The organism is Halomonas sp. ANAO-440 (assembly GCF_019915905.1).
Classification (GTDB): Bacteria; Pseudomonadota; Gammaproteobacteria; order Pseudomonadales; family Halomonadaceae; genus Halomonas; species Halomonas chromatireducens.
On record NZ_JAHXBV010000011.1, the window covers coordinates 57,407 to 153,077 of the forward strand.

A 95,671-nucleotide genomic window follows, 5' to 3' on the forward strand; every position below is an offset into this window, starting at 1 on the left:
CCATGCGGTAGTGCATAACCAGAAGGATGGCAGCGTCCATGTGCCGCTGCAGCACATGGGCGACGGCCAGCCGCGCTTCACCATCCATGATTCCTTCCTCTCCGAGGAGGCCGTGCTGGCGTTCGAGTACGGGTATGCGACAACAGCGCCTAATCACCTGGTGATCTGGGAAGCGCAGTTCGGTGACTTCTTCAACGGCGCCCAGGTGGTGGTCGATCAGTTCATCTCCTCCGGCGAGACCAAGTGGGGACGCCTGTGTGGCTTGACCATGCTGCTGCCCCACGGCTATGAGGGGCAGGGGCCGGAACACTCATCCGCGCGGCTCGAGCGCTTCCTGCAGATGTGTGCCGAGCACAACATGCAGGTCTGTGTGCCCACCACGCCGGCACAGATATTCCATCTGCTGCGTCGCCAGGTGATCCGCAAGCTGAGAAAGCCCCTGGTGGTGATGACCCCCAAGAGCCTGCTGAGGCACAAGGAAGCCGTTTCCAGCCTGGACGACCTGGCCAACGGCCACTTCCATATGGTGCTGCCGGATCAGGGCAGTCTCGATGCCGGTCAGGTCAAGCGCGTCATCATGTGTGCCGGTAAGGTCTACTACGACCTGGCGGCCTGGCGTGAAGAGAACGAGCGCAACGATACGGCAATCCTGCGTATCGAGCAGCTCTACCCCTTCCCCAAGGAGGAACTCTTCGAGGCGCTCAAGGATTACGTCAACCTCGAGTCGGTGGTGTGGTGTCAGGAAGAGCCGCTCAACCAGGGGGCCTGGTACTCGAGCCAGCACCATATGCGGGCAGTCGCTGACATGCTCAACAACGGCCTGGGCGGAGAACTGAAGTTTGCCGGTCGCCCGGCTTCGGCGGCACCCGCCGCGGGCTACATGTCCGTGCATACAGAACAGCAGCGCCAGTTGGTGGAAGACGCCTTCAACGTCTAAGTAACACCACCGGGACGAGAGAGAACATACAAGGGAAACGACATGGCTACCGAGATCAAAGCGCCCACCTTTCCGGAATCCGTTGCCGAAGGCAGCGTGGCTGCCTGGCACAAGAAGCCCGGAGACAGCGTTGAGCGCGATGAACTGATCGTCGAGATTGAAACGGACAAAGTGGTCCTTGAAGTCCTTGCCCCCGAGGCGGGCACGTTAAGTGAGGTCATGGCCGAAGAGGGCGATACCGTCCAGTCCGAGCAGGTGCTCGGCAGGATCGGTGAAGGCAAGGCATCGGGTGGCGAAAAAGGCGGAAACAAGAGCGAGAAAAAAGCCGACGCCAAGGCCGACAAGGATGATGCCGCCAAGAGCGATGCGAAGGCGGAAAAGCCGGCCGGTGGTGGCAAGCAGCACCAGGTAAAGGCACCCACCTTCCCCGAGTCGATTCAGGAAGGCACCGTGGCCACCTGGCACAAGCAGGTTGGCGAGGCGGTCAAGCGCGATGACGTTCTGGCCGATATCGAGACCGACAAGGTGGTGCTCGAGGTAGTGGCACCTGCGGACGGCACGCTTGCTGAAATCAAGGCTGAAGAGGGCAGTCAGGTCGAGTCCGAGGCCGTGCTGGCAATCTTCACTGAAGGGGCGGCTGGTCCCGCAACAGCAGCTGACAAGACGCCGGCAGCTTCCGCCGATGACGGTGCCGGCGACGAAAAGGTGGGAGACAAGATTCTCGCGCCTGCGGCTCGCAAGATGGTTGCCGAGCACGACCTTGACGTCAGCAAGATCGACGGCACTGGCAAGGGTGGGCGTATTCTCAAGGAGGACGTGCAGCGCGCTGTCAATGAGGGCAGTGCCAAAAAGGCCGCGAAGCCGGCTGCCGCACCCAAGCAGGCCACTGCCGCGCCAGCCGTCGAAGGCGAGCGTCCCGAGAAGCGGGTGCCGATGAGCCGCCTGCGCAAGACCATTGCCAAGCGTCTGGTCGAGGCACAGCAGACCGCCGCCATGCTGACCACCTACAACGAGGTGGACATGGGGGCGGTAATGAGCCTGCGGGCCCAGTACAAGGACACCTTCATCAAGACCCACGATGTCAAGCTTGGCTTCATGGGCTTCTTCGTCAAGGCGGCTTCCGAGGCGCTCAAGCGCTTTCCGGACGTCAATGCCTCCATTGATGGTAATGACATCGTCTACCACGGCTATCAGGACATCGGCGTCGCGGTCTCCACCGACCGCGGCCTGGTGGTGCCGGTGCTGCGCGACACCGACAGCATGAAGATTGCCGATGTCGAAAAGGGCATCGTCGACTTCGGCAAGCGTGCGCGTGACGGCAAGCTCGGCATCGACGAGATGCAGGGCGGTACCTTCACCATCACCAACGGCGGGATCTTCGGCTCGCTGATGTCGACGCCGATCATCAATCCGCCGCAGACCGCCATCCTGGGTATGCACAAGATTCAGGAACGTCCCATGGCAGTGAATGGCAAGGTGGAAATTCGTCCGATGATGTATCTGGCCGTCTCCTATGATCACCGCATGATCGATGGAAAGGACGCGGTACAGTTCCTGGTTACCATCAAGGAACTGCTCGAAGATCCGGCTCGCCTGCTGCTGGATGTCTGAGCGACGCCCGATTCAACGGACTCAAACGCGAACCGATCAAGGAAAACCACATGGCCGATAAATTTGATGTGATCGTCATTGGTGCGGGCCCCGGGGGCTACGTGGCCGCCATCCGCGCCGCACAGCTGGGGCTGAAGACTGCCTGCGTCGAGAAGTGGATCGGCAAGGAAGGCAAGGTCGTATTCGGCGGTACCTGCCTTAACGTGGGCTGCATTCCCTCCAAGGCGCTGCTTGAGGCTTCCCACAAGTTCGTCGAAGCCAAGCACGACTTCGCCGACATGGGCATTCAGGCCGGTGACGTCAGCATGGACGTCAAGAAGATGATGGCCCGTAAGGATACGATCGTGAAGAACCTCACCGGCGGTATCGCCGGGCTGTTCAAGGCCAACGGCGTGACCGGTATCGAGGGCACCGGCAAGGTTGTCGGTGCGAAGCAGGTTGAGGTCACCGATCAGGATGGCAAGGCCACCACCTACGAGGCCGACAATATCGTCATCGCCGCCGGCTCGGTACCGGTCGAGATACCCCCGACTCCGCTGACCGAGGGCCTGATCGTCGACTCCACCGGCGCACTGGAGTTCCAGGAAGTGCCGAAGCGCCTGGGCGTGATCGGAGCCGGTGTCATCGGCCTGGAACTGGGCAGCGTCTGGAGCCGCCTGGGCAGTGAAGTGACGGTACTCGAGGCCATGGACAGCTTCCTGCCGATGGTGGATAGCGCCATCGCCAAGGAGACCCAGAAGCTGCTCAAGAAGCAGGGCCTGGACATCAAGCTGGGGGCGCGCGTCACCGGCTCCGAGGTCAAGGGCCAGGAGGTCGTCGTCAAGTACACCGACTCCGACGGCGAGCAGGAAATGACCTTCGACAAGCTGATCGTCTGTGTCGGTCGTCGCCCCTATACCCGGGGCGTGGTGGCGGACGGTGTCGGCGTTGGCCTGGACGAGCGTGGCTTCATCCATGTGGACGACCAGTGCCGTACCAGTGTGCCTGGCGTCTATGCCATCGGCGATTGCGTGCGTGGACAGATGCTGGCCCACAAGGCCTCCGAAGAGGGAATCATGGTTGCCGATATCATCGCCGGTCACAAGGCTGAGATGAACTACGACGCCATTCCCTGCGTTATCTATACCTTCCCTGAGGTGGCCTGGGTCGGCATGACTGAGCAGGATGCCAAGGCCAAGGGCATCGAGGTCAAGACCGGTTCCTTCCCGTTTGCCGCGAGCGGCCGTGCCATGGCCAATAACGCGACGGAAGGTCAGGCCAAGATCATTGCCGATGCCGAGACCGATAGGATCCTGGGCATGCATATCGTTGGCCAGCATGCGGGCGAGATGATCGCTCAGGGCGTGATCGCCCTGGAGTTCGGCTCCAGCGCCGAGGATCTGGCGCTGACCTGCTACGCTCACCCGACCATGTCGGAAGCCGTGCATGAAGCCGCGCTGGCGGTGGAAGGGCATGCCATCCATATGGCCAATCGCAAGAAGCGCAAGTAAGCCAGCTCGCGCACAGCTCAATAACAACACGGATTAGGCAACAACTAGCGTCACCCACGCGGGTGGCGCGTCGTACCCGGCCATGTATCGGGTACGAACGGGGGCAACCCGGGATAGATCGCATTCGGCGGTATTCCGCGGTTGCCGTTCGAGTCACATGCAACCAATGGCATGAATCGATGAACCTTCACGAGTATCAAGGCAAGCAGCTGTTTGCCGACTATGGTCTTCCGGTATCCAAGGGCTTTGCAGTCGACACCCCCGAGGAAGCGGCGGAAGCGTGCAAGAAGATCGGCGGCGAGATGTGGGTCGTCAAGGCTCAGGTCCACGCAGGCGGCCGCGGCAAGGCCGGCGGTGTCAAGCTGATCAAGAGCCCGGAGGAGGCCAAGGCCTTCGCCGAGAAGTGGCTGGGCAAGAACCTGGTTACCTTCCAGACCGACGAGAAGGGACAGCCGGTCGCCAAAATTCTGGTTGAGACCTGCACCGATATCGCCGATGAGCTTTATCTGGGGGCGGTTGTCGACCGTACTACCCGCCGAGTGGTCTTCATGGCCTCCACCGAGGGCGGTGTAGAAATCGAGAAAGTGGCAGAAGAAACGCCCGAGAAGATTCTCAAAGTCGAGATTGACCCGCTGGTCGGTGCGCAGCCGTACCAGGCGCGTGAACTGGCCTTTGCCCTGGGCCTCAAGGGCGATCAGGTCAAGCAGTTCACCAAGATCTTCCTGGGCCTCTCGCGCCTGTTCCACGAAAAGGACTTGGCGCTGCTCGAGATCAACCCGCTGGTGATCACCGACGAAGGCAACCTGCACTGCCTGGACGCCAAGCTCGGCCTGGACAGCAACGCGCTGTATCGTCATCCGGACCTGCAGGCCATGCGCGACCCTTCCCAGGAAGACGAGCGTGAAGCCGAAGCCGCTGCCTGGGACCTCAACTACGTGGCCCTGGAAGGCAACATCGGTTGCATGGTCAACGGCGCCGGTCTGGCCATGGGCACCATGGACATCATCAAGCTCAGTGGTGGCCAGCCAGCGAACTTCCTCGACGTGGGCGGCGGTGCCACCAAGGAGCGCGTGGCGGAAGCCTTCAAGCTCATTCTCTCCGACGACTCCGTGAAGGCTGTTCTGGTGAACATCTTCGGCGGTATCGTGCGTTGCGACATGATCGCCGAGGGCATCATCGGTGCCGTAGAGCAGGTCGGTGTCAACGTGCCGGTGGTGGTGCGCCTGGAAGGTAACAACGCCGAGCTGGGTGCCGAGAAGCTGGCTTCCAGCGGTCTGAACATCATCGCTGCTACCAGCCTGACTGACGCGGCACAGCAGGTCGTCAACGCGGCGGAGGGCAAGTAATGAGTATCCTGATCGACAAGAACACCAAGGTCATCTGCCAGGGCTTCACCGGTGGCCAGGGGACCTTCCACTCCGAGCAGGCGCTTGCCTATGGCACCAAGATGGTCGGCGGCGTGACACCGGGCAAGGGCGGCCAGGAGCACCTGGGCCTGCCGGTGTTCAATACCGTCAAGGAGGCGGTCGAGAAGACCGGCGCCGAGGCCAGCGTGATCTATGTGCCGGCCCCGTTCTGCAAGGACTCGATCCTGGAAGCCGCCAATGCCGGCATCAAGCTGATCGTCTGCATCACCGAGGGCATCCCTACGCTCGACATGCTCGATGTCAAGGTGAAGTGCGACGAACTGGGCGTGCGGCTGATCGGCCCCAACTGCCCCGGCGTGATCACCCCGGGCGAGTGCAAGATCGGCATCATGCCGGGTCATATTCACCAGCCCGGTCGCGTCGGCATCGTCTCGCGCTCCGGCACCCTGACCTATGAAGCCGTCAAGCAGACCACCGATCACGGCTTCGGCCAGTCCACCTGTGTGGGCATCGGTGGCGACCCGATTCCGGGCTCCAACTTCATCGACATCCTCGAGCTGTTCGAGAAGGATCCGAAGACGGAAGCCATCGTGATGATCGGCGAGATCGGCGGCACCGCCGAGGAAGAGGCGGCAGCCTATATCAAGGCCAACGTCTCCAAGCCGGTGGTATCCTACATTGCCGGCGTCACCGCGCCTCCGGGCAAGCGCATGGGCCATGCCGGTGCCATCATCTCCGGCGGCAAGGGTACTGCGGATGAGAAGTTCGCCGCCCTGGAAGACGCCGGCGTGCGCACCGTGCGTTCCCTGGCCGAGATCGGCGATGCGCTGAAGGAAGTGACTGGCTGGTAAGCCTCGCTTTCATCAGACGTGTAAAGGGCGCCTTCGGGCGCCTTTTTTCGTTTGAAGGAATCTGGCGTCAGAGCTTGCGTTGAGACAAGTCGTCCAGATGAACTGGTTACCAGTGGAGGGTGAGCGTAGAGTTCATTGGGCGGATAAGCTCCTCGTTCTGTACGGGGTGCGTCTTCACGGAGTGAGTCGCAGATGACGAATCACCATGGTCCGCCCAAGGGCCTCAAGGCCGCAACACCTGGCTGGAAGCTGGACTGCCAGCGGGGATTGATGGCCTTCGCGGGCTGGTGGCTGGCTGCGCTCCTGGTCAGCGGGCTGCTCCCGTCGATGTCGGATAATTTGCCGATTTCTCCGCTGTGGGTGGCCAATTCACTGGCCTATGGAACAGTTCTGGCTATTGGGGTCAAGCCAGTCCCTTATTTTACCATGGCAGCCCTGACCTGGAATCTGGCACGCGGCGATACCCATCTTGAAGTACTCGTAGGTACCGCTGCCTTCGTGTTGTTGATGTTTTTTGTGGTGGTATTTTCCAGTTTGTTAGGACGGTATGTCGAGCGTGATCGGGCTCGGCGCCTGTTGCGCGTGCCCATCATTGCCTTAATGAGCGCTACGCTCTTTACCTTCGTTGGGGTCTGGCAGTTTTCCAATGGCCGACCAGCGCCGGAACTGATTATTGGCCTGTGGCTTTCCGAGGCGACGTCGGTATTGCTCTTCACTCCTTTGGCGAGGCAGTGGCTTCGTCATGGGGTTCAGACCTGGGCGCTGCCCGAAGTGAAGTCACGTCAATTGCCGATGATGTTGGCCTGGTCTGCTTTGGCAATTGCAGTGCTTGTGTTGATCTCGGCTATGGAAAACATGCCATGGGTACTCTCCAGTTGGCTTCCCTACTTGGCGCTGGTGATGCCGATCCTGGCCGTCTATCTGTTGCCGGTAGGGTTGCCTCGCCTGGTGGCACCATTGTTCATGCTGGCCTGGACGTTAGTGAACCTCAACCTGTACACAGATGCAGCAGGCGTATTGGATGAAACTGCCATGCTGCAGGGTCAGATGATCCTGTTCACGGCCGCGCTGGTTGGATTTCTTTCTATCGAGGCCGTTCACTCCTATCACCGGGCCAATCGGCGCCTGCAGCAGGCCAGTCGCCAGGATGGCCTGACAGGACTCAACAATGATCTCGGCATGACGGAGTCATTGGCGGGACGGAAGGTCGATGAACCTCATGCGTTGATCGGCATTCAGGTGCCGGACATAGATGATCTCGCCACGCTCATAGGGCTGGATGAGGTGCATGCCCTCGAGTGTTGCATTGCCGAGACATTGCGGGAAACGGTACCCACAGGATGTGTGGCATCAGCGCGTCTGCAGCCCGGTCTGTTTGCCCTGCTGGTGCCTATGAACGCGGCTCCTGCGACGGTCGCCCATGACCTGCGCGACGCCTTGCACAGTGCGGATCAGGATGGGGGGCTTAGTGTGGCACGGCTCGAGCTGCGAGTAGTCCTTGTGGAGAGTATCGAGAGCCACGATGCCCGACACCTGACTTCAATCTTGTTGATGGCTAGCGCCAGGGCGGCAACTCGGAAGGGAGAGCACTTTTATCACCATCATGGTGAGCCGGAACAACTGATCGAAGCCCATCGGGATGCCCTGTACCTGGTCGGCTATCTCCGCGATGCCTTGGCCGGTGAGACGCGCAGTGGAAGCTTTGAAATCTTCGCACAGCCAATCCTCGATCTCCGGCAGCCAGAAGTGATTCGTGCTGAAATGCTGCTGCGTTGGCGCCATGCCGATGGACGACTGCTTGGAGCGGGGGACTTTCTACCTATCGCCGAGCGTTTTGGTTTGATGCCTCGCCTAGATGCCTGGGTGCTGTCAAAGGTGCTGTCGATACTCAGCACGCACCCGGGTGGTGAAAGGCTTGATGAGGTGGCCATCAATATTTCCGGGGACACCCTGGCCGGCGCCGATCTGGTTAGTTTGCTGAGCGAGTGTCTGGCCCGCTACGGTTGGCCTTCGGATCGCCTCTGCCTTGAAATCACAGAGTCCATGGTGATTCACGATGTTCAGGTGGCGCGCGAGAATGTCAGGCAGCTGCACACGCTGGGAGTCTGCCTGGCCATTGATGATTTCGGTACGGGGCATGCCAGCTTTTCTTATCTTCAGGATTTTCCTGTCCAGAAATTGAAGATAGACGGCCGATTCACCAAGGGTATCGTGCAGCGGGGTATCGATCGGGAAATCGTGCGGTCCACGTGCGCCATCGCCGATTACCTTGGGGCGAGAGTGGTCGCCGAATTTATTGAAACCTCTGATCAGATGGAGGTGTTGTCGCAGCTTGGTGTCCACTGTTTCCAAGGCTATGGCATCTGCCGTCCCATCCCGTTGGAAGTGTATTTGGAAGGGTTACAGCAAGGTCGCAGCATGATAGGAATGGAATTCGCCCAGGCACAGCAGCAGTGCCAGTCCCCGGGCGGTTAAGCCTAGGGTGGTTTTCATGACGTGTGCTGCATTGCACGTAGCAACAACTCGACAGGAGGCCTGCATGGCCAAGGTACCCGCCGCCTACCAGGCGACCCGCGGCTCGATTCTCGATGTCGATCGTGACTTCTATGCCCGCCTGACCGATCCCACTGGCCGCGAGAGGGTCGAAAAGCTTACCGTGCCAATCCGCGATGGCTTGGCCTGGAAAGTGCCGGCGGGGCACGTGATGCGGCTCTCGACCCAGGATGGCCCTCAGGTCGGCGACTTCAACCTATGGAGCCTGCACAATCCCCGGGAGCGTTTCTGGGCATCACGTACCCGACAGCTTCAGCGCGCCCATGTCTCGACATTCGACCGGCTCTGGTCGACGCTGCCCTACCTGCGCCCCATGGCGACCATCATTGATGACACCCTGGCCGGCTACGGCGTCGATGGCAGCGGCGTGGACGAGGAGGGCGGGCGTATCCACGACCTGCTGGGCACCCGCTGTGATCCCTACGTCAACCGGCTGCTGACTGGCGAGGATTTCGACCACCACTGCCACTCCAATCTGGTGCGCGCCGTGACGCCTTTCGGCCTGACCGAATTCGACGTTCACGACGTACTCAACGTCTTCCAATGCACCGGGCTGAACGATGACGACCAGTACTTCATGAAGGCGTGTCCCGCGCAGGAGGGCGACTACCTCGAGCTGTTCGCCGAGATCGACCTGCTCTGTGCGCTCTCCTGCTGCCCCGGTGGCGATCTCTCAGTGGACCTATGGGGCCCCAATGCCCGTGATCCACTGGAGACCTGTCACCCCATCGGCGTGGAAGTGTTCCGCCTGGACGCTTCGCTACTCCAAGGTTGGAGGCCGCCGGAGCCCTCTCCCTATGCCGGAGGCCATGGCATGCGTGGGCCAGGCATTGATTGGGCTGAGAAAAAACGTGATCTGGCGGCCCGGAAAACAGGTCGCTGACAGCGGGAGGGGAGCCTAGAAAGCGTCGCTGAGGCTTCGGTCGCGGCCCGCCTGCTTGGCCTTGAGCAGTGCCTTGTCGGCACGCCTCAGGGTGGTTTGATGTGGCTCGCCGGGCCGGTGCTGGCATAATCCGGCACTGACCGTGACCGAGATCTTCTCGTCGGCGGCACGTATCGTTACCTCAGCAAGATGTGAGCGCAGCCGCTCCACAATGGTGCTGGCTTCGTTGCGGTCGGTATCGGCCAGCAGGAGCAGGAACTCTTCTCCTCCCCAGCGGGCGCACACGTCGTAGTCTCGCAGGGCTTGGCTCAATGCATGAGAGATGGCCATCAGAAGCTGGTCCCCGACATCATGGCCGTGGCAATCATTGATGCGCTTGAAGTGGTCGATATCCAGCAGTGTCAGAGTGAAACGGCGACGCTCCCTGACAAACGCCTCCAGGCGTTCGAGGATCAATCGGCGATTGGGGAGGCCGGTCAGCGGGTCGTGGGTCGAGGCTTGGTGCAAGGCCTGATTGCGCTCCTGTATGAGCGCTTGAAAGCCATCCGAGATGCGCGACAGCTTTTGCTGGCGGCGCAGGGTGCGTTGGTAGCGTTGCTCGGTGACCTGGCGAGCCTCCATGGCCAGCGACTGATAGCGGTCGGAGATGTCGATCAGACGCTGTATCTGCACTTGTTGCTCGCAATGGCGTTGATATAGGCGCTGCAGGGCGTCATGGAGCGGGTGTCCGGCATGTTCGCTTGAGTCGATCAGGGCGGCAACCTGTGCCAAAAACGCTTTGTCCTCCTTGTCTTTCATGGCTCCCCCCTGACAGGTGTGATGGCGAAGGGATAGCTGCAATCTTCGCGAAACTCATCGGCCAGCTCAGCGATACGCTCGTTGCGTGCATCGTAGTGCCAGGTGACCGAGACCTCGCGGCCGGTTTCGAAAGCTTCCTCGAGCAGGTCGAAGATATCCATCATCGCCTTCACCGAGCTGGTATTGAGGTAGACCAGTGCCAGCTCCAGATGAAGGGGGCGCTGCTCATGGGTGAGGAAGTGACGAACCCATAAAATCACCTGGTCGAAGAGTTCGTAGGAATTCTCCGGATAGGAGTCGCCCTGCATCGTCAGGCGCCCGGCTTGCCAATCGCTGCGAATAGCTGGCGTTGACAGGCTGCCGGGAATGTCGAGATCGGAAATCGTGGTTGTCATGGCAAGAGTCAAATCGTGGCTGTCAGGCTGAAGAAGCTGCGTTGGTTCGGCAGCGGCTGTAACGCGGCTTGCAGGGGGCGGCTGGACTTCCGGGCCATGTCGAGCAGGCCGAGGCCGGCACCTCCATGGACTTCGGCATTCCTGGGGCGGCGAAGCTGCTGCTTGTAGGCCTGCTTGAGCGCTTGCTTGTCCAGGAGGGCGAGCGCTTCGACCGTGGCAACCAGGTGCTCACCGTCGGCCCGCTCAACCAGGTTGCCGGCACTTACCTGGTAGTGTCCTTGGCCGCTGTGTGCGACTGCCACCGTAGCTGCGCCCAGTTCCTCGTCATAGCCCTGGCGACGGGCATAGTGACGGATGTTCTGGGTCATCTCAATGTAGACGGAGAAGACGTCCATGGCCGCAGAGGGGGCAGCTTGCTGGGTGTCGAGATAGTTGCGCAGTGCCTTGCCGATCTCTTCGATCAGGCTACGTGATATGGGGCCATTGAAGCACAGCATGATGCGATCATGCTGATAGCTCTCCCTCATGCTCAGTAAATCCATGGCAATTCCTTGGCTTGCAATGCCTCCCCTACCCAGGATCAGGGGGGCGTGATGAAGCGGGCTCAGGGGCTTCCAGTGGCGCGCAGAATATCAGCAAGGTGATATCGTCTCGTTGGCTGTGAGGGCCTCGATAGTCGTCCAGGGCCTGTTCGAAAGCCGCCAACTGGTCATCGAGTGATGCCAAGGCATGGGCTCGCAGGAGTTCCTCGAAGCGGCTGTTACCGAAGCCGAAGCCATGGCGGCCTCCTGCTTGATCGAGCAGCCCATCGCTGCACAGATAATAGCGCCATCCCGAATGCATCGGAATGTACTGGTTGCTGTAGAGGGCCGGGCGACGATGCCCCAGTGCTCGTTTGTGGCCCTTGATGCGCTCGAGCCTGTCGCCGTCGCTGGCGTAGAGATCGAGCTTGGCTCCGGCATAGGTCAAGCGTTGCCGGGTCGGGTCGACCCAGGCCAGGCCGATATCCATGTTGGTGGCGATGGAGGAGGGCAATTGCGCTTCAGGCAGCAGCAGGCGTGTCTGGCGATCGATCTCATTGAGCACGGTAGCCGGGTCGTCGGCCCCTTCCTGGGCAATGGCGTGGTCGATGATGGCGCGTGCCAGCATGGTCATCATGGCGCCGGGCACGCCGTGGCCGGCGCAGTCTACGATACCGATCAGATAGCCCTTAGGCGTGGCGCGGAAGACGTAGAAATCACCGCCCACGGTGTCGCGTGGTTTCCACAGTACGGCGTGACAAGAGGCAAGATGTTCGCTGAGCTGGGTGTCGGGCAGGATGGCGCGCTGAATGATGCTGGCGTACTGGATGGAATCGCCAAGCTTCTTGTGGGCGTCCGCCATGGCCGCATGTGCGGCTTCCAGTTCTTGCGTGCGTTCGCGTACCTGGGATTCGAGGTTGCGCGTGTGATCCGCCACCTGGCGCGCCATGTGGGAAAAGGCCTGGGAGAGCTCGCCGATCTCGTCGCGACGTTCGGTGGGGAGTCGCGAGCGATAGTCGCCGTTGGCGATGGCGCGAGCCGACAGCGTCAATCGGTGGAGCGGCGTCAGGATCAGGCGGTGAGTGGCATAGGCAAAGGCCGCTGTCAGGATGGCCAGTATCAGCAGCAGCGCGCCAACCAGGGGCCAGAACCAGCGTCCTTCGAGGATGCTGGCGGCCTGCATGTCCAATGAGGTGACCAGCAGCCACTGCAGCTCCGGGATGTAGCCTACCGAGAGCAGTCTCGGCTCGCCGCCGATATCGACGTGCAGGGTCCGGATATCGCCGGGTCGGCGTATCGCCCCCTGCATCGCCCGCCTGAGATCGTCGCGCTGGTCGGCGTCGTCGATCAAGGACTGGATATGCTGCTCATTGTCGGTATCGAAGGGGTTGCCACCCGCGCCGAGCGCCACGCGGGCCTGGTCGGGGTGGGCTTGAATCATGCCACGGGGGTCGACAATCATTGGCGTGACCCCGGGGGCGCTGGCCCGGATGAAGTGTGCCAGGAAGTCGTCCAGGTCGAGGGCGCCGCCGGCCAGGCCGAGCAGTTCGCCGTTGTCGCGCACCTTGACGTTGACCCTCAGCATGCTGCGCTGCAGGACATGATCGACGCTGATATCGATATCGTAGGTGGACGTACTGGTCATGGTGGCGAAATACCAGGCGTCCTCGGCCTCATCCCTGGAAAGACGATAGCGGGGAAGCGGCTCGGCGTCGCGTCGGTCGGCGAAGTAGTAGTCGTGAGTGGCGTGATCGATGATGAAGTAGGCGTTGCTGCCGAACTGTTGGCGGAAGCCTTCGGCCTCAGCGAGAAAGCGTGCCCGGCGCTCGGGATCGTCCGGTTGGCGTAGCCACTCGCGGGTGACCACCGAGTTGGCGAAACGTCGTGACAGCGCCAGTTCGCGGGATACGGGGGCAGAGATGCGATGCATCTGCAGCAGTGTGTACTGCTCGGCATAGGCCGTGGCGAAGTGGCGGCGTACCTCATCGACGGCCTTCCAACCGATGAACAGGGCTGGGATCAATGCCAGCAGGCACGCCAGCAGCAAGGTTGCGACCGACTTCCCACGCAGTCCGAGGTGTACTGCCATCGCGTTGGCTTCCCTGATCGGGTGGGCTCAGCCCCCATTGTCATGCTTTTTCATTGCCTTACCTTAAACCCTGAGTACACGCGGTTCCTCATTTCTCCATCTCCGCTTCGACAAGGTACTGGCAAGGGGCTCTGCGGGGCACCGCCATGCCGGGTCTGGCGTTTTCGATGGGTTGATGGCTCGACATCAGGGGAGTCGGCTTTTCCGTGCATGTTGACTATCCATTCAGCTGGAATCCATATACCATCCATGTGGATGGTATATGGAGTGCATATGGATTCCATTTGGATGGTTTCGCTGAGTGCTCCACCCCTTGGTTAATGAGGTAAAACATATGAGCGTGCATGAGCTACGGCGCAAGTCCGGCGACTCCAGCGAGAAGATCACCATTAACCTGGGGGTGGTCGACCTGGGGCAGATCGACCTGCTGGTCCAGGAGGGGTTCTATTCCAATCGCACCGATCTGATCCGCACGGCCATCCGTAACCAGCTGTCGAACCATGCCGAGGTGGTCAGGGAGACCGTGTCTCGCAAGGCCTTCGTGCTGGGGCTCGAGCATTACAGCCGCGCGGATCTGGAAGCGCTGCAGTCGGCGGGAGAAACACTGCAGATTCAGGTCCTGGGCATGGCCAGCATTGCCGACGACGTATCGCCGGAACTGGCCCGTGCCACCATCGAGTCGGTGGTCGTCCTGGGCGCCCTGCATGCCAGCAAGGCGGTCAAGGCGGCCCTGGCGGATCGAATCCACTGAAACACTGAATAGGGACATTGACGATGATCGACGCGCGACGAATGGAAGAAGCGACGCGGCTCACCCGCGCCGGGAAGCTGCATGAGGCCATGGCCATGCTCCAGGGCGCGATGCCCGGTGGGAAGAGCGGCACGGGGGACGAAGAAGTGCGGGATACCTCAGGCTCTGCACGTAACGTCTATGAGGGGAGCTGCCAGGTCATCGACGAGGAGGTGTCGGTGTTGAAGCCAGCGTCTGCGGAGTCGGGTTCGTCCCGGACAGGTGCATCGTCAGCGGGAAAGGCGTCATCCTCGGCGTTTGGCCGCACCCGACAGGCGGCCTCTGGGACAATACCGGGCGGTGAAATCGGGCTGCCTTCTGGCTGGCGCGAGAAGTGGCGCCAGTTGCGTGATTCCATGGCCCAGCCCGAGCAGGGGCGGGGCTCCAGCGAGACAGCACTGCCTGGCGCGTTCACCGCTGGCTGCTTTACCAACCATGCCGGCTCGCGCGATTACAAGCTGTATCTACCCAGCGGCTATCACGGTCAGTCACTACCGCTGGTGGTCATGCTGCATGGCTGCACGCAGAACCCCGATGACTTCGCCGCCGGGACCAACATGAACCGGCTGGCCGAAGAGCAGCTTTTCTGCGTGCTCTATCCGGCCCAGCCGATGACCGCCAACAGTAACAAGTGCTGGAACTGGTTCAAGGTCGAAGACCAGCAGCGCGATGGAGGTGAGCCGTCGATCCTTGCCGGCATGACCCGCCAGGTTATCGACACGTACGGACTCGATGCTAGCCGCACCTATGTCGCTGGACTGTCGGCCGGTGGCGCCATGGCCACGACAATGGCGATGACCTATCCGGATCTCTATGCGGCGGTGGGCATGCACTCGGGGCTTCCTCACGGCGTGGCCCAGAGTCTCCCCGATGCATTGGGGGCAATGCAGGGAGGCACAGGTCCACTGGCTTCGTCGACACGAGTGTCTACGTGGGAGTCGCGGGTGCCTGCCATCGTCTTCCACGGTGATCGCGACACCACGGTGCATCCCAGCAATGCGGATCGCGTTGCCGCTCAGTACGCCGCCTCGCGTGCGGCTGGCGAGTCGACAAACGGCCGTGAGGGCAGTGCAGGGAAGACGGTGGAGCAGGGACAGGTCCCCAATGGCTACGCTTATACGAAGACCAGCCACCAGGATGCGGATGGGCGGTCGTGCCTGGAGCAATGGGTGATCCACGGTGCCGGCCATGCCTGGTCGGGTGGCGATGCTCGCGGTTCCTACACGGACTCCAAGGGGCCCGATGCGGCCAAGGAGATGCTGCGTTTCTTTCTTTCCCATGCCAAGTCCGCGGATCGGTCAGGTCGCCGCACGCCCTGAAGGGCAGCCTCATGTGACATCGTCACCAAGGAAAACGCCTCGACACTGGTCGAGGCGTTTTGGTGTTGCAGCAGGAACTGTTCCTAGGTAGCAGGTCGTGCCACCAGCGAGCGGGTCTCCTCGCGGGCCTCGACCAGTTCCACGCGGGTGACGTCACCGAGCTTGTAGCGCTCTTCGCCTTCCACCTGGATACGGCCTTCCTTGTCGTCGATGACCACCTTGTCGCGGTCGCTGTGGATCATCGGCGCAGGAACGAACGCGGTCGCACCGTTGGCGGTCAGCCGGACGCGCATGCCGCCGCGGTTGATCGCGATGACCTCCGCCTCGAAGGCTTCCTGGGCCTTGGCAGCCGATGTCAGGTAGCGCACATAGAGCCAGTCCTTGACGTCGCGCTCGGCCATGCGATTCAGGCGGCGACGCTCGGTCAGCTGTTCTGTCAGTGCCAGGGTGGCTTCCGCCGGCGCCTGCTCACCCTTGAGCACTCGCTTGATCAGGCGGTGGTTGACCATGTCGCCATACTTGCGAATCGGAGAGGTCCAGGTGGCGTAGGCGGCCAGGCCCAGCCCGAAATGCGGCCCCGGGCGAGCTGACATGCTGGTGAAGCCCTGAAAACGGCGCAGGCGGGCATCCAGCCAGGCGTCGTCGCGGCTCTCCAAGGCACGCTTGAGCTCCTTGTAGCGGGGTAGCTCGGAGAGGGCCTCGAGTTCGACCTCGATCTCCTGGGCGGTGAGGAACTCGTGGGCGGCTTCGGCCTTCTCCGGCTCGAAGGCACGGTGGACATTGAAGATGCCGTGGCCCACCTTCTCCGCGAGCAGGTCGGCACAGCAGGCGTTCGCCGCGATCATCGACTCCTCGATCATGCGGTTGGCGATGCGTCGCTGCTCGGTGCGGACGTTGAGCACGTTGCCGGCCCGATCCAGTTCGAAGACATAGTCCGGACGATCCTTGAATACCAGGGCGTGCTCGGCGCGCCAGGCGCTGCGCGCCTCGGTCATGTCACGCAGCGCCTTGAGCTGCGGGGCGATCTCATCCGCCGGTGCCCAGTCGCCCTGGCCCTCGATCCAGTCGGAGACCCGGTCATAGGCCAGCTTGGCGTGGGAGCGCGCGGTGGCGGCAAAGAAGCGGTAGTCGCCGAGGCTGCCGTCGGCTTCCACTTCCAGGGAGCAGGCCAGCACCGGACGATCCTGGCCTTCCCACAGCGAGCAGAGGTCATCGGCCAGCTGCTCGGGCAGCATGGTGACGTTCTGGCCCGGCAGGTAGACGGTGAAGGCGCGCGTGCGAGCCTCCAGGTCGGCGGCATGCCCCTCCTCAACGTAGGCGGTGGGGTCGGCGATGGCCACCGTCAGTCGCCAGCCGCCATCCTCGCGGGACTCGATGCGCAGGGCATCGTCCATGTCGCGGGTCTTCTCGCCATCGATGGTGAAGAACGGCTCGGCGGTGAGGTCCCGGCGATCCATGCCCTCGTCCACTAGCGGCCATTCGGTGCCGGCGTCGGGGCACTCCTGCTCCAGAGCGTGTCTGGCCAGGGTGACGCGCCACGGCACGGCCGGGTCGTCGGTCTTGGCCACCAGCTCGTCGATCTGGGCGAAGAAGCCGCGATCGTTCTCCTTGAGCGGGTGGCGCACCAGCCGCGACACGACCCAGTCGCCGTCGCCGATGCTCTCTTCGTCGAGGCTGTTCTTGATCCGCGACTTGAGCACGTTCTTGATCGAGGGGTGGTCGGGGACCACCGCAAGGCGACCTTCGCGCTTCTGCACCCGGGCAATGAAACGTGTCAGCCCGGGTTCCAGCAGAGCGTCGGGCTCGACCGAGGTCTTGTCGCCATTTTCGTGGATGGTGGCCTGGACGCGGTCGCCATGCAGCACCTGCTTCATGGCAGGCGGCGGCACGAAATAGGACTGGCCATCATCGGTTTCTAGAAAACCGAAGCCCTTGTCGGTGGCTTTGATCACGCCCTCGGCACGGGGCGTGGTCTTGCGAATCTGTTGCTTGAGCTGAGCGAGCAGCGGATTGTTCTGCAGCATGGTCACGAACGTGTGGCGGGGTAGGAGAGCCACTATACGGACTCCCGTGGCCGGCGCCAAACGCCACTATGTCCAGCGACGAGGAAACAGCAGGTTGTGACCAGAATAAGCCGACGATTGTGGCATTTGCTAGGCTGATAGCCGCCATGAATACTGGACCCCACTATGACCCCCCACCTCATCGTCTCCGACCTCGATGGCACCCTGCTGGATGCCAACCACGATCTCCATCCGCACACCATCGAGACACTGCGGGTCCTGGCGGATAGGGGCCATCACCTGGCCTTCGCCTCGGGGCGTCATTTCCGCGACATGCTGGCCTTCCGTGAGCGACTCGGGGTGCCGATCCACGTTATCAGCACAAATGGCGCCTACCTGCATGGCCCCGATGGCCGGCTGCTCTCCGCCCGGCACCTGGAAGCAGAACTGGCTCTCGAGTTGATCGCCATGGAGCGCCATGACAGCGTACGGCTCAATCTCTATCGGGAGGAGGAGTGGCTGATCGACGCGGCGGAGCCAAGGCTGCTGGCCTATCACGCCCATACCGGCTTCGGCTACCGGATCTTCGAACCCGACGAACTCGACGGGGAAGGGGTGGGCAAGGTCCTCTACATCGGGAAGCCCGAGCGCCTGGCGGGGCTCGAAGCCCTGGTGCGGGAACGCCACGGCGAGCGGTTGCACGTGACCTATTCCACCGTCAATTCGCTGGAGATCATGGCCGGCGGGGTGAACAAGGGCACCGCGCTGCAGGCCCTGCTGGATTCGCTGGGGGTCGAGTCGCGGCACTGCCTGGCCTTCGGCGACAACCTCAACGATACCGAGATGCTGGCCCTGGCCGGCGAGGCACATGTGATGGCCAACGCCCATCCCGAGCTCGCCGGGCGTGTTCCCCACGCGCGCAGCATCGGCCACCACGCCGAGGTGGGCGTTGCCGCGCGGCTGCGGGAGAGGTTCGGAATATAAGGCCTATGGTCGGTTGCTACCTTGGTCGCAGATGGCTTGTCGGGATGGCCGCACTTGACCATTATCGAAGCCCGACAATGACAACAATCACGGGCGTAGCCACGACACCGCCCCTTCCCATCGGACGACGATGACGACGACACCTGCCACCCTGATCGTGGTCGACGACGACCCGGAAATCCGTGAGCTGCTGGCCGACTATCTCGGACGCCACGGCTATCGTGCCCTGGTCGCCGAGGATGCCGAGGCGCTTCATCGGCTGCTGATCCAGGAGACACCCGACCTGCTGATCGTCGACATCATGCTGCCCGGTGACGATGGCTTCACCATCTGCCGTGACGTGCGCCGCGACAGCCAGGTACCCATCATCATGCTCACCGCCAGCGCCGACGAGACCGATCGGATTCTGGGCCTCGAACTCGGCGCGGACGACTATCTCGGCAAGCCGTTCAACCCCCGGGAGCTGCTGGCGCGGATCAAGGCGGTGCTGCGTCGTGCACGGGGCAACCAGCAGCCCCAGGACCCGGCACGCGCGCGGCTGGTCAGCTTCGGTGGTTGGCGGCTGGACCGAATGACCCGCGAACTGATCGATCAGGAGGAGCGGCGTATCCCGCTCTCCGGCGCCGATTTCCAGCTGCTGCAGGTGTTTCTCGAACACCCCGAGCAGATACTTTCCCGGGACGCGCTGTTCGAACTGACCCGTGGCCGGCCAGCGCCGCCGCTGGACCGTTCCATCGACGTGCATGTCTGCCGTTTGCGCCAGCGGCTCGGTGAGGATGCCCAGTACCATCAACTGATCCGTACCGTGAGAGGGGCTGGCTATGTACTTACCGCCCGGGTCGAAGCGCTGACGTGACGGATACTCGCTGGCAGCGGTGGCGTCGGTACCTGGCACGCGGCCTGCCCAGGACGCTGCGCGGTCGCTTCGTGCTGATCATGATCGTCGGTGTGCTCGCCGCCCAGCTCGCCAGCTATGCCGTCTGGACCTCCCAGGTACGCTCCAGCCAGCTGGAGCAGCTCGACGAGCTGTCGCAGAATGTCGCCTACAGCGTGGCCTCGACCATGCGCTTCTTCCGCTCGTTGCCCGTCGAGTATCGCCACATCGTGCTCGACCAATTGCGCAACATGGGGGGCACCCGATTCTTCGTCAGCGTCAACGAGCGTCGCATCCCCGTCGATGACATCGGCTCGGGGGCGGAGAAGGCGCTGGTGGTCGGCAATTTTCGCGCCATCCTCGGGCGCGAATTGAACATCGACGAGGTTCTCGTGGAGTTCTCCCGGGCAGAAACCCTGCGGGTCTACAACAATGAGGTGCTGCTGCACGACCTGCCACCGCGTTGGGGCCAGCACAGTCTGCTGATGGAGCCGTTGTCGCCGCCGATCCTGGTGGTGCAGCTGGAGCTCGAACCCGGTACCTGGCTCTACGTGGCGACCCTGCTGCCGGTGGCGGACCTGTTCAACGAGTATCGCTGGCTCTCCGGCGAGCGTCTGCTGGCGGGGCTGATGGTGCTGCTGACGGTGATCGGGCTCTCGCTGCTGGGCATCCGCAGCGTCACCCGGCCGTTGGCACGCCTGTCCCGGGCGGCCCGCCAGCTGGGCAACGACCTGGATGCGCCGCCGCTGCGTGAGAGCGGCCCCAGGGAGGTGATGGCCACGGCGATGGCCTTCAACCGCATGCAGGAGCGCATCCGGGAGCAGGTCGACGAGCGTGAGCGGCTCTTCTCGGCGATCTCCCACGACCTCAAGACGCCTATCACCCGCATGCGGCTGAGGGCCGAGATGCTCGACGACCCGCTTCAGCGCGAGCGCTTCTGCGCCTCCCTCGATGAGCTCGATCTGCTGGTCAAGGGCGCGCTGGCCTCGGTCAAGGGCTTTGATCTTCACGAAGCGGTCGAAGAGCTCGAGCCGCGAGCGGTGCTGGAAGAACTCGCCGACGAGCTTGCGCTCCAGGGTGGAGAGGTGACGATCCGGGGGCAGGCCGCACCGCTCGCCGTCAAGCCGCTGGCGTTGAAGCGCTGCCTGGCGAACCTGCTGGAGAATGCCATCTTCTATGGCCAGCGCGCCGACGTGACGCTGGAAGACGATCCCTCCCGCCTGACGATCACCATCCGCGACCATGGGCCGGGCATCCCCGAGGGTCAGCGCGAGCGGGTCTTCTCGCCCTTCGTCCGTCTCGAACCCTCCCGCAGCCGCAATACCGGCGGCAGCGGCCTGGGGCTGGGCATTGCCCGGCATATCGCCCGCGCCCTGGGCGGCGATATCGGTCTCGACAACCACCCCGAGGGCGGGCTGCGGGTGCGCGTGACGCTGCCCCGGCCGCGGAATATTACGGGGCTGTAATATCCCGGCAATACGACGGCAATACTTCGCAGGACTAGGTAACCCCTGCTGTCGCGCTCCCTGGGTTAGCGTGGCGTTATCCGGTGTCACGCCGGAAACATAACAACTCGAGGAGTTACGCCATGCCTTCCTTCAAGCGGAATTGTTTCACCGCAACGAGCTTCCCCAGGACCGGCCTTGCTCTGGCCACGGCCCTGGCCGCTTCCGTGTCACTGACCAGCGCCCATGCCGCCGGTGAAGTCGAGGTCCTGCACTGGTGGACCTCCGGCGGAGAGGCCCGGGCCGCCAACGTGCTCAAGGATCTGATGGAAGCCGAAGGGTACGGTTGGCAGGACTTCGCCGTCGCCGGTGGCGGCGGTGAAACCGCGATGACGGTACTCAAGTCCCGGGCCATGTCAGGCAACCCGCCCTCGGCGGCCCAGATCAAGGGGCCGGAGATCCAGGAGTGGGGCGAACTGGGCCTGCTCGGCGAGCTCGACGAGGTCGCCGATGCACAAGGCTGGGATGATCTACTGCCCGAGACGGTGGCGGACATCATGCGCTACGACGGCCAGTACGTGGCCGTACCGGTCAACGTCCACCGGGTCAACTGGCTCTGGGCCAACCCGGACGTGCTCGAACAGGCCGGCGTCGAGATGCCCACCACCCTGGATGAGCTGTTTGCCGCCGGCGAGGCGATCCGCGAGGCGGGCTTCATCCCGCTGGCCCACGGCGGCCAGGCCTGGCAGGACGCCACGGTGTTCGAGACCGTGCTGCTGGCGACGGGCGGCACCGAGTTCTTCCAGCGGGCGCTGGTCGACCTCGACCCCGAGGCGCTGGGCAGCGAGCAGATGATCGAGGCGCTGGAAACCTTCAAGCGGCTGCGCGAGCTGATGGACGACGACATGTCCGGTCGCGACTGGAACATCGCCACCTCCATGGTGATCAACGGCGATGCCGCCATGCAGCTGATGGGCGACTGGGCCAAGGGCGAATTCACCGCTGCCGAGCTCACCGCCGGTGAGGATTACCTCTGCGCCGCCGCCCCGGGCACCGCCGATGCCTTCACCTTCAATATCGACAGCCTGGCGATGTTCCGCGTCGAGGGCGAGGAGCACGAGGCCCAGCAGGCACTGGCGCGGCTGGTGCTGGAGCCCACCTTCCAGGAGGCCTTCAACCTGGCCAAGGGCTCGATTCCCGCACGCCCCGACCTGGACATGAGCCAGTTCGATGCCTGCGCCCGGCAGTCCCTCGAGGACTTCCAGCGCACCGCAGAAGAGGGTGGCCTGGTGCCCAGCATGGCCCACGGCATGGCCGTGCGCGCCGACGTGCAGGGGGCCATCTTCGACGTGGTGACCAACTACTTCAATGCCCGTGACATGGAGGCCGAGCAGGCCGCCCAGCGCATGGTGAACGCGGCGCAAGCGGCACTCTGACCCGCCGCCTTCCCTGGCCTGCCGGGCTCCAGCTTCATCGGCCCCGGCAGGCCATCAGGCGACGCTTTCGTTCACGCCCGAGGTACTTCCCATGACCATCCTATCCCACGCCGAGGAGCGCCCGGTGCGCCCCGCGGCACGGCGGACCGCTGCCGCACACCTGCAGGACTGGCTGCCGCGGCTGGTATTGGCGCCCTCTGTGGCCATCACCCTGTTCTTCGTCTATGGCTTCATGCTCTGGACCTTCGTGCTGTCGCTGACCAGCTCGCGGATGTTGCCGAGCTACGACTTCGTCGGCTTTGCCCAGTATGCGCGGCTGATGGCCAACGACCGCTGGTGGGTTGCGTCCACCAACCTGGTGATCTTCGGCGGCCTGTTCGTGGCGATCTGCCTGGTCATCGGGGTGGTGCTCGCCATCCTGCTCGATCAGCGCATTCGTCAGGAGGGGGCGCTGCGTACCCTCTATCTCTATCCCATGGCGCTGTCGTTCATCGTCACCGGGGTGGTGTGGAAATGGCTGCTCAATCCCGGTCTCGGCATCCAGGCGATGGTGCGCAGCTGGGGCTTCGAGGGCTTTACCTTCAACTGGATCGTCGACCCGGACATGGCGATCTACACCCTGGTGCTGGCCGCCGTGTGGCAGGCGTCAGGCTTCGTCATGGCGCTGTTCCTGGCCGGCCTGCGGGGTATCGACGACAGCATCATCAAGGCCGCCCAGCTCGATGGGGCCAGCCTGCCGCGCACCTACCTGCGGGTGATCCTGCCCTGCCTGCGCCCGGTGATGTTCAGTGCGGTGATGATCCTCTCGCATATCGCCATCAAGAGCTTCGATCTGGTCGTCGCCCTGACCGGGGGCGGCCCCGGCTATGCCACCGACCTGCCGGCCACCTTCATGTACGCCCACGCTTTCACCCGGGCGCAGATCGGGCTGGGTTCGGCCAGTGCCATGCTGATGCTTGGCGGTGTGCTGGCGATCCTGATTCCCTATCTCTACTCCGAGCTGAGGAGTCGCAAGCATGGATAACGTGATTCGTCGTCGTACGCCCGCGGCCCGCCTGGGCCGGTTGGCGGTCTATGCGGTGCTGCTGCTGGCTGCGCTCTTCTACCTGCTGCCGCTGGTGGTGATGCTGATCACCTCGTTCAAGCCGCTCCACGAGATCACCCCCGGCACGCTGCTGTCGCTTCCCCAGTCACCCACCGTGGACCCCTGGGTCAAGGCCTGGGGCGAGGCCTGCACCGGCATGCGCTGCGAGGGCATCGGCGGCTACTTCTTCAACTCCATTGCCATCGTGGTGCCGGCGGTGCTGATCTCCACGGTGATTGGCGCGCTCAACGGCTACGCCCTGACCAAGTGGCGCTTCAAGGGCTCGGAGCTGCTCTTCGCCCTGATGCTGTTCGGCTGCTTCATTCCCTTCCAGGTGGTGCTGCTGCCCATGGCACAGACCCTGGGCTGGCTGGGGCTGTCGAGTTCGCGAGCCGGCCTTATCCTGGTCCATGTCATCTTCGGTATCGCCTTTACCACGCTGTTCTTTCGCAATTTCTACGTGGCGGTGCCCACCGAACTGGTGTCGGCGGCCAAGCTCGACGGTGCCGGATTCTTCCGCATCTTCTGGCGCATCCTGCTGCCGGTCTCCGCGCCGATCATCGTGGTCTCGGTGATCTGGCAGTTCACCCAGATCTGGAACGACTTCCTGTTCGGCGTGGCCTTCTCGGCCCACAACACCCAGCCGGTGACCGTGGCCCTCAACAATCTGGTCAACACCTCCACCGGTACCCGCGAATACAACGTCGACATGGCCGCTGCCATGATTGCGGCGCTGCCGACCCTGGTGGTCTATGTGCTGGCGGGGAAATATTTCGTCCGCGGGCTTACCGCCGGTTCGGTCAAGGGTTAGGAGCCTGTCGAACTTAACGCTGATCTACTGCGAAATCCGGGTTTTCGGCCAATTTCATTCGATCTATTTCGTTAAAGAGCCCGCTATTCGCCTCTACAGATCGATAAACTTGTCTCGAAAACCGTATCTCTCGCTACGATCGGTCAAGCCCGACAGGCTCCTAGCGGTCAAGAGAGAACAACAAGGGGTTTGAATCATGTCTGCACTAGAAATTCGCAGTGTTCGCAAGGAGTTCGGCGGCGAGCGCGTGCTCAAGGATGTCAGCCTGGCCATCGAGTCCGGGGAGTTCCTGATCCTCGTCGGCCCGTCGGGCTGCGGCAAGTCGACCCTGATGAACGCCATCGCCGGCCTGGAGCCGGTGACCTCCGGCGAGATCCACATCGCCGACGAGGACGTCACCTGGCGGACGCCGGCCGAGCGGGACATCGCCATGGTGTTCCAGTCCTACGCGCTCTACCCCAGCATGACCGTGCGCGGCAACATCAGCTTCGGCCTGGAGATGCGCAAGGTGCCGAAGGCCGAGCGCGAGGCCGCCGTCGAGCGGGTCGCCGACCTGCTGCAGATCTCTCACCTGCTCGAGCGCAAGCCCTCGCAGCTCTCCGGCGGCCAGCGCCAGCGTGTCGCCATGGGGCGGGCCCTGGCCCGGGAGCCGAAGGTCTATCTCTTCGACGAGCCGCTCTCCAACCTGGATGCCAAGCTGCGGGTGGACATGCGCACCGAGATCAAGAAGCTGCATCAGCGGCTCGGCACCACCATCGTCTACGTGACCCACGACCAGATCGAGGCCATGACCCTGGCCGATCGCATTGCGGTGATGCGCGACGGCAATATCCTGCAGCTGGGCACCCCCGACGAGGTCTACAACGACCCGGTGGATATCTTCGTGGCGGGATTCATGGGTTCGCCGTCGATGAATTTCATCATGGCTAGCCTGGAGGGCGGGGCAGGGGACTACCGGTTGCGTATCGTCACCGAGGGCGAGCAAGCACTGGTGCTGCCCTGGCCCGTGTCGCGGGAAACCCCGGCCATGGCCGAGCAGGTCGGGCGCTCCATCATCCTGGGGCTGCGCCCAGAGCACTTCAGCGAGGAGGACTCACGGCTCAGCGGTATGGACGAGGGCACGCCGGTCTCGGCCAGGGTCAGCGTGGCCGAGCCCACCGGAGCCGATATCCTGCTGAGGCTGCCGCTGGGGGATGGAGAGGTCACGGCCCGGGTCGGCCCCAAGTGTACGGTCGTGCCGGGAGAGCGCCTGGGGTTACGCGTCGACATGGGGCGCGCCGTGCTGTTCGACAGCGAGACGGAGCAGCGCCTGGCCTAGGGGCCTGTCGGACTTAACGCTGCTCTACGGCGAAATCCAGATCTCTCGTGACGATCGGTCAAGCCCGGCAGACTCCTGGGCGCGGGGTTCCCGGTCGGTGTTGTTCGATAAAGGCCTGCTGCCACTGGTCGGGCAGCAGGTCAACGGCCGGTGATGGCCTTGCGCTCAGCGAACGGTAATGACGGTACACTCGGCGGCGTGGCTTACCTTGTGGGAAACGCTGCCCACGACCAATCCGCGCAGGTCGCTGAGCCCCCGGCTACCCATGATGATGGCTTCAACCCCGCGTGTCTTCGCTTCGCTGACGATGGAGCGGGCCGGGTCGCCACGGCCGATGGCGGTCTCGACCTTGGTCACTCCCTTGTCGCGCGCCGCCTGGGCGGCCTTTTCCACCACCTGCTGTCCGATGTCGTCGCGCTCCTGGCGGGACGCCTCGATGGCGATGGCGCCGATGCCCCAGACCAGCGTCGTCTCGTGGGAGAGCTCTTCGGGGATATGCAGGATGTGCAGGGTGGCGTCGGCCTGGTTGGCCAGTTGGCAGGCAACGGAAAGGGCTTTCTTGGCGTTTTCGGAGCCATCGACGGGAACCAGGATGGTATTGAACATGGCAGTTTTCCTTCTTGGCAGGTAAGGGCTGATCCTTATGTTAGAGACTAGCGGCTCGGAGCCGAGCTGTCATGACCGGGGTCAAGAAGCGCGTGGCTACGACGCTTATTCCTTTACCTCGAGGCGACGCAGCTGCTGCCAGAGTTCGCTGCGCAGGTCGGCCATGCGCGGTGCCTCGCCAGCGTCGAAGCCGATCGGCCGCGTCAGTCGCTGGGTTCGCAGGCCGAGCCGCGCACTGAGCAGGCCCACCCCCATGCCCTGGCCGGCACGGGTCGAGAGCCTTCCGGCCAGGTTCAACGAGAGAATCTCCATGCCCGCTTCGCTGGCCATCTCGGTCGCGCCGGCGAAGGCCATGTTGTAGAGCACGCTACGCAGCAGGCGCAGGCGGCTGGCATAGCCGAGTTCCAGGCCGTAGAGGCGGCATATCCGGTCGATCATTGCCAGGTTGCGCCAGGCGACCAGCGCCATGTCCACCAGGGTCAGCGGGCTCACCGCCACCATCACCGCGGTCTCGCCGGACATTCGAGAGATCAGGCGTCGCGCCTCCCGGTCGCGGGGTGCCAGCAGATGATGTGCCAGCAGCTGGCGCACCTCCGCCCCGCTATGGTGAGACTGGTGAGCGGCCAGGAAGGCCTGCCAGTGAGGGTGGTCCTCATGAAGCTTCAGCTGTGTCTTGAGCAGTCTGGCCAGGCCCATGGCCTCGGCGGTGCCGACTTCCTGCAACTTGCCCAGTCTTGCACGCAGGATGTCGTGGCGACGCAGTCGACGCAGCCGCCAGGCTTCACGCAGCAGCGCACTGGCGCCCAGGCCGATGGCGCCCAGTCCCATCAGGGCCCAGCCGCCGTTGAGCCAGTCACCGCCGGTGAGGGCCGCCGGTAGCCGCAGGGCTAGCTCTGCCGTGCCCAGGGCCAGGCTGCCGCCCAGCAGCGTAAGGAGGCCCCAGCGGCGCTTGCGTGGCCGGCCGAGGCTGGCAGCGAGGGCCTGCTCGGCAGGGCCATCGATGGGCTCCTCAATGGGGCGAGTCGGCAGTTCTGTGGCGAAATCCTGGCGCGGCCGTGGGGTGTCGCCACCGGGCGGCGGGGTTGGCTCATCCAGGGTGAAACGGCGACCGGGTCGGGGATCGGTGGGGCCGGGTGCTTCGTGGTCCTGGCCGGGGTGGCGGTTATCGCTCATCGCAGTTTGTCTCCGATCAGCCAGTCGAGGGCGGCGTCCAGGCGAATATGGGGCAGGGCGCCGCCTTCCCGCGGGGCGGGGCGGAAGGCTCGGAAGTCGAAGCCCTGCCGTGCCCAGAACTCCGCTTCGGGCAGCTGTGAAGGCACCTCGCCGGGAAACACCAGGACTTCCTCGCCTTCCAGGGTGGTGCCGCGCAGCGCCGGGGTGCGCTGCTTCTGGTGCTCCACGGCATGGGTCTCGGTGGCGCGAATCGCCGCCAGTGACAGCGCCTTGACCGGCACGTCGGCATAGCGCAGGTCCTGCAGGGGCTCGGCCAGCAACGCTTCCAGCAGCGAGGTCAGGTTGCCGTGCTGCTCCGGCGTCACGTGGTCGGCCTTGGTCGCGGCAATGGCCAGCCGATCGATGCGCGGGGCGAACAGGCGCGACAACAGGCTGCGCTTGCCGTAGTCGAAGCTCTGCATCAGCGTGGTGAGCGCCTGGGAGAGGTCCTCGAAGCGTTCGGGGCCGGCATTGAGCGCGCCCAGCACATCCACCAGCACGATCTGTCGGTCGAAGCGGCGAAAGTGGTCGCGATAAAACGGCCGCACGATGTGCTGCTGATAATGGCGAAAGCGGGCGGCCAGGGTGGCGTAGACGCTGTCGGGTGGCAGCTTGGCCAGCCTGGTGTCGTCGTAGTCCTTCAGCGCGGGCAGGGGAAAGAACTGCAGCACCGGCGCACCTTCCAGGTCGCCCGGCAGCAGGAATCGACCCGGCTGCAGGTTGGCGAAGCCCGCCTCCCGGGCGGCCTGCAGGCTGCGGGCATAGAGGCTGGCGATGTTGGCCAGCTCAGCCTCGTTGGCTTCGGCGGCGGGGTCGAGCCCGGCGGCGACGCTTTCCCACTCGGCGAGCAGGGCGCGGCGCTGTTCGCCGGCATTGGCCAGCATCGCCCGGCTCCAGCCGGGGTAATCATGGCCCAGCAGGGGCAGATCGAGCAGCCACTCGCCGGGGTAGTCGAACAGGTCCAGGCTCAGCTCGGCGGTTTCGCCCCGCAGCAGTCCGCGTCGCGCCGGACGATAGCGGATCGACAGGCGCAGCTCGCTGATACCGCGGGTGGGCTGCGGCCAGAATGGCGGATCGGCGTCGAGGGCCGCCATGGCCTGGTCGTAGGGAAAGCGCGGCACGCCCAGATCTGGCTGGCTGACTCGCCGGGCGCCCAGCAGGCGACCCTCCCGAGCCACCGGCATCAGGTCGAGTCGGGCCTCCAGGCCGGCATGGCGAAGCTGGTTGACCAGCGAGGTGAGAAAGGCGGTCTTGCCGGCGCGCGACAGGCCGGTGACCGCCAGGCGAAGCTGGCGATCGCGTCCGCGCTCGATCAGGTTGGTCAGTTCCCGGGCCAAAGGCTGGCGCATCAGTGAGGATTCCCTTCGCAGCAAGCTCAGCCGCTAATGTGAGGGCGTTGGCGACGTCTGGCAAGGCGTTGCCGGCCCGGCAGGAGAGTGCAGGCGAGTATTGAGACAAGCGGTTGCGGGATGCCCGGCATCAGGGGGCCGTGGCCAGCATCTTGTAGAACAGCGGCAGGGCGGCAACCAGAAAGCCGATGACGGCCAGTGAATAACCCGGCCAGCGATGGCGCATGCGCTGGGCCAGGGTCAGGCCGACCAGGCAGATCGCCAGGCCGATCAGGTTGAAGACCAAGGTGAACATTTCGATCAGTTCCTGGGGGGACATGCGTGCTCCTGCAATTGACGACGGCTAACTGGGGGGATCGCCCTCAGAGTGCTACTGTCATCATATCAGGCTGCGATAACCGAACCGAATGCGGCCAGGGTGCGCGTTATCTGAACAGCGAGGATGTGACATGGGCGATACGCTACCGAGTGCCGACGACGTGGTCGGCTACTGGTTTGATGAGCTGTCCCCCGGACAGTGGTTTCGCAAGGATATCGAACTCGATACAGAGATCGGCCAGCGCTTCTTCGGCTTGCACCGGGCGGCCGCAGCAGGGGAGCTCTGGCAGTGGCGCCGCTCGGCCACGGGGCGGCTGGCCGAGATCCTTGTGCTCGACCAGTTTTCCCGAAACCTTTTCCGTGGCCTGCCGGGGTCCTTCGCACAGGACCCCATGGCGTTGGTGTTGGCCCAGGAGGCAGTGGCGCAGGGCCAGGACCAGGAACTCGACATGAGCGAGCGCGCCTTTCTCTATATGCCCTACATGCACAGCGAGTCGCTGAAGATTCACGACGAAGCCCTGCGTCTGTTCGATCAGCCGGGTCTGGAGGATAACCTGGGCTTCGAGCAGCGACACCGGGATATTCTCCTGCGCTTCGGCCGCTACCCCCACCGCAATGCCATACTGGGTCGCGAGTCGACCGATGAGGAACTGGCTTTTCTCATGGAGCCCGGCTCGTCATTCTGAGCGACGCTTTCCCGTGGCCTCGTACTGAGGCACCATTGGGAACATCCGAGCATTCGGGCATCACAACAAGGAAGGAGAGACGATATGGGTTTGATCGCTTGGCTGATTATCGGTGGTCTCGCTGGCTGGATTGCCGGCAATATCATGCGTGGCGGTGGCTTCGGTATTCTGGCCAATATCGGCGTGGGTATCGTGGGTGCGGTGATCGGGGGATTTCTGTTCAGCTTGCTGGGACTGCAGGCCGGGGGTTTTATCGGTTCGCTGGTGACTGCGACCGTGGGTGCCGTGGTGCTGTTATGGATTATCTCGAAGGTCAAGGAGGCGTAGCGCGGTAAATGCCCTGACTGGAAGCAATACGGCCCGGTAATTACCGGGCCGTATTGCGTCTGGCCGTGACATTACCCACCGTGACATGGCTCGTCCGCTGGGCCTGTCCAAAGCCGAATGGGAAGGGCGGTTGTCGCCAGGCTTCCTCATCGAGTGGCGGCCATCGACGGACGGACTTTAACGCGATAAACGTTATCTTTTGTACGCATAACCTGAGCTGATTGGCAGCGAGTCGATGCCGGACTAACTTTCAATCGAAGCAGGTAGAAACCGATGGAACGATACTGCCACAGGAGCGTGACATGGCGAAAAATCCCCACACCAATCCCAATAGTGGCGAAGCCAACGATACGGACTTCAAGACCGACGAACAGAGCAAGTCGGAGAACCTGGAAAAGTACCGCAGCGATGCCACGGGGCATGACCTGCGCACCAATCACGGCACGCGGATTGCGGACAACCACAACTCGCTGAAGGCCGGCGAGCGTGGCCCCACGCTGATGGAAGACTTTGCCTTCCGCGAGAAGCTCAACCATTTCGACAATGAGCGCATACCCGAGCGTATCGTCCATGCCCGGGGTGCCGCGGCCCACGGCTATTTCCAGCCCTACGACAACGCCGCCCAGTACTCCAAGGCGGGGCTGTTCCAGGACCCCGGCAAGAAGACACCGGTATTCGTGCGCTTCTCGACGGTACAGGGTGCCCGCGGCTCTAACGACACCGTGCGTGACGTGCGCGGCTTCGCCACCAAGTTCTACACCGACGAAGGCGTCTGGGACCTGGTCGGCAACGATATGCCGGTCTTCTTCATCCAGGATGCGATCAAGTTTCCCGATTTCGTGCATGCGGTGAAACCGGAGCCGCACAACGATATTCCCCAGGGCCAGTCGGCCCATGACACCTTCTGGGACTTCGTCTCGCTGATGCCGGAGTCCACCCATATGGTGCTGTGGACCATGTCTGACCGGGGCTTCCCGCGGCACTACCGCAACATGGAAGGCTTCGGGGTTCACACCTTCCGTCTGATCGACAAGCAGGGCACGTCGCGCTTCGTCAAGTTCCACTGGAAGCCGCTGGCCGGTACCTGTTCATTGATCTGGGATGAGGCGCAGAAGCTGTGGGGCCGCGACCCCGACTTCAACCGCCGCATGATGTGGGAGGACATCGAGAACGGCGATTTCATCGAGTTTGAACTGGGTATCCAGGTGGTGGAAGAGGAGGACGAGCACAGCTTCGATTTCGATATCCTCGACCCCACCAAGCTCATTCCGGAGGAGGTGGTGCCGGTTACCCTGATCGGCAAGATGGTGCTGAATCGCAACCCGGACAACTACTTCGCCGAGACCGAGCAGGTGGCCTTCAATCCCGGCCATGTGGTACCGGGCATCGATTTCTCCAACGACCCGCTGCTACAGGGGCGGCTGTTCTCCTACCTCGATACTCAGATGCTGCGTCTCGGCGGACCGAACTTCCACGAGATTCCCATCAACCAGCCGGTCTGTCCGTTTCACAACAACCAGCGTGACTCGATGCATCGTCAGACCATCAACAAGGGCCAGGCCTCCTACGAGCCCAACTCCATCGATGGTGGCTGGCCAAGCGAGACTCCGCCGGCGCCGGAGAACGGTGGTTTCGAGAGCTATCACGAGCGCATCGATGCCCACAAGATCCGTGCGCGCAGCGACTCCTTCGGCGACCACTACTCCCAGGCCACGCTGTTCTGGAACAGCCAGACCGACGTGGAGAAGGAGCACATCATCGCCGCCTACGCCTTCGAGCTTTCCAAGGTGCAGCGGCCCTGGCTTCGCGAGCGGGTGATCCAGGAGATCCTGCCCAATATCGATCTGGAACTGGCGCGTCGGGTCGGCGAGATGCATGGCGTCGAAACCCCGAGCAGCAAGCCCGCCCCGGCCGAGCAACTGGGCAAGAGTTCGCTTGCCGAATCGCCTGCCCTGAGCCTGATGGCGCGCCTGCCGGGCAATATCCGCTACCGCAAGGTCGCCATCCTGGTGGCGGATGGCGTCGATGCCGAGCAGGTCGAGGCGGTCAAGCAGAAGCTGTCGGCCGAGGGCGCCGAAGGCCTCGTCGTCGCGCCCAGCATGGCGCCGGTCAAGGGTGCCAATGGCCAGACCGTGACGCCGGACGCTATGCTCAACGGCATGCCGTCGGTGGCGGTAGATGCAGTGATCGTGGCAGGTGGTGACCAGAGCGCGACAGCCCTGTCCGAGTCCGGGCTTGGCCGCTACTACGTGCAGGAGGCCTACAAGCACCTGAAGGTGATTGCCGCCGTGGGTGAGGGACAAGAGCTGTTGGCAGCCGCCAATGTGCCCACCGGGGAGGAGGGCATCGTGCTGGGCGGCACGGTGGACGATATCTTCACCCCGTTCAGCCAGGCCTTGGGACAGCACCGCGTATGGTCACGCGACGGCAAGGCAAATGATATGCCGGCCTGAGCCTAATTGAGCTAGACAGTAGATAGAGCACGCAAAAAACGCCTCACCGGCCATGGGCGGTGAGGCGTTCTTTTGAGGTCAGTCGTCGATCAGGCGGTGGCCTTGCTGCCCACCAGCTCCTTGAGCGACTCCTCGACGATGGCGAGGCCTTCCTCGAGGATCTCGTCCTCGATGGTGACGGGCATCAGGAAGCGGATGGTGTTGCCGTACAGGCCGCAGGAGAGCAGGATCAGGCCCTTCTCGCGGGCCTTCTTGCACAGCGCGCCGGCGAGGTCGGCATCCGGGGTGTGGTTCGCCTTGTTGGACACCAGGTCGAGTGCCGCCATGGCGCCCATGTTGCGGCCGTTGTCGACACAGTCGAAGTCCTCCTGCCATTGGGCGAAGCGCTTGGCCAGCTTGTCGCCCAAGGCCTGGCTCTTGCCCAGGATATCTTCACTCTCGAAGACCTCGAGCACCGCCAGTGCCGCGGCACAGGCGGTGGGGCTGCCGGTATAGGTGCCGCCCAGGGAGTTGGGGCCGGAGGCGTCCATGTGCTTGTCGGTGCCCACCACGGCGGAGATCGGCATGCCGTCGGCCATGCTCTTGGCCATGGTGATGATGTCCGGCTCGACGCCGCTGTGCTCGATGGCGAACATCTTGCCGGTGCGCCCGAAGCCGCTCTGGACCTCGTCGACGATCATCAGCATGCCGTGCTCGTCGCAGATCTCGCGGATCGCCTTGAGGAAGCTGGCCGGTGCCGGATAGAAGCCGCCCTCGCCGAGTACCGGCTCCAGCACGATGGCGGCGGTGTCCTTGGGATTGGCGTCGGTCTTCAGTGCCATCTTCAGGCCGCGCAGCGCTTCGTCCTCGCTGACGCCGTGATAGGGCACCGGGTAGGGGGCGCGGAAGACGTTGCCCGGCATGGTCCCGAAGTCGGTGGCGTAGGGGGCGACCTTGCCGTTCATCGCCATGGTCATGAAGGTACGGCCGTGGTAGCCGCCGTCGAAGCAGATCACGTTGTTCTTGCCGGTGGCGGCCCGGGCGATCTTGACGGCGTTCTCCAGTGCCTCGGCGCCGGAGTTGGCCAGCATCACCTTGGCGTGGCCGCGCACCGGGGTCACCTGGCTGAGCTTCTCGGCCACCCTGACGTAGCCTTCATAGGGCATCACCGTCTGGCAGGTATGCATGACCTTGTCGAGCTGCGCCTTCACTGCCTCGACTACCTTGGGGTGACGATGTCCGATATTGAGCACGCCGATGCCGCCGGCGAAGTCGATGATGCGATTGCCATCGGCATCCCAGATCAGTGCATTCTCGGCGCGATCGGCGAACTGGGTCGCCGGGCTGGCGGCGCCATTGGCGACATAGCGCTGCTTGAGTTCGTTGAGCTGTGCGTTATTCATCAAACCTGTCTCCTTGGAAAGACGTTGCGGGCGATCAAAGGCCGCCGACACAGACGTATTTTAGTTCAGTGAATTCATCCAGGCCGTGGTGAGAGCCTTCCCGGCCCAGCCCCGATTCCTTGACGCCGCCGAAGGGAGCCAGCTCCGTGGAGAGGATCCCTTCGTTGATAGCCACCATGCCATATTCCAGGCCCTCCATCACATGCCAGATTCGCCGATAGTCTCGGGCATAGAAATAGGCCGCCAGACCGAATTCGGTGGCATTGGCCATGGCAATGGCCTCCTCATCGCTGTCGAAGCGAAAGACCGGCGCCAGGGGGCCAAAGGTCTCCTCCGTGGCGACCCGCATCTGGGGGGTGACATCGGCGATCACCGTGGGCTCGAAAAAGGTGCCGCCCAGGCCATGGGGCTTGCCGCCGCAGACCAGTCGGCCACCCTTTTCCAGGGCATCGGCGATGTGTGCCTGGACCTTCTCCACCGCGGCCCGGTTGATCAGCGGTCCCTGCACCACGCCGTCGTCCAGGCCGTTGCCCACCTTCATCTGTGGCACCTTGGCAGCCAGCTTGTCGAGGAAGGCGTCATAGACGCCATCCTGCACCAGCAGCCGGTTGGTGCAGACGCAGGTCTGGCCCGAGTTGCGGTACTTGGAGGCGATGGCGCCCTCCACTGCGGCGTCCAGGTCGGCGTCATCGAAGACGATGAAGGGGGCGTTGCCACCCAGCTCCATGGAGGCCTTCTTGACGGTGCCGGCGCACTGGGCCAGCAGGCGCTTGCCTACCGGCGTGGAACCGGTGAAGGAGACCTTGCGTACCCGCGGATCGGTGGTGAGCACCTCGCCGATCGCGGCGGGGGAACTTGCCGTGACCACGTTGAGCACACCGGCGGGGAAGCCCACGTCCTCGGCCAGCTTCGCCAGGGCCAGGGCGGTCAGCGGGGTGGCCTCGGCGGGCTTGATCACCACCGGGCAGCCCGCGGCGAGTGCCGGGGCACACTTGCGCGTGATCATGGCCAGGGGGAAGTTCCACGGCGTGATCGCCGCCACGACACCGATCGGCTCGCGAAACACCAGGATGCGCTTGTCGGTGCCGTGGCTGGGCAGTGTCTCGCCGGCCATGCGCTTGGCTTCCTCGGCGTAGAACTCCACGAAGGAGGCGCCGTAGGCGACCTCACCCATGGATTCGGCCAGCGGCTTGCCCTGCTCCAGGGTCATCAGCCGGGCAAGAGCGCCCTGGTTGGCCATGATGGCGTCGAACCAGGCCCGCAGGAGAGCCGCGCGCTGCTTGGCGGTCTGCCTGCGCCAGGCGGGCCAGGCGGCATCGGCAGCTGCCACGGCATCCCGGGCGGCGTCCGCGTCGAGATCCGCCACCTCGGCAAGCACCTCGCCGGTTGCGGGGTTGGTGACGGCAAAGCGATTAGGGCCTTCGCGCCACTGTCCGGCGATGTAGGCCTTGTCGATGATCATATCTGCAGGGAGTGGCATGGGGGCTCCAGGGGGAGTGGTGTTGATTATCTTGTCGCCTGAGTGTGCATTATTTAAAACGTTACGCCAAGCACTCTACTGTGGCGTGCTTTTTTTCCTGCTCCGTGTCATCGGCGCGAGCGGCACTTTCCGCTACACTAGGCGCCGATTTCCTGTTGGCGCGACATGACTGCGCCCTTTCCGTCGCGGCTGAACGTCGAGGTGAGCCTTGGTCGATCCCCTTTATGCCTGGTGGGCCCAACAGCTGGTGCTGTGTGATTGGGCCTTCGAGCCCGAACCCGTCAAGGTCGAGGCCGATGTGGCGACCTCGAGGCTGAGGGAGTTGGGTGTCACGGAGCGCGGCGAGCTCGGCTGGCGCCTGATCGAGGCATTCGGTATCAATAGCCCCGATCCGGCAGGACTGCTGGCCGCGCTCGAGCTCATCGCCCTGGCTGGCTCCGCCGGCTGGCTACCCGAGTCGCGTGTGCGCGACTGGGCGCTGCGACTTGCTGACGAGATCACCAGCCAGTACGCCAGCCTGGATGACTGGCACGAGGCGTTGCGCCATGCCAAGCGAGCCGAGGGCTGGGTGCGTGGTGACGATACCTTTGCGGAGGCCTGTGACGCCCTGGCGGTTCTTGAACACGATGGCGAGGGCATCACCTGGGACCGTATCTCCGAATGGGTGGTGGGCCGTAGCAAGACCCTGATGCTGTGGCCCGAGGCCCCGGAGGAGCGGGCATGGCGTCTGCGGGCAGCCTTCGCCCCGGTACTGGCTGCCCCGGCGGGTGTGGCCGACTGGCCCGAGGCGAAGGAGTGGCTGCTGGAGTATTGGCAGCTCGAAAGTCGCGAGGAACTGCTGCAGAGCCTGCTGTGGCTGGCAGGGCAGGGGCACCGCCAGGGCTGGGATCTGGATGCCACGCGTCTGCTGGATTCGGACGCTGCCGCACGCCAGGGCTGGCTCGATGGGCTGGCCGCCAGTGAGCGTGGCTATGGCAAGCTCATGCTGACGCTGGTGGAGCAGGGCGAGCCACTGGAGTGGGCCGCCTGGGACTGGCTGAGGTTGGTCGACCTGGCCTGGGCCGGGGCCTGCGTGGGCTGGCTCGACGAGACGGAAGCACGGGATTTTGCCACCCATGGCGCCGATCTGGTCCAGCGCCGATACAGCGACTGGTCGGCGGTGGCACGCGCCTATCAGCGTGGCCGCAGCCTGTTCGAGGGGCGAAACCGGCTCATGGACATGCGGGCCGACTGGGAGCTGCTTCTCCAGTCGCCGGTGAGCCCCTGGCGCGTGGCGCTGCAGGAGCTGCTGGACGAGGAGGTGCGTGAGGCGTCGCGCCATGCCATGACCGCCTGGCGTCGTTCTCCGCGCCACTGGGTGCTGGCGCTGGCCTCTGTGCGCGAGCCCGAGCTGGGTACCCGACAGGGGCCGCCCATGGCGGTCACGGTCGAGCGGCGCAACGATGCGCTGCGCTACCTGGACGAGACGCTGGGGCTGCACCCGGACGAAGGGGTGGAAGCCCTGTCCCGCTATTGGTTGCCCGCCCAGGCACATCACCTCAACCAGCTGGCCGCCGACGCGGCCCACGATGCCTTGCCGCAGGCCTTGACGCCTTTCGGCCGGCCCGAGGCCGCCGACCTGGCGACCCTGGTGAGTCTCCGCCAGGGCAGTCGTCATGCGGCTACCATTCATATGGCCGAGAAGTACGCCTTCTATCTGCAGATGGCCATGGACAGCGAGAGCTTTGAACCAGCCGCCCTGGAGGCGCTCGCCGAAGCGTTGCGTGGCACCCTGTGCCGCTTCTATCCGGATATTCGGCGCCTGCTCGAGGCCTGGGCGCACTGGGAATCGCTGCTGCCCGAGGGCGAACACCCCCCATTGGTGGCCGAGATCCGTTGGCACCTCGACGACCCCGGCAGCCCTTTTCACTGGCTGGATTGGCAAAGTTCCGAATGGCAGGAGCCGGGGCCTCGCCCAACGCTTTCGCGCTTCACCGCCATGTCACTGGTCGGTCCGCTCAACAGTGCCGCCTGGAGTGAGCCTCATGTGGAGAGCGCACGGGAAGCCGTGTCGATCCGTGAATGGATCGACGGTCATTACGGCCTGCATGGGGAGTCGGAGCTGACCGAGTTTCTCGATTTCCTTCTCGAGGCGGGCGATCGGCAGGAGTACCAGATCAACTACGCGCCCTATACCCTCAATGAGCAGCGGCTCGCGTCAGAGATCGCCATGCTCGAATCCGGCGATTGCAGTGAGGAGGATCGCACCCACCTGCTGCGACTGCAGCGGGTGCGTGACAATGAGGATGGCTGCAACGAGCTGGACATGACCGCCTGGGACCTGGCCCAGGTGGTGGATCTGGCCATTGCCGGACGCCAATTGGGCTGGCTGGATGCTGCCGCCTTCAGCGTTATCCTGGATCGCGCCCATGCCCTGGCCGCCGGACACTACAGCGGTTGGGAAGCCTATGCTCAGGGCCTCTATGCGGGCTTCTCCTTCTTCATGGGCGAGACCCCGGAGCGTGAGGCCTTCCTGGCCGGCTTCCGCCAGGCGCTGGTGGCCTGGCTTTCGGGTGCGCCTCCGCTGGCCGGACCCTGGGCGAGCCTGGACTTCCCCGGTGCCCGGCCACGCCACTGGGCGCCCCTGCATATCGATACATTGCCGGGTGATGGCAGAACATTACATTAGGGGCTCGCCATTTCAGGGCGATGTGGCTTATAGTCGTAAAGTTTGTTGAAACGGCTCCTTATACAGGGGCCTAAATCATGATAATAGCCAGTCGCCTCATAGGCCGCTCTGGCAGTGGTACAGGCAATGAAGCAAGATGCCGACGCACCACTACCACAGCGATTCCTGCGGGTTAATCAGGTAGAGCTCATGCTCGACCCGGGGAGGCGTGCGGCTCAGGGAACGAGGACGTTACCAAGATGGTAGCCACGAGATCGAGTCGTATCCTGATGCTCGGTGTGTCGCTGGCCCTGCTGGCCGGTTGCGCCAGCAGCACGAAGCAGTCGCAGAGCGGGGCCGACGACTACTTCGCCCTTAACCTGCCGGGTATGCCGGGATCCTGGAACCCCATGATGTCGCCGGTGGACAATCCCATTCTGCAAGCTCGAAGCCTGCATAATCCGCCTCCGGAGCTGGTTCGCCAGGCGCTGCTCGCCCAGCATGAGCGCTGGGCCGGAACGCCCTATCGACTGGGCGGTACCGGTGAACGGGGCATCGATTGCTCCGCACTGGTGCAGAATGTCTTCAGCGAAACCTTCCGCCTGGATCTGCCGCGCTCCACCGGAGAGCAGGTACATGCAGGGTCGCCGGTGTCGCGCGCGGAGCTTCAGGTCGGCGACCTCGTCTTCTTCCGCCCCCCGGGGCCCTACGATCACGTGGGCATCTACGTGGGTGACGGCTATTTCCTGCATGCCTCCACTTCTCAAGGCGTGATGCTCTCCGAACTCGACAATGTCTACTGGCAGCGCCATTTCTGGCAGGCTCGGCGGACGCTGGAGCCCACTACGCTGGCGCGGCGTGTTGCTTCGGCAGATGAAGGGTAGGATAGGTCGGGCCGGTTGGTGAATCACTAGAGCGAGTGTCGGTTCGCCTCGATGAACTCGACGAAGGCGCTTTCCGCTCGGGAAAGGTAGGCCCCTTCGGCCCAGGCCAGAGACAGATCGAGCCAGGCCGGTGGGTCGAAGGAGACCGCCGCCAGCTCGGGTTCGTCGATCACCCGGCGCAGGAAGGTGGTAATGCCGAAGCCCTGGCGCACGATCGCCTTCGTCAGCGGAATCAGGTTCGACTGGAAGGCGACATTGGCCGAGTGGCCGGTCTGCTGTGACAGGGCATCGACGAACTCGCGATGAAAGTAGCCGTCCTGGAACAGCACCAGCGGCTCGGCAAAGAACTCCTCCGGGCTCACCCCCTGCCTGCCGGCGAAGGGGTGGGTCTGGGGCACGCAGACCACCATCTCCTCGCGTACCAGCGGGCGTCGCTCCATTCGACGGCTCTGCTCGTCGTCGATCACCACCCCGAGATCCAGCTCCCCCGCGGCGATCATGTTCTGCAGTCGTCTGGCGCCGGCTTCCACCACGGTCAGGCGGATTCCCGGATGGCGCGACTTGAAGCCCATCAGTAGCGGCGGAAAGTAATAGGAGCCGAGCATCGACGGGATGCCGATGCGGACCTCGCCCTTGACCAGGCCGTGCAGCTCGCGCATGGCGAGGTGGGCGGCATCGGCGCGATCCAGCAGCTCGCGGGCGTGGCTCTGCAGGGCCTGTCCCTCCGGGGTGAGGCTGATGCGCCGCTCATGCCGATGAAACAGGGTCAGGTCCAGGTGGCGCTCCAGGTTGGCAATGGTCTGACTGATTGCCGACTGGGCGACATGGAGCTCGCGGGCCGCGGCGCTGAACCCGCCCCGGTCGGCAACGGTGAGGAAAACGCGCAGTGCACGCAGGTCGAAGGGGAGTGACATGGCAGTCTCCTGAGACAGGCAGTTATAAGAAAATAAGATGGAAGTCATCTTTTTATGCTGGTTGCCTTATTATAGGCCGCAGGCGATCATGCCCGACAAGCCATCGCTGCAGGACATTGCATGATCACCGCACGTACCCCCGCCTGGTGGCGCGCCACCCTTGCGCTCTGCCTGGGCTCCTTCCTGGTCTTCGTCAACCTCTATGCCCCGCAGCCGCTGCTGCCGGAGCTGCGCGAGGCCTATGGCGTCTCCACGCTGGGCATCAGCCTGATCATGTCGATCTCGACACTGGCCCTGGCGGGAGCGCTGCTGGTCTTCGGCCCGCTGTCGGACGCTATCGGTCGCGATACCATCATGCGGGTGACGCTGCTGCTGACGGGGCTCTGTTCGCTGGCACTGGCCTTCGCGCCCAATTTCGAGAGCCTGCTGGCATTGCGCGCGCTACAGGGGTTCCTGCTCGGGGGGCTTCCGGCGGTGGCCATTGCCTGGATGGGGGACGAGTTCGACCGCCCCGCGCTGCTTTCGGCGGTGGGGCTCTATATCGGTGCCAACACCCTGGGGGGCATCGGCGGTCGCCTGATCGGCGGCGGGGCGGGAGAGCTGGGCGGTGCCAGCGCGGGCTTTCTGTCCGTGGGCCTGCTCACCCTGGTCGGCGTTGCCCTGTTCTGGAAACTGCTGCCGAGGGCGCGGGCGTTCACGCCCCGGCGCTTCGAGCTGCGCGGTGCGCTGACAGACATTGCAGCACATCTGCGCCATCCGCTGCTGCTGGCGGCCTATCTGCTCGGTGGCATCAACTTCCTGATCTTTATCAACCAGTACAGCTACATCACCTTCCGCTTGGCCGATGAGCCGTTCGGCCTGGGCGCCCGTTTGCTGGGCATGATCTTCCTGACCTACCTGGGCGGCACCCTGAGCTCCATGCTCTCGGGGCGGCTGGCCGGCCACCTGGGGCAGCCGCTGTGCATGGTGCTGGGCATCCTGATCCTGCTGGGGGGAACGCTGGTCACCCTGTCGGCGTCGTTGCCCTGGATCATCGTCGGGCTGACGATCAATGCCGTGGGCTTCTTCCTGGCCCACTCCATGGCCTCGAGCTGGGTCAGCCGCCATGCCGAGAAGGCCCGGGGAAGCGCCTCTGCGCTCTATCTGGTCTTCTATTACGTGGGTGCCAGCCTGGGTAGCGCCTGGCTGGAGCCCTTTTGGCAATACGCGGGCTGGTCCGGCGTGGTGCTGGGCTCCTGGCTGCTGCTCGGCGTGACCCTGGGCATCGCCGTCTGGTTATGGCGTCGGGAGCGCGTGGTACAGCCCCTCGGTGTTGCCGGCTGAGGCGACCACTGGCCGAGCTGGCTCAGGGCTGGCCGAGGCCGCCGGCTTCAGCGCCCCAGACCTCTTCCAGGCGTCGTTCACGGCCGCAGGCGGCCTTGTAGTACTGGTAGCGCACCGGGTTCTTGCGGTAGTAATCCTGATGGTACTCCTCGGCCGGATAGAACGACTCGAAGGAAGCGATCTCGGTGGCGATGTCGCGCTCGAACCGTTCGGCCAGCTCGTCGCGGGTGCTCTCGGCCAGCTCGCGCTCCACCTCGCTGCCATAGAAGATGGCGCTGCGGTAGGCTTCCCCCTGATCGCAGAACTGTCGGTCCACCGCAAAGGGGTCGATGTTGCGCCAGAACACATGCAGCAGGGTGGCATAATCGACCTGGTCGGGCTCATATTCCACCTTTACCACCTCGGCGTGGCCGGTGCCGCCGCCAACCACCTGTTCGTAGGTGGGGTTTTCCACATGACCGCCGCTGAAGCCCGAGGTGGTCGCGACGACACCCTCCACCTTGTCGAAGGCCTCCTCGACGCACCAGAAGCAGCCACCGCCGAAGATGGCCGTGGCGGTAGCCTCGGCGTCATCGCCCAGGGCGGGGCTGGCCATTGCCAGTGGCACTAGCGCAGGAATCAGCCATGGGAACCTCAGTGGCATTTTCATTATGGTGCACTCGCTGTAGCAGGGGGATGTCAGCCTTAGAGGGTGCGCTCATCGTCGGGGTTCCGTCTACCGCGAGATTACCGGATCGTGTAGAAGCCGTGTAAGGATAGCGGGCGGGCGCCGACGCAAGAGGACCGTACGACTCGATACAACGACTCGATGAATCAAGGGAGTGGAGCAGGTGGCAAAGCGACGTCTGATACTGGTGGCACTGATCGTCCTGGGGGTAGGGGCTTTTTTTCTCAGCGGGGCAGCTGACTTCCTGACCCTTGAGAACCTCAAGGCCGAACAGGCCCGCTTCCATGCGTGGCTGGCCGATGACCCTGTCACCGTCATTGGGGGCTTCTTCGTGCTCTATGTGGTAATGGCAGGGCTATCGTTGCCCGGTGCCACCCTGCTCACGGTACTCGGCGGGGCGCTTTTCGGCCTCGGCTGGGGCCTGCTGATCATCTCCTTCGCCAGCACCATCGGCGCCACCCTGGCGGCGGCGCTGGCCCGGACCCTGGCCCGCGGCCCCCTGGAAAAACGCTTCGCCCCGCAGCTCGAGCGCATCAATGCCGGTATTCGACGCGAGGGCGCCTTCTATCTGTTCACGCTGCGCCTGATTCCGCTGTTTCCCTTCTTTGTCATCAACCTGGTGATGGGGCTGACGCGGATGCGGCTGTGGACCTTCTACTGGGTCAGTCAGCTTGGCATGCTGCCGGGCACGGCGGTATTCGTGAATGCCGGCCGGGAACTGGGCAACCTGGAGAGCCTCTCCGGCATCCTGTCGCCGGGCCTGCTTGGCTCCTTCGTGCTCATCGGCCTCTTCCCCTGGCTGGCGCGGGGGGTGGTGGCCGTTGCCAAGCGTCGCCGGCTGGCGAGCCGCTACAACCGTCCGGCGCACTTCGATCATGACATCGTGGTCATCGGCGGCGGCTCCGCGGGCCTGGTGGCAAGCTATATCGCGGCGGCGGTCAAGGCGCGGGTCGTACTGGTGGAGCGCGACAGGCTTGGCGGCGACTGCTTGAATACCGGCTGCGTGCCCTCCAAGGCGTTGATCCGCGCGGCCCGTGTCGCCAGTGAAGTGCGTGAGTCAGCACGTTACGGTATTCATGCCGGAGAACCACGGGTGGATTTCACGCAAGTGATGGGGCATGTCCATCATGCCATTCGCGAGGTGGAGCCCCACGACAGTCGTGAACGCTACGAGGGGCTGGGAGTCGAGGTGATTGCCGGCGAGGCCTGCCTGCTGGACCCATGGCGGGTGCAGGTCACGGGCGAGGAGGGAGAGCGGGTGCTCACTACCCGCCATGTGATCATCGCCAGCGGGGCGCGTCCTCGGGTGCCCGACCTCCCAGGGCTTGGCGATATCGAGGTGCTGACCTCGGACAACCTGTGGCAACTCGAGACCCTGCCTGGCCGCCTCGTCGTGCTGGGGGGCGGGCCTATCGGCTGTGAGCTGGGACAGAGCTTCGCCCGCCTGGGCAGCCAGGTGAGCCTGGTCGAGATGGGCAGCCAGCTGCTGCCGAGGGAAGATGTTGACACCGCTGCGGCGCTGCGTCAGCGGCTCGAGGCCGAAGGCCTGTCACTGTGGCTCGACACCCGGGCTGTCCGGGTGGAGGCGGGTGCCGGCCAGCAGGGGGGCCACGTGCTGGTGGTCGAGCGAGAGAGCTCGACAGGCGAGACGTTGACCGAGCGGCTCGACTTCGACGAGCTCCTGGTAGCGGTGGGGCGAGCGGCCAATGTGGCGGGGATGGGCCTGGAGGCGTTGGGGGTGGAAACCCGCAAGGATGGTACCCTGGCGGTGGATGAGAGCCTGCAGAGTGTGCTGCCCAATGTCTGGGCCTGCGGCGACGTTGCCGGCCCCTTCCAGTTGACCCATGCCAGCGCTCACCAGGCCTGGCACGCCACGGTCAATGCCCTGTTCGGTGAGTTCAAGCGCTTCCGGGTCAGCTACCGGGCGCTGCCGGCCGTCACCTATACCGATCCGGAGGTGGCACGGGTGGGGCTCAGCGAGAAGGAGGCGAGGGCGCAGGGCACTGAGTTTGAGGTGACGCGCTATGACCTCTCCGAGCTGGATCGGGCCATTACCGAAGGGTTGACGGAAGGCTTCGTCAAGGTTCTCACGGTGCCGGGCAAGGATCGTATCCTTGGCGCCACGGTGGTGGGGCATGGGGCCGGTGAACTGCTGGCGGAGTTTACCCTGGCGATGACGCACGGGATCGGCCTTAACAAGCTGCTGGGAACGGTGCATCCCTATCCCACCTGGTCGGAGGCGGCCAAGGCCAGCGCCGGGGTGTGGAAGAATGCCCACAAGCCGGAGCGGGTGCTGGGCTGGCTTGAGCGTTATTTCGCCTGGCGGCGGAGTGACTCGGCAGGGGCGCGAACGCCGGTGGCACCACGGCAGGCCGAGAACGAAACTCGGGACATGAGGAGCTGAGATGCTGGATCGCTGGACCATGCCTTTGGCTCAAGGACCCTTGAACCGCCTGGCTGCGAGGCTGGCAAGGCGTCGGATTCGCCCCGATCAGGTAACGCTATGGGCTTTCCTGGTCGGCATGCTGGCGTTGCCGCTGTTGATCCTGGAGTGGTATCTGCCGGCGCTGGTGGTCATATTGCTCAATCGCCTGGGCGATGGGCTGGACGGCGCCCTGGCACGGATGACGGGGCAGGAAAGTGATGCCGGTGGGTTTCTCGATATCGGCCTCGACTTCGTCTTCTACGCTGCCGTGGTGCTGGGATTTGCCGTGGCCGATCCGGAGGCCAACGCCCTGGCAGCGGCATTTCTGCTGTTCGCCTTTATCGGCACCGGAACCTCCTTCCTGGCCTTTGCCATCATGGCGACTCGCCACGGACTGGAGCGGCCAAGGTTCCAGCAGAAGGCCTTCTACTATCTGCACGGGCTGACCGAAGGTACCGAGACGGTTCTGGCTTTCGTCCTCTTCTGCCTCTTTCCGACTCACTTTGCGCTGCTGGCCACGCTCTTTGCCATGGCGTGCCTGGTGACGACCGCCACGCGGCTGTGGGGCGGTTACCGGACCCTGGTGGCGCTCCGATCACCCGGCCAGGAATGACGAAGGGGCAGCCGTGGGGCTGCCCCTTCGCTATCAGCAAAGCTGCGTGCTATAGCGGCCCGCGCTGGTGAAGTCGGCTCAGTGCTCGACGCCGCCTTCGCCATGCACGTGACCGTGCTCGATCTCTTCCTGGCTGGCCTCACGCACGTCGGCGATCTCGACGTCGAAGTTCAGCTTCTGGCCGGCCAACGGGTGGTTGCCATCGACGGTGACGGTATCGCCTTCGATCTTGGTCACGGTAACCATCAGCGGGCCGCCCTGGGTCTGAGCCTGGAACTGCATGCCCGGCTCCACGGCCTCGACACCCTGGAAGGCATCACGCGGCACTTCCTGAACCAGCTGCGGCTGCACTTCGCCGTAGCCTTCTTCCGGGGCAACGGTGACATTGAGTTTCTCGCCGCTCTCGCGACCCTCCAGCCCCTTCTCCAGACCGGGAATGATATTGCCGGCGCCATGGAGGTAAGTCAGCGGCTCGCGACCTTCCGAGCTGTCCAGCACCTCACCTGCATCATTGGTCAGGGTGTAGTGGAACGCGACAACAGAGTTCTGCGCAATCTGCATTGATTAACCTTTCGGTGAGTGCATGTACGAACCATGGTAACGCGCCATCCCCGGGCTGTCAGGGGGGCGGGACAATTTTCAGGATCTCGCACAGTATCCTGAACAGCATTCACGCCATTTGGCGTGTTGCGTACTCAAGGAACCGAGGCTACCCTAGCGGGATTCCTTTTTTCGGACCCTACACCAACCTTCCGTGGAGCACGTCGCATGACCGAAATCGTGATCTGGTTGATCGCCTTTGCCCTTATCCTGTTCTTCAGTATCAAGCAGTGGGATGACTCCGTCAGCGCTGGCCTGAACAAGGTGCTGCCTCGCATCATCAAGAGCGGCGACGAGAACCGCTGGATCTGGAGCGTGGCGCTTGCGATCCTGGGCGCGACCACCCTGGTGCGTCCGGTCGACATGCTGCTGACGGTGATCGTGATCGCAATTCTGGCGCTGATCGCCAAGAAAGTCGTCTGCTGGGCGATGGGCAGGGCCAACTTCCACTGAGCCGAGCCACTTGACAGCATACTGAAAGACAGAAGGCCCGCGGCAAATGCCGCGGGCCTTCTGGTTGGTGGGGCCGAAGTCGCCATCGGCTCCCAGGTGTGGCGTCGCTCAGTATGGCGCCACGCTGACGTTGGCACCGCTACCGATCATGCGCACGCGCTGTCCGGTCTGGAACTGCCGATCGGCCTTCTGTACCACGACGATGTTCTGGCCATCGTCACGACGGATCTCCATCTCCCAGGCGCGAACCCGGTTGGCGGATTCCTCCACCGCGGTGCCGGCCACCGCACCGCCAAGTGCGCCGGCAACGGTGGCGAGCTGTCGACCGGAGCCGCCGCCTACCTGGCTGCCCAGCAGGCCACCGACCACGGCGCCGCCACCGGTGCCGATGGCCCCACCCAGGCGACTGTCAGCCTGAATCTGGACCTGGCGCAGGGCGGTGATGGTGCCGAATGTCACGCTCTGGCTGGTCTGTGCCTGGCTGCCACGGTAGACATCGCCACCCATGGTGGAGGTGTTGGCACAGCCCGCCAGGGTCAACGCGCCAAGGGCCAGTACGGGAAGAAGACGCTTCATGAAAAACCTCCTGGGGAGCAGCACGGTGGGGGCTTTCCTGCCCGTTCTCGATACCGCCTTGTTATGGAAACGCTGTTTGCTAACTAGCTTACCCAGTCATCGATCCTTTGACCAGTATGAGCTGTTCTAGTGCCTTGTAGTATAGAGAGGAAGCGGTCAAACAATGTGCAAGTTTGCCTGATGTAATCAAGGGTAGTCGCCATGAAGATGGCTGCCACCCACAAAAAAGGGAGGCGCGAGGCCTCCCAAGGGTTCCAGTCGTTCTACTGCAAAGGGTGATCAGCCGAACTGATTCATGGTGTTGTCCTTGCCACCAGCCTTCAGTGCTGCTTCGCCGTGGAAGAACTCCTTGTGGTCGTCGCCGATGTTGGAGCCAGCCATGTCCTGGTGCTTGACGGTGGCGATGCCCTCGCGGATCTCGCGGCGCTGTACGCCCGCCACGTAGGCCAGCATGCCCTCGTCGCCGAAATAGCCCTTGGCCAGGTTGTCGGTGGACAGGGCCGCGGTGTGGTAGGTCGGCAGGGTGATCAGGTGGTGGAAGATACCGGCTTCCCGTGCGGCGTCACGCTGGAAGTTGCGGGTCCACTCGTCGGCCAGCTTGCCAAGCTCGGTGTCGTCGTACTCGGCGCTCATCAGGCTGGCGCGATCGTAGGCCGACAGGTCCTTGCCTTCCTTCTCCCAGGCATCGAATACCTGCTGGCGGAAGTTCAGGGTCCAGTTGAAGGAGGGCGAGTTGTTGTAGACCAGCTTGGCATCCGGTACTTCCGCACGGATGCGGTTGACCATGGCGGCGATCTGGCCGACGTGGGGCTTCTCGGTCTCGATCCACAGCAGGTCGGCGCCGTTCTGCAGGCTGGTGATACAGTCCAGCACCACGCGGTCCTCACCGGTCCCCGGCTTGAACTGGAACAGGCCTGAGGCCAGGCGCTTGACCTTGACCAGCTTGCCGTTCTGCTTGATGACCACGTCGCCGTTGTCGATGTCGGAAGCCGAGGTGATCTCGTCGCCGTCCAGGAAGCTGTTGTACTGGTCGCCCAGGTCACCCGGCTCCTTGGTCACGGCAATCTTCTGGGTCAGGCCGGCACCCAGGGAGTCGGTACGGGCGACGATGACGCCGTCCTCGACGCCGAGCTCCAGGAAGGCATAGCGCACGGCGTTGATCTTGGCCAGGAAGTCTTCATGGGGCACGGTGACCTTGCCGTCCTGATGACCGCACTGCTTCTCGTCGGAGACCTGGTTCTCGATCTGGATGCAGCAGGCACCGGCCTCGATCATCTGCTTGGCCAGCAGATAGGTCGCCTCGGCGTTGCCGAAACCGGCGTCGATATCGGCGATGATCGGCACGACGTGGGTTTCGTGATTGTCGATCTTGGCGATCAGCTCGTCGGCGCGGGCTTTGTCCCCGGCCTTCTGGGCCTCTTCCAGATCGCGGAACAGGTGGTTCAGCTCCCATGCATCGGCCTGACGCAGGAAGGTGTAGAGCTCTTCGATCAGGCCCGACACGGTGGTCTTCTCGTGCATGGACTGGTCGGGCAGCGGGCCGAATTCGCTGCGCAGGGCGGCGACCATCCAGCCGGAGAGGTAGAGATAGCGGCGCTTTGTAGTGCCAAAGTGCTTCTTGATGGAGATCAGCTTCTGCTGGCCAATGAAACCGTGCCAGCAACCCAGGGACTGGGTGTACTGAGCGGTGTCAGCGTCATAGGCGGCCATGTCCTCGCGCATGATCTTGGCGGTGTAGCGGGCGATGTCCAGGCCGGTCTGGAAACGGTTCTGAGCACGCATCCGGGCCACGTTCTCGGGGCTGATGCTCGCCCACTTGCCTTGCTGGGCTTCGCGCAGTTGAGCCAGAGCCTTGATGTCGTCTTTGTAGGACATGGGTACCATCCTTCCGATCAGAGGTGTAGTGATCGGCCTCGACTGCCGTATGAGGCGTATCGCTGCCTTGTCGATCGCTCGCTTGCGGCATCTCGCCGGGAGGGGCGCGATATGCTGCAACTGCGAAGTGATGTCAGGTTCCACCAGGGAAGAAGAGATGTCTCTACGGCCTTGGTCGAACCGATCACGAAAAGAAAACATCTGTTGGAATAGCCATCATTTGGCGATTACCGAACGTTCGTTTTAATTTCGTCCTGGTACCACTATGCGCCTTGAGCCGGGGGTTTCGCAATTGACACTTGGGGGGAGAGAGGGTTGTAACTCGACTACAAGAGCTGCGGGGAGGGGGCGATTCCTGTAGTCGAATTCCGGCCCTGTGTCCGGCCGGTATGATGAGGTCAGCGCAGTGCCAGGCGCATGTTGCGGTGCGGAATACCGGCATCCATGAATTCATCACCGTAGGCGGTAAAGCCGAGGCGCTCATAGAAATCGAGAGCGTGGGTCTGTGCGGCAAGCTCCACTTGCTCATGGCCCAGATGGCGGGCTGCCTCGATGGCGGCTTCCATCAGCGCCGCGCCGATGCCCAGCCCGCGGGCCTCGCTCAGCACGGCGACGCGGCCGATATGTCCATCGGGTAGCAGCCTGGCGGTGCCCAGGGGAATGTCATGGCGCAGGGCGAGGAAGTGGCGGCAGTCGCCGTCACGGCCGTCCCACTCCTCTTCCAACGGCACCTGCTGCTCTTCGATGAACACCACGCGGCGTATCTCGGAGGCGACCTCCCCCAGCTGGTCCCAGTCGCCATCCAGTATCTGGATATCGGCCATGCTATTGTTCCTCCTCGTATTCCTCGGCCCAGCCTAGGCTGCCCGCGTCGACCAGGGCGACGAGCAGGGCGGCCGCGCCTTCTTGTTCAAGCAGGTCGGCATCGATAGGCGTGATGTCGGCCAGGGCGCGTGCCAGCGGCAGGGGGCAGTCGATGCCGTCGCCATCGACGAAGAGCGTCGTCCGGTCGCCGTCTGTCCGCCAGGCGAAGCGAGAGCCAGGGCTGCGGACCAGTTCCTCGCCGTCCTGTAGTGCAGCAACAAGGTCTTCGACCTCGGTGGGCTCCTCGCTGGGCACGAGCTGGTCGACGTACTTGGGCTGCGTCATGACACGACCGAACCACTGTGCCAGTTGAGCCGGGTCGTCGAGCGTGTCGAGAATCAGTGCGCGCATGCGGGCGACAGCGGCATCGTCGAGTTCCGCCGGGTCGGAGGGTGGGGTCATCCCCGCATCGGAATAGCGCAGCGAGGGGGGTAACTGCTCCCCCAGGTAGTCGGCAAAGGAGGTGATCGCCTCGTCCGCCGATGGCGCGCGAAAGCCCACCGAGAGGGTCATGCAGTCGCTGGATTCGCTGACCCCGTGATGGGCCCAGGCCGGCGGCAGGTACAGCATGTCGCCGGGCTCCAGTACCCAGTCGGCGCCGGCCTCCACCGAGAAGCGCTCGAGAATGCGCAGGTCGATGCCGTCGAGGATGGGAGCATCGTCGGCGACCTTGCCGCCCAGCTGCCAGCGACGCTGCCCGCTGCCCTGGAGCAGGAAGACATCGTACTGGTCCACGTGAGGGCCGACGCTACCGCCCGGGGGGGCGTAGCTGATCATGATGTCGTCGAGGCGCCAGCGCGGCAGGAAGTCGAAGTGCTCGAGCAGTTCGGCCACTTCGGGGACGAAGTGGTCCACCGCCTGCACCAGCAGCGTCCAGTTGCGCTCGGGCAGCCTGGAGAAGGTGGCCTCGTCGAAGGGGCCGTGGCTCACCTGCCAGGGGCCTTCGGCGCCGTGCTCCTCCACCAGGCGGGCCTCAACGCCCTCCTCGCAGGCGAGCCCGGCAAGTTCGTCGGGCTCCAAGGGGCACTCAAGGTCGGGAAAGGCACCGCGGATCAGCAGCGGCCTGCGCTGCCAGTAGTCGCGCAGGAACTCGGCGGGGGAGAGGCCGCCAAGCAGGGTAAGGGGGGGGGCACTGCCCATGCTGTTTTCCTCGAGAAAGCTCATCGGTTGGCACCGGGTACCCACAGCACATCACCCGCGCCGTTGTCGTTGGCCTTGCGGGCTGCGACGAACAGCAGGTCGGAGAGGCGGTTCATGTAGCGCAGCACCTCGGGGTTCACCGGCTGCTCGATCATCAGCAGCGTGACCAGGCGTTCGGCGCGCCGGGCGACGGTGCGGGCCAGGTGGAGGTGAGCGGCCAACGGGGTTCCCCCCGGCAGGATGAAGGAGCGCAGGCTGGCGAGATCGGCATTCATGGCGTCGATCTGGCGCTCAAGGAATTCCACCTGGGTTGCCGTGACCCTCAGGGGAGGATACGTCGGGTCTTCCTGTTCCGGCGTGCAGAGGTCGGCGCCCACGTCGAACAGGTCGTTCTGCACGGTGGCCAGCATCTGCTGCAGTTCGCCTTCGGCATGCAGCTGGGCCAGGCCAATGGTGGCATTGGTCTCGTCCACGGTGCCGAAGGCTTCCACGCGACGGTCGTGCTTGGCCACGCGGCTGCCGTCGCCGAGCCCGGTGTCGCCCTTGTCCCCGGTACGGGTGTAGATCCTGTTGAGTTTTACCAATGCGCGTCTCCGATAAACCGTTGCAACTGCCTCAGAGCCTTCTGGCCTGAGCCTCGGCGTTGCCGATATAGGTGGCCGGCGTCAGCGCCTTGAGCTCGCTCTTGACCTCGGCCGGCAGGTCCAGCGTGTCGATGAAGGCGGCAAAGCCGGCCTGGTCGATGCGCTTGCCCCGGGTCAGCTCCTTGAGCTTCTCGTAGGGCTTCTCGATGCCGTAGCGGCGCATCACCGTCTGGATCGGCTCGGCGAGCACCTCCCAGCTGGCGTCGAGATCCTCGGCCAGGCGAGCCGGGTTGGCCTCGAGCTTGGAGATGCCCTTGAGTGCCGCCTGGTAGGCGATCAGGCCGTAGGCCAGGCCCACTCCCAGGTTGCGCAGCACCGTGGAGTCGGTGAGGTCGCGCTGCCAGCGTGAGATCGGCAGCTTCTGCGCCAGATGGCCGAGCACTGCGTTGGCCAGGCCCAGGTTGCCCTCGGAGTTCTCGAAGTCGATGGGGTTGACCTTGTGGGGCATGGTCGAGGAGCCGATTTCGCCCTCGACGGTACGCTGCTTGAAGTAGCCCAGCGAGATGTAGCCCCAGACGTCGCGATCGAAGTCGATCAGGATGGTGTTGAAGCGGCACACCGCATCGAACAGCTCGGCGATGTAGTCGTGGGGCTCGATCTGGGTGGTGTAGGGGTTGAAGGTCAGCCCCAGCCCCTCGACGAAGGTACGGGCGTTGGCCTCCCAGTCCACTTCGGGGTAGGTGGCCAGGTGGGCATTGTAGTTGCCCACCGCGCCGTTGATCTTGCCCAGGATCTCGACGCTCTCGATCTGCTTGAGCTGGCGGCGCAGGCGATAGGCGACGTTGGCCATCTCCTTGCCCAGGGTCGTCGGGCTTGCCGTCTGGCCGTGGGTGCGGGAGAGCATCGGCTGGGCGGCGTGTTCATGCGCCAGGCGTGCCACTTCGTCGGCGACCTGGTGCATTACCGGCAGCAGGCTCTTCAGGCCATCGGTGAGCATGACCCCGTAGGAGAGGTTGTTGATGTCCTCGCTGGTACAGGCGAAGTGTACGAACTCGGTGACGGCATGCAGCTCCGGCTGGCCCTCGATCTTCTCCTTGAGGAAGTACTCCACCGCCTTGACGTCGTGGTTGGTGGTGCGCTCGATTGTCTTGATGCGCTCGGCGTCTTCCAGGGAGAAGTTGCGCAGCAGGGCGTCGAGGAAGGCGGTGGCTTCCGCGGAGAGTGGCGGTACCTCGGTGATCCCTGGCTGCTCTGCCAGGCGCTGGAGCCAGCGGACCTCGACGACGACCCGGGCGCGGATCAGGCCGAATTCGCTGAAGTGTTCGCGCAGTGCCTCGGCCTTGCTGCCGTAACGGCCATCGACAGGGGAGAGGGCGGTGAGTGCGGAGAGTGGCAGGGGTGCGGCTTGCATGGTCGGGTTTCCGGTACGGTGGTAAAGGAGTGGGGAAGTGGGCAGTCAGCCCAGCTGATCCAGGGTGTTCTTCAGGGCGCCACGCTGGAAGACCAGCTTCCAGCGCCGTCCGCCCTGCTGGTGCCAGAGCAGGGCAAAACGGATGCCGGCGAGCAGGATGGCGCGCACCCGCTCGGGCATCATGCGGGACTGCAGCAGGGAGGGGTCACCCTGTACCACGATGCGGGTCTTCAGCGTCGACAGCGTTTCCTGATAGGCCTCGCCGAGGCTGGCGATGACATTCTCGTGGGTGGCACCGAAGTGCTCGGCCTGGCCCTGAATGCGGGTCAGGCGCTGGCCCAGTCCCGCCATCATCTCGTCATCCTGGCGCAGCTTGTTCATCAGCAGCAGCAGGGTGAAGCCGTAGCGCAGTACCACCGGGTTGGACTGTTTGCGACCCACCACCGCTTCCAGTACGTCGAGTCCGCGGCGCAGGTTGTTGGGGTGGCCACCATAGATGGCTTCGAAGCTGTCGGGGTTGGTATCCAGCGTGGCGCGAATCAGGGTTTCCCAGGCGCGCGGTTCGACCTGGCCGGTGCGTGCCAACTCGTCGACCAGGCTGGCGGACTGAAACACGCCGGCCAGTGCCAGGGCCTGACGGGCGGTGGGTGAGTCCGGGATTCGGTGAATCGGGGTTGCAGTCATGCGGCTGGCTCCGTGGCTTTCCAAGTGGCGCGGATCACGCCGCCGCCGAGGCAGATATCACCGTCGTAGAGTACCAGCGACTGTCCCGGGGTGACGGCACGCTGCGGGTCGTCGAAGTGTACCTCCACGCCGCCGTCGGCGAGGGTTTGCATCCAGCAGGGCACATCGGCCTGCCGGTAGCGGGTCTTGGCGGTAAAACGTCCTTCTCTTGCCGGGGGCTCGCCGGCCACCCAGTCCATCGCTTCGGTCGCCAGGTTGTCGCTGTACAGCAGCGGATGGTGCTTGCCCTGCACGGCGACCAGCACGTTTCGCTTCAGATCCTTGGCGGCCACGTACCAGGGCTCCTCGGGGAAGTCGGCGAGCCCGCCGATGCCGAGCCCCTGGCGCTGCCCGAGGGTGTAGTACATGAGGCCCATGTGCTCGCCGATGACGTTGCCCTCGGGTGTCTCGATCACCCCCGGCTGCGCCGGCAGGTACTGCTGCAGGAAGTCGCGGAAGCGGCGCTCACCGATAAAGCAGATCCCGGTAGAGTCCTTCTTCTTCGCCGTGGCGAGCCCGTGGCGCTCGGCGACGGCGCGCACCTCGGGTTTTTCCAGCTCGCCCACCGGGAACAGGGTGCGTGCGATGGCGGCCTCGGGCACGGCATGCAGGAAATAGCTCTGGTCCTTGTTGACGTCAATACCCTTGAGCAGGCGCGGCTGGCCGTCCCGAACCCCCTGGCGAACATAGTGACCGGTGGCGATCTTCTCGGCACCGAGCATCTCGGCGTATTCGAGGAACACCTTGAACTTGATTTCCCGGTTACACAGGATATCCGGATTGGGAGTACGCCCGGCCTTGTACTCGGCCAGGAAGTGCTCGAACACGTTGTCCCAGTACTCGGCGGCGAAATTGGCGGTGTGCAGCCGGATGCCGAGCTTTTCGCAGACGGCTTCGGCATCCGCCAGGTCGGCCTTGGCGGTGCAGTACTCGGTGCCATCGTCCTCGTCCCAGTTCTTCATGAACAGGCCTTCGACCTGATACCCCTGCTCCAGCAGCAGCAGGGCGGAAACGGAGGAGTCGACGCCGCCGGACATGCCGACGATCACCTTGCCTGGGGTGGCGGTCATGGGCGCTCTCGGATTGAATGGGTCGCAAATGGGCGGGGATTATACCTTATCTTGCCGGGAGGCTTCGACCATCCCCCGTCACGGGCGGCAGCGGCAAGGGGGCAAAGCTTATTGACCGGTCGGCCAGTTAGCATTAAATTGGCAACATGAACAAACCAGCGACGACACGAGATCCCGAACAGACCAGGCTGCGCATCATGGAGGCGGCGGAGTCCCTCTTCGTGGAGAAGGGCTTCTCCGCCGTCAAGCTGAGTGAGCTGGCGCGTTCAGCCGATGTTACCAAGAGCCTTATCCATCACCATTTCGGCAGCAAGGAACAGCTGTGGGAGGCGGTCAAGAATCGTGCCTTCGAGCGCTATTACACTGGCCAGATGGCCATGCTGGAGGGGGCAGGCGAGCCGGATGCCATGCTTCTGCGGAATTCGGTGGAAGCCTACTTCCACTTTTTACGCGACAACCCCGGCGTAGTGCGGTTGTTCGCCTGGACCCATCTGGAAGGGGACAGTCATTGTGGAGAGCTCGACAACCAGCTCGTCGGTGCGGGTGCCGAATGGGTTCGCCAGGCCCAGATGCGTGGCCTGCTGCGTAAGGACATCAACCCAACCCATGTGATCGCGCTGTTCGTGATGACTTGCACGCAATGGTTCGAGGCCAAATGTCATCATCAACACTGGCCGGGGATGGGCAGCGACGAGGCTTTTCTGGAAGATTTCCTGAAGATCTTCATGGCCGGGGTCGCGCCTCGAGATTGAGTTTTTTTACGCCAGTAATTGACTGGTCGGCCAGTTTGTTAAGAAGGAAAACAATAATATGAGGCATAGTCGAAGAGTGGGCGTGGCAATGGCAGCGCTGGGGCTGTTGGCGCTGCTGGGGGGCTGCGACAGGGCGCCGGCCGCCAGTCAGGCGCTGAATGCAACGGTCGATGCTCGGGCTGCCGTTCGCGTCAGCCCGGTGCGAAACAGTGCCGGCGAAGAGCAAATTCGCTTCCCCGGCATCGTCCGCCCGAAGGAGCGGGTGTCGCCGGCTTTCCTGCATGCCGGAGTACTCCGGGAGCGCCTCGTGGAGCGTGGCCAGCGTGTCGAGAAGGGCGAGCCCCTGGCACGCCTGCATAATCCGGCCCTGGAGCCTGCCCTGGCCGGAGCCGAGGGGCGGGTGAGGGAACTCGATGCTCATCTGGCCAGGCTGGGCAGGGATGTTGAGCGGGCCCGGACGCTGCGCGAACGCAACCTGGTCGCCCAGGAGGAGCTGGATCGGCTGCTGTCGGAACGGGAGGCCACCGTCCAGGCCCGGGAGCAGGCGGTGGCCTCCCGTGACGACGCCCGGGCCCAGGTCGATGAGATGACGCTGCGGGCACCCTTCGCGGCCGACGTGGCCGACCTTTTTGTCGAGGCGGGTGACTTCGTGGCCGCTGGCGAACCGGTGCTGGCGCTTTCCGGCGTCGATGGCGTGGAGGTGGCGATTCGCGTCCCGGTGATGCTCGGCGCCCGGCTGAACGCGGGGCTGCCGGCTCAGGTGTCGCCGACGCTGCATGAAGGCCGCTTCCAGGGGCGGATCAGCAGCGTGGGGAGAGCCGGTTCGGCGCTGGTGCCGGTGGTGGTCGAACTCGATCCCGACACGCGTCTGGCCCCCGGCGAGTCGGTTCAGGTATCTCTTTCCGTTGCCATGAGGTCATCGTTGCAGGTGCCACTCTCAGCCGTGCAGGACCCCGGGGGGCATGCGCCCTATGTGCTGGCCCTGACGGATGACGAGACCGTGCGAAGGGTGCCGGTGGCACCGGGGCGACTGGCGGACGGCTGGGTGACCATCTCGGCCCCGCTCTCTCACGGCGACCGGGTGGTGGTGGCGGGCCAGGGGCGCCTGCAGCAGGGCGATAGCGTGCGGGTACTGCCATGAAGTGGCTGCATGCGACGCTGCACTTCAAGCGTCTGGTGCTGACCGTGACGGCACTGCTGGCGCTGATCGGGCTGGCCGCCTGGCTGACCATGGATCGCCAGGAGGATCCCTTCTTTCCCTACCGCTTCGGCCAGGTGCTGGTACCGTATCCCGGCGCGGAGCCGGAGCAGGTCGAGCGTCTGGTGCTCAACGCGCTGGAAGAGGAGCTGGCCCAGGTCGAGGAGGTCAACGAGCTCATTGGCACGGCGCGGCTGGGGGTGGCGCATGTCAACATCGAGATGCACGAGCATGTCTATGACACCGACGCCGCCTGGGAGCAGATCCGCATTGCGGTGAATCGGGCGTCGAGGAAGTTTCCCGACGGGGTGGGTGACGCCGAGATCAGCGATCGGGACTCCGACGCCCACGGCATCGTGCTGTCGGTGACCGGCTCCGATGACCTGCTTGAGCTGCGCGAGGCAGCCGAGCGGCTGCGGCGGGATCTGTTCCGACTCAAGGACATTGCGCGCATCGATCTGCTCGCCGACCCCGGGCAGCAGGTCATCGTCAGTTGGGACGATGCCCTGGCGGAACTGACCGGGCTCGATGCCCAGGCGTTGGGCGATCAGTTGGCTGCCCGCAACCTGACTTCCTCGGGAGGCAGCCTCTCCAGCGGCGGGCGCTCGGTGGTGCTCGACCCGGTGACGGAGTTTGGCAGCCTCGAGGATCTGGCCATGACGCCGATTCGCACGCGGCGTGGGGAAGTCATTCCGCTGGGTGAGCTGGCGGATGTGCGGCTGTCGCCACGGGAGCCCGCCACCGAGCGGATCTGGCATGACGGTGAGCCCGCCGTGGCACTGGGCATCATTCTCTCCAACGAGCGGGTCAATGCCGTCCGATTCGGCGAATCCCTGCGCAGCCTGCTCGACGAGGTGCGCCCCACCTATGCGCCGCTGCAGATCCAGGAGATGTTCTATCAGCCCCGCTGGGTGGAGCAGCGGCTGGCCGAACTCGGCGTCTCGCTGCTGCTGGGTATTTCCATTCTCGGCGTTCTGCTTTTCCTGACCATGGGTCTCAGGCTGGGATTCGCGGTGATGCTGATCGTGCCGCTGGTGACCTTTTCGGCCCTGGCCATCTATGCCATGGGAGGCGGAATCCTGCACCAGATCGCCGTGGCCGGCATGGTGATTGCGCTGGGTATGCTGGTGGACAACGCCATCGTCATGGTGGAGAACCTGCAGTGGCATCGCGACCAGGGGCTCTCGGCAGCGGAGGCCGTGTCGCGTTCGGTGCGAGAGCTTGCCGCGCCGCTGCTGGCCGCTACCGGCACCACCCTTGCCGCCTTCGTGCCGCTGCTGCTTTCCAGCGGCAATACCGCTGACTTCACCCGTGCGATTCCGGTGATGGTGATGCTGACCCTGGTGGTGAGCTATCTCTATGCCGTCTTCGTCACCCCCGTCTTCGCCGCCGCCATCCTCAAGCCCGGCGGCGGCTCACAGCGGCGCAGCCTGTCAGGCGCCGGTCGGCGGATCGGGCGCTTCGCCGTTCGCTGGCCCGGCGGCATACTCGCCGGCGCCGTGGTCCTGCTGATGGGCGCGCTGGCCATGGTGCCACTGCTCAACCATGACTTCTTTCCCGATACGGACCGCAACCAACTGGTCATCGACCTGCACTTCGCCGAGGGTACGCATCTCGATTACACCGCCCATGAGGCGAGCGTGCTGGCCGCGGACCTGGGTGAGCGGCCGGCGGTGACCGGCGTACACCTCTTTGCCGGCTTCAGCGGCCCACGATTCTATTACAACCTGGTCGAGCAGCCCCGTCAGGCGCATCTGGCGCGGCTGGTGGTCGAGGCGGAGCATGCCGACGATCTGGCCCCGCTGATGGCGTGGGTCCGGGACGTTACCCCGGAACGGTTGCCGGAGGCCGATGTGGTGGCGCGACGCCTGGGGCAGGGTCCTCCCGTCACCGCCCCCATCGAGATTCGCGTCTTCGCCGAAGAGCGCAGCCGGCTCGCCGAAGGCACGGAGCGCATTCTGGCGCTGGTGCGGGGTGCCGAGGGCGCGCGGGATGCGCGGCATACCCTGGGTGAAGGGCTGCCCACGCTGCGGCTGGAAGTGGACGATGCCCGTGCCGGCGAGTTCGGCCTGTCGCGGCGCGAGGTCGCCATGGCGGTGGCGGGTGCCAGTCGCGGCATCGAGGTGAGCACCTGGCGCGCCGAGCGGGAACCCGCGGCGCTGCTGATTCGCTCCCCGGAGGGTGAGCGTTTCCCCCTGTCTGCACTCGAAGGGCTGCGCCTGACAGCGGACAACGGCGACTCGGTGCCTCTCGGCGAGGTCGCCGCCCTGCGCACGACATGGCAGCCGGCGGTGATCCAGCATCGTGGCCTGCGCCGCATGACCACCGTGCTTGCCGAGGTGGCGGATGGCCAGACCTATGCCGGGGTGCTGGACGGACTATTGCCGCGGCTGGCGGAACTCGAGCTGCCGGAGGGAGTGACCTACACGGTGGGTGGGGCGGCCGAGTCGGCGGGGGATGCCAATACGGCGCTGTTCCAGACCCTGCCATTCGGCATCCTGTTGCTGGTCGTCTTCCTGCTGGCGCAGTTCAACTCCTTCCGCCAGCTGGGCATCGTATTGACCACCGTGCCGCTGGCGGCCATCGGCGTGATTCCCGGCCTGTGGCTGACCGGGCAGCCGTTCGGCTTCACCGCCATGCTGGGCGTCGTCGCCCTGGTGGGGATCGTGGTCAACAATGCGATCGTGCTGATCGACGTGATGAATACCAATCGCAGGCAGGGCATGCCCCTGGACGATGCGGTCGTCGGGGCGGTCGCTCGGCGCACCCGGCCGGTGCTGCTAACCACGGCCACCACCGTTGCCGGCCTGGTGCCTCTGACCCTGACCCAGTCCACGCTGTGGCCGCCCATGGCCTGGGCGATCATCTCGGGGCTCATCGCCTCGACCCTGCTCACGCTACTGGTGATTCCGGCGCTCTATCGGCTGGTCATGAAATGGTAAGCAGCAACTACCGGCCTTGTTGAAGCGCTCGGTTCGGCGCCCCGACTTTGCGTCGCGACTGGCGCCGTCAGGTGCCCCGGCGAAGGATGCTCTGGTTAGCGCTGGCTCAGCATTCGTGGATGACGTCCATGGGATAAAAACGGCTGGCCAGGGCGTCGCGGATGCGGCGCAGCACCAGGGGGCTTCTCAGCCGGCCCTGGCGATCCAGCGCTTCGATCTCCTCCAGGGTGAGCCAGTGAACGGCAATGATCGCCGGGTCCAGCTCATTGCCCAGGTGGGCGAGGGCCATGCCGAAGAAGCCGTGGCTGTGAAAGGTCTGGCCGCCGGGCGCTTCGTAGACATAGAGCCCCAGATAGTCGGTGATGCCGACCTGCCAGGCGCTCTCCTCGCGCAGTTCTCGCAGGGCGGCTTCGCGGATGCGTTCGCCGGGCTCGAGATGGCCGGCGGGCTGGTTGAAGAGCGTCTGTCCGCCATCCGGGGCTTCCTCCACCATCAGGAAGCAGCCGGCGCGCTCCACGACGGTGGCCACGGTGACATAGGGTTGCCAGCGGCTCATCGGTGACCTCCTTTGCGGCGAGGCATGTGCCGCGATGCGGTGCGTGGGGCGTGCAGGATCTCCCGGCGCCACTCTCCCGGCGCCAGGCCGTCGAGCTGCCATGGGCCGATGGCGACGCGCACCAGTCGCAGGGTGGGATGGCCCACATGGGCGGTCATGCGCCGCACCTGGCGGTTGCGCCCCTCGCTGATGGTCAGCTCCAGCCAGCTGGTCACCGGGTGGCGCTTGGGGTCCAGCGGCGGCGCGCGTGGCGGTAGCCCGCTCTCTTCCAGTCGTCGCACCCTGGCCGGTCGCGTCATGCCATCCTTCAATTTTACGCCATGGCACAGCGCCTGCAGTGAGGCTTCGCTGGGACTTCCCTCCACCTGCACCCGATAGGTCTTGGGCTGTTTGTGGCGTGGGTCGCTGATGCGGTGTATCAGCGCACCATCATCGGTGAGAAGGAGCAGGCCTTCCGAATCATAGTCGAGCCGGCCGGCGGCATAGATGCCTGGCACGTCGATCACATCGGCCAGGGTGGCGCGGTGCCCTCTTTCGCCGCCCTCACGGTCGGTGAACTGGGAAAGCATGCGGTAGGGCTTGTGCAAGAGATAGAGGGTGCTCATACAGCAAGCTTACCGGTAAGCCGGTCGGGATGGCAGGGGGAGTCGGGCCGTACGTCAGCCTTATTGCGCATACGCCATGGCGGGGTGGCTGGTATAATGCGCTCGCTCGCCGGAAGCGGCCTCGTCGTTACGGGGCCTGTCGTGACTTCGCCACCGGGGGTGGTGCCCAGCGCATTCCCCGCCATACAAATGAAAATAGAGAACCGTAGGTGGAGCACGCCGGGTCCGCCGTTCCAGACATCGTGAGCGCGCGCAACCGTTCCAGTTTCCTGCCACCGCAGTGACCAGAGAGATCAAAGCCAACATGTCAAAAACGCCGAAGATTATCTACACGTTCACCGACGAAGCGCCTGCGCTGGCGACCCATTCGCTGCTGCCGATCATCGACGCCTTCACTGACGCTGCCGGCGTCGACGTCGAGATCCGGGACATCTCCCTGGCGGCTCGGATTCTCTCCCAGTTCCCCGATTATCTTACCGACGAGCAGCGCGTCGAGGATCACCTGGCCGAACTGGGTGCTCTGGCCAAGACGCCGGAAGCCAATATCATCAAGCTGCCCAACATCAGTGCCTCCATGCCGCAGCTGCGGGCGGCGATCAAGGAACTGCAGGGGCAGGGCTATAAGTTGCCGGACTACCCGGACGAGCCGAACAGCGACGAAGAGCGTGAGATCAAGGCGCGCTACGACAAGACCAAGGGCAGTGCCGTCAACCCGGTGCTGCGCGAGGGTAACTCCGACCGCCGCGCGCCCCGGGCCGTCAAGGAGTACGCCCGCAAGTATCCCCACCACATGGGGGAGTGGAGCCAGGCCTCCCGCACCCATGTGTCGCACATGCATGGCGGCGACTTCTACCACGGCGAGAAGTCGATGACCCTGGATCGCGCTCGCGACGTGAAGATGGAGCTGATCACCAACAGCGGCCAGACCCTGGTGCTGAAGCCCAAGGTCTCGCTGCTCGAAGGTGAGATCATCGACAGCATGTTCATGAGCAAGAAGGCGCTGTGCGAGTTCTACGAGCGGGAGATCGAGGATGCCCGCAAGACCGGCGTGATGTTCTCCCTGCACGTCAAGGCGACGATGATGAAGGTCTCGCACCCGATCGTGTTCGGTCACTGCGTCAAGATCTTCTACAAGGAAGCCTTCGAGAAGCATGGAGCCCTGTTCGATGAGCTGGGGGTAGACGTCAACAACGGGATCGGGAACCTCTACGACAGGCTCGCCACCCTGCCCGAGAGCCAGCGCGAGGAGATCATCCGCGACCTGCACGCCTGCCACGACCAGCGTCCGGAGCTGGCCATGGTGGATTCGGCGCGGGGCATCACCAACTTCCATTCGCCCAGCGATGTGATCGTCGACGCCTCGATGCCGGCGATGATCCGCGCCGGCGGCAAGATGTACGGCGCTGACGGCCGCCTCAAGGATGTCAAGGCGGTGATTCCGGAGTCCACTTTCGCCCGCATCTACCAGGAGATGATCAACTTCTGCAAGTGGCACGGCGCCTTCGACCCGGCCACCATGGGTACCGTACCCAATGTCGGCCTGATGGCCCAGAAGGCGGAGGAGTACGGCTCCCATGACAAGACCTTCGAGGTGCCGGAGGCCGGTGTCGCCAATATCACCGACCTGGAGACCGGAGAGGTGCTGCTGTCCCAGGACGTCGAGCAGGGCGATATCTGGCGGATGTGCCAGGTCAAGGACGCGCCGATCCGCGACTGGGTCAAGCTGGCGGTGGAGCGTTGCCGCGATTCCGGCATGCCGGCGGTATTCTGGCTCGACCCCTACCGCCCGCACGAGAACGAACTGATCAAGAAGGTGAAGTCCTACCTCCAGGATCATGACACCACCGGTCTCAACATCCAGATCATGTCCCAGGTCCGGGCCATGCGCTATACCCTGGAGCGCGTGATCCGAGGCCTCGACACCATCTCGGTGACCGGCAACATCCTGCGTGACTACCTAACCGACCTGTTCCCGATCATGGAGCTGGGCACCAGCGCCAAGATGCTCTCCATCGTGCCCCTGATGGCCGGTGGCGGCATGTTCGAGACCGGTGCCGGTGGCTCGGCACCCAAGCACGTGCAGCAGCTCCTCGAGGAGAACCACCTGCGCTGGGACAGCCTCGGTGAATTCCTGGCCATGACCGCTTCTCTGGAACACCTTGCCAAGCAGTATGGCAATGCCCGGGCGGCGCTGCTGGCGGATGCCCTGGACAAGGCCACCGGCCAGTTCCTCGAATCCAACAAGTCGCCCTCACGCAAGGTCGGCGAGCTGGACAACCGGGGCAGCCATTTCTACCTGGCCCTTTACTGGGCGCAGGCACTGGCCGCCCAGGACGAGGATGCCGAGCTCAAGGGGCTGTTCGGCCGCCTGGCCAAGGTCCTGGAGGCCAAGGAGGCGACCATCCTTGAGGAGCTGAACGGCGTCCAGGGGCAGCCGGTGGATATCAAGGGCTACTACCATGCCGATCCCGAGCTGGCCCGCGCTGTCATGCGTCCGAGCAAGACGTTGAATGACGCCCTGGCGCTGGTTGCCAGGGATTGAAGGTATCGCGCTGAGCGTGTCGCACCGCCTTTTCCGGGTGGGCCCTCCGGCTACCGTCCGCCGCTCGGCGGACAGTAGCCTTTATGTGGAGGCGTCTGTTATGGGCCGGGTGGGGTGGTCGATGCTATACTCCGCGCTCCACTGAATAGACCAGACAGGGGAGTTCTCAATGGGGTTCCAGAAAATTGTCGTACCTGAAGGCGGCGAAAAGATTACCGTCAACGCTGACAACACCCTGAACGTGCCGAACGAGCCGATCATCCCGTTCATCGAGGGTGATGGTATCGGTGTCGACGTGACACCGGCGATGAAGATTGCCATCGATTCAGCCGTACAGCATGCCTACAACGGCGAGCGCAAGATTCACTGGATGGAAGTCTACGCCGGTGAGAAGGCCACTCAGGTCTACGATGCCGACACCTGGCTCCCGGAAGAGACCCTGGAAGCCGTCAAGGACTACGTGGTTTCCATCAAGGGCCCGCTGACCACCCCGGTGGGCGGTGGTATTCGCTCCCTGAACGTCGCCCTGCGCCAGAAGCTCGACCTCTATGTCTGCCAGCGTCCGGTTCGCTGGTTCGAGGGCGTGCCGAGCCCGGTGAAGAAGCCCGGCGACGTCGACATGGTCATCTTCCGCGAGAACTCCGAAGATATCTATGCCGGTATCGAATGGAAGGCCGGTTCCGCCGAAGCCGACAAGGTCATCAAGTTCTTCCGTGAAGAAATGGGTGTCACCAACATCCGCTTCCCGGAAAACTGCGGTATCGGCGTCAAGCCGGTCTCCGTTGAAGGTACCAAGCGTCTGGTGCGCCAGGCCCTGCAGTACACCGTGGACAACGACCGCGAGTCGCTGACCCTGGTGCACAAGGGCAACATCATGAAGTTCACCGAAGGTGCCTTCAAGGACTGGGGCTACGAGATCGCCAAGGAAGAGTTCGGCGCCGAGCTGCTCGACGGCGGCCCCTGGATGCAGTTCAAGAATCCCAAGACCGGCAAGAACATCGTTGTCAAGGACGTCATCGCCGACGCCATGCTCCAGCAGATCCTGCTGCGTCCGGCCGAGTATGACGTCATCGCCACATTGAACCTCAACGGCGATTATCTGTCTGATGCTCTTGCAGCGGAAGTGGGCGGTATCGGCATCGCGCCGGGTGCCAATCTCTCCGACACCGTAGCCATGTTCGAGGCAACTCACGGCACCGCGCCGAAGTACGCCGGCCAGGACAAGGTCAACCCGGGGTCGCTGATCCTTTCCGCCGAGATGATGCTGCGTCACATGGGCTGGGTCGAAGCTGCGGACCTGGTCCTCAAGGGCATGGAAAAGGCGATCTCCAAGGGCGAGGTCACCTATGACTTCCATCGCCTGATGGACGATGCCAAACTCCTGAAGTGCTCCGAGTTCGGCCAGGCCGTCGCCGACAACATGTAAGCGGCTCGGCGAGTACCCGGGGCCCTCGCCCGCCGCCTGGCGGGCGAGGGCCTTTTGTGTTAGCACCATTTCCGTCAGAACCATGAACCCTGTCGGCTCAGTGGCGTCCAAAGATATCCGAGATGCCTCGTGTGGCCGACTTGTCGAGATGGTAAGTGGCTTTTATGTTCAAGACAGAAGAACCGAACGCGTGGAGGCTGGTCGGTAGTGTTGCCGGCATGACTCGGCCGCCACGCCACGACGACCGCCCCGAGGAAGAGGGGGACGATGATCTTGCCGTCCAGTCCTCGGATCCCGAGGTGGCACGTCCACCGATGTACAAGGTGGTGTTGCACAATGATGACTTCACCCCCATGGAGTTCGTGGTGGAGGTGCTTCAGAGCTTCTTCCGCATGGACAGTGAGACTGCGGTGCAGGTGATGCTGACGGTTCACACCCACGGAAAGGCCACTTGCGGCATATTTACCCGCGACATTGCGGAAACAAAAAGTCACCAGGTCAATCAATATGCAAGAGAGTGTCAGCACCCGTTGCTCTGCGATATCGAGGCGGCGGACTGACTCCCGGACATGGTCGAAGCGGGAATAGATTGGCAGTCGTTGAGGAAGAGACTTGCAACGGCGGCGTTTGTGCCCGATGTTGATGATGCCGGACCACGAAAGATCCGATGCAAGCCCTAAGCGGCGAGAAGGGGACTGCCATGCTGAGCAAAGAACTTGAACTGACCCTGAACACGGCGTTTACCGTGGCCCGCTCCAAGCGGCACGAGTTCATGACCGTGGAGCACCTGCTGCTGGCTCTGCTTGACAACGCCTCCGCAGCTGATGTGCTGAGAGCCTGCGGGGCCAACCTCGACAAGCTGCGGTCCGACCTGCAGGATTTCATCAACTCCACCACTCCGTTGATTCCCGAGGATCAGAACGACCGTGAAACCCAGCCGACTCTGGGCTTCCAGCGCGTATTGCAGCGGGCTGTGTTCCACGTGCAGTCCTCGGGAAAGAGCGAAGTCACCGGTGCCAACGTGCTGGTGGCGATCTTCTCCGAGCAGGAGAGCCAGGCGGTCTACTTCCTGAAGCAACAGAATGTGGCGCGGGTCGACGCGGTCAACTACATCGCCCACGGCATATCCAAGGTGGCCGGCCATGGCCACAGTCCCTCCTCGCCGCCGCCGGACTCCGAGGAAGCGGAAGAGGGCGGCACGGAGAACGGTACCAATCCGTTGACCGGCTATGCCACCAACCTCAACGAGCAGGCCAGGATCGGCAAGATCGATCCGCTGATCGGGCGCGAGCATGAGCTGGAGCGCGTCATCCAGATCCTGGCCCGGCGGCGCAAGAACAACCCGCTGTTGGTGGGTGAGGCCGGCGTAGGCAAGACAGCCATTGCCGAAGGGCTGGCCAAGCGCATCGTCGAGGAGGACGTTCCTGAGGTCATCGGTGACGCGGTAGTCTATTCGTTGGACATGGGTGCCCTGCTGGCCGGCACCAAGTATCGCGGCGACTTCGAGAAGCGCTTGAAGAGCCTGCTGGCAGAACTCAAGAAGCAGCCCAATGCCATCCTTTTCATCGACGAAATCCATACGGTGATCGGTGCCGGGGCAGCGTCCGGTGGCGTCATGGACGCTTCCAACCTGCTCAAGCCGCTGCTCTCTTCCGGTGAGCTGCGCTGCATCGGCTCCACCACCTTCCAGGAGTTCCGCGGCATCTTCGAGAAGGATCGCGCCCTGGCGCGTCGCTTCCAGAAGGTCGATGTCATGGCGCCCTCGGTGGATGACACCATCCGCATCCTCAAGGGGCTGCGCTCGCGCTTCGAGGAGCATCACCAGCTCAAGTACACCGATGCAGCCCTGGAGAGCGCGGCTCGGCTCGCGGATCGCTACATCAACGATCGTCATCTGCCCGACAAGGCCATCGACGTGATCGATGAGGCCGGCGCACACCAGCGGCTCTTGCCGCCGGAGGTGCGCATTGGCACCATCGACGTTGACCAGGTCGAGGCGGTGGTGGCCTCCATCGCGCGGATTCCGCCGAAGAGCGTCTCCAGCTCCGACCGCAAGCTGCTCGAGAACCTGGATCGCGATCTAAAGATGCTGGTGTTCGGTCAGGACGAGGCGATCGACAGCCTTTCAGCGGCGATCAAGCTCTCTCGTGCCGGCCTCAAGTCCCCCGACAAGCCGGTGGGCAGCTTCCTGTTCGCCGGCCCCACAGGGGTGGGCAAGACCGAGGTGGCACGCCAGCTGTCACGGATCATGGGCATCGAACTGGTGCGTTTCGACATGTCCGAGTACATGGAGCGCCACACCGTGTCACGGCTGATCGGTGCCCCGCCGGGCTATGTCGGCTATGACCAGGGCGGTTTGCTCACCGAGGCGATCACCAAGCAGCCCCACTGCGTGCTGCTGCTCGACGAGGTCGAGAAAGCGCACCCGGAAGTCTTCAACCTGCTGCTGCAGGTCATGGACCACGGGCGGCTGACCGACAATAACGGGCGTGAGGCGGACTTCCGCCATGTGATCGTGATCATGACCTCCAACGCCGGGGCCGAGCAGCAGGCACGACGCTCTATCGGCTTCCAGTCCCAGGACCACTCCACCGATGCCATGGAGGTGATTCGCAAGACCTTCTCGCCGGAATTTCGCAACCGGCTCGATGGCATCATCCAGTTCCACTCCCTGCCAACCTCCGTGGTGCGCAGCGTGGTGGATAAGTTCCTGGTGGAGCTACAGGCGCAGCTCGACGAGAAGCGGGTCCAGCTGGATGTGGACATGGCAGCCCGCGACTGGCTGGCCGAGAAGGGCTACGATCCGAGCATGGGCGCGCGCCCAATGGCCCGTATCATCCAGGAGCGACTGAAGAAGCCACTGGCCGAGCTGATCCTGTTTGGCGAGCTGGCAGAGCATGGCGGGATCGTGCATGTCAGCGTGGAGGATGGCGAACTGCACCTCTCCACGGAGGCGGAGTTGGCCGACGCCCCTTGATGGGGCAAGGCTAGCACCCGCTCGACACAGCGCCCTGTCTTCGGACGGGGCGTTGTCGTGCGCGGGGAGCCGTTATCGTGCGAAAGGGTGCCCTGGCGCTATCAGCGTGAGCGGTAGACGATACGTCCCTTGGTGAGGTCATAGGGGGTCAGTTCGACCTTGACCTTGTCACCGGTGAGAATACGAATGTAGTTCTTGCGCATCTTGCCGGAGATATGGGCCGTCACGACGTGGCCGTTTTCCAGCTCGACGCGGAAGGTGGTGTTGGGAAGGGTATCGACGACGACGCCTTCCATTTCGATATGGTCTTCACGTGCCATATAGGCGGTTCCTCGCTGATGGTTACGATGACTTCCACTGACCGTGCCGGACGGCCCGAAGCCTCACTCGACGACAGCAGGCAGGCTGCTGTGCCGACAGATAGCGCGGTATTGTGCCGCAAGCTGGGCGTCAAGGCAAAGAAGGCCTTACTTCGAAGACACATTTGCGATGGGAAGCGTGCGCCGCCAATGTCGGCCGTCGAGTATCTCCAGGGGCTGGTATGCTTCCTTGTAGGCCATCTTGCGACAATTCCGGATCCAGTACCCCAGGTAGACATGGGGTAGATCCCGCAGGTACGCCTCCTTCACCAGGCTGAGAACGGCATAGGCGCCCAGGGAGCGGCGATACCACTGCGGATCGGGGTCAAAAAAGGTATAGATGGCAGAAAGGCCGTGTTCAAGATGGTCGAAGGCGGATACGGCCAGCAGTTGATCGCCGAGTCGGAATTCCAGCAGCCGTGAGTAGTCCTCGTCCAGGGTCAGGAAGGTACGGTACTGTTCATGGCTTGGCGGGAACATGTCGCCATCGCTGTGGCGGGCGTATATGTAGCGTTCGTAGAGCGCATAGTGCTCCGCATCGAACTGCGCAGGTCGCTCGATCAAGCGAAGGTCCGTGTTGCGACGGCGAATGCGGCGCTGACTGCGGCTGGGCTGGAAGTCCTGCACCGGAATGCGAACCGAGAGGCAGGCGCTGCAGCCCTCGCAATGCGGGCGATACAGATGGCGCCCGCTGCGCCGGAAACCGAGCAGGGCAAGCGCATCGTAAACGCCCTGGCTATGGGACTCCTGGGGATCCAGGAAAAGCGTCGTCGCTTCGTGGCCTTCGAGGTAGCTGCAGGCGTGAGGCACGGTCAGGAAGAAGCGCAGATCCCGTACCGGGTGCTGAGGCGTATTGCTGCTCACTTCGGTCGCTCCCTATGTGAAAGCGGATGTAGTCTCGGCGCAGGAGTCGTCTTCGGGCAGCGGCCAGTCGGGTAGCGGGTGGTCGCCGCTGGTCGAATGCGGTTTCGCCAGGCACTCTTCAAGATAGCCGATGAATTCGGCGCGGGCGATGTCGCAAGCCCCCAGGCTGGCTAAATGACGAGTATGCATTTGGCAATCGATCAGTCGGCCATTGCCTTTTTGCATGGCGCGTACCAGATGGACCAGCGCTACCTTGGAGGCATCTCGGGTCATCGAGAACATCGACTCGCCGAAAAAGACCGGACCCAGGGCCACACCGTAGAGTCCGCCGACCAGTCGCTGGCCTTGCCACACTTCCACGGAGCGGGCGTAGCCCAGCCTGTGAAGTAGCAGATAGGCGTTACGCATCTCCCGGGTGATCCAGGTGCCGGGCTGACCCGGCCTGGGGGCGGCACAGGCATCGACGGTCTCGAGGAAGGCACGGTTGAAGGTTACCCGGAAATTGCCGTTGCGCAATCGCTTGGCCAGGCTGCGGCTGATGCGTAGTGCGTCGGGAAAGAGCACCATGCGAGGATCCGGACTCCACCACAGGATAGGCTGATCATCGCTGTACCAGGGAAAGATGCCGCGCCTATAGGCGGTCAGCAGCCACTGGGGCGTCAAGGCGCCGCCAGCTGCCAGCAGGCCATCCGGGTCACGCAGCGCCTGTGACACGGGGGGGAAGCTAACCGGTTGTTCGGGAAGCCAGGGCAGCATGCTGCGGCGCTCCTTGTCGTTAGGTTGCATCTAGTTTGAGGGCGGAGCGACTCTTCCTCAAGCAAAGCCCGCGGCTACTGTGCCGGGGCCTGCTGTCCCGGTATGATGAGCGGCTGAAACCGGCAATACGAATGCTTCTGAAAGGCGCCGCCAGGTGCGGCGCGAGGGGGTTGGCGAGTTGAGTGCAAAGGAAAAGGGCGTGCCCCGGCGCGCGACGGCGGAGAATGCCCGGCAGACGGCAAGGCGCATGGGACTCCACCTGCACGGCGCAGCCCGCGAAGGTGCGATCATCCTGCTTCTGGCAGGCTGTGTGTTCCTGCTGCTGGCGCTGTTCAGCTATGAGCCGGCAGACCCCGGATGGTCCCATCGCGGGCCGGAAACCGGCGTCGACAACTGGATGGGGCCCATCGGGGCCTGGCTGTCTGACGTGCTTTACTCACTGTTCGGGGCCAGTGCCCTCTGGTGGCCCGGCATGCTGGGGTTTGCCGGCTGGTGGCTGATCCGTTCGCGCAAGGTTCGCATCGAGTGGGATGCAACAGGTGTCGCAGTGCGCCTGGGGGGGCTGGTCCTGCTGCTGCTTGGCACGACCACCCTGGGGGCGCTGCATTTCTACAGTCCCGAGAGCAAGTTGCCCTATGCGTCCGGGGGTATCCTCGGGGAGGGACTGGTGGGCGCACTGATGCCGCTGGTCGATACCGGTGGCACGGGGTTGCTCGCCCTGTCGGCGATGCTCTGCGGCTTTCCGCTGTTCACCGGTCTGTCATGGCTGACGGTGATGGATGAGCTGGGGCATCGTGCCTTGCAGCTCTGGCGCTGGGCCGCCACCCCTTTTGGCCTGGTTCGGGAGCGCCAGGAGGCTCGGCGTGCCGAGCGCGATGACGACGAGGTGTCGAACGACGAGGAACCGTTCGACGAATCGGCAGCGGACGAGGGGGAGAGGGTGTCGTCACCCGGCCGGCGTGGCTGGCGACGGCTGCTGCCCTGGGGCGGCGGAGGAGGAGAGCCGGCCATTGGCAGTGCCGCATCCCGTGAGCCCAGCCTGTCATCCGGCTTCGGCGACGATGGCGAAACCGATATTCCGTGGGAAGTGCCCGAGCGGACGCCATCGGCAAAGCGGCCTGAAGCCGCCTATACCGCTCGTGAAGCGGCGCATGAGCAAGGCGCTGGTCCAGCGTCGGTTTCTCCTCCGGAGCCCTCCCTGGGGGCCGTTTCGGCTGCTGCTGCGGGTTCCTATCCCCTGAGTGCCAGTCGTCATGACGAGCCGGCATCGGTTTCCATGCCGCTGCGGGCCACGGAGGGCAAGGCCCCGATGGCCGATAGCGATACTGCGCGCAACGATCAGCGGGATGCTCCTGTCGAGGCGACGACCTCCATTGACGACCCACAGAGTCCCCGGCCGGAACAGGAGAAGGCAGGGGCGGCGGGTACGTCACGGCGTGAGCCGGGGCTCAGTGACTGGCAGCCCGATGAGCGGCAGGAGGCGAAGGAGCCGCGCTTAAGTTGGGACAGCCTAGTCGATGATCAGAATGAGAGTGGACCGGCCTTGACCGAGCCTGAGGCCGGCTCAGGTACAGAACGGGCCGGAGGCTATCCCGATCAGGCGGCCGGCCTGCGAGCCTGGCAGGAGGCGGCTGCATCAAGAGAGGGGATTGCTCCCCCGGAGCCCTCGACAGACGAGCCTGACGATGCTGCGCCGAGCGAGGAGCCGCAGGGCGAGGGACGTGTCGCCACCGCCGAACAGGCCCGCGCCGCGGCGGCCCAGCCTGATGGACCCACGCTATGGACGGTGGAGCACCTGCAGAGCCAGCGTCCTCAGTTCGACGAGTTGGCCGAACCGGATGGCGAGCTGCCGAGCCTGCGCCTGTTGACGCCGGCGGAGCCGCACCAGCAGAACTATACGGAGCAGCAGCTGACCGACATGGCAGAGCTGCTCGAGACCCGGCTGCGCGAATATGGTGTCAAGGCCGAGGTCGTCAATACCTGGCCCGGACCGGTGATCACCCGCTTCGAGATCAAGCCGGCCGCCGGGGTCAAGGTCTCCAAGATCAGTAACCTGGCCAAGGATCTGGCGCGCTCGCTGATGGTCAAGAGCGTGCGGGTCGTCGAGGTGATCCCCGGTAGGCCAACGGTGGGCATCGAGATCCCCAACCCTCATCGCGCCATGATCCGCCTGCGGGAGGTGATCGACTCCGATCGCTACCAGCAGGAAGCCTCGCCGCTGACCATGGCGCTGGGGCAGGACATCGGCGGTGGCCCTGTCGTTGCCAACCTGGGCAAGATGCCCCACCTGCTGGTGGCCGGCACCACCGGTTCGGGCAAGTCGGTGGGGGTCAACGCCATGCTGATCTCCATGCTGCTCAAGGCCACGCCGGAGGAGCTGCGGTTGATCATGGTCGACCCCAAGATGCTCGAGCTCTCGGTCTACGATGGTATTCCGCACCTGCTGGCGCCGGTGGTCACCGACATGAAGGAAGCTGCCAATTCGCTGCGCTGGTGTGTGGCCGAGATGGAGCGCCGCTACAAGCTGATGGCAGCCATGGGGGTGCGCAACATCGCCGGCTTCAATGGCAAGCTGGACGAGGCGGAGCGGGCGGGCGCCCAGGTGGCCGACCCGCTGTGGGACCCTCAGCCCTGGGAGATGCACGAACCGCCCCCGGTACTGGAGAAGCTGCCCTACATCGTGGTGGTGATCGACGAATTTGCCGACATGTTCATGATTGTGGGCAAGAAGGTCGAGGAACTGATCGCCCGCCTGGCCCAGAAGGCGCGGGCCGCCGGTATCCACCTGATACTTGCCACCCAGCGCCCCTCGGTGGACGTGGTCACCGGCCTGATCAAGGCCAACATACCCACCCGCATGGCCTTCCAGGTCTCCTCGCGGGTCGACTCCCGTACCATCCTCGACCAGGGCGGTGCCGAGAACCTGCTGGGTCACGGCGACATGCTCTACCTGCCAGCCGGCTCCGGCCTGCCGACCCGGGTTCATGGCGCCTTCGTCGACGATGACGAGGTGCATCGCATTGTCGAAGACTGGAAGCGCCGCGGCGAGCCCGTGTATATCGAGGAGATCCTCTCCGGTGGGGTCTCGGCGGAGGCATTGACGGGCCTGGAGGCGGAGGGCAGCGAGGGCGGCGATGCCGAGCAGGACGCGCTCTACGACGAGGCGGTGCAGTTCGTCACCGAGTCCCGGCGCGCCTCGATCTCCGCGGTGCAGCGCCGCTTCAAGATCGGCTACAACCGGGCCGCGCGGCTGGTGGAGGCGATGGAGGCGGCGGGCGTGGTCTCTTCCATGGGCACCAATGGCGCTCGCGAAGTGCTGGCACCACCGCCGGTGGGGAACTGATGCCGGTTTCGTCCAAACATGCATCAAACGTGAAAGCGCCGGCGGCCATGCAACCCGCCGGCGCTGATCGGGTCCGATTGACAGGATTCCACATACGGACCCTGCTTAGGGAGATAGCGCTAATGACTGTAAAGAAGACCCTTGCCACACTGGCCATGACGCTTGCACTGCCGGTTGCCGCCCTTGCCAGTGAAGGTGCGGATCGCCTGGCCACGATGCTGGAGCCACTGGAGACATACCAGGCCAGCTTCGAGCAGCAGATCCTCGACGGCAGCGGCCAGCGCCTGCAGCAGGCGAGTGGCACCATGTGGCTGTCGCGCCCCGGCAAGTTCCGCTGGGAGGTTGACGCCCCCTATCAGCAGGAGGTTATCTCCGATGGCAGCGAAGTCTATCTCTACGACCCCGACCTCGAGCAGGTCACCGTGCAGGCGCTGGATCAGAGAGTCACCCACACGCCGGCGCTGTTGCTCTCCGGCAGTGCCAGTGAGCTGACCGAGAATTACGACGTGACGCGCCAGCAGCAGGGCAGCAACGAGGTCTTCCGGCTGGTGCCGAAGTCGCCCGACACCCTGTTCGAGGAGCTGGAGATGACCTTCCGCGGCGAAGAGCTGCGGGGGCTGGAAATGACCGACAGCACCGGCCAGCGTACCGCCATCGAGTTTCGTGACGTGCGCTTGAACCAGTCCATTGATGACAGCCGCTTCACCTTCGACATTCCTGACGGCACCGATGTGATCCGCGACACCCACTGATCGCCCTTCAGGAGCCCATGATGCAACCGCGCCGCCCTCGAGGCGGCGCGGCTGTTTCTGGCTCATTTTCTATCGCTTCTCTTCTGTCACCTGTCCGCGCGCTCACGCTCCGCTTTCATCGGCCTGGGCATCCAGCGCGGCACGCCAGGCCATCAGTTGGGCGTAGCGCTTCTCCTGGCCGTGATCGCTGGGCTGGTAGAACGGCTGGCGGGGCAGGTCGTCGGGCCAGCAGTCGTGGGCGCTGCCCGCCGGGTAGCCTTCCGGTTCGCCGTGGGCGTAGCGATACCCCTGGCCATGGCCCAGCGACTCCATCAGCTTGGTCGGGGCATTGCGCAGGTAGCCGGGCACCTCCAGGCTCGGCTGGGCGGCCACGAACGCCTTGGCACGATGCCATGCCTGGTCGATGGCGTTGCTCTTGGGGGCCACGGCGAGATGAATGGCGGCGTGGGCAATGGCACGCTGGCCTTCGTAGTCCCCCAGGCGCAGGTAGGCGTCCCAGGCGGAGATGACCAGTGGCAGGGCGCGAGGGTCGGCGTTGCCCACGTCCTCCGAGGCGATGGCGGCCAGCCGGCGAACCACGTCCAGCGGGTCGCCACCGCCCTGGATGAAGCGGGCGATGTAGAGCAGGGCGGCGTCCTGCCGCGAGGAGCGGATCGACTTGTGGATGGCCGATAGCAGGTCGTAGTAGTAGTCGCCCTGCTTGTCGAAGGCGCTGGCCTGATGGCCCATCACTGCCTCCAGCGCTTCCCGGGGCAGGCGTTCGTGATCGCCATCGGCGACGGTGAAGTCGCAGGCCGTCTCGAGCAGGCCCAGGGCGCGCCGGGCATCGCCGGCGGCGGCCCGGGCGAGTATGCCGAGAATCTCGTCATCGACCGTGATATGGCGGCTGCCCAGGCCGCGTTCGCTGTCGCCCAGGGCCTGGCGCATCACGGTGATCAGTTCGGCTTCGTCGAGGGGCTTGAGCACGTGAACGCGTGCCCGGGAGAGCAGCGCCGAGTTGACTTCGAAGGAGGGGTTTTCGGTAGTGGCGCCGATCAGTGTCAGCAGGCCCGACTCCACGTGGGGCAGCAGGGCATCCTGCTGGCTCTTGTTGAGGCGGTGAATCTCATCGAGGAACATCAGCGTCGGCTGGCCTTGCCCCCGCGCCACCTCGGCTCGGGATGCCGCTTCTCGAATATCCTTGACCCCGGCCATTACCGCCGAGAGCCTCTCAAGCCGGGATCCGGATTCCGTGGCAAGGATATCAGCCAGGGTGGTCTTGCCCACCCCCGGAGGGCCCCAGAGAATCATCGAGCGAACCGTGCCTGTTTCTGCCATGCGCCGTAGCGGCTTGCCGGGGCCCACCAGAGCCGGTTGGCCCACGTAGTCCTCCAGGCGGCGTGGCCGCATGCGGTAGGCGAGTGGTGCCGTGTCGTCATCGGCCTGGCCGAACAGGTCCATGGCGCTCTCCTTGTGGCTGGATGTTTCATCAGTGGTTACGATGATTCAAGAATTATGCAATACGACCTTGGGGGATATGCGGTGTTAGTCCAAAGGTACTAGGGTGATATGGCACCTTGCCCGACCGGTCGCCAGGGATTAAAGCGGCCCCGACAATGAACCTGTGTTCGTTCCGCGCATCCAACGCGTATTGCCCGCTTCATTCGATGGTAGAGGAGGCTTCGACATGCCCATGCTGACCCAGCTGCGTCAGGATCATGCCAATATGGCGCGCATGTTGCACGTCCTTCAGCTAAAGCAGAAGGCCCTTGCATCCGGCGAACGACCCAATTTCCAACTGGTCCGGGAGGTTGTCGACTACATACTCGACTACATGGAAGGATTTACGGTTCCGCTGGAGCGAGTCTGCACCGAGCGTCTCAATGTCCTGGCTCCTGAGAGCGGGGCCCTGACCGAGCGCCTGTCCAGCGACTATCAGGCCTTGCGCCAGCGCCTGTTACGGCTCTCCAGCGATATCGACATGATCCTGATGGATGCCGTGGTGCCCATGGATCGCTTCGCCGGGGACCTGAAGGCCTACCTCGATGCGCATCGGGCCTATCTGCGTGACGAGCGGGAGCTACTCTTCCCGCTGATTCGCGAGCATTTCAACGATGAGGACCTGGAGCGCCTGGCGGAAGCGTTGCCCGACGGTGCAGCCGCTCAGCTTGAGCGGCTGCAGGCCGCCTACCCCGAGCTCTATGCCGAACTGCGGGAGATGCCCGAACCGGCAACCTGACGGTCTGGCCGGATGGGAGCCCGTCCCGCTTGCTGCTAGAATAAGCGCCTCACAGCAGCCGAGCGATCCCACATGTTGGCCTATTTCCCATGTCCGGCCCGATACTGATCTTCGACTCCGGCGTCGGCGGCCTGTCGGTGATTTCACCGCTACGCCGCCGGCTACCGAATGCCGCCCTGGCCTACGCCTGCGACAATGCCATGATGCCCTACGGCACGCGGCCGGACGACTGGCTGGTGACGCGCATCCTCTCGGTCTGCAGCGCTGCGGTCGCGGCCAGTGGCTGCAGCGTGCTGGTACTGGCCTGCAATACGGCCAGCACCCTGGCGCTCGATCGCCTTCGTGATCGGCTAGCGGTGCCTGTCGTGGGCACGGTGCCAGCCATCAAGCCCGCCGCAGCGTCGAGTCGCAGTCGACACATCGGCCTGCTCGCCACCAGTGCGACGGTGTCCCGACCCTATACCGATCGCCTGATCCGGGAGTTCGCCGCCGACTGCCGGGTCACCCGCGTGGCGGCCGATGCCTTGGTGGGCCAGGCGGAGCGGCTGCTGGCGGGCGAGACGCCGGATCGGCGTATCATTCGCGACGCCACGGCACCGCTTTGGGCAGCCGAGGATCTGGACACCGTGGTGCTTGGCTGCACGCACTTTCCCCTGCTCGGCGCCTATATTGCCGAGGCGGCACCCCGCGGGGTGCGCATGATCGACTCCGGCGAGGCCATCGCGCGCCGGACGGCCCAGGTCGTCGCCCGGCCTGCGTCTCGCGGCGAGTGTGACCGCAGCTTTGTCACTGCCCTGGATAGTCGCCTGAGCCGGGCCCTCGAAGCGTTTGGCTTCGATGCGCCGCAGCTGCTATCCCTCGATTGATACTTTCTTCCTTGCCACGCCCACGACAGGAGTTGCCGTGTCCCTTCCCGTTGTCGATCCCGCGCGCTATGACCAGCAGCTCGAGGCCAAGCGCGAGCGTATCGTTCGCCAGTTCGCCCCCTTCGCGCCGCCGCCGCTGGAGGTCCTGGCATCACCACCGAGCCATTATCGCCAGCGCTGCGAGTTTCGTATCTGGCACGAAGGGGACGACCTCTTCTATGCGATGTTCGAAATGGAAGGGACCGAGGACGATCCTGCGGCTCCCAGGAAGAAGCGCGTCATTCGCCTGGATCAGTACCCGGTGGCCAGCCGGCAGATCAATGCGTTGATGCCCCGGCTGCGCGAGGCGCTGTTGGCCAGCGCTACGCTGCGGCATAGGCTGTTTCAGGTGGAGTTCCTGACCACGCTGACCGGCGAGGCGCTGGTGACCCTGATCTATCACCGGCCGCTGGATGAGGCCTGGGAGAGCGAAGCGCGAGCGCTTCAGTCCCAGTTGGGCATCTTCATCATCGGCCGCTCGCGCAAGCAGCGGCTGGTGCTCGAGCGCGACCACGTGTGGGAGCGCCTGGACGTGGACGGGCGTTCCTTCGTCTACCAGCAGGTGGAAAACAGCTTCACCCAGCCCAACGCCGAGATCTGTCGCGCCATGCTGGCTTGGGCCCGTGAGGTGACCCGCGGGAGCCAGGATCACGACCTGGTCGAACTCTATTGCGGCAACGGCAACTTCACCGTTGCGTTGGCGGAGAACTTTCGCCGCGTGCTGGCCACTGAAATTTCGCGCACCTCGGTGGCCAGCGCCCGGGAAAACCTGTCGGCCAATGGCATCGACAATGCGGTGATCGGGCGGATGTCCGCGGAGGAGTTTGCCGAGGCGCTCAAGGGGGAGAAGGGTGGGCGCCGGGTGGCGGAGATGGGGCTGGAGACATACGACTTCGCCACGGTCCTGGTGGACCCTCCCCGGGCAGGCCTCGACGACGCGAGCTGCCGGCAACTGAGCGAGTATCCCCGTATCGTCTATATTTCATGCAGCCCCGATACATTGGCGCGGAATCTGGAAACGCTATGCCGCACGCACAGGGTCACGCGTTTTGCGCTGTTCGACCAGTTTCCCTGGACTCATCACTGCGAATGCGGCGTTTTGCTGGAGCGACACGCCACCTGAAGCGGTCTGTGAAATCCTTTTCTCTCGGGAAAGTCAAGTAGCAGATCGTCATATGGCGATGCCCAAGCGACATGCACCATGAGAAGGCTGGCAAGTCAGTAGGGTACGCGCCGGGGCTGCAGTAAGCTTGGCACCACGAGGCCAGTTGGCCGCGGTGAATCTACCCCAGGGCCGTAATGCTACGGCTCCAGGCAGCCGAGGTGAGGGATGCAATACGAGACGATCGAGACAGGCAGGCAGGATATTCTCAAGCAACTGCGTGAGCGCCTGGATAACCGTCTGGAGAAGGAGCGGGCCGAAGAGGTGGAAGCCTTCGCCCGCTATTTCTACGCTACGGTACCGCTGGAGGACCTGGCCGATCGTCGGCTGGACGATCTCTATGGTGCCACCCTGTCGGTCTGGCACTTCATCCAGCAGCATGACCCTGCTTCGCCCAAGGTGCGGGTCTTCAACCCTGACTTTGAAGAGCACGGCTGGCAGTCGTCACACACCTTCGTTGCCGTCCTGCATGAGGATATGCCGTTTCTTGTCGACTCGGTGCGCATCGAACTCAACCGTCGTGGCCTCACCGTGCATGCCATCCATAATGCCGTGATGGCGGTGGAGCGGGACGCCGGACACAAGTTGAAGCGGGTCTGCTCCCCACGGGAAGAACAGGCCCCCGACCATCGTGAATCCCTGATCGCCATAGAGATCGACCGTCACTCGACCCCAGCCATGCTGGCCGATATCGAGAACGCGCTGCACGATGTACTGCGCGACGTGCGCATCGCCGTGGGTGATTACGAGGCGATGAGCGGTCGGGCGCGTGGTGCCATTGCGGAACTACAGGACCGCTGTCCCGATCAGGTCGATCCCGGCGATCACGAAGAAGCCATTGCGTTCCTCGAGTGGCTGGTGCGAGACAACTTCACCTTCCTGGGCTACGACGAGTACACCATCGAATCCGGCGCCGGTGGAGATCGCCTGGTCAGGGTCTCCGGCAGTGAGCTGGGCGTGTTTCGTCTCGACCTGCCGCGCTACCAGGAGCGCATCCGTACGGAACTGGGCGTCGAGGGCAATCGCTTCGTGCTGGTGCCCCAACTGCTGTCGTTCGCCAAGAGTGCCCACCATGCCCGTGTGCATCGGCCGACCTACCCGGACTATATCTCCGTCGATCGCTACGACGACCAGGGCCGGGTCATCGGCGAGCATCGCTTCCTGGGGCTGTTCACTTCTACCGTCTACAATGAGTCGCCGCGCAACATTCCGCTTCTGCGGCGCAAGCTCAAGGCGGTAATGGATATCGCCGGTTTCAACCCCAAGGGCCACAACGGCAAGCAGCTGCTGCAGATCCTGGAAGTCTATCCGCGTGACGACCTGTTCCAGATCGAGACCCAGGAGCTGGCCAGGACGGCGCTGGGCATCCTCGACATACGCGAGCGCCGTCGGGTGCGCATCTTCGTGCGTACCGACCTCTCGGGTCGCTTCCACTCCTGTCTGGTCTTCGTGCCGAGGGATGTATTCTCCACTGACCTGCGCCTGCGCATCCAGCAGATGCTCTGCGAGGAGCTCGACGCCACTTTCGGGGATTTCAACACCTATCTCTCCGAGTCGGTGCTGGCCCGAATCCAGTTCATCCTGCGTTTCAACAGCGACGTGCCCCGGGAGGTCAACCTCAAGCGCCTCGAGTCCAAGGTGGCTCAGTTGGCGCGTAGCTGGCGCGATGAGCTGCAGGAAGCGATGGTCGAGGGCTTCGGCGAGGAGCAGGCCAATGAGCTGATGGAGCGCTTCCGCGATGCCTTTCCCGTCAGCTATCGGGAAGATTTTGGTTGCCGCACGGCCGTCTTCGATATGCAGCATCTGTTCGAGCTGGATGAGGGTGAGCCACTGGCGCTCTCGCTCTACCGTCTGGTCGAGGAGGAAGGCAGCGGTGTCAATCTCAAGCTTTTCCAGCGTGACCGCCCGATTCCGCTCTCCGACGTGCTGCCGGTGATGGAGAATCTGGGGCTGCGCGTGATTGGCGAGCGTCCCTATGAAATCGATACCCCGGAGGTGCGCTACCTACTGCATGACTTCGACCTTGAACACCACACCAGCACCGAGGTCAGCCTGCAGCAGATGCGTGAGCCTTTCATCGAGGCTTTTCGGCGAATCTGGGTCGGTGAAGCAGAGAATGACTCGTTCAACCGCCTGATTATCGTGGCCAATCTGGATTGGCGCGAGGTGGCGATGCTGCGCACCTATGCACGCTATTTGAAGCAGATTCGCTTCGGCATGTCCCAGGACTACATCGCGGCGACCCTGGCCAATCATCCGGAGATTACCCGTGAACTGGTCAGGCTCTTCGCGCTGCGCTTCGATCCGGCTCATCGTCCCGACGAGGAGGAGGTGAATGCGTGCATCGAGCGTATCGTCCGCCATCTCGACGGTGTGGCCAGTCTCAACGACGACCAGCTGCTGCGGCGCTACATGGAGTTGATCCAGGCAACGCTGCGGACCAACTACTATCAGCGCAGCACCGAGGGGCGTGAAAAGGATTACATCGCCTACAAGCTCGATCCCCGGCAGATTACCGGCATACCAAAGCCATGCCCGGCCTTTGAGATCTTCGTCTGCTCGCCGCGGGTGGAAGGGGTCCACCTGCGCGGCGGCAAGGTGGCCCGGGGTGGTCTTCGCTGGTCCGATCGACATGAGGATTATCGCACCGAGGTGCTGGGGCTGGTGAAAGCCCAGCAGGTCAAGAATGCCGTGATCGTCCCGGTGGGGGCCAAGGGCGGCTTCGTCTGCAAGCGCATGCCCGAGGGTGCCGATCGCGACACCCTCCAGCAGGAGGGCATCGCCTGCTACAAGACCTTCATCCGTGCCCTGCTCGATATCACCGACAACCGGGTGGGCAGCGAGGTGGTGCCGCCCAGGGACGTGGTGCGTCACGACGACGACGACGCCTACCTGGTGGTGGCGGCCGACAAGGGCACTGCGACCTTCTCCGATATCGCCAACGAGATCTCCGCCGAATACGGCCACTGGCTGGGCGACGCCTTTGCCTCCGGCGGTGCCAACGGCTACGACCACAAGAAGATGGGCATCACCGCCCGTGGCGCCTGGGAGTCGGTGAAGCGCCACTTCCGCAGCCTGGGGCTGGATACCCAGCGGGAGGAGTTCAGCGTACTTGGTATCGGTGACATGGCCGGCGATGTCTTCGGCAATGGCATGTTGCTGTCCGACAAGATCCGCCTGGTGGGTGCGTTCAACCACCTGCATATCTTCGTCGACCCCAATCCGGATGCCGCGGCCACCTTCGCCGAGCGTCAGCGACTCTTCGCCATGCCGCGTTCGAGCTGGGAGGATTTCGATGCCGGCCTGATTTCCGAAGGCGGCGGGATCTTCAAGCGCAGCGCCAAGTCGATCGCGATAACGCCACAGATGAAGGACGTCTTCGGCATCACCGAGGACCGGCTCTCGCCCAACGACCTGCTTCGCGCCATGCTGCGATCGCCGGTCGACCTGCTGTGGAACGGCGGGATCGGCACTTACGTGAAGGCGAGCGGCGAGACCGATACCGAGGTTGGCGACAAGGCCAACGATTCGCTGCGAATCAATGGTCGGGAACTGAGGTGTCGCGTGGTCGGCGAGGGCGGCAACCTGGGCCTGACCCAGCGCGGGCGCATGGAAGCCGCCGAAAATGGCGTGAAGGTCTTCACGGACTTCATCGACAATGCCGGCGGGGTGAACTGCTCGGATCATGAGGTCAACATCAAGATCCTCATCGATGAAGTGGTCAAGCGTGGTGACATGACCGACAAGCAGCGCAACCAGCTGCTCGCGGACATGACCGAGGAGGTCGCCGACCTGGTGATTCTCGACAACTATCGCCAGACCCAGGCGATCTACCTGTCACAGATGCTCTCTCAATACGGTATCGGGCCCTATCGTCGCTTCATCAGCGAGCTGGAAGCCCAGGGGCATCTGGATCGGGAGCTGGAGTTCCTGCCGGTCGACGAGACGATCCAGGAGCGTGCCACTACCGAGCAGGGCATGACGCTGCCGGAGCTCTCGGTACTGATCTCCTACTCGAAGAGCGTGCTCAAGGGCGCCGTGCTCGCCTCCGACGTGCCCGACGACCCCTATATCCAGCAGTATCTGGAGCGGATATTCCCGCCGGTCCTGGTCGAGCGCTTCCGGGACGAGATGTACGATCACCGCTTGAAGCGCGAGATCGTCACGACCCAGGTGGCCAACGACCTGGTCGATCACATGGGCATCGTCTTCGTGCGTCGCCTGATCGACTCCACCGGGGCCAGCCGTGCCGATGTCGCCCGTGCCTATATCGTCGCCCGTGACAGCTTCCAGCTGGCTGACACCTGGGAGCAGATCGAGGCTCTGGACAATCAGATACCGAGCGACATCCAGTACTCCATGATGCTCGACCTGATGCGGCTGATCCGTCGTACCACCCGCTGGTTCCTTCGGCAGCGGCTGGGGCTCTCCACTCGGGATGCCATCGAGTACTTTGCCCCCCGGGTGGCACAGCTTCAGGAAAGCATCGGCGAGCTGCTCCGCGGTGAAGAGCATGAGCGCTGGGAGCGCAAGCGTGACGAGCTGATCGAAGCGGGTGTGCCGGAAGGACTGGCCTGTAGCGTGGCGGCAGCAGGCAGCCTGTACGGGGCACTGGGCGTCATACAGGCAGCACGTCAAAGCGATGAGAAGCCGCAGCGTGTCGCCGAAGTGTTCTATGAAGTTGGCAGCCGGCTGGAGCTTCCATGGATGATCCAGCAGGTCACCAATCTTGACGTGGGAGACAGCTGGCAGGCCCAGGCCCGCGAGACCTTCCGCGACGATATCGACCGTCAGCAGCTGGCGCTGACGGTCAGCGTGCTGAAATCGGAGGATGGGCGCGAACCGGAGGAGCGGGTCGACAACTGGCTGCAGATGCACAGTTCCCTGCATGAACGCTGGTGTCGTTTGATCGCCGAAGTTCGCAGCGGAGGCAGCCAGGCCAGTTTCCCGCTGTTTGCCGTGGCGGTCCGTGAGCTGGTCGACCTGGCGGAGAGCAACGGCGAGAGCTGACCGGCCCGGCCGCTCAGGCTGTCACCTTCAAGCCTGGCTCGTCATCAAGGCAACGAACCCCGCTACGGCGGGGTTCGTCGTCATGGGCGGGCAGCGCTGCTATAATCTCGCCCGCCTGTTGTCCTTGACCTGTCGTCCTAGACCCCTGGAGATGCCCATGTATGCGCTTGCCCGTTCGATCCTGTTTCGACTCGATGCCGAAACCGCACACGGGTACGCACTCTCTGCCCTGGACCTGGCGCATCGCCTGAAGCTGGCCGCACGATTGGGTGGGGCGCGGGTCGACGATCCGGTGGAGCTGATGGGGCTACGGTTTTCCAACCGGGTGGGGTTGGCGGCGGGGCTGGACAAGAACGCCGATCACCTCGATGCTCTGGGCGCGCTGGGGTTCGGCTTCGTCGAGGTGGGCACCGTGACGCCGCGACCCCAGGAGGGTAACCCGAAGCCTCGCCTGTTTCGCCTGCCGGAGCAGGCGGCGATCATCAATCGCATGGGCTTCAACAATGCCGGGATCGACCACCTGGTGGCCCAGGTGAAGAAGAGCCGCTTCGATGGCGTCATCGGCATCAATATCGGCAAGAACCTGACTACCCCGGTGGAGCAGGCCGTGGACGACTACCTGGTTTGCCTGGAAAAGGCCCATGCCCACGCCCACTACGTGACCGTCAACATTTCGTCGCCCAACACGCCGGGGCTGCGCAACCTTCAGTTCGGCGAGCACCTGGATGCCTTGCTGGGCACCCTGCGCGAAGCCGGCAGCCGGCTGGATCAGCAGGCGGGACGTCGGGTACCTCTGGCGGTCAAGATCGCGCCGGACATGACGCCAGAGGAAGTGGGGATGGTCGCCGCCAGTATTTCGGCCAATGGCATCGATGCGGTGATCGCCACCAACACCACCGTGTCGCGGGACGCCGTCGCCGGGCTGGCGCATGCCGACGAGCAGGGTGGGTTATCGGGGCGGCCCGTGTTCGAGCCCTCCAACGCCGTCATTCGCGAGCTGCGCCGCCACCTGCCCGAGATGCCCATCGTCGGCGTTGGGGGAATCGACAGCGGTGAGGCGGCCATGGCCAAGGTGGCGTCCGGTGCCGATCTGGTCCAGCTCTATTCGGGCTTTATCTATCGCGGCCCGGCCCTGGTCGGGGAGTGTGCCAAGGCGCTCAAGACGGCGCGGGGCTGAAAAGACAAGAGGCGGATACAAGAAAGCCCGTGATGCGACTCACGGGCTTGTGTCGTTACCGCCTAGGATGGGCGGCAAGGGACGGTTGATTGGGTGGGAAATGCGTTACAACACCATGGGGTTCTTGTGAATGCCGGAGACGCCGGTCATACCGGCCCACTGATCCCCACGGCCTTCACGCCAACCACTCATCCAGTATTCACGTATATTGACATCCTGACTGGGACAGTCGTCGCGGGAGCGCCCGGAAATGCCTGCCTTGTAGCCATGGAGGTAGGCGCGCTGGAAGCGATCACGTTTCTGTCTTTTCATCGGATGACCTCTCGTAAAGGTACCAATTTGGGGCGCACGACATGTACGACCCGACGTTCCACCGCCCGCATAACCGTGTGAAACGGCAGAGCGAATGGGTGCAAGTCCAAACAGGACTCGCCAAGAGAACGCATGCATCCTTACAGTAGCTACTAGGACTAGTCTTAGCGCATTTCGGGTGTCATTGTCGACCTATCTTTCGTCAAAAGCCGGACTCAATTTTGTAACAAAAGGAACATGCCCGACCCGAGGGGCGGGAACGACACCATGAGCGAGTCACTCCAAACTGAACTCCATGCCTTCCTGGCCACTTGCCCCAAGGGGCTCGAAGAGCTGCTGGCCGACGAGCTTCGTGCCCTGGGGGCCGAGCCGATCAAGACCACCGTGGCAGGCGTCCACTTCCAGGGCGACTTGGCAGCCGCCTATCGTGCCTGCCTCTGGTCGCGCCTGGCCAATCGCATCGTGCTCTGCCTGGTACGCGAGGAGGGGATCGAGAGCCCCGATTCGTTGCGCCAGGCGGTCACCACCGTGGACTGGACCCGCCACCTGCGAGCCGGTGCCTCGCTGGCGGTGGATTTCCATGGCCGCTCGGAGCAGGTCCGCCATACCCGCTTCGGTGCCCAGACCGTCAAGGACGGTGTGGTCGATGCCCTGCAGACGGCGGGAAGGCCGCGGCCCGACATCGACCTGAAGGACCCGGACCTTCGCCTCTATGCCAACCTTCATCGCGGTCGATTGACGCTTGGCGTGGATCTCTCCGGAGAGAGCCTGCATCGTCGTGGCTACCGTCGTGACGTGGGCCATGCGCCGCTGAAGGAGAACCTCGCCGCTGCCCTACTGCTGCGGGCAGGATGGCAGGAGCGCCTGCGTGCCGGTGAACACCTGGTGGATCCCCTCTGCGGTGCCGGCACCCTGCTGATCGAAGCGGCGCTGATGGCCGCCGACATGGCCCCCAACCTGAGCCGGGTACGCTTTGGCTTTCACGGCTGGGCGCAGCACGACGAGATTCTGTGGGCAGAGCTCAAGCGCGAGGCGGAAGCGCGTGCCAGCATCGGCCGCAAGCGCTGTCGCAATCGCTTGTTCGGGTTCGACCAGAGCCCACCGGCGCTGGCCGCGGCCAAGGCCAATGCCATGCGAGCCGGTATTCCGGCCCTTGTCACCTTCAAGGGCGCCTCGTTGGAACAGCTCCAGCGGCCCGACGAGCTCGATGAGGCGGCGCGGGGGTTGGTGATCGCCAACCCTCCCTATGGGGAGCGCCTGGGGGAACTGCCCGAGCTGGTGGCGCTCTATGCCGAACTGGGCGAGGGGGTGCGCCGCGCATTCCCCGGCTGGCGCCTGGCCGTCTTTACCGGCAACCCCGATCTTGGCCATCGCATCGGGCTGCGGGCCGACAAGCAGTACTCGCTGAAGAACGGGCCGCTCGATGCCAAGCTGCTGTTGATGAACGTGACGCCGGCTGCCGGCGCGGAAAGTCCGGTGAAAGCGGAAGGGCCGGCGCGCAGCGAAGGGGCGCAGATGTTCGCCAACCGTCTGGAGAAGAACCGCAAGCGGTTGAAGAAGTGGCTCAAGCAGTCCGGCGAGACCTGTTACCGGCTCTATGACGCCGACATGCCGGAGTATGCCCTGGCCATCGATGTCTATGACGACCGGGTCCACGTACAGGAATATGCGCCACCCCGTTCGGTGAATGCCGACCAGGCCCAGAAGCGTCTCTTCGATGCCCTGCAGGTGATTCCCGAGGTGCTGGGCATCGACTCCAGCCGGGTGGTGATCAAGCGCCGCGAGAAGCAGAGTGGCAAGGAGCAGTATCGCAAGCAGGCCAGCACCGGGGAGCGCTTCCAGGTGCGCGAGGGGCGTGCCCGGCTGTGGGTCAATCTGCGTGACTATCTCGATACCGGCCTGTTCCTCGACCACCGTCCGGTGCGGCGCATGCTGGCCGAGATGGCGCCCGGCACGCGCTTTCTCAACCTGTTCTGCTATACCGCCGTGGCCACGGTTCAGGCGGCCCTGGGCACCGAGGAGGCGGGTGGCGCTTCGGACAGCATCAGCGTCGACCTCTCCAATACCTACCTGGAGTGGGCGCGGGACAACTTTGCCTTGAACGGACTCGATCCGGCGCGGCACCGGGTGGTGCGCGACGACTGCCTGCGCTGGCTGGAGACCGCCAGGGCGCAGTTCGATCTGATCTTCCTCGACCCGCCCACCTTCTCCAACTCCAAGAAGATGGACGGTACCCTGGACGTGCAGCGTGACCATGGTCGGCTATTGGAGCTGGCCATGGCGCGCCTGGCCCCTGGCGGTACCCTGGTGTTCTCCAACAATCAGCGTCGCTTCCAGCTAGACCCGGAAATGGCCGAGCGCTATGCGGTGCAGGAGATTTCGGCAAAGACCTTCGACCCGGATTTCCAGCGGCGTCCCGACCTGCATCATTGCTACCTGATTCGCCACCGGGAGGATGCATGATTCGACTTAGGCTCTACACCACCCTGGGCTGCCATCTCTGCGAGCGGCAGGAGTCTCTGCTGGCCCTGCTGTTGCAAGGTGAATACAACCTCGAGAAGATCGAGATCAGCGACGATGAGGCCCTCATCGAACGCTACGGGGTGCGCATACCGGTGCTGGCGGACGAGGCGGGGGAGGAACTCGACCGCGGCTTCGAGCCGCCGCGCCTGGCGGTGTGGCTGGCCGAGCGGCACTGGCTGGATGAGGCCGCCTGGCAGCGTCTGAATGCGGGCGAGTCCGAGCCACGGGAGGAGGAGCGAAAGCCGTCTGGCCCGCGGCCCGCGGGGCGGCGCTATCTCCTCTGAGTCGGCTACGTTGACGCAGCGTAATCACGGTACTGTTTCTCGGTGGTATCACTTCTATAACATTATTGTTATATCAACAGTTGCGAAGGATGGGTTCGAACGCTCAGGGGGGCTTGAAATGGATGCACCGCAACCAAGGCGGTGGCAGTACATTGCTCTGGGCTCTATTTTGCTACTGTCGCTTGTGTACACGGTGCCGAGCGCTGCGGAACCCGGCGGGATATTGCTAACCGAGGAAGAGCGGCTCTTCCTGGAGCAGAACGAACCCATCGTCTTCGTCAGTCAGACCCGCTACCCCCCCTTCGAATTCATCGACGCCAACCAGCAGCGTCGCGGCATGATGGTGGAACTGGCTCAGTGGATAGCTACCGAGGCCGGCTTTCATGCCGAATTCACCGACACCGTCTTCCAGCAGGCGCAGCAGCGTGTATTGAGTGGGGATGCCCATGTCCTTACCAGCTTTTTCTACAGCGAAGCCCGAGACCAGCAGTTCGACTTCACTCAGACCGTTTTCGAGGTTCCAGCCTCAATCTTCGTCGCCACGCAGCGGCCCGATATCGCTATGGTGTCGGACCTCGATGGCAAGCGCGTGGCTACGCAGCGCAGTGACTACGCCAAGGAGTTTCTCGCCACGCTCGATCTCGATTTCGAGCTGGTCGAGACAGACGACTTCGCCAGTGCGGCACAGGCGGTGATAGAGGGCAGCGCCGATGCCATGGTCGGCGACGAGCAGATCGTGCTCTATTACCTCTACAGCAACGGTCTGCACGAACTCATGAAGCGGGTGGGCGAGCCGCTGTATGTCGGACTCAACGCCATGGCGGTGGCAGAAGGGAATCATCTGCTCCAGTCGATCCTGGACAAGGGGGTCGACCATGCCCGCGCCAGTGGCACGCTCGACCGGTTGCACGAGAAGTGGGTGGGGGCCGAGCTGCCGGGCAGGTCCTTTGCCTGGCAGGCGTACTGGCCTTACGCGGCGGGCCTGGCACTGCTGGTTGCCATGGTCGTGGCCTGGAACGTCAGGCTTCGCCAGCTGGTATCGCGCAAGACAGCGGAACTGGAGTTGGCCGCCAGCGTATTTCGGCATGCGCGGGAGGGCATCGTCATTACCGATGCCAAGGGCGATATCATCGAAGTCAACGAGGCCTTCACGCGTATCACCGGTTACCAGCGCGATGAGGTCATGGGCAAGAACCCGCGTCTCCTGCAGTCGGGCCATCAGGAAGTGGGCTTCTATCGGGCGCTGTGGAAGGAGCTGCTGGAGAAGGGCGCCTGGGAAGGAGAGCTCTGGAACCGGCGCAAGAACGGCGAAGACTACCCCGAACTGCTCACCATATCGAAGGTCTGCGACAAGCAAGGCCAGACTTCTCACTTCGTGGCCGTGTTCACCGACATCAGCCGCCAGAAGGAGCATGAGCGTCAGCTCGAGAGCATGGCGTTCTTCGACGGCCTGACCGGACTGCCGAACCGAATCCTGCTGGCCGACAGGCTGCGCCAGGCGATGCTGGCGGCGCGGCGCAGCGGATGCAAGGTGTCATTGGCGTACATCGACCTGGACGGCTTCAAGGAGATCAACGACCGGCTCGGTCACGACGTTGGCGACAGGGTGCTGGTGACCATTGCCGAGCGCCTGACGTCGGCCCTCCGTGAGGCTGATACGGTGGCCCGCCTGGGAGGCGACGAGTTCATCATCGTATTCCCGGAGCAGAGGGATGTGGTGACTGTGAGTGGCCTGATCGTTCGGCTCTTGCGCCATATCGCCGAACCCATCGACATCGAAGAGACCTTGCTGCAGGTCTCGGGCAGCATCGGCGTGGTTCATTTCTCTCCCGAAGACGAAATCGAGCCCGAGCAGTTGATTCGCCAGGCGGACCAGGCCATGTATCAGGCCAAGCAGGCGGGCAAGAATCGCTTTCATATTTTCGATGCCGAACACGACCGCGCGGTGCGCGGACATCATGAAAGTGTCGAACGCATGCGCCAGGCCCTGGCCGATGACGAGTTCGTGCTCTACTACCAACCCAAGGTCAACATGGCCACCGGCGAGGTCCTCGGTGTCGAAGCGCTGATTCGCTGGCAGCACCCGGAGCGTGGCCTCCTGGCTCCAGCCTCCTTCCTGCCGGCCATCCAGCAACATCCTCTCGCCATCGTCCTAGGTGAGTGGGTGCTGGCCGAGGCGCTGAGTCAATTCGATGCTTGGGTCGACGCGGGCATCAGGCTACCGGTCAGCATCAATATCGATGCCATTCAGATCCAGCAGGGCGATTTTGTCGAGCGCCTGCGTGCCGAAGTCGAGTGCCACCCCAGTCTTGGGCCCGGCGATCTGGAGCTGGAGGTGCTCGAAACCAATGCGTTGGAAGATATTCCCCATGTGGCAAGCGTAATGAGCTCATGCCGCGCATTTGGCGTTGCATTCGCGCTGGATGACTTCGGCACCGGATATTCCTCGCTATCGTATCTACGACACTTTCCCGCCAGCGTGTTGAAGATAGACCGCAGCTTCGTTCGCGATATGCTCGATGACCCTGCGGATCTGACGATGCTAGAGGCCGTGCTTGGGTTGGCCGTTGCCTTCCGTCGGGGCATCATTGCCGAAGGCGTGGAGACACTGCTGCACGGGCGCATGCTGCTGGCGATGGGCTATGAGTTGGGCCAGGGCTATGCCATAGCCCGCCCCATGCCCGCAGACGCGATTCCGGATTGGCTACAGACCTGGCGTCCCGATGAATCCTGGCGGCAACGACAATGTGCCCTGCCTGAGGAACGACAGGCCATTTATGCCATGGTCGACCATCGCGCCTGTGCCGCAGGCGTGCTGAACTATCTGAGAGGCGCACAATCCGAACCCCCAGAGGCAAACTGCAACCAATGTCGCCTGGGAGTGTGGCTGTCCTGCCGGGAGCGAGGCCAGGCTGGATTCACACCGAAGATGAAGCGGATCGCCAGCCTTCACGCCAGCTATGGCCAGCTTGCTCAGGAGGCGCTGCTGCTCAAGCCAGGCGGAAGCAGTGAAGACCTGAACCAGCATGCGCGTCAGGTGGCGCAGGTCAGCGAGGAGTTGCAGGACGTTCTTCAATTCTGGATAAATGAAAGCAACCTTGCCCAAGGAAAACTATAGAGAATCCAGCAGTGAGAGCTGCCGGACCGCTGCTTGCCCCTCGGCGCTCTCGGCCTCTACTTCCAGCACCTTGCGTAGGCCGCGTGAGGCCTGAATGGTGGTCTCATCACCCAGCCACATCATGGCCTGGCCATGATCCTCGGCGAGTATATGTTTCAAGCCACCGAACTGTGTGCCGATCTGTCCCCAGGCGCGGCTGAAGATCCAGTCGCCGAACATGTCCTGGTGGATATGCACCAGTACATAGTCATGGTCACTTTCCCAGCGAATGATCACGAAGGCTCCAGCAAGTCGGGCGCCGCCGGGTAGCGGCGTGCCAATGTCAGGTGGCGGTATTGTAAGGGTTCGAGCAGACTGGACAAGTACCGTATCAAGGAGAGTTTTCGTGAGAATTGTGGTCGATGCCAACGTGCCCGCCGCCGACGCCTGTTTTGGCGAACTGGGCGAGTTGATTCGCCTGCCGGGGCGCGAGATCGACGCTGCGGCACTGCGTGATGCCGATGTCGTGGTGGTGCGCTCGATCACCCGTATCGATGAGGCGGTGGTGGATGCGGCCATGAGCGGCAAGTCACGGCTACGCTTCGTCGGCACCTGTACCATCGGCACCGACCATGTGGATACGCGGGCCTTGGCTCGCCATGGAGTCGGCTTTGCCAGCGCGCCCGGGTGCAATGCCGAAGCAGTGGTGGACTACGTGCTGAGCAGCCTGCTGACCCTGGCCGAGCGCCAGGGCTGGCAGCTGTCCGAGCGCCGCGTGGGTATCGTCGGGGTCGGCAACGTGGGCGAGCGGCTGCGCAAGCGTTTGGCGGCCATGGGCATCGAGTGCCTGGCCTGCGACCCGCCCCGGGCCGAGACGGAGGGTGCCGAGGCGGAAGGTGACGAGGCGGGCATGGCGCCTTTTCTCGACCTCGACACCCTGATCGACGAGTGCGACGTGCTGTGCCTGCATACGCCGCTGGTGCGCGAGGGACCCCACGCCACCCGTCATCTGTTCGATGCCCAGCGGATTGCGCGGCTAGAACCGGGCACGGTACTGCTTAACGCCGGGCGTGGCGACTGTGTCGATGGGTTGGCCCTGCGCCAGCGCCTGACCGGGCTGGGTGACATCAGTGCGGTGCTGGACGTCTGGGAATCGGAGCCGAAAATCGATGCCGCGCTGCGTGATCTGGTCGAGATCGCCACCCCCCATATTGCCGGGTACAGCATGGACGGCAAGCTGCGCGGCTCCCATCAGGTCTATGCGGCGCTCTGTCGTTACCTGGGGCTGCCGGCACGGCTGACGCTGGATTCACTGCTGCCGGCGCCGCCTGTGCCCAGGCTGGTGCTGGATGGTGGCCTGGAGCCTGAGGACGCGTTGAGGCGCTGCCTGCGTGCGGTCTATGACGTGCGCCGCGATCACGATTCGCTGTATCGCGAATCGCGCCAGCGCGGTATGGCCGCCGGTTTCGATGCCTGCCGGGCCGATTATCCGCTGCGGCGTGAATTAGCCACCCTCGAGGTCGAGCTGCGCGAAGGAGCCAGGGAGCTGGCCCCGCTGCTCGAGGGCATGGGCTGTCGCGTGGATTGATAACATGGTTTGGAAACGTGGTTCGATAAAACGCAGAAAGCCCGCCATGGCGGGCTTTCTTGCTTATCGTTATCGGCCAGGAGAGGTCGGTTAGGGAAGCGATTCGCTCGCGCAGGCACTTGTCCAGTAGTTCCTTAGCGGTAGGCTGCTTCCTTCAGCGCGCGAATGCGATCATCCAGCGGGGGGTGGCTGGCGAACAGCCGTTCCATCAGCGACTTGGTCTGGCCCTTGGTGATAGCCATGGCGCGCAGGGTGTCCGGCATCTGGTCGGGCATCTGGGTTTCGGCCTTGAGCCGGGCCAGGGCATTGATCATGGCACCGGAGCCGGCGAGTTGCGCACCGGCGGCGTCGGCGCGGTATTCGCGGAAGCGCGAGAACCAGGCGACGATGGCCGAGGCGATGATGCCGAAGACGATCTCGGCGACGATCACCACCGCGAAGTAGCCCATGAAGCCCAGCCCCGCGCCATCGGTGCGGCTCTTCAGGAAGCTGTCCACCAGGTGGGCCACCACACGGGCGAAGAACATCACGAAGGTGTTCACGACGCCCTGGATCAGCGCCAGGGTGACCATGTCGCCGTTAGCCACGTGGCCGATCTCGTGGGCCAGCACCGCGCGCACCTCTTCGGGGCGCATGCGATTGAGCAGGCCGGCGGATACCGCGACCAGGGCGTCGTTCTTGTTCCAGCCCGTGGCGAAGGCGTTCGACTGCTGAGCGGGAAAGATGCCCACCTCTGGCGTCTTGATGCCGGCATCCCGTGACAGTTCGGCGACTGTATCGAGCAGCCACTTCTCGGTGGCATTGCTCGGCGTCTCGATCACCACGGTGCCGGTGGAGCGCTTGGCCATCCATTTGGAAATGAACAGCGAGATCATCGAGCCGGCCATGCCGACGATGAAGCAGAAAATCAGCAGGGCATTGAAGTTGATGCCCTGGCCACGCAGGTAGCCTTCAACTCCCAGCAGGCGCAACGTGATGCTGGCAACCACGATAACCGCCAGGTTGGTGCCCAGGAAGAGCAGTATTCTCATCATCGTTCGGAAACTCCGGTCATTATCCAGGAAAGGTGGGCCGCGTTGGCCGCGGCTGAAATAAACTGATGTTTAGATACGGCCGGTTACTCCGGGTTTCAAGTCGCACCCGAAATAATGACCCTCGGGGTGGTGTCAGGCAGCGCGAGCCGACGCTGGTTACTGACGGTAGCGCGACAGGAAGCGGCCGAAGCGATCCAGGGCATCCCCCAACTGGTCGGCCCAGGGCAGCGTGACGATGCGCACATGATCCGGTTCGGGCCAGTTGAAGGCGGTGCCCTGTACCAGCAGGATCTTCTCCTGCAGCAGCAGGTCCAGCACCAGCTTCTGGTCGTCCTGGATGGGGTAGACCTTGGGGTCGAGCCGCGGGAAGGCGTAGAGCGCGCCCTTGGCCTTGGTGCAGGAGACGCCGGGGATGGCATTCAGCTTTTCATGGGTGATATCGCGCTGGGCCAGCAGGCGCCCGCCGGGCAGGATCAGGTCGTTGATCGACTGATAGCCGCCCAATGCCGTCTGGATCGCGTGCTGGGCCGGCACGTTGGCGCACAGGCGCATGGAAGCCAGCATGTTGATGCCCTGGATGTAATCCCGGGCACGCTGCATCGCCACGCTGCCGGAGAGGGTCATCCAGCCGGAACGGAAGCCGGCGCAGCGGTAGCTCTTCGACAGGCCGTTCATGGTCACCACCAGTTGATCTTCATCGGCCAATGCACCGGTGGAGATGTGCTCGGTACCGTCGTAGAGGATCTTGTCGTAGATCTCGTCGGAAAAAACCACCAGGTCGTGCTCCCGGGCGATGGCCAGCAGTTCGCGCACCACCTCGGGAGGATAGACCGCCCCGGTGGGGTTGTTGGGATTGATGATCACGATGGCGCGAGTATGGCTTGTCACCTTGGCACGCACATCGGCGATGTCCGGTGCCCAGTCGGCCTGCTCGTCGCAGCGATAGTGCACGGCATGTCCGCCGGACAGATTGGCGGCGGCGGTCCAGAGGGGATAGTCGGGGGCAGGGATCAGCACTTCGTCGCCGTCGTTCAGCAGCGCCTGAAGGGCCATCACGATCAGCTCGGAAACGCCGTTGCCGATGAAGATGTCCTCTATCCCGACGCCGGGAATCTCCTTGCGCTGACACTCCTGCATGATTGCCTTGCGCGCCGAATAGAGACCCTTGGAGTCGCAGTAGCCCTGGGCAGTCGGCAGGTTGCGCATCACATCCTGGAGGATTTCCTCCGGCGCCTCGAAGCCGAACGGCGCCGGGTTGCCGATGTTCAACTTGAGGATGCGCTGGCCTTCGTCCTCCAGCCGCTTGGCGTGTTCGAGCACGGGGCCGCGGATGTCGTAGCAGACGTTGTCGAGCTTATGCGATTTCCTGAAAAGGGAGGGCGTGTCCATGAGGTGTCCGAATTCCAGTGGTGTCCAGTGGCTGCCCGATCAGTTTGGCCGTCGGTCAGCGCTGATGATTATGCGGGCTCGCTGTCATCGCCGCTATCGTTATCCTGCGCGGCCGCTTCTGCCTCCGCTTCCGTGGGAAGCGGCGGTGGGATGTCGTCCGGGGTCTCCAGGGTCAGTCGCCCCAGCTTGCCGTCGCGTAGTTCGTGGAGCAGCACCTCGGCACCGCGATGCAGGTCGACCTCGCCGCCGGCACGCAGGCCGCCTCGGCGGCTGGCGATGTCACGCAGGATGGCATGGCCGTCGAAGCCGGCCAGGGCCAGCAGGTCGATCCGCTGAGGACCGTCGGCCTCGACCCGGTCGGCATCGGGGTTGGGCGCGTAGTCGGGCAGGTCGTTGAGCTTGTAGCGGCTCCGGAGCGCCTCGGGATAGCGCCTGGCCAGTTCGGCGGCAGTAACCACGGCGACATCGACATAGTCGATGGCGGTGTCGCGAATGGCGCCAGTGGCGGCCAGCCGGTAGGCGCTGGCCTGGTCCTCGATCTTCGGCCACAGCACCCCGGGCGTATCGATCAGCGCCACCCGGCCGGTGATGCGCACCTTTTGCTGGCGCTTGGTCACGGCGGGTTCGTTGCCGGTCTTGGCAATGCTGCGCCCGGCCAGGCCATTGATCAGGGTCGATTTACCCACGTTGGGTATGCCCATGACCATGACCCGAACGTCGCGGTCGGCTCGGATATGGCCGGCCAGCTCATGGCACAGCTTGGGAATGCGCTTGAGCTCCCGGGCATTGGTGGTGGTCACGGCCAGGGCACGTGTATCGGGCTGGGCATCGAAGTAGGCGACCCATTCGCGGGTGCGCTCCGGGTCGGCGAGGTCGGCTCGCGACAGGATCTTCAGCACCGGCGTGTGGCGGGTCAGGCCGGCCAGCATGGGGTTGGCACTGGAGTAGGGCAGGCGTGCGTCGAGTACCTCGATCGCCACGTCAATCTCTGGCAGTGCCTCCTGGATCTGGCGGCGCGCCTTGTTCATGTGTCCCGGATACCAGCCGAGCATTGCACCACTCCCGCAAACCGATAGAAAAAGGCCGCCCATCATAGCAGAAGGGCGGCCCAGGCAGTTGGCGAGACTTACTCCCCCGGGTGGAAGCTGATCGCCACGGAGTTGATGCAGTAGCGCAGCCCGGTGGACTCCGGCGGGCCATCGGGGAAGACATGGCCAAGATGGGCATCGCAGTGGGAGCAGACCACTTCGGTGCGCTGCATGCCATGGGTACCGTCCGGCTTCTCCTCAACGGCGGCCTTGCCCAGCGGCCGGTCGAAACTCGGCCAGCCGCAGCCGGCGTCGAACTTGTGTTCATTCTCGAACAGCGGTGCGTGACAGCAGACACAGTGGTAGATGCCGTGCTCGTCGCTGACCTGGTGGTCGCCGGAAAAGGGCGGCTCCGTGCCTTTCTCCCGGGTCACGCGATACTGCTCCGGGCTGAGCTGAGCGCGCCATTCGGCATCGCTTTTCTCGATCTTCTTGCGCATGGCATCTCTCCTCCTGGGGGCGGTGCTTTCCATCGTGCCATCCATGTCGGAACTGGCCTTCATGTCTCCCATGAGACAACGGATGTGCCTGGGATTTCCAGCCCCGCGGCGTTCAAGGTCGACGGTTGACAGCTCCGGGGCGCTTGAGTAAGATTCGCGCCACCTCGTTGAAGCGAGACGGCTGCGTCCCATTCGTCTAGTGGTCCAGGACACCGCCCTTTCACGGCGGGA

At 63.9% G+C, this 95,671-nt stretch carries 77 protein-coding genes (1 of these 77 only partly in view); 43 read left to right on the forward strand and 34 right to left on the reverse strand.

The window, feature by feature from the left end:
• From KZO25_RS09610 to KZO25_RS09640, 7 genes are all read left to right on the forward strand, one after another.
• Positions 1-937, forward strand: the end of a protein-coding gene (locus KZO25_RS09610; protein WP_223136787.1) for a 2-oxoglutarate dehydrogenase E1 component. Its footprint begins 1,892 nt before the window's first position; the window shows 937 of its 2,829 coding nt (coding positions 1,893-2,829); the start codon falls outside the window, past its left edge; the stop codon is at positions 935-937.
• Between the two features lie 42 nt (positions 938-979).
• On the forward strand, positions 980-2,548 hold the full coding sequence (gene odhB, locus KZO25_RS09615) for a 2-oxoglutarate dehydrogenase complex dihydrolipoyllysine-residue succinyltransferase (protein WP_066450552.1): 1,569 nt from the start codon (positions 980-982) through the stop codon (positions 2,546-2,548).
• A gap of 50 nt (positions 2,549-2,598) precedes the next feature.
• A complete protein-coding gene (gene lpdA, locus KZO25_RS09620; RefSeq protein ID WP_066450548.1) occupies positions 2,599-4,038 on the forward strand; it encodes a dihydrolipoyl dehydrogenase in 1,440 nt (479 codons plus the stop codon).
• 179 nt (positions 4,039-4,217) lie between these two features.
• The gene (gene sucC / locus KZO25_RS09625) at positions 4,218-5,384 is read left to right on the forward strand and encodes an ADP-forming succinate--CoA ligase subunit beta (RefSeq protein WP_066450541.1); all 1,167 of its coding nucleotides are present in this window, start codon (positions 4,218-4,220) and stop codon (positions 5,382-5,384) included.
• Complete coding sequence (sucD, locus tag KZO25_RS09630) at positions 5,384-6,256, forward strand: succinate--CoA ligase subunit alpha (protein ID WP_066450539.1); 873 nt, start codon at positions 5,384-5,386, stop codon at positions 6,254-6,256. Before sucC ends, sucD begins: the two co-directional genes overlap by 1 nt.
• Before the next feature lie 192 nt (positions 6,257-6,448).
• Complete coding sequence (locus tag KZO25_RS09635; protein WP_223136788.1) at positions 6,449-8,731, forward strand: EAL domain-containing protein; 2,283 nt, start codon at positions 6,449-6,451, stop codon at positions 8,729-8,731.
• Between the two features lie 64 nt (positions 8,732-8,795).
• A complete protein-coding gene (locus KZO25_RS09640) occupies positions 8,796-9,692 on the forward strand; it encodes an urea carboxylase-associated family protein (protein WP_223136789.1) in 897 nt (298 codons plus the stop codon).
• A 15-nt stretch (positions 9,693-9,707) separates the two neighbouring features.
• Here the strand turns inward: KZO25_RS09640 and siaD are convergent, their stop codons facing one another.
• From siaD to siaA, 4 genes are read right to left on the reverse strand one after another with little or no spacing between them, the layout of a single operon-like run.
• The gene (gene siaD / locus KZO25_RS09645) at positions 9,708-10,490 is read right to left on the reverse strand and encodes a biofilm regulation diguanylate cyclase SiaD (protein ID WP_223136790.1); all 783 of its coding nucleotides are present in this window, start codon (positions 10,488-10,490) and stop codon (positions 9,708-9,710) included.
• The gene (gene siaC / locus KZO25_RS09650) at positions 10,487-10,885 is read right to left on the reverse strand and encodes a biofilm regulation phosphoprotein SiaC (protein WP_262488933.1); all 399 of its coding nucleotides are present in this window, start codon (positions 10,883-10,885) and stop codon (positions 10,487-10,489) included. The genes siaD and siaC overlap by 4 nt, the downstream gene beginning before the upstream one ends.
• Positions 10,886-10,893: 8 nt before the next feature.
• Positions 10,894-11,427 carry a biofilm regulation protein kinase SiaB gene (siaB, locus tag KZO25_RS09655; RefSeq protein WP_223136791.1) on the reverse strand — a complete coding sequence of 178 codons (534 nt, stop codon included), beginning with the start codon at positions 11,425-11,427 and terminating at the stop codon, positions 10,894-10,896.
• 28 nt (positions 11,428-11,455) lie between these two features.
• Entirely contained in the window at positions 11,456-13,495 is a 2,040-nt protein-coding gene (gene siaA / locus KZO25_RS09660; protein ID WP_223136792.1) for a biofilm regulation protein phosphatase SiaA, read from the reverse strand.
• Between the two features lie 334 nt (positions 13,496-13,829).
• On the opposite strand from siaA, the gene KZO25_RS09665 reads away from it, so the two are divergent.
• The gene (locus tag KZO25_RS09665; protein WP_066450343.1) at positions 13,830-14,246 is read left to right on the forward strand and encodes a CopG family transcriptional regulator; all 417 of its coding nucleotides are present in this window, start codon (positions 13,830-13,832) and stop codon (positions 14,244-14,246) included.
• A gap of 23 nt (positions 14,247-14,269) precedes the next feature.
• The gene (locus tag KZO25_RS09670) at positions 14,270-15,604 is read left to right on the forward strand and encodes an alpha/beta hydrolase family esterase (RefSeq protein ID WP_223136793.1); all 1,335 of its coding nucleotides are present in this window, start codon (positions 14,270-14,272) and stop codon (positions 15,602-15,604) included.
• An 83-nt stretch (positions 15,605-15,687) separates the two neighbouring features.
• Here the strand turns inward: KZO25_RS09670 and KZO25_RS09675 are convergent, their stop codons facing one another.
• Positions 15,688-17,628 carry an exoribonuclease II gene (locus tag KZO25_RS09675; RefSeq protein ID WP_223136875.1) on the reverse strand — a complete coding sequence of 647 codons (1,941 nt, stop codon included), beginning with the start codon at positions 17,626-17,628 and terminating at the stop codon, positions 15,688-15,690.
• A gap of 165 nt (positions 17,629-17,793) precedes the next feature.
• Between KZO25_RS09675 and KZO25_RS09680 the strand changes: the two genes are divergently transcribed.
• The 7 genes from KZO25_RS09680 (at position 17,794) to KZO25_RS09710 (ending at position 25,559) form a co-directional block, all read left to right on the forward strand.
• The gene (locus tag KZO25_RS09680) at positions 17,794-18,591 is read left to right on the forward strand and encodes a Cof-type HAD-IIB family hydrolase (protein ID WP_223136794.1); all 798 of its coding nucleotides are present in this window, start codon (positions 17,794-17,796) and stop codon (positions 18,589-18,591) included.
• A 130-nt stretch (positions 18,592-18,721) separates the two neighbouring features.
• A complete protein-coding gene (locus KZO25_RS09685; RefSeq protein ID WP_223136795.1) occupies positions 18,722-19,447 on the forward strand; it encodes a response regulator in 726 nt (241 codons plus the stop codon).
• Positions 19,448-19,527: 80 nt separating this feature from the next.
• Positions 19,528-20,931 carry an ATP-binding protein gene (locus KZO25_RS09690; protein WP_223136876.1) on the forward strand — a complete coding sequence of 468 codons (1,404 nt, stop codon included), beginning with the start codon at positions 19,528-19,530 and terminating at the stop codon, positions 20,929-20,931.
• 122 nt (positions 20,932-21,053) lie between these two features.
• The gene (locus KZO25_RS09695; RefSeq protein WP_223136796.1) at positions 21,054-22,346 is read left to right on the forward strand and encodes an ABC transporter substrate-binding protein; all 1,293 of its coding nucleotides are present in this window, start codon (positions 21,054-21,056) and stop codon (positions 22,344-22,346) included.
• A gap of 91 nt (positions 22,347-22,437) precedes the next feature.
• Positions 22,438-23,370 carry a carbohydrate ABC transporter permease gene (locus KZO25_RS09700; RefSeq protein ID WP_223136797.1) on the forward strand — a complete coding sequence of 311 codons (933 nt, stop codon included), beginning with the start codon at positions 22,438-22,440 and terminating at the stop codon, positions 23,368-23,370.
• Positions 23,363-24,241 (forward strand): carbohydrate ABC transporter permease, encoded by an 879-nt coding sequence (locus KZO25_RS09705; RefSeq protein WP_223136798.1) that lies wholly within the window; start codon positions 23,363-23,365, stop codon positions 24,239-24,241. Before KZO25_RS09700 ends, KZO25_RS09705 begins: the two co-directional genes overlap by 8 nt.
• 196 nt (positions 24,242-24,437) lie before the next feature.
• Positions 24,438-25,559 (forward strand): ABC transporter ATP-binding protein, encoded by a 1,122-nt coding sequence (locus tag KZO25_RS09710; RefSeq protein WP_223136799.1) that lies wholly within the window; start codon positions 24,438-24,440, stop codon positions 25,557-25,559.
• Between the two features lie 165 nt (positions 25,560-25,724).
• Here the strand turns inward: KZO25_RS09710 and KZO25_RS09715 are convergent, their stop codons facing one another.
• The 4 genes from KZO25_RS09715 to KZO25_RS09730 form a co-directional block, all read right to left on the reverse strand.
• Entirely contained in the window at positions 25,725-26,165 is a 441-nt protein-coding gene (locus KZO25_RS09715) for a universal stress protein (protein WP_223136800.1), read from the reverse strand.
• 105 nt (positions 26,166-26,270) lie between these two features.
• On the reverse strand, positions 26,271-27,338 hold the full coding sequence (locus KZO25_RS09720; protein ID WP_223136801.1) for a YcjF family protein: 1,068 nt from the start codon (positions 27,336-27,338) through the stop codon (positions 26,271-26,273).
• Complete coding sequence (locus KZO25_RS09725) at positions 27,335-28,726, reverse strand: YcjX family protein (protein ID WP_066450316.1); 1,392 nt, start codon at positions 28,724-28,726, stop codon at positions 27,335-27,337. The genes KZO25_RS09720 and KZO25_RS09725 overlap by 4 nt, the downstream gene beginning before the upstream one ends.
• Positions 28,727-28,856: 130 nt before the next feature.
• Positions 28,857-29,045, reverse strand: coding sequence for a hypothetical protein (locus KZO25_RS09730; RefSeq protein WP_066450311.1), 189 nt, complete (start codon positions 29,043-29,045; stop codon positions 28,857-28,859).
• A gap of 130 nt (positions 29,046-29,175) precedes the next feature.
• Here KZO25_RS09730 and KZO25_RS09735 point away from each other — a divergent pair, with 130 nt between their 5' ends.
• From KZO25_RS09735 to katE, 3 genes are all read left to right on the forward strand, one after another.
• On the forward strand, positions 29,176-29,730 hold the full coding sequence (locus tag KZO25_RS09735) for a DUF924 family protein (RefSeq protein WP_223136802.1): 555 nt from the start codon (positions 29,176-29,178) through the stop codon (positions 29,728-29,730).
• 84 nt (positions 29,731-29,814) lie between these two features.
• The gene (locus KZO25_RS09740) at positions 29,815-30,057 is read left to right on the forward strand and encodes a GlsB/YeaQ/YmgE family stress response membrane protein (RefSeq protein ID WP_066450308.1); all 243 of its coding nucleotides are present in this window, start codon (positions 29,815-29,817) and stop codon (positions 30,055-30,057) included.
• Between the two features lie 221 nt (positions 30,058-30,278).
• A complete protein-coding gene (katE, locus tag KZO25_RS09745; RefSeq protein WP_262488934.1) occupies positions 30,279-32,510 on the forward strand; it encodes a catalase HPII in 2,232 nt (743 codons plus the stop codon).
• An 89-nt stretch (positions 32,511-32,599) separates the two neighbouring features.
• Here the strand turns inward: katE and gabT are convergent, their stop codons facing one another.
• Positions 32,600-33,892: a 4-aminobutyrate--2-oxoglutarate transaminase gene (gabT, locus tag KZO25_RS09750; RefSeq protein WP_223136804.1), complete on the reverse strand. Its 1,293-nt coding sequence runs from the start codon at positions 33,890-33,892 to the stop codon at positions 32,600-32,602.
• 34 nt (positions 33,893-33,926) lie between these two features.
• Positions 33,927-35,372 carry an NAD-dependent succinate-semialdehyde dehydrogenase gene (locus KZO25_RS09755; RefSeq protein ID WP_316935660.1) on the reverse strand — a complete coding sequence of 482 codons (1,446 nt, stop codon included), beginning with the start codon at positions 35,370-35,372 and terminating at the stop codon, positions 33,927-33,929.
• Positions 35,373-35,580: 208 nt separating this feature from the next.
• On the opposite strand from KZO25_RS09755, the gene KZO25_RS09760 reads away from it, so the two are divergent.
• Together KZO25_RS09760 and KZO25_RS09765 are read left to right on the forward strand one after the other, a co-directional pair.
• Positions 35,581-38,040, forward strand: a complete 2,460-nt coding sequence (locus KZO25_RS09760; protein ID WP_223136805.1) for a DUF1266 domain-containing protein — start codon at positions 35,581-35,583, stop codon at positions 38,038-38,040.
• A gap of 239 nt (positions 38,041-38,279) precedes the next feature.
• On the forward strand, positions 38,280-38,903 hold the full coding sequence (locus tag KZO25_RS09765; protein WP_066450289.1) for a C40 family peptidase: 624 nt from the start codon (positions 38,280-38,282) through the stop codon (positions 38,901-38,903).
• Between the two features lie 26 nt (positions 38,904-38,929).
• On the opposite strand, the gene KZO25_RS09770 is transcribed toward KZO25_RS09765, so the two are convergent.
• A complete protein-coding gene (locus KZO25_RS09770; RefSeq protein WP_223136806.1) occupies positions 38,930-39,817 on the reverse strand; it encodes a LysR family transcriptional regulator in 888 nt (295 codons plus the stop codon).
• A gap of 120 nt (positions 39,818-39,937) precedes the next feature.
• Between KZO25_RS09770 and KZO25_RS09775 the strand changes: the two genes are divergently transcribed.
• Positions 39,938-41,140 (forward strand): MFS transporter, encoded by a 1,203-nt coding sequence (locus KZO25_RS09775; RefSeq protein WP_223136807.1) that lies wholly within the window; start codon positions 39,938-39,940, stop codon positions 41,138-41,140.
• Between the two features lie 22 nt (positions 41,141-41,162).
• Here KZO25_RS09775 and msrA read toward each other — a convergent pair whose 3' ends face one another.
• The gene (gene msrA / locus KZO25_RS09780; protein WP_223136808.1) at positions 41,163-41,789 is read right to left on the reverse strand and encodes a peptide-methionine (S)-S-oxide reductase MsrA; all 627 of its coding nucleotides are present in this window, start codon (positions 41,787-41,789) and stop codon (positions 41,163-41,165) included.
• A 181-nt stretch (positions 41,790-41,970) separates the two neighbouring features.
• Between msrA and KZO25_RS09785 the strand changes: the two genes are divergently transcribed.
• Positions 41,971-44,211, forward strand: coding sequence for an FAD-dependent oxidoreductase (locus KZO25_RS09785; RefSeq protein WP_223136809.1), 2,241 nt, complete (start codon positions 41,971-41,973; stop codon positions 44,209-44,211).
• Between the two features lies 1 nt (position 44,212).
• Entirely contained in the window at positions 44,213-44,845 is a 633-nt protein-coding gene (locus KZO25_RS09790; RefSeq protein WP_223136810.1) for a CDP-alcohol phosphatidyltransferase family protein, read from the forward strand.
• Positions 44,846-44,923: 78 nt separating this feature from the next.
• Here KZO25_RS09790 and KZO25_RS09795 read toward each other — a convergent pair whose 3' ends face one another.
• Complete coding sequence (locus tag KZO25_RS09795) at positions 44,924-45,406, reverse strand: peptidylprolyl isomerase (protein WP_066450276.1); 483 nt, start codon at positions 45,404-45,406, stop codon at positions 44,924-44,926.
• A gap of 207 nt (positions 45,407-45,613) precedes the next feature.
• Between KZO25_RS09795 and KZO25_RS09800 the strand changes: the two genes are divergently transcribed.
• Positions 45,614-45,898 carry a hypothetical protein gene (locus tag KZO25_RS09800; protein ID WP_066450263.1) on the forward strand — a complete coding sequence of 95 codons (285 nt, stop codon included), beginning with the start codon at positions 45,614-45,616 and terminating at the stop codon, positions 45,896-45,898.
• A 108-nt stretch (positions 45,899-46,006) separates the two neighbouring features.
• Here KZO25_RS09800 and KZO25_RS09805 read toward each other — a convergent pair whose 3' ends face one another.
• The 8 genes from KZO25_RS09805 to mnmA form a co-directional block, all read right to left on the reverse strand.
• Positions 46,007-46,474, reverse strand: a complete 468-nt coding sequence (locus tag KZO25_RS09805) for a glycine zipper 2TM domain-containing protein (RefSeq protein WP_223136811.1) — start codon at positions 46,472-46,474, stop codon at positions 46,007-46,009.
• 279 nt (positions 46,475-46,753) lie between these two features.
• Positions 46,754-48,349, reverse strand: coding sequence for an isocitrate lyase (locus KZO25_RS09810; protein ID WP_223136812.1), 1,596 nt, complete (start codon positions 48,347-48,349; stop codon positions 46,754-46,756).
• Positions 48,350-48,747: 398 nt separating this feature from the next.
• Positions 48,748-49,173: a GNAT family N-acetyltransferase gene (locus tag KZO25_RS09815; RefSeq protein ID WP_223136813.1), complete on the reverse strand. Its 426-nt coding sequence runs from the start codon at positions 49,171-49,173 to the stop codon at positions 48,748-48,750.
• Position 49,174: 1 nt separating this feature from the next.
• The gene (locus KZO25_RS09820) at positions 49,175-50,353 is read right to left on the reverse strand and encodes a cupin domain-containing protein (RefSeq protein WP_223136814.1); all 1,179 of its coding nucleotides are present in this window, start codon (positions 50,351-50,353) and stop codon (positions 49,175-49,177) included.
• 20 nt (positions 50,354-50,373) lie between these two features.
• A complete protein-coding gene (locus tag KZO25_RS09825) occupies positions 50,374-50,937 on the reverse strand; it encodes a cob(I)yrinic acid a,c-diamide adenosyltransferase (protein ID WP_066450250.1) in 564 nt (187 codons plus the stop codon).
• Positions 50,938-50,968: 31 nt separating this feature from the next.
• The gene (gene purB, locus KZO25_RS09830; protein WP_223136878.1) at positions 50,969-52,333 is read right to left on the reverse strand and encodes an adenylosuccinate lyase; all 1,365 of its coding nucleotides are present in this window, start codon (positions 52,331-52,333) and stop codon (positions 50,969-50,971) included.
• Positions 52,334-52,393: 60 nt separating this feature from the next.
• Positions 52,394-53,032: a high frequency lysogenization protein HflD gene (gene hflD, locus KZO25_RS09835; RefSeq protein ID WP_066450249.1), complete on the reverse strand. Its 639-nt coding sequence runs from the start codon at positions 53,030-53,032 to the stop codon at positions 52,394-52,396.
• Positions 53,029-54,141, reverse strand: a complete 1,113-nt coding sequence (gene mnmA / locus KZO25_RS09840) for a tRNA 2-thiouridine(34) synthase MnmA (protein WP_223136815.1) — start codon at positions 54,139-54,141, stop codon at positions 53,029-53,031. Before mnmA ends, hflD begins: the two co-directional genes overlap by 4 nt.
• 146 nt (positions 54,142-54,287) lie before the next feature.
• Here mnmA and KZO25_RS09845 point away from each other — a divergent pair, with 146 nt between their 5' ends.
• From KZO25_RS09845 to KZO25_RS09855, 3 genes are read left to right on the forward strand one after another with little or no spacing between them, the layout of a single operon-like run.
• Positions 54,288-54,893: a TetR/AcrR family transcriptional regulator gene (locus KZO25_RS09845; RefSeq protein ID WP_223136816.1), complete on the forward strand. Its 606-nt coding sequence runs from the start codon at positions 54,288-54,290 to the stop codon at positions 54,891-54,893.
• Between the two features lie 58 nt (positions 54,894-54,951).
• Positions 54,952-56,034, forward strand: a complete 1,083-nt coding sequence (locus tag KZO25_RS09850) for an efflux RND transporter periplasmic adaptor subunit (RefSeq protein WP_223136817.1) — start codon at positions 54,952-54,954, stop codon at positions 56,032-56,034.
• Positions 56,031-59,033 (forward strand): efflux RND transporter permease subunit, encoded by a 3,003-nt coding sequence (locus KZO25_RS09855; RefSeq protein ID WP_223136818.1) that lies wholly within the window; start codon positions 56,031-56,033, stop codon positions 59,031-59,033. The genes KZO25_RS09850 and KZO25_RS09855 overlap by 4 nt, the downstream gene beginning before the upstream one ends.
• A 106-nt stretch (positions 59,034-59,139) precedes the next feature.
• On the opposite strand, the gene KZO25_RS09860 is transcribed toward KZO25_RS09855, so the two are convergent.
• Together KZO25_RS09860 and KZO25_RS09865 are read right to left on the reverse strand one after the other, a co-directional pair.
• Positions 59,140-59,589, reverse strand: coding sequence for an NUDIX domain-containing protein (locus KZO25_RS09860; RefSeq protein WP_066450236.1), 450 nt, complete (start codon positions 59,587-59,589; stop codon positions 59,140-59,142).
• Positions 59,586-60,194 carry a pseudouridine synthase gene (locus KZO25_RS09865; RefSeq protein ID WP_223136819.1) on the reverse strand — a complete coding sequence of 203 codons (609 nt, stop codon included), beginning with the start codon at positions 60,192-60,194 and terminating at the stop codon, positions 59,586-59,588. Before KZO25_RS09865 ends, KZO25_RS09860 begins: the two co-directional genes overlap by 4 nt.
• A gap of 304 nt (positions 60,195-60,498) precedes the next feature.
• Between KZO25_RS09865 and KZO25_RS09870 the strand changes: the two genes are divergently transcribed.
• The 4 genes from KZO25_RS09870 (at position 60,499) to clpA (ending at position 67,139) form a co-directional block, all read left to right on the forward strand.
• Complete coding sequence (locus KZO25_RS09870) at positions 60,499-62,736, forward strand: NADP-dependent isocitrate dehydrogenase (protein WP_223136820.1); 2,238 nt, start codon at positions 60,499-60,501, stop codon at positions 62,734-62,736.
• Between the two features lie 169 nt (positions 62,737-62,905).
• Positions 62,906-64,162 carry an NADP-dependent isocitrate dehydrogenase gene (gene icd / locus KZO25_RS09875; RefSeq protein ID WP_066450220.1) on the forward strand — a complete coding sequence of 419 codons (1,257 nt, stop codon included), beginning with the start codon at positions 62,906-62,908 and terminating at the stop codon, positions 64,160-64,162.
• Between the two features lie 164 nt (positions 64,163-64,326).
• Positions 64,327-64,722, forward strand: a complete 396-nt coding sequence (gene clpS / locus KZO25_RS09880) for an ATP-dependent Clp protease adapter ClpS (protein ID WP_066450215.1) — start codon at positions 64,327-64,329, stop codon at positions 64,720-64,722.
• Between the two features lie 140 nt (positions 64,723-64,862).
• Positions 64,863-67,139 carry an ATP-dependent Clp protease ATP-binding subunit ClpA gene (gene clpA / locus KZO25_RS09885; RefSeq protein ID WP_223136821.1) on the forward strand — a complete coding sequence of 759 codons (2,277 nt, stop codon included), beginning with the start codon at positions 64,863-64,865 and terminating at the stop codon, positions 67,137-67,139.
• A gap of 101 nt (positions 67,140-67,240) precedes the next feature.
• Here the strand turns inward: clpA and infA are convergent, their stop codons facing one another.
• The 3 genes from infA to aat form a co-directional block, all read right to left on the reverse strand.
• Positions 67,241-67,459, reverse strand: coding sequence for a translation initiation factor IF-1 (gene infA, locus KZO25_RS09890; protein ID WP_010627817.1), 219 nt, complete (start codon positions 67,457-67,459; stop codon positions 67,241-67,243).
• A 147-nt stretch (positions 67,460-67,606) separates the two neighbouring features.
• Positions 67,607-68,362 carry an arginyltransferase gene (locus KZO25_RS09895; protein WP_066450213.1) on the reverse strand — a complete coding sequence of 252 codons (756 nt, stop codon included), beginning with the start codon at positions 68,360-68,362 and terminating at the stop codon, positions 67,607-67,609.
• A gap of 12 nt (positions 68,363-68,374) precedes the next feature.
• On the reverse strand, positions 68,375-69,118 hold the full coding sequence (gene aat / locus KZO25_RS09900; RefSeq protein ID WP_223136822.1) for a leucyl/phenylalanyl-tRNA--protein transferase: 744 nt from the start codon (positions 69,116-69,118) through the stop codon (positions 68,375-68,377).
• A gap of 247 nt (positions 69,119-69,365) precedes the next feature.
• Between aat and KZO25_RS09905 the strand changes: the two genes are divergently transcribed.
• Positions 69,366-72,461, forward strand: a complete 3,096-nt coding sequence (locus KZO25_RS09905) for a DNA translocase FtsK (RefSeq protein WP_223136879.1) — start codon at positions 69,366-69,368, stop codon at positions 72,459-72,461.
• Between the two features lie 122 nt (positions 72,462-72,583).
• Positions 72,584-73,213, forward strand: coding sequence for an outer membrane lipoprotein chaperone LolA (lolA, locus tag KZO25_RS09910; protein WP_223136823.1), 630 nt, complete (start codon positions 72,584-72,586; stop codon positions 73,211-73,213).
• Positions 73,214-73,315: 102 nt separating this feature from the next.
• Here lolA and KZO25_RS09915 read toward each other — a convergent pair whose 3' ends face one another.
• Positions 73,316-74,653: a replication-associated recombination protein A gene (locus KZO25_RS09915; RefSeq protein WP_223136824.1), complete on the reverse strand. Its 1,338-nt coding sequence runs from the start codon at positions 74,651-74,653 to the stop codon at positions 73,316-73,318.
• Between the two features lie 232 nt (positions 74,654-74,885).
• Between KZO25_RS09915 and KZO25_RS09920 the strand changes: the two genes are divergently transcribed.
• The 5 genes from KZO25_RS09920 to KZO25_RS09940 all read left to right on the forward strand — a co-directional run bounded on the left by KZO25_RS09920 (position 74,886) and on the right by KZO25_RS09940 (position 83,685).
• Positions 74,886-75,431, forward strand: a complete 546-nt coding sequence (locus tag KZO25_RS09920) for a hemerythrin domain-containing protein (protein ID WP_066452352.1) — start codon at positions 74,886-74,888, stop codon at positions 75,429-75,431.
• An 89-nt stretch (positions 75,432-75,520) separates the two neighbouring features.
• Positions 75,521-76,297, forward strand: coding sequence for a glutamate racemase (gene murI, locus KZO25_RS09925; protein ID WP_223136825.1), 777 nt, complete (start codon positions 75,521-75,523; stop codon positions 76,295-76,297).
• 37 nt (positions 76,298-76,334) lie between these two features.
• Entirely contained in the window at positions 76,335-77,459 is a 1,125-nt protein-coding gene (gene trmA / locus KZO25_RS09930; RefSeq protein ID WP_223136826.1) for a tRNA (uridine(54)-C5)-methyltransferase TrmA, read from the forward strand.
• A gap of 207 nt (positions 77,460-77,666) precedes the next feature.
• A complete protein-coding gene (locus tag KZO25_RS09935) occupies positions 77,667-82,508 on the forward strand; it encodes an NAD-glutamate dehydrogenase (protein WP_223136827.1) in 4,842 nt (1,613 codons plus the stop codon).
• A 157-nt stretch (positions 82,509-82,665) separates the two neighbouring features.
• Complete coding sequence (locus KZO25_RS09940; RefSeq protein ID WP_223136828.1) at positions 82,666-83,685, forward strand: quinone-dependent dihydroorotate dehydrogenase; 1,020 nt, start codon at positions 82,666-82,668, stop codon at positions 83,683-83,685.
• Positions 83,686-83,790: 105 nt separating this feature from the next.
• On the opposite strand, the gene rmf is transcribed toward KZO25_RS09940, so the two are convergent.
• The gene (gene rmf, locus KZO25_RS09945; RefSeq protein ID WP_043516906.1) at positions 83,791-83,997 is read right to left on the reverse strand and encodes a ribosome modulation factor; all 207 of its coding nucleotides are present in this window, start codon (positions 83,995-83,997) and stop codon (positions 83,791-83,793) included.
• Between the two features lie 267 nt (positions 83,998-84,264).
• Between rmf and rlmKL the strand changes: the two genes are divergently transcribed.
• The 3 genes from rlmKL (at position 84,265) to KZO25_RS09960 (ending at position 89,922) form a co-directional block, all read left to right on the forward strand.
• Entirely contained in the window at positions 84,265-86,460 is a 2,196-nt protein-coding gene (gene rlmKL / locus KZO25_RS09950) for a bifunctional 23S rRNA (guanine(2069)-N(7))-methyltransferase RlmK/23S rRNA (guanine(2445)-N(2))-methyltransferase RlmL (RefSeq protein ID WP_223136829.1), read from the forward strand.
• Complete coding sequence (locus KZO25_RS09955) at positions 86,457-86,804, forward strand: glutaredoxin family protein (protein WP_223136830.1); 348 nt, start codon at positions 86,457-86,459, stop codon at positions 86,802-86,804. The genes rlmKL and KZO25_RS09955 overlap by 4 nt, the downstream gene beginning before the upstream one ends.
• 223 nt (positions 86,805-87,027) lie before the next feature.
• Positions 87,028-89,922 (forward strand): EAL domain-containing protein, encoded by a 2,895-nt coding sequence (locus tag KZO25_RS09960; protein WP_223136831.1) that lies wholly within the window; start codon positions 87,028-87,030, stop codon positions 89,920-89,922.
• Here KZO25_RS09960 and KZO25_RS09965 read toward each other — a convergent pair.
• A complete protein-coding gene (locus KZO25_RS09965; protein WP_066450170.1) occupies positions 89,917-90,198 on the reverse strand; it encodes a hypothetical protein in 282 nt (93 codons plus the stop codon). The genes KZO25_RS09960 and KZO25_RS09965 overlap by 6 nt on opposite strands.
• 109 nt (positions 90,199-90,307) lie before the next feature.
• On the opposite strand from KZO25_RS09965, the gene pdxB reads away from it, so the two are divergent.
• Positions 90,308-91,489: a 4-phosphoerythronate dehydrogenase PdxB gene (gene pdxB / locus KZO25_RS09970; protein WP_223136832.1), complete on the forward strand. Its 1,182-nt coding sequence runs from the start codon at positions 90,308-90,310 to the stop codon at positions 91,487-91,489.
• A 134-nt stretch (positions 91,490-91,623) separates the two neighbouring features.
• On the opposite strand, the gene htpX is transcribed toward pdxB, so the two are convergent.
• From htpX to msrB, 4 genes are all read right to left on the reverse strand, one after another.
• Complete coding sequence (htpX, locus tag KZO25_RS09975) at positions 91,624-92,523, reverse strand: protease HtpX (protein WP_066450164.1); 900 nt, start codon at positions 92,521-92,523, stop codon at positions 91,624-91,626.
• A 156-nt stretch (positions 92,524-92,679) separates the two neighbouring features.
• Positions 92,680-93,912, reverse strand: coding sequence for a pyridoxal phosphate-dependent aminotransferase (locus KZO25_RS09980; protein ID WP_066450161.1), 1,233 nt, complete (start codon positions 93,910-93,912; stop codon positions 92,680-92,682).
• Positions 93,913-93,980: 68 nt separating this feature from the next.
• Positions 93,981-94,964 carry a ribosome biogenesis GTPase YlqF gene (gene ylqF / locus KZO25_RS09985; protein ID WP_223136833.1) on the reverse strand — a complete coding sequence of 328 codons (984 nt, stop codon included), beginning with the start codon at positions 94,962-94,964 and terminating at the stop codon, positions 93,981-93,983.
• A gap of 74 nt (positions 94,965-95,038) precedes the next feature.
• Positions 95,039-95,440 (reverse strand): peptide-methionine (R)-S-oxide reductase MsrB, encoded by a 402-nt coding sequence (gene msrB / locus KZO25_RS09990; RefSeq protein ID WP_066450153.1) that lies wholly within the window; start codon positions 95,438-95,440, stop codon positions 95,039-95,041.
• Positions 95,441-95,671: the final 231 nt, after the last annotated feature.

Coding starts and splice junctions, on each gene's coding strand:
- rmf (WP_043516906.1), bottom strand. CDS start 83,997: ATGAAAAGACAGAAACGTGATCGCTTCCAGCGCGCCTACCTCCATGGC.
- KZO25_RS09790 (WP_223136810.1), top strand. CDS start 44,213: ATGCTGGATCGCTGGACCATGCCTTTGGCTCAAGGACCCTTGAACCGC.
- icd (WP_066450220.1), top strand. CDS start 62,906: ATGGGGTTCCAGAAAATTGTCGTACCTGAAGGCGGCGAAAAGATTACC.
- KZO25_RS09855 (WP_223136818.1), top strand. CDS start 56,031: ATGAAGTGGCTGCATGCGACGCTGCACTTCAAGCGTCTGGTGCTGACC.
- KZO25_RS09675 (WP_223136875.1), bottom strand. CDS start 17,628: ATGCTGCAGAACAATCCGCTGCTCGCTCAGCTCAAGCAACAGATTCGC.
- KZO25_RS09765 (WP_066450289.1), top strand. CDS start 38,280: ATGGTAGCCACGAGATCGAGTCGTATCCTGATGCTCGGTGTGTCGCTG.
- htpX (WP_066450164.1), bottom strand. CDS start 92,523: ATGATGAGAATACTGCTCTTCCTGGGCACCAACCTGGCGGTTATCGTG.
- msrA (WP_223136808.1), bottom strand. CDS start 41,789: ATGAAAATGCCACTGAGGTTCCCATGGCTGATTCCTGCGCTAGTGCCA.
- KZO25_RS09920 (WP_066452352.1), top strand. CDS start 74,886: ATGCTGACCCAGCTGCGTCAGGATCATGCCAATATGGCGCGCATGTTG.
- KZO25_RS09705 (WP_223136798.1), top strand. CDS start 23,363: ATGGATAACGTGATTCGTCGTCGTACGCCCGCGGCCCGCCTGGGCCGG.
- lolA (WP_223136823.1), top strand. CDS start 72,584: ATGACTGTAAAGAAGACCCTTGCCACACTGGCCATGACGCTTGCACTG.
- KZO25_RS09740 (WP_066450308.1), top strand. CDS start 29,815: ATGGGTTTGATCGCTTGGCTGATTATCGGTGGTCTCGCTGGCTGGATT.
- lpdA (WP_066450548.1), top strand. CDS start 2,599: ATGGCCGATAAATTTGATGTGATCGTCATTGGTGCGGGCCCCGGGGGC.
- mnmA (WP_223136815.1), bottom strand. CDS start 54,141: ATGACCGCCACCCCAGGCAAGGTGATCGTCGGCATGTCCGGCGGCGTC.
- KZO25_RS09820 (WP_223136814.1), bottom strand. CDS start 50,353: ATGGGCAGTGCCCCCCCCCTTACCCTGCTTGGCGGCCTCTCCCCCGCC.
- clpA (WP_223136821.1), top strand. CDS start 64,863: ATGCTGAGCAAAGAACTTGAACTGACCCTGAACACGGCGTTTACCGTG.
- KZO25_RS09770 (WP_223136806.1), bottom strand. CDS start 39,817: ATGTCACTCCCCTTCGACCTGCGTGCACTGCGCGTTTTCCTCACCGTT.
- KZO25_RS09665 (WP_066450343.1), top strand. CDS start 13,830: ATGAGCGTGCATGAGCTACGGCGCAAGTCCGGCGACTCCAGCGAGAAG.
- KZO25_RS09915 (WP_223136824.1), bottom strand. CDS start 74,653: ATGGACCTGTTCGGCCAGGCCGATGACGACACGGCACCACTCGCCTAC.
- KZO25_RS09720 (WP_223136801.1), bottom strand. CDS start 27,338: ATGAGCGATAACCGCCACCCCGGCCAGGACCACGAAGCACCCGGCCCC.
- KZO25_RS09845 (WP_223136816.1), top strand. CDS start 54,288: ATGAACAAACCAGCGACGACACGAGATCCCGAACAGACCAGGCTGCGC.
- KZO25_RS09725 (WP_066450316.1), bottom strand. CDS start 28,726: ATGCGCCAGCCTTTGGCCCGGGAACTGACCAACCTGATCGAGCGCGGA.
- sucD (WP_066450539.1), top strand. CDS start 5,384: ATGAGTATCCTGATCGACAAGAACACCAAGGTCATCTGCCAGGGCTTC.
- KZO25_RS09795 (WP_066450276.1), bottom strand. CDS start 45,406: ATGCAGATTGCGCAGAACTCTGTTGTCGCGTTCCACTACACCCTGACC.
- KZO25_RS09775 (WP_223136807.1), top strand. CDS start 39,938: ATGATCACCGCACGTACCCCCGCCTGGTGGCGCGCCACCCTTGCGCTC.
- KZO25_RS09800 (WP_066450263.1), top strand. CDS start 45,614: ATGACCGAAATCGTGATCTGGTTGATCGCCTTTGCCCTTATCCTGTTC.
- KZO25_RS09640 (WP_223136789.1), top strand. CDS start 8,796: ATGGCCAAGGTACCCGCCGCCTACCAGGCGACCCGCGGCTCGATTCTC.
- msrB (WP_066450153.1), bottom strand. CDS start 95,440: ATGCGCAAGAAGATCGAGAAAAGCGATGCCGAATGGCGCGCTCAGCTC.
- KZO25_RS09690 (WP_223136876.1), top strand. CDS start 19,528: ATGATCGTCGGTGTGCTCGCCGCCCAGCTCGCCAGCTATGCCGTCTGG.
- KZO25_RS09865 (WP_223136819.1), bottom strand. CDS start 60,194: ATGAGCACCCTCTATCTCTTGCACAAGCCCTACCGCATGCTTTCCCAG.
- infA (WP_010627817.1), bottom strand. CDS start 67,459: ATGGCACGTGAAGACCATATCGAAATGGAAGGCGTCGTCGTCGATACC.
- KZO25_RS09955 (WP_223136830.1), top strand. CDS start 86,457: ATGATTCGACTTAGGCTCTACACCACCCTGGGCTGCCATCTCTGCGAG.
- aat (WP_223136822.1), bottom strand. CDS start 69,118: ATGCTGCCCTGGCTTCCCGAACAACCGGTTAGCTTCCCCCCCGTGTCA.
- KZO25_RS09905 (WP_223136879.1), top strand. CDS start 69,366: ATGGGACTCCACCTGCACGGCGCAGCCCGCGAAGGTGCGATCATCCTG.
- KZO25_RS09710 (WP_223136799.1), top strand. CDS start 24,438: ATGTCTGCACTAGAAATTCGCAGTGTTCGCAAGGAGTTCGGCGGCGAG.
- KZO25_RS09940 (WP_223136828.1), top strand. CDS start 82,666: ATGTATGCGCTTGCCCGTTCGATCCTGTTTCGACTCGATGCCGAAACC.
- KZO25_RS09850 (WP_223136817.1), top strand. CDS start 54,952: ATGAGGCATAGTCGAAGAGTGGGCGTGGCAATGGCAGCGCTGGGGCTG.
- KZO25_RS09870 (WP_223136820.1), top strand. CDS start 60,499: ATGTCAAAAACGCCGAAGATTATCTACACGTTCACCGACGAAGCGCCT.
- sucC (WP_066450541.1), top strand. CDS start 4,218: ATGAACCTTCACGAGTATCAAGGCAAGCAGCTGTTTGCCGACTATGGT.
- siaB (WP_223136791.1), bottom strand. CDS start 11,427: ATGGATTTACTGAGCATGAGGGAGAGCTATCAGCATGATCGCATCATG.
- KZO25_RS09755 (WP_316935660.1), bottom strand. CDS start 35,372: ATGCCACTCCCTGCAGATATGATCATCGACAAGGCCTACATCGCCGGA.
- odhB (WP_066450552.1), top strand. CDS start 980: ATGGCTACCGAGATCAAAGCGCCCACCTTTCCGGAATCCGTTGCCGAA.
- gabT (WP_223136804.1), bottom strand. CDS start 33,892: ATGAATAACGCACAGCTCAACGAACTCAAGCAGCGCTATGTCGCCAAT.
- KZO25_RS09935 (WP_223136827.1), top strand. CDS start 77,667: ATGCAATACGAGACGATCGAGACAGGCAGGCAGGATATTCTCAAGCAA.
- KZO25_RS09715 (WP_223136800.1), bottom strand. CDS start 26,165: ATGTTCAATACCATCCTGGTTCCCGTCGATGGCTCCGAAAACGCCAAG.
- clpS (WP_066450215.1), top strand. CDS start 64,327: ATGTTCAAGACAGAAGAACCGAACGCGTGGAGGCTGGTCGGTAGTGTT.
- KZO25_RS09735 (WP_223136802.1), top strand. CDS start 29,176: ATGGGCGATACGCTACCGAGTGCCGACGACGTGGTCGGCTACTGGTTT.
- KZO25_RS09810 (WP_223136812.1), bottom strand. CDS start 48,349: ATGTCCTACAAAGACGACATCAAGGCTCTGGCTCAACTGCGCGAAGCC.
- KZO25_RS09685 (WP_223136795.1), top strand. CDS start 18,722: ATGACGACGACACCTGCCACCCTGATCGTGGTCGACGACGACCCGGAA.
- KZO25_RS09700 (WP_223136797.1), top strand. CDS start 22,438: ATGACCATCCTATCCCACGCCGAGGAGCGCCCGGTGCGCCCCGCGGCA.
- hflD (WP_066450249.1), bottom strand. CDS start 53,032: ATGACTGCAACCCCGATTCACCGAATCCCGGACTCACCCACCGCCCGT.
- siaD (WP_223136790.1), bottom strand. CDS start 10,490: ATGAAAGACAAGGAGGACAAAGCGTTTTTGGCACAGGTTGCCGCCCTG.
- murI (WP_223136825.1), top strand. CDS start 75,521: ATGTCCGGCCCGATACTGATCTTCGACTCCGGCGTCGGCGGCCTGTCG.
- KZO25_RS09635 (WP_223136788.1), top strand. CDS start 6,449: ATGACGAATCACCATGGTCCGCCCAAGGGCCTCAAGGCCGCAACACCT.
- KZO25_RS09670 (WP_223136793.1), top strand. CDS start 14,270: ATGATCGACGCGCGACGAATGGAAGAAGCGACGCGGCTCACCCGCGCC.
- KZO25_RS09860 (WP_066450236.1), bottom strand. CDS start 59,589: ATGAGCCGCTGGCAACCCTATGTCACCGTGGCCACCGTCGTGGAGCGC.
- siaC (WP_262488933.1), bottom strand. CDS start 10,885: ATGACAACCACGATTTCCGATCTCGACATTCCCGGCAGCCTGTCAACG.
- siaA (WP_223136792.1), bottom strand. CDS start 13,495: ATGGCAGTACACCTCGGACTGCGTGGGAAGTCGGTCGCAACCTTGCTG.
- KZO25_RS09805 (WP_223136811.1), bottom strand. CDS start 46,474: ATGAAGCGTCTTCTTCCCGTACTGGCCCTTGGCGCGTTGACCCTGGCG.
- KZO25_RS09695 (WP_223136796.1), top strand. CDS start 21,054: ATGCCTTCCTTCAAGCGGAATTGTTTCACCGCAACGAGCTTCCCCAGG.
- KZO25_RS09680 (WP_223136794.1), top strand. CDS start 17,794: ATGACCCCCCACCTCATCGTCTCCGACCTCGATGGCACCCTGCTGGAT.
- KZO25_RS09815 (WP_223136813.1), bottom strand. CDS start 49,173: ATGGCCGATATCCAGATACTGGATGGCGACTGGGACCAGCTGGGGGAG.
- ylqF (WP_223136833.1), bottom strand. CDS start 94,964: ATGCTCGGCTGGTATCCGGGACACATGAACAAGGCGCGCCGCCAGATC.
- rlmKL (WP_223136829.1), top strand. CDS start 84,265: ATGAGCGAGTCACTCCAAACTGAACTCCATGCCTTCCTGGCCACTTGC.
- KZO25_RS09980 (WP_066450161.1), bottom strand. CDS start 93,912: ATGGACACGCCCTCCCTTTTCAGGAAATCGCATAAGCTCGACAACGTC.
- KZO25_RS09730 (WP_066450311.1), bottom strand. CDS start 29,045: ATGTCCCCCCAGGAACTGATCGAAATGTTCACCTTGGTCTTCAACCTG.